The sequence below is a fragment of the Streptomyces hyaluromycini genome (assembly GCF_002217755.1).
GTDB classification, from domain to species: Bacteria; Actinomycetota; Actinomycetes; order Streptomycetales; family Streptomycetaceae; genus Streptomyces; species Streptomyces hyaluromycini.
Genome location: NZ_BCFL01000023.1, coordinates 1 through 115,343, shown reverse-complemented (window position 1 = coordinate 115,343; position 115,343 = coordinate 1). Strand labels below are relative to the sequence as shown.

Below are 115,343 nucleotides of genomic sequence, written 5' to 3'. Positions count from 1 at the left end.
AACCGCACGCCGCGCTTCCCGAGGGCGTCGCCGAGTCCGTGCTGCTGCCCGCCGAGCGGCAGCGGCTCGCCCGGCTCGCGGCCGAGCGGCCCGGCGTGCACTGGGACCGCCTGCTGTTCAGCGCCAAGGAATCCGTCTACAAGGCGTGGTTCCCCCTCACCGGGAAGTGGCTGGACTTCATGGAGGCCGACATCGAGCTCGTCCCGGAGCCCGGTGAGCGGCCGCACGGCATCCTGCGGGCCCGCCTCCTCGTCCCCGGCCCGGAGGTCGGCGGGCGGCGGCTGCAGGTCTTCGAGGGCCGCTGGAGCGTGGGGCACGGCATACTGACCTCGGCCGTGGTCGTGCCGCACCCCTGACGCACCACGTCGGCTCAGGTGGGTGGGCACCAGTCGTGCAGCAGCCGGAAGAACGCCTCCTCGTTGCCCGCCAGTCCGGCCCCGGCCAGGGCCTCCTCGGCCTCGGCGAGCACGGCCGGCGGCACCAGGAAGGGGCGCGAGCCGCCGGGCGGCCCGTCGAAGGCCGCGCGCACGGTGTGCAGCAGGCGCAGATAGGCCTGGACGGCGGCGCGTTCACGGTCGGTCAGTACGGCGGTGTGCATCGGTCGGCTCTCCCCGTCGGTCGTCGAGGTCACGCGCCCGGACGGCGCGCGCACACCGCGTGTGCGGTGCGCACCCCCCAGCTTGCCGTCCACCACTGACAACGCCCCCGCGCCCGGCCTCGGTTCGCCCGCTTAGCAGAGCGGAAACCACACCGAAACTCCCTGGGGAATTGTCTTCCTACCCTGGAAGGAGAGAAATCCGGCCGGGCCGCAGCGGGCCCGGGACAGCGGGGGAGGCCGAGCCGTGACAGAAGCGATGCCCAGCCGTCCGCAGCGCACCGCGCACCTGCGCCCGGTGGGCGACGGGGAACTCGTGGCGCGCCACCGAGTCGTGCACGGATACCGGCGCGCCTACCGCATCGCCGGCGAAGGGCCCGCCCTGGTCCTCATCCACGGCATCGGGGACTCCTCGGAGACCTGGGCACGACTCATCCCCGACCTCGCCCGCACCCACACCGTGATCGCCCCCGACCTGCTCGGCCACGGCGAGTCGGACAAGCCCCGGGCCGACTACTCGGTCGCCGCCTACGCCAACGGGGTGCGGGATCTGCTGACCACCCTGGGCATCGAGTCCGTGACCCTCGTCGGGCACTCGCTCGGCGGGGGAGTCGCGATGCAGTTCGCCTACCAGTTCCCCGAGCGCACCGAGCGGCTCATCCTGGTCAGCGCGGGCGGGGTGGGCCGCGAGGTCAACCCGGTGCTCCGGCTCGTCTCGCTGCCCGGTGCCCATCTGCTGCTGTCCGCACTGCGGTTGCCCGGCATGCGCCTCCAAGTGGGCCTGGCTGTACGCCTGTTGAGACTTCTGGACACCGGCCTCGGCCAGGACGCCCCGGAACTGCTCACCCTGGTCGACGCGCTCCCCGACGAGACCTCCCACAACGCCTTCATCCGCACCCTGCGCGCGGTCGTCGACTGGCGCGGCCAGGTCGTCACCATGCTGGACCGCTGCTATCTCACCGAGGGCATGCCGACCATGCTCCTGTGGGGCGACCGCGACAGCGTGGTCCCGGTACGGCACGCCCACCGCGCCCGCGAGGCGATGCCCGGCGCCCGGCTGGAGATCTTCGAGGGCGCCGGGCACTTCCCCTTCCACGCCGACCCGGCCCGCTTCGTCGCCCTGGTCCAGGAGTTCACCGCCACCACCGCCCCGGCGGACTGGAGCCGTGAGCACTGGCGCACCCTGCTCCTCGACGGCCGCCCCGACACCGGCCACGACCCGGCCGCGCAGCGAGACCTGCGCGAGGCGAGCGAACGCAGCGCCACGTGAGCCCGGCGACAGGGGCCGGGCTGAGGGCGTGTCACTTCCCCAGGTACCCCAGCGACACCTCGATGCGGCCCGCCACGTCGTGCCGCCGTACCGGCCCGCGCAGGGCCGAACCCGCGAGCCAGGTCCGGCACTTGCTGGCCAGCAGCAGCCCGAAGGTCTCCGCGTCCCGTTCCTCGGCCCGGTCGGAGCGGGTACGGGCGGCCACCCGCTGGACGGCGGCCTGGAGCGCGGCCTGGTCGGCCTCGGTGCCCGCGCCGAGGAGTCGCGCGGCCACCCCGACCCCCTCCATGTCATGGCCGCAGTGCTCGGCGTGCATGTGCCACAGTTCATGGCCGAGGATCACCAACTGGTGGTCGGGCACGGTGCGTTCCTCGACGACGACCAGGTCGCGGTCGGTCAGGTCGAGCCAGAGCCCGCTGGCCGTGCCGGGCGGGAAGACCGCCGTACGGAACTGGACGGGGCGGCCGCGGCGGCGGCCCAGCGCGTCGCACAGCGCCCGGTACAGCTCCTGCGGCGGGGCGGGCGCGGGCAGGGTCAGCTCCCCGACCAGCTCACCGCTCAGCCGGCGCATGTCCCTGCCGATGCCCACTCTTCTCCCTCGGCTCACGACTCTCGGCTCACGACTCGGGCCGCTTGACGCTCTCCAGGAGCATGTCCAGCCATTCCGCGACCTTGTCCCGGTGCTGGTCGGTGGGCAGCTGCGCGGCCCGCCACGCGATGCCGCGCACCCCGTGGTCCTGCAACAGCCGCTCCAGCGGGTCCACGGCCGCCTCCGCCGCGGCCCGCTCCCGGTCGGCCAGCTTCTGCAGCAGCTCCTGCTCGACGCGCTGCAGGGCACCGGCGAGGGCCTCGGGGTCCTCGGCGGTGAGGAAGCCCGCGTGCACGCGGAAGAAGCGCTGGAGGGCGTCGCAGTGCTCCATGGTCGGCCGCCGGTCACCGTTGATCAGGGCGCCGGCCTGCTGCCGGGACATGCCCGCACCGTCGGCGATCTCCTGCTGGGTGTGCTTGCGGCCGTTCGGCTTGAGCCGGGTGCGGCGCAGCAGGTCGAGGCGTTGCAGGAAGCGGGCCTGGACATCGGGCTCGCCCGCCGGGCGGCCGGTCAGCAGGGCCCGCACCACGGGCTCGGGGACACCGCAGGCGAAGGAGAGCCGTCCGACGTGGAAGACCTCGGCGTGCGGCACGCCCAGCCGGTCGGCGAGCGCGGTGACGCGGGCGACGGCGGCCGGCAGCTGGGCGGTCGCCGCGGCGCCCGGATCCTCGTAGCCATCCGTCACCGACAGAACTCCTACGTCTCTCAGGAAAAACAAGGGGAATCAGGGGCTTCTCACAAGCACTGCCGTGAACTTCCCGGCATGAACCCCCCGGAGATTAGCGGGTGGTTCGAACTCACATCCAGGTCTCGCCACAACTGTGGCCAATTTCGGACGTCAACAGACATGAAATGCCACGATAGTTGACATGACTCAGGGTGGGGCAGCAGGATCACATCGCCGCGAGAAGGCCGCATAGGCAAGAGGGGTGACCTCCCGATGGCATATCAGGCAGGTGGGCGGCGTCCGGCGCCGCGGCCCGTCCCCGAGGGTCTCGAGGCCCAGGCGTATCTCCAGGACTACGCGTTACTGCTGGACGCGGTCCCCTTCCCGTCCCTGGTGGTGGACCACCGCTGGGACGTGGTGCTGGCCAACGGCGCGTTCGAGACACTTTTCCGGGAGGTCGCCCCGCATCCGACGGCGATGCCCGGGGACAACTTCCTGCGTTTCGTCCTGTTCCACCCGGACGCCGGATCGGTCCTCGGCGCCCACGAGGCGGGCTGGTGCCTGCCGATGCTGGCGCAGTTCAAGGCCACACTGGAGCGGTACGGCCACGACCACGAACTCCAGTCGATCCGCCGGGAGATCGCCCAGGACCCCATCATGGAGGCCGCCTTCCGGCAGGGCCTGCCGCACTGGCTGCGCGTGGTCGGCGAGGACGGCGCACAGCTCGACGGGGCCGTCCGGCCGCTGCTGCACCCGGACCCGCGGCTGGGCGCCACCGAGTGCCGGGTGGTCGGCGAGACCCCCAAGACCCTTCAGGACATGGGCTACGCGCGTTACACCCTGGTGCTGCGCGCCGTCCCCCGCCCCGCCGCCCCGCGCCGCTCCCGCCGGCCCGGCGGCCTGGGCGCCCATCTCACCGTCGTCCCGGCCCCCGAAGGCTGACCCGGCACCGTCGGCGTTCAGGTCGCCGACGGCGCCGGGCCGGACGCCGGCGACGTCCCGACCGCCGCCTCGCCCCTGCTCCGTCTCATTCGCCCGCCACGACCAGGACCAGCGGCACGCCCCGGCACGGCACCAGCCGCACCCCGCCGAACGTGCCCGGCCGCCCGCTCTCCAGGACCGCCGCGAAGTCCGGCCCCCTGGTCAGTGAACCGGCGAGCTGTGCCGGGTCCGCCGACGCCGCCACCCGGCCGCGGGCGTTGACCAGCCGCGCGGGTCCGGGCAGCTCGCGCAGCAGCGGCAGCGCGGCCGCCTCGAAGTGCCGCAGGTACACGTCGGCGGCGGCCACGCCCAGGAACCGGCCGCCCACCTCCACCGGTGCCGACAGCGTGAGGCTGTACTCGTCCGAGCAGAGGTAGTCGACGTACGGCCCGGCCACCGCCCGCCGCCCGGTGTCCCGGGGCAGCGCGAACCAGTCCCAGTGCGTGTAGTCGGAGTAGGCCGAGGTGCGCGGGTCGAGGTCGAGGAGCAGCGGCCGTACGTCCCCGCAGGCGTCGCTCTGCCACCACTCCAGCCAGGCCGGGACGTCCGCCAGCACCCCGGGCGCGGCCACGAACCCGACGCCGGAGACCAGTTCCTGCCGGGCCAGCCGCAGATGGAGCCCGGGCCGGAGCGCGGCCAGGTCCGCGGTCACCGGCCGGCGGCCCTCCGCGGCCACCCGGGCCAGCAGCGCGGCCGTGTCGGCGCGGGTGGCCGCGACGGCGTCGAACACCGCCTCCAGGGCGTGGCCGACCCGCGCGGCCACGTACTCCTCGGCGGCGTCGAGCGTGGCCGTCGACGGGCCGGAGGGGACGGTGCTGCGGCTCATGGTGCCCTCCAGCGGACGGGGGAGCGGGCGCGGTGCGGCTACAGGGCCAGCCGCAGGGCGATGAGCCGTGCCGCCGAGTCCCGTACGCACCGCTCGGCCAGCTCCCTGGCCGGTGCGTGCGCCCCATCCTGCACGGCGGAGATTACGGACCGGTGACGGTCCGCCACCTCTTCACGATATTCGTCGTCACCGAGCACAAGGCAGAGCAGCGCCCCGATCTCCGTCTGGAGCGCGACCTGTTCCCGGGTGAGCCGGGCCGACTGGGCGGCGGCGGCCAGCTCCACGTGGAAGCGGCCGTACACCCGGCTGCGCGCCGCCGCGTCCGGCGCCGCGCGCAGCTCCTCGGTGGTCCGGCGGAGCTGGTCGAGGTCGTGGTCCTCGGTGCGCTCGGCGGCGAGGTGGGCGGCGGTGCCGGACAGGGCCGCCCAGTGGTCGCCGAGGTCGCGCAGCTCCTCGGGGCTCCAGCCGCGCAGCCGCTCCGTGAGCCGCTCCCGGTCGGGCACCTCGGGGGAGGACACGAAGCTGCCGCCGCCCCGGCCCCGGCGGGTGACCACCAGACCCTGCTGGCGCAGTGCCATCAGCGCCTCCCGCAGGGTCACCGTGGACACCCCGAGCTGTCCGGCCAGCTCGGTCTCGCCGGGCAGCTGCTCCCCGTCGGCGAGCAGGCCGAGGTCGATGGCGTCGCCGATCCGGCGGACCACGGCGTCGACCCGGGCCCCGCTGTCCACCGGGGCGAAGACGGCCTTTCGGGCGCCGCCGTCCGTCTGCTGCTGTCTCACGGCCCACCACCCTATGCGTTGACCCAAGCTTTACCTCAGAAGGGTCTTGAGCTTTGAACTATGACTTCATATCTTTCCGGTCACCAGGTGCAACGCAAGAGAGCGGCAGAAAGGTTCCCGCCCATGGAGGCCAGCGCGATCCGGTTGCGGGATCTGCGGAAGTCGTTCGGCGACACCACCGCCGTGGCCGGGGTCGACCTGGAGATCCGGGACGGCGAGTTCTTCTCGATGCTCGGCCCCTCCGGGTCCGGCAAGACCACCGTCCTGCGCATGGTCGCCGGCTTCGAGAGCCCCACCTCGGGCACGATCGAACTCGCCGGACAGGACGTCACCCGCCGCGCCCCCTTCGAACGGGACGTGCACACCGTCTTCCAGGACTACGCCCTGTTCCCGCACATGACCGTCGAGCAGAACGTCGCCTACTCCCTCAAGGTCCGCCGGGTCCCCAAGGCCGAACGCCTGGTCCGGGCCCGCAAGGCCCTCGCCGAGGTCCGCCTCGAAGGCTTCGGCGGCCGCCGCCCGTCCCAGCTCTCCGGCGGCCAGCGTCAGCGCGTCGCCCTCGCCCGCGCCCTCGTCGGACGCCCCCGCGTGCTGCTCCTCGACGAGCCGCTCGGCGCCCTCGACCTCAAGCTGCGCGAGCAGATGCAGATCGAACTCAAGGCGCTGCAACGGGAGGTGGGCATCACCTTCGTCTTCGTCACCCACGACCAGGAGGAGGCCCTGACGATGAGCGACCGCGTCGCCGTCTTCCATCAGGGCCGCATCGAACAGGTCGGCACCCCCGCCGAGATCTACGAACGCCCCGCCACCGCGTTCGTCGCCTCCTTCGTCGGCACCTCCAACCTGCTCACCGGCGAGGCCGCCCTGCGCGTGCTCGGCGAGAGCGGCACCCACAGCATCCGGCCCGAGAAGATCCGGGTCCTCAAGGAGACCGCCGACCCGGACGAGGAAGGCCACAACACCGCCGTGGGCACCGTCGCCGAAGTGGTCTACCTCGGCGACGCCACCCGCTTCCTGGTCGACCTGGACGGCGGCGGCCGGCTCACCGCGCTCCAGCAGAACCTCGACACCTCCGCCGAGGACGTCGCCGGCTACCGCGGCACCCGCGTCCGGCTGCGCTGGCAGCGCCGGCACACCGTCCACGTCCCCGACTGACCCGCCCGCCCTCACGGCGACCGACCCGCCGTCCTCACGTCCGGATCCGCCGTCCCTCACGTTCCTGGAGTACGTCGTGCGCCTCACCCGCCCCCTCACCGCGGCCGTCTTCGCCGCGCTGCTGCTGGCCGCCACCGCCTGCGGCTCCTCCGGCTCCGGTTCCTCGACCGGACTCAACCCGCCCGACCTCAAGCCCCTCGCGAAGCTCGGCAAGAGCGAGGGCGAGGTCAACCTGATCGCCTGGGCCGGCTATGTCGAGGACGGCTCCGACGACCCCAAGGTGGACTGGGTCACCGACTTCGAGAAGCAGACCGGCTGCCAGGTCAACTCCAAGGTCGCGGCCAGCTCCGACGAGATGGTCAAGCTGATGAAGACCGGCCAGTACGACGCCGTCTCCGCCTCCGGCGACGCCTCCCTGCGCCTGATCGCCTCCGGCGACGCCGCCCCCGTCAACACCAAGCTCGTACCGAACTACAAGGACATCTTCAGCGGCCTGAAGAACGGCGCCTGGAACTCGGTCAAGGGCCAGATGTACGGCATCCCGCACGGCCGCGGCGCCAACCTGCTGATGTACAACACCCAGAAGGTCAGTCCCGCGCCCACCTCCTGGTCGGCCGTCTTCGACGACGCCGGCACGTACAAGGGCCATGTCACCGCCTACGACTCGCCGATCTACATCGCCGACGCGGCCCTCTACCTCAAGGCCACCAAGCCCGAGTTGAAGATCAAGGACCCCTACGCGCTCGACCAGAAGCAGTTCGACGCGGCCGTCGCCCTGCTGAAGAAGCAGAACGCGGACATCGGCGAGTACTGGAGCGACTACCTCAAGGAGATCTCCGCCTTCAAGAGCGGCGACTCCGTCATCGGCACCAGCTGGCAGGTGATCGCCAACCTGGCCGCCGACGAGGGCGCGAAGGTCAAGGCCTTCGTACCGAAGGAGGGTTCCACCGGCTGGTCCGACACCTGGATGGTCTCCGCCAAGGCCAAGCACCCCAACTGCGCCTACCAGTGGCTGAACTGGATCGTCTCCCCGAAGGTCAACGCCGAGGTCGCCGAGTACTTCGGCGAGGCCCCGGCCAACGCCAAGGCCTGCGACCTGACCAGCGACAAGAACTTCTGCGCCACCTACCACGCGGCCGACGAGACCTACTGGAAGAACATCGCCTTCTGGAACACGCCCATCGAGCAGTGCCTGGACGGCCGCACCGACGTCAAGTGCGTGCCGTACGCCAAGTGGGTGCAGGCCTGGACCGAGATCAAGGGCTGACCCATGGCCCTGCTCACCCGGACCGCGGGGGCGCTGCACCGGCGCCCCCGGCTCCGCCTCGCCCTGCTGCTGACCGCCCCGCTGCTGTGGCTGGCCGTGCTCTACCTCGGCTCGCTGGCCGTGCTGTTCGTCTCCGCGTTCTGGACGACGGACTCCTTCACCTCCGAGGTCGTCAAGGTCTGGTCGACCGACAACTTCCACGAACTGTTCACCACGCCGGTGTTCCGGCAGGTGATCCTGCGCAGCGTCGGCGTCGCCCTCGCGGTGACCGCCCTGTGCGCGGTGATCGCCTTCCCGGTCGCCTTCTACACCGCCCGCATCGCCAAGCCGAGCCGGCGCCCCCTGCTGGTGGTCGCCATCCTCACGCCGCTGTGGGCGAGTTACCTGGTCAAGGTGTACGCGTGGCGGCTGATCCTGTCCGAGGGCGGGCTCGCCGACTGGCTGCTCAAGCCCCTCGGGCTGAGCGGTCCGGGCTTCGGGCTGCCGGCCACCGTGCTGACCCTGACCTACCTGTGGCTGCCCTACATGATCCTGCCGATCCACACCGCGCTGGAGCAGCTGCCCGACAACCTCCTTGACGCCTCGGCCGACCTGGGCGCCCGCGCCGGCCGGACCTTCCGGTCCGTGGTGCTGCCGATGGTGCTGCCGTCGGTCACCGCCGGCTCGGTGTTCACGTTCTCGCTCAGCCTCGGCGACTACATCACCGTGCAGATCGTCGGCGGCAAGAGCCAGCTCATCGGCAACCTCGTCTACGCCAACATCGAACTCAACCTGCCCATGGCCGCCGCCCTCGCCACCGTCCCGGTCGTCGTCATCGTGCTGTATCTGCTGGCGATGCGGCGGACGGGGGCGTTGAGCAGCCTGTAGAGGAGCCCGCCGTGCAACTCTCCCGTCCTGCGCGGATCGCGCTGCGCGTCGCCGCCGGCCTCGGCTTCGCCGTGATCTACGTGCCGTTGCTGCTGGTCCTCGTCAACTCCCTCAGCCCCGACCGCAGCGCGAGCTGGCCGCCGCCCGGCCTGACCACTCGCTGGTGGTCCACCGCCTGGCACAGCTCCGGTGCCCGCGAGGCGCTGTGGACCTCGGTCAAGGCGGGGCTCGGGGCCACCGCGATCGCCCTGGTGCTCGGCACACTGGTCGCGTTCGCGGTCGCCCGGTACCGCTTCTTCGGCCGGGACGCCCTCTCCTTCGTGGTCGTCCTGCCGATCGCGCTGCCCGGCATCGTCACCGGCATCGCCCTCAACTCGGCGTTCAGCACGGTCCTGGAGCCGCTCGGCGTCGGACTCGGCCTGTTCACCGTGGTCGTCGGGCACGCCACCTTCTGTGTCGTGATCGTCTTCAACAACGTCGTCGCCCGGCTGCGCCGCACCTCGGGCACCTACGAGGAGGCGGCGGCCGACCTGGGCGCCGACACCTTCCGCGCGTTCGTCGACGTCACCTTCCCGCTGGTGCGCTCGGCGCTGCTCGCGGGCGGGCTGCTCGCCTTCGCGCTCTCCTTCGACGAGATCGTGGTCACCACCTTCACCGCCGGGCCGGGCGTCCAGACCCTGCCCCTGTGGATCTTCGACAACATGACCCGCCCGCAGCAGGCGCCGGTGGTGAACGTGGTGGCGGCCGTGCTCGTACTGCTGTCCGTCGTCCCGATCTACGTTGCGCAAAGACTGTCGGCGGACACGGCGACCGCCACCCGCGTCTGATCCACGACCTTGAGGCGTTACGCAAAAGGCTTGCGTATCTTGCGCTAGTCTTGCGGGCATGACGCGACGACTTGCGGAAGTAGCCAAAAAGGTCGGGGTCAGCGAGGCCACGGTCAGCCGGGTGCTCAACGGCAAGCCCGGGGTCTCCGAGGCGACCCGGCAGGCGGTGCTCTCCGCCCTCGACGTGCTCGGCTACGAGCGCCCCACCCAGCTGCGCGGTGAACGCGCCAGGCTCGTCGGTCTGGTCCTGCCCGAGCTGCAGAACCCCATCTTCCCGGCGTTCGCCGAGGTCATCGGCGGCGCCCTGGCCCAGCTCGGCCTCACGCCGGTGCTGTGCACGCAGACCAAGGGCGGGGTCTCCGAGGCGGACTACGTGGAGTTGCTGCTGCAACAGCAGGTCTCCGGCGTGGTGTTCGCCGGCGGTCTCTTCGCCCAGGCCGACGCACCGCACGACCACTACCGGCTGCTCGCCGACCGCAACATCCCGGTGGTGCTGGTCAACGCGGCCATCGACCATCTCGGCTTCCCCGGCGTGTCCTGCGACGACGCCGTCGCGGTGGAACAGGCCTGGCGGCACCTCGCCTCCCTCGGCCACGAGCGGATCGGACTCGTCCTCGGCCCCGCCGACCACGTGCCGTCGGCACGCAAGCTGGCCGCCGCGCGCGCCATGGGCGACCTCCCGGACGCGAACGTCGCCCGGGCCATGTTCTCGATCGAGGGCGGTCACGCGGCCGCCACGCGCCTCATCGACCAGGGCATCACCGGCATCATCTGTGCCAGCGACCCCCTGGCGCTGGGGGCGATCAGGGCGGCCCGCCGCAAGGGCCTGGACGTCCCGTCCCGGGTGTCGGTCGTCGGCTACGACGACTCCGCGTTCATGAACTGCACCGAGCCCCCGCTCACCACTGTCCGCCAGCCCATCGAGGCCATGGGTCGGGCCGCCGTCGAACTGCTGAACGCTCAGATCGGCGGCACGGTGGTCCCGGCGGAGGAGTTGCTGTTCGAGCCGGAGCTGGTTGTCAGGGGGTCGACCGCGCAAGCGCCGAAAGCCTGAGCCACAGTAGATCCCATCCCTCTGTCGAATAATTACAGATTCTGCGCGACATCTTGCGCGGCGGTGCTGCCGGTGCTTGAGTGTGCGGCGCCCACCGGTCCCGGTGCGGCGCCCAACTGCTCCTGTTCTGGGGGGTCCACCGATGTCCAGCACCGGGTTCCGCCGTGCTCTCGTCGCGTTCGGCGTCTGTTCCTCGCTAGCGCTCTCCGCCTCGGCCTGCGGGTCGAGCGGCGACGACGCGGGCAGCGGCAAGACGCGCATCACCGTCAACTGCGAGCCGCCGAAGAGCGCCAAGGTCGACCGGTCGTTCTTCGAGCAGGACATCGCCGCCTTCGAGAAGAAGAACCCGGACATCGACGTCGTCGCGCACGACGCGTTCCCCTGCCAGGACCCGAAGACCTTCGACGCCAAGCTCGCCGGCGGCCAGATGGAGGACGTGTTCTACACGTACTTCACCGACGCCAAGCACGTCGTGGACATCAACCAGGCGGCCGACCTCACGCCGTACCTCAAGGACCTGAAGAGCTACGACACCATCCAGAAGCAGCTGCGGGACATCTACACCGTCGACGGCAAGGTCTACGGCATCCCGCGCACCGGCTACTCGATGGGCCTGATCTACAACCGCAAGCTCTTCCAGCAGGCCGGCCTCGACCCCGACCAGCCGCCGACCACCTGGGACGAGGTCCGCGCCGACGCCAAGAAGATCGCCGCGCTCGGCAACGGGACCGTCGGGTACGCCGACTACAGCGCCCAGAACCAGGGCGGCTGGCACTTCACCGCGGAGATGTACTCGCAGGGCGGCGACGTGGTGTCGGCCGACGGCAAGACGGCGACCGTCGACACCCCCCAGGGCCACGCGGTCCTGCAGAACCTGCACGACATGCGCTGGACCGACAACTCGATGGGCAGCAAGCAGCTCCTCATCATCAACGACGTCCAGCAGATGATGGGTTCGGGCAAGCTCGGCATGTACCTCTCCGCGCCGGACAACATCCCGATCCTGGTCAAGGAGAAGGGCGGCAACTACAACGACCTCGCCCTCGGCCCGATGCCCGGCGGCCAGGGCACCCTCATCGGCGGCGACGGCTACATGTTCAACAAGAAGGACACCCCCGCCCAGATCCGCGCCGGCCTCAAGTGGCTCGACTCCATGTTCCTCACCCCCGGTGACGGCTTCCTCGGCGACTACGCCCGCGCCAAGAAGAACAACGCGCCGGTCGGCCTGCCCGAGCCGCGCCTGTTCACCGGCGCCGCCGACGCCAAGGACCAGGCGGTCAAGAAGGCCAACTCGAACGTGCCGGTGGAGAACTACCAGGCGTTCCTGAACGGCAACCAGTCCCTGCAGATGAAGATCGAGCCGCCGGACGCCCAGCAGATCTACTCCGTCCTCGACGGCACCGTCTCCGCCGTCCTCACCAAGAAGGACGCCGACATCGACCAGCTCCTCAAGGACGCCAACGACAAGATCAACGGCATCCTGGCCCGGGGCTGACCGCGATGACCAAGACGGCCGCACGACGACCCGCCGCCACGGCGGCGGTCGCCGTACGACAGGCCCCGGCGCCGCCTCCGGCAGGGGACCGGAGGCGGCGCCGGATCACCGACCAGGTCCGCGCCTACGGCTTCCTGCTCGGCGGACTGATCTGCTTCGCCCTGTTCTCCTGGTACCCGGCGATCCGCGCGGTCGTGATCTCCTTCCAGAAGTACACGCCGGGCTCGTCCGCCGAGTGGGTCGGCACCGCCAACTTCACCCGGGTCCTGCACGACCCCGAGTTCTCGGCGGCCTGGCGCAACACCCTCACCTTCACGCTGCTGGCCCTGCTGATCGGCTTCGCGATCCCGTTCGTCCTCGCCCTGGTCCTGAACGAACTGCGGCACGCGAAGGCGTTCTTCCGGGTCGTGGTCTACCTCCCGGTGATGATCCCGCCGGTGGTCAGCGCCCTGCTGTGGAAGTGGTTCTACGACCCGGGCGCCGGCCTCGCCAACGAGACCCTGCGCTTCCTGCACCTGCCCACCTCGAACTGGACCAACGGCACCGGCACCGCTCTCATCTCCCTGGTGATCGTGGCGACTTGGGCCAACATGGGCGGCACCGTCCTGATCTACCTGGCTGCCCTCCAGTCCATCCCCGGCGAGCTGTACGAGGCCGCCGAACTCGACGGCGCGAATCTCCTCCAGCGCATCCGGCACGTGACGATCCCCCAGACCCGGTTCGTCATCCTCATGCTGATGCTCCTTCAGATCATCGCCACCATGCAGGTGTTCACCGAACCGTTCGTCATCACGGGGGGCGGCCCGGAGAACGCCACGGTCACCGTGCTCTACCTGATCTACAAGTACGCGTTCCTCTACAACGACTTCGGCGGCGCCTGCGCGCTCAGCGTGATGCTCCTGGTGCTGCTCGGCATCTTCTCGGCCGGGTACCTGCGGCTGACCCGCTCCGGGGAGGACGGATGAGCAGCGCCACCCGCACCCTGATCTCGCCGGCGACGCTGGCCCGGCCGCGCGGGAGGGCGGCCTACTGGACCGTCTTCACCGGTGTCGTCCTCCTCTTCGCGCTCGCCTTCCTCTTCCCCGTGTACTGGATGGTGACCGGGGCGATGAAGTCGCCGGACGAGGTCGCCCAGACCCCGCCCACCGTCGTCCCCGAGCACTGGCACCTGTCCGGCTACACCGACGCCTGGGACCTGATGCAGCTCCCGGAGCACCTGTGGAACACGGTGGTGCAGGCCGCCGGCGCCTGGGCCTTCCAGCTGGTGTTCTGCACGGCCGCCGCCTACGCCCTGTCGAGGCTGAAGCCGGCCTTCGGCAACGTGATCCTCGGCGGCATCCTGGCCACCCTGATGGTCCCGGCCCAGGCTCTGGTCGTACCCAAGTACCTGACCGCCGCCGACCTGCCGTTCATCCACACCAGCCTGCTCAACGACCCGCTCGGCATCTGGCTGCCGGCCGTCGCCAACGCCTTCAACCTGTATCTGTTGAAAAGGTTCTTCGACCAGCTGCCCCGCGACGTGCTGGAGGCCGCCGAGATCGACGGCGCCGGAAAGCTGCGCATCCTCTGGTCCGTGGTCCTGCCCATGTCCCGTCCGGTTCTCGGGGTGGTGTCGATCTTCGCCCTGGTCGCGGTCTGGCAGGACTTCCTGTGGCCGCTGATGGTCTTCTCCGACACCGACAAGCAGCCCATCAGCGTGGCCCTGGTCCAGCTGTCGCAGAACATCCAGCTCACCGTGCTCATCGCCGCGATGGTGATCGCCAGCATCCCGATGGTCGCGCTGTTCCTCGTCTTCCAGCGGCACATCATCGCCGGAATCAGCGCGGGCAGCACCAAGGGCTGACGGCCCTTCCTCCGACAGAAAGGTTCGCACAGTGGGACAGCCCAGCCATGCCCCGAAGGACCAGAACTGGTGGCGTTCGGCCGTCATCTACCAGGTGTACGTCCGCAGCTTCGCCGACAACGACGGCGACGGCACCGGCGACCTCGCGGGCGTCCGCGCCAAGCTGCCGTACCTCGCCGAACTCGGCGTGGACGCACTGTGGTTCAGCCCCTGGTACCCGTCACCCATGAAGGACGGCGGTTACGACGTCGCCGACTACCGGGCGATCGACCCGGCCTTCGGCACCCTCGCCGAGGCCGAGAAACTCATCTCGGAGGCCCGGGAGCTGGGCATCCGGACGATCGTCGACATCGTCCCCAACCACGTCTCCGACCAACATCCGTGGTTCCAGGCCGCGTTGGCCGCCGGACCGGGCAGCCCGGAGCGCGAGCTGTTCCACTTCCGGCCCGGCCGCGGCCCGAACGGCGACCTCCCGCCCAACGACTGGCCGTCGCAGTTCGTCGGCTCCACCGAACCGGTCTGGACCCGGCTGCCCGACGGCGAGTGGTACCTGCACCTCTTCACCCCCGAACAGCCCGACCTCAACTGGGCCCACCCGGCCGTTCACCAGGAACACGAGGACATCCTGCGCTTCTGGTTCGAGCGGGGCGTCGCGGGCGTCCGCATCGACTCGGCCGCCCTGCTCGCCAAGGACCCGGACCTGCCCGACCTGGCCTCGCACCCGCACCCCCACCCCTTCGTCGACCGCGACGAACTCCACGACATCTACCGCTCCTGGCGGGCCGTGGCCGACACCTACGACGGTGTCTTCGTCGGCGAGGTCTGGCTCCCCGACGCCGAACGCTTCGCCCGCTACCTGCGCCCCGACGAACTCCACACCGCCTTCAACTTCTCCTTCCTGTCCTGCCCCTGGGACGCGGCCCGGCTGCGGAACTCGATCGACACCACCCTCGCCGAGCACGCCCCGGTCGGCGCCCCCGCCACCTGGGTGCTGTGCAACCACGACGTGACCCGCACGGCCACCCGGTACGGCCGCGAGGACACCGGCTTCGACTTCGCGGCGAAGGCCTTCGGCGTCCCGACGGACCTCGCCCTCGGGACCCGCCGGGCCCGCGCGGCCGCCCTGCTGTCCCTGGCCCTGCCCGGCGCCGTGTACATCTACCAGGGCGAGGAGCTGGGGCTGCCCGAGGCCGAGATCCCCGTGGACCGCATCCAGGACCCGATGTACTTCCGGTCCGGCGGCACCGACCCCGGCCGGGACGGCTGCCGGGTGCCGCTGCCCTGGGCGGCCGGGGCGCCGTACGCGGGATTCGGCGCGCGCGAGGAGCCGTGGCTGCCGCAGCCGGCCGGCTGGGCGTCGTACGCGGTCGACCGGCAGCAGGAGGACGCCGACTCCGTGCTCGCCCTCTACCAGCGCGCCGTCGCCCTGCGCCCGCGCTTCGGCGACGGCCCGCTGACCTGGCTGCCCGCCCCCGAGGGTGTCCTCGCCTTCACCCGCGCCGAGGGCGTGACATGCGTGGTCAACCTCGGAGCGACCCCCGCCGAACTCCCCGCCCACTCCCGACTCCTGCTCAGCAGCGGCCCGCTGGACGACGAAGGACGTCTGCCGCAGGACACGGCGGCCTGGCTGACCGACTGAGCCGCCGGTACCGCTCTCGCTATCCCCGTCCCCCCACACCGAAGGGATCAGCACATGCAGAGCACCACAGGCAGAGCTGTCAGGAGCATGCCAGCCGTCGCGGCCGCCGTGGCGCTGGCCGCGGGCATGCTCGTCGCCGTCGCGCCCGCCGCCCACGCGGCCGCGGGCGCGAGCCTCCCCTTCTCCTCGGTGGAGGCGGAGTCGGCGACCACAACGGGTACCAAGATCGGCCCCGACTACACCCAGGGCACCCTCGCCTCCGAGGCCTCCGGACGCCAGGCCGTCCGCCTGACCTCCGGGCAGCGCGTCGAGTTCACCGCCCCCCAGGCGTCCAACGCCGTGAACCTCTCCTACAGCGTCCCCGACGGCCAGACCGGCACCCTGAACGTCTACGTCAACGGGGTCAAGCTGGCGAAGACCCTGGCCGTCACGTCGAAGTACTCCTACGTCGACACCGGCTGGATCGCCGGCGCCAAGCAGCACCACTTCTTCGACAACGCCCGGCTGCTGCTCGGCCAGAACATCCAGGCCGGCGACAAGGTCGCCTTCGAGTCCACCGGCACCCAGGTCACCGTCGACGTGGCCGACTTCGAGCAGGTCGCCGCGGCCGCCGCACAGCCCGCCGGATCGGTCTCCGTCGTCTCCAAGGGCGCCGACCCCAGCGGCAACGGCGACTCCACCCAGGCCTTCCGGGACGCCATCTCCGCCGCCCAGGGCGGCACGGTGTGGATCCCACCGGGCGACTACAAACTGACGTCCTCCCTGAGCGGCGTACAGAACGTGACCCTCCTTGGCGCCGGCAGCTGGTACTCGGTCGTGCACACCTCCCGGTTCATCGACCAGACCAGCTCCTTCGGGAACGTCCACATCAACAACTTCGCGGTCATCGGCGAGGTCACCGAGCGCGTCGACTCCAACCCGGACAACTTCGTCAACGGCTCGCTCGGGCCGAACAGTTCGGTCTCCGGCATGTGGATCCAGCACCTCAAGTGCGGGTTCTGGCTGACCGGCAACAACGACAACCTGGTCGTCGAGAACAACCGCATCCTCGACACCACCGCCGACGGCCTCAACCTCAACGGCAACGCCCACGGCGTCCAGGTCCGCAACAACTTCCTGCGCAACCAGGGCGACGACTCCCTCGCCATGTGGTCCCTGAACTCGCCCGACACCAACTCCGCCTTCACCGGCAACACCATCTCCCAGCCGAACCTGGCCAACGGCATCGCCATCTACGGCGGCACCGACCTCTCGGTGAAGAACAACCTGATCTCCGACACCAACGCCCTCGGCAGCGGTATCGCCATCTCCAACCAGAAGTTCCTCGACCCGTTCTCCCCGCTGTCCGGCACCATCACGGTCGACGGCAACACGCTCGTGCGCACCGGCGCGATGAACCCCAACTGGAACCACCCGATGGGCGCGCTGCGCGTCGACTCCTACGACAGCGCCATCAACGCCACCGTCGACATCACCAACACCACGATCACCAACAGCCCGTACAGCGCCTTCGAGTTCGTCTCCGGCGGCGGGCAGGGATACCCGGTCCGGAACGTCAACGTGACCGGCGCGACCGTGCAGAACACCGGGACGGTCGTGGTGCAGGCCGAGGCGCAGGGCGCCGCCACCTTCCGCAACGTCACCGCCACCGGCGTCGGCGCGGCCGGTATCTACAACTGCCCCTACCCGGCGAACTCCGGCTCCTTCGCGCTCACCGACGGCGGCGGCAACTCCGGCTGGGCCGGCACCTGGACGGACTGCTCGACCTGGCCGACGCCGGGGCAGGGCAACCCCGACCCGGACCCGAACCGCAACCTCGCCAAGGGCCGCCCGGCGACCGCCACCGGCTCGCAGGACGTCTACACCCCCGGCAAGGCGGTCGACGGCGACGCGAACAGCTACTGGGAGTCCACCAACAACGCCTTCCCGCAGTCGCTGACCGTCGACCTCGGCTCCTCCTACGCGGCCCGCCGGCTGGTGCTGAAGCTGCCCCCGTCCTCGGCCTGGGCCGCGCGCACCCAGACCATCACCGTCCTCGGCAGCACCGACGGCTCGAACTACTCGACCGTGGTGGGCTCCGCGGGCTACCGCTTCGACCCGGCCACCGGCAACACCGTCACCGTGCCCCTGCCCGGTTCCGCCAACCTGCGCTACCTGCGGCTCACCGTCACCGCCAACAACGGCTGGCCGGCGGGCCAGTTCAGTGAGGTGGAGGCGTATCTGACCTCGTGACCCGGTCCTCCCCCCGGGGAACCCCGCGCTTCGCCGCCTGGATCTGCTCGTAGACGTGGGTCCGCAGCTCGGCGAAGCGCGGGGCGACCCGCGTGTGCAACTGGTCCCGCTCGTCCGGCAGATCGACCTTCAGCTGCTCCTGGACGACGGTCGGGGAGGCGGACAGGACGATCACCCGCTGCCCCAGATAGACCGCCTCGTCGATGTCATGGGTGACGAACAGGATGGTGATCCCGCGCTCCCGCCACAACCCCCGGACCAGGTCCTCCAGATCGGCCCGGGTCTGGGCGTCGACGGCGGCGAACGGCTCGTCCATCAGGAGCACTTGGGGCTCGTAGGCGAGGGCGCGCGCGATCGCCACCCGCTGCTGCATACCGCCGGACAGCTGCCACGGGTAGGCGCCGGCGGCATCCGCGAGACCGACCGAGTCCAGTGCGTCGACGACCAGCTCCTTCCGCCGCTCGCGCGGCAAGTGCTTCTGCTTCAGGGGGAGTTCGACGTTCTCGGCGACCCGCATCCAGGGGAACAGGCTGCGCCCGTACTCCTGGAAGACGAACGCCATCCCGGGCGGCGGCCCGGTCACTTTCCGCCCCTCCAGGAGGACTTCGCCTCCCGTCGGGGTGAGCAGGCCGCCCATGCACTTCAGCAGGGTGGTCTTGCCGCAGCCCGACGGGCCGACCAGACAGACGAGTTCGCCCGCCTCCACGGTGAAGGTGAGGTCCCGCACCGCCTCGATGCGGCGGCCGGATCCGTCGTAGACCTTCTGCAGGCCGCGTACGTCGAGCATGGACCGCCCCTTCGCGAGGTTCATTCAGGACCGCCGGGTTGTCGCGCGCAGTCCGTGGTACCAGCCGAGCATCCGCCGCTCGACCACCTGGAAGACCACCGACAGCGCGAAGCCGAGCAGGCCCAGCAGCAGGATCCCGGTCCACATGTCGGGGATCGCGAAGCTGCGCTGGAACTGCACGATGGTGAAGCCGAGCCCGTTGCTGGCAGCGGACATCTCGCTGATGACCATCAGGATGATCCCGATCGACAGCGCCTGCCGCAGGCCCGCGAAGATCTGCGGACTCGCCGAACGCAGTACCAGCGTACGCAGCCGGGCCGGGCCCGTGATGCCGTAGGAACGGGCCGTCTCCGCCATCACCGGGTCGACCGCCCGTACGCCCTCGACCGTGTTGAGCAGGATCGGCCAGACGCAGCCGCTGGCGATCACCACGATCTTCATGGAGTCGCCGATGCCCGCGAACAGCATGATGACCGGGACGAGCACCGGTGGCGGAACCGCTCGCAGGAACTCCAGGACGGGTTCGCACACCGCCCGCACCCGCCGGTACGAGCCGATGACCGTGCCCAGGGCCACGCCCAGGACGGCCGCCGACGCGTATCCGGCGAGCAGCCGCAGCACGCTGCGCAGCAGGTCGTCGTGGAGCCGCTGCCCGGTCCACACGTCCGGGAAGGTCTTAAGGATCGTGCGCAGCGGCGGCCAGTAGACGTTCGTGCTGCCGTCGGAGGCCAGCCACCACAGCGCGACCAGGACGGCGGGCAGGGCGACGACGTACCCGACTCTCAGCAGTACGGCTCTCACACCGCCACCTCCCCGCGCACCGACTGGTGCCAGGCCAGCGCCCGCCGCTCCACCGACCGGGCGCCCACGTTGATGACCAGCCCGAGCAGCCCGGTCACCACGATCAGGGCGTACATGTCCGGCACCGCCTGCGATGCCTGCGCGACCGCGATCTGCTGACCCAACCCCGGTGCGCCGATGACCAGTTCGGCGGTGATGGTGAGGATCAGGGCGACCGCGGCGGCCAGCCGGACACCGGTCATGACGTACGGCAGCGCGGTCGGCCACAGCACATGGCGGACCCGCGCCCAGGTGCCGAGACCGTACGACCGTGCCGTCTCCTCGGCGACCGGGTCGACGTCCTGGACGCCGTACATCACCTGGATCAGCACCTGCCAGAAGGAGGCGTAGACGACGAGGAGGAGGACCGAGCGGAGTTCGGTGCCGTAGAGGAGGATCGCGAGCGGGATCAGGGCGACCGAGGGGATCGGGCGGAGGAACTCGATCGTGGAGGCGGTGGCCTCGCGCAGGTGCGGGACGACCGAGATGACGACCCCGGCCACGATGCCGGCGCCGACCGCGACGGCCAGGCCCACCGCCCAGCCGGTCAGGGTGTCGCCGAGCGCCGACCAGAAGGCCTTGTCGGCGAGTTCGGTGCCGAGGGCGCGGGCGATCCTGCTGGTCGGCGGGAAGTAGTCGGCCTTGACCAGGCCGAGCCGCGGCACCGCCTCGCCGAGGGCGAGGAAGGCCGCGAGCCCGGCCGCGCCGAGCACGGTGTTCAGCCCTTTCACTTCTTTCACGGCAGCAGCTTGTCCAGGTCGGGTGCCGTCTTGAAGAGGCCGTCCTGCTCGCTGAGCTTCTCCAGCGTCTCGATCGAGGAACGGTTCGCTTCGGCGGGCCACTTGGGCAGGGTCACCTTGGCGAGGACGTCCGCCGGGGTCTTGGTGTAGGTGGTGACGATCTGCCGGACCTCGTCCGGGTGCGCGTCCGCGTAGGACAGCGACTCCGCGACGGCCGCCTGGAACTTCGTCACGACGCCGGGGTTCTTCTGCGCGTACGACGTCGAGGTGAAGTACATGGCGACGGTGAGGTTCTCCGCCACGTCGACGAGCGGTGAGGCGATCTCGGTGGCGCCCTGGAGCTTCATGGTCGCAAGGGCCGGTTCGACCGCCATCGCGGCGTCGATCTGGCCCTTGTCGAGGGCGGCCGGCATCTGGTCGAAGGCGAGCTCCACGAACTGCACCTTGTCCGGGTCGCCGCCGGCCTTGCGCACGGACTCGCGTACGGCGGTCTCGTTGATGTTCTTCAGCGTGTTGACGGCGACCTTCTTGCCCTCCAGCTGTTTGGGCGACGTGATGCTGCTGCCCTTCTTCACGACGAGCCCGCCGAAGTCCTTGCCCGCCACGCCCGTCGAGGCGACGCCGTTGGCGATCGCCTGCACCGGCACGTTGCTGGACTGCGCGATCATCAGCGAGGTCATGTTGCTGAAGCCGAACTGGAACTGACCGCTCGTCACACCCGGGACGATGGCCGCGCCGCCCTGGGCGAGTGTCATCGACAGTTTCAGGCCGCGCTTGCTGAAGAAGCCCTCCTTCTGACCGAGGTAGAGGGGGGCCACGTCGACGATGGGGATGATCCCCACCTTGACGGTGGTGGTGCCGCCCGACGAGGGCGAGGTGGACGACGAGCTCCCGGAGGAGCCGCAGGCCGCCGTGGCGAGCAGGAAGGTGCCGGTCGCGAGACCGGCGAGCAGACGACGCATGGCTCCTCCTGTGCAGACAACGGTGTTCCGACAGGCTGTGCGCTGTGCGCACACTGGTGCTCGGTTGGTGCTCAGCGGGAACGTAGAACCGGCCGCACAACCCGGTCAATGGGTTTAGCTGACAAAATTGTTGACAGTTATCGAACCGCGCTCTCACCGTGTTCTCCGTGTCGGACCGTGAGTCGGACAGTGTCGGACCGGGAGGCGACGATGTCGAGGGATGCCCGAGCACCACATTTCGTCAGGTCCTTCGAGCGCGGCCTGGCCGTCATCCGGGCCTTCGACGCCGAACATCCGGCGCGCACGCTCAGCGAGGTGGCCCGCGCCTGCGACCTGACCCGCGCCGCCGCCCGCCGCCTGCTGCTCACCCTCGCCGACCTGGGCTACGTCCACTCGGACGGCCGCCACTTCCGCCTCGCCCCACGCGTCCTGGAGCTCGGCTACGCCTACCTCTCCGGCCTGGAGCTGCCGAACCTCGCGCAGCCGCATCTGGTGCAACTCGCAGAGCTGGCGGGGGAGTCGGCGGCGCTGTGCCTGCTGGACGGCGACGCCGTCGTGCCGGTCGCCGCCGCCCGGCCCCGGCGGGTGATGGCGGCGACGATCGCGGTGGGAGCGCGCTTCCCGGCGTACGGGACCGCGGTGGGGAGGGTGTTGCTTGCCGACCTTACGCAACCCGGTTTATGTCACGCGGACGTGACGAGACGTCAGGAGTGTGCCTTGCTGGAAGGAGACCCCGAGGCCGGCGTCAGTACACTGGCCGCCCCGGTCCGGGACCGGAGCGGCCGTGTGGTGGCCGGGGTGAGCCTCGCGATGCACTCCGGCCGGACGTCCACCGTGGCGGCCCGCCGCGATCTGCTGCCGCACCTGCTGGCGGCGGTGGCACGGATCGAGGTGGACCTGCGGATCACAGATCCAGCACCAGACGCGCCCCCCGGCACCGCGACACGCAGATGAGCATGGTCTCCCCGGTTGCCCGCTCCTCCTCGGTGAGCACCGAGTCCCGGTGGTCCGGGTCGCCTTCGAGGACATCCGTCTCGCACGTGCCGCAGGTGCCCTCGGTGCAGGAGTAGAGCACCTCCACCCCCGAGGCCCGGACGGTGTCGAGCACGGAGACGCCGGGCGCGACGGTGAGAGTGCGACCGCTCTGCGCGAGGACCACCTCGAACTCCCGGTCCTCGCCTGCCTGCTGCTCCTTGGGCCGGAACCGCTCGACCCGCAGCACACCGGCCGGGCAGCGCTCCTCGACCGCGTCCAGCAACGGCCCCGGACCGCAGCAGTACACGAGGGTGCCGTCCGGGACGTCGTCGAGGACGCCGGCCAGGTCCAGCAGCCCGGTCTCGTCCTGCGGGGCGACGGTGACCCGCTCCCCGCCGAACCGCGCCAACTCGCCGGTGAACGCCATGGACTGACGACTCCGTCCGCCGTACAACAGCGTCCACTCGGCGCCCGCGGCCTCGGCGGCGGCGAGCATCGGCAGGATCGGGGTGATACCGATGCCGCCCGCGACGAACCGGTAGCGGGGTGCGGATTCGAGCCGGAAGTGGTTGCGCGGCCCGCGTACCCGCACCTTGTCGCCGACGCCCAACTGCTCGTGCACATAGGCCGATCCACCCCGGCCGTCGGGTTCCCTGAGCACCGCGACCCGCCAGCCGGAGCGGTCCCCGGGATCCCCGCACAGCGAGAACTGCCGCTCCAGCTCAGGCCCGAGCACGACATCGACGTGCGCTCCCGGTTCCCAGCCCGGCAGTTCCTCGCCCAGCGGATGCCGCAGGGTCAGGGCGACGACCCCCTCGGCCGCCGGCACACGCTCGGCTACGACGAGTTCGGCCTCGTACAGGCTCATGGGGCGCGCTCCGGGGACTGGGGCTGTGACTGGGGCTCTGACTGGGGCTGGGACTGCGGCTGGAGCCGGTGGCCTTCGGGGTGGCCGAGCATCCACTCCCACATCTCGACCGGGTCCTGGGCGGTGTGCTCGGCGCCGCAGTGACAGGTGCCGTGCAGGACGTCGGTGCCCGGCAGCCAGTCGATGCGGTAGATCTCACCGGTCGGTGCGCTCACAGCGCCTTCTCCACGGGCTTGTCGCCCTCCTCGACCAGCCGGGCGAGGATACGGCGGGCGGCGAGGCCGCCGGTGTCGATGTTGATGCTCAGCTCCTGGTAACCGGCCCGCTCCGAACCCAGCGTCTTCTGGAGGAGGTTGAGGGCGTCCACGTCCTGCATCACCACCGTGTGGTTGTTGCTCCGCAGGAACTCGGTGACCTCGGCGTCGTCGGTCGCCCAGTCCCGGGAGACCATCCAGAAGTCGTACACCTTGCCGTCCGCGGACGGGGTGATCGCGTAGGTGATCTCGGTGTGGAAGCCGTTCGGGTCGCTGCCGTCGGCCTCCGGCAGGACGCCGACCGGAGCGATCCGGCTGTGCAGCAGATACAGGCACGGCGCGTGGTACTCGATGTCCTGCCAGCGCGTGATGCGCCCCGCGATCCCGGTCGAACGGGCGTAGAACGGCGGGCACTCGGCGTCGTCCATGTGCCGGCTGACCCGCACGATCCCGGCGCCCTCGTCGACCTCGGTGGTGATGGGGGTCTCGGCGACCTCGGGGGTGCCTATGTAGCCGCCGTGCAGATAGGTCTCGTGCGAGAGGTCGAGGAGGTTGTCGACGAGGAGGCCGTAGTCGGCGTCGATCGGCTCCATGCCCCGGACGGTCGTCCAGCCGGGGGAGTCGAGGTGGCGCGCCCGCGGTATCGCCTGCGGGTCGGCGAGCGCCGGGTCGCCGACCCACACCCACACCAGGGAGTCCTGCTCCACCACGGGGTGGGAGGCGACCCGGGCGGTGCGCGGGATGCGTTTCTGCCCCGGCACGTACACGCACGCGCCGGTGCGGTCGTAGGTGAACCCGTGGTACCCGCACACGATCCGGTCGCCGTCGAGCCCGCTCTCCGACAGCGGGTAACGGCGGTGCACACAGCGGTCGCCGAGGGCGACGGGCGCACCGTCCTCCTTTGCCCGGTAGAACACGAGGGGCTCTCCGAGGATCGTCCGCCCGAGCAACTCGCGCCCGACCTCGTGACTGTAGGCGGCGACGTACCACTGGTTCCTGGCGAAGGCGGTCATGTGGGGCATGGCGTTGAACTCCCGTCGTTGGGGTCGTGGCGACATCGTCGGAACGGGCCACACGAGGGCGCAATACGGCTTCCGTGACACGGAAGAGTGCTTGGAAAGCCCCTGGTGAGAGCGCTGATGCGAGACACTGTGTCGCTGCCCGCCGGCAGGGAGGCAGCAGTAACGCCGTCTGCCTGCGAGGACGGGGGGTGTTCAGCAGTGACCATTTGATTGAGCTATATGTCCGTATTCTCGCTTCTCTGGTGCTTCTTTGGCGGCATACGGCTGGTACAGCGGCAGAATTTGCATAGCGGCAGATCAAAGCTCGTCGTTGCCGTGATGGGAGGGGCGGGGTCGAATCCGACTCGAATCGCCGTCCATTCGCCCCATTCGGTGGGTTGCTGCAGAACCCGCGGGGGGAGAGAGGTAGGGGCGGTCACCGGCAGGTTCTTGGTCTGCTGGCAGTACAGGAGACGAACCACCGTTGACCTGGGGAAATGCCAGACGGAGGGTCGCTGGCCCGCTTCTTGGTCCACGATTGGTCCGGATCTTGGCAGCGGCTGTCGGCCGTCGTCCCGCCGCCCGCCGAACTTGCTGCGCCACACATGACCGCGGAGGGCGACCCTCACCTCAGGTGCTGCTGCCGCTGCCCGCGACGGCCCGCCAGACCGCCGGGCTGATGCCGAACTCGTCACGGAACCAGCGGGCGTAGGAGTTGGCCGGGGGGAACCCAGGCAGTGCAGCTACCTGGCTCAAGGGCCGGCCCTGGCTGCCGACGTATTGCTGCGCCAGCTGTGCACGAGTGGGGTTGAGCAGCGAAAGATCGGGTGCACCGATGGCGGGCCTCTTCAGCACCATCGGCGGCATCATCGACCGCAGGCAGTTGGTCGCGCTCTGGCTGTCCTTGCTCGCGTTCGTCTCCGGCGTCGGCGTCGTGGTGGACCGGAGTCAACACCGAGACCCGGGCCCTCGCGATCGTCATCCTGGTGCTGGGCACCGTCCTCGCCGGACTACCCTCATGGCCCGACGCACGAGCCTTAACCGGCTGCACGAAGGCTACTGGCCGTCGTGTGGCAGTGGGTTCCCCGGACAGGCCGGCCGCCTCGGCCGTACCCCGTACCGACCTTGCTCGGCTGGGTACTGCGAGCGGCCGAGGAGCATCCGTTGCGCCGCTATCGCATCGACGCGGTCACCACGTGTCCACGGCTGTACCCCGTGGTGCCCCAACGGTTCGTCGAGGCCTTCGACGCCGCCGCGGCCAGCCTCGAAGGCGCGGTCGTGCTCAGCCTTCTCTCCGGTGCCTTCGCCGTCCTCACGACTGTTCTCGGTGGCCTCCTCCTTCCATGGCGGGGACTCGCGTACGTAGCCGCGGCGACCGACTGGGCCCTGCGCCGGACCTGCTGTCCTGCGGTACGACAAGAACGGCCCGTCGCGCGCCTCGTGGCCCTTCAACTCGTCCGCACTCGGCCGATCGCGGCGAGGGAAGCGTCGACCTGCATCACCTGAAGCGTGCCGCGGGCTTGTCCTCGGCTGCCCTCGCCACCCTGCTCGACCAGCTCGTAGCCGGAGGGACGCTCCACCGCTGGAGACTCGACACGGCTGTCGATGAGGTCCACGGGTCGTGGGCTCAGGGGGTGAATGTGCGGCGTCTTCCTGGTTCCAGGTGAGGTGCCGGCGCTGCCAGTCGGCCGCCCGGCCCGCGCGCCAGCTCCTGCGCAACTTCACCCCTGAGGAGATCACCGGAGCCGCAGCACGCCGGATCACCTGATACCCGGCCTCGGCCGACCTGCAGAGACCCCTCCGGGCGATCAGCCGCTGCCTCCCTCAGCGGAGCAAGTGCGACTTCGGGTGAGGCCACCATCTGCACCTTGCGTCTCTGGGTGGTATCGACTGCGGACGGCAGCAGAGATGAGTAGATGAGCGGACTCTTCTTGGTGGCCTTCCTGCTGTCCGCCGTCGATCCCACGCATGAGTTTCGATCCTTGCTCTACCGAAACGTCCGTCAGGCCCTACGGTGTGGCCGTCTCGTGGCGGTCCCTACCTTGGTACGCACTCTACGAGTCGTCTGCCGCTCTCCGTCACGGTGAGGTTTTCGAGTCGACTTCGTCCGACCCGGATACCCGTTGCAGGCCGAGCCGGGGTGACGTGACCAATTGAAGACCCCCGATCGGGTCCTCTTCCTGCCCCATCTTGTGCTGGGCGCCGAACAGCGGACGATTCGGGTTGAGTTCCCCGTCCTGGACCCGCCTGGCTTCTTCCTCCAACTTGGAGGTGCCGATCCTCGTCGAGGCGTCCGTGGCCTCCCGGATGTCCGACAGGCCACCGATGACCTCGCCGAACGATTCTTCCTTCCCCGTCGGGTCCTGGCCGACCAGCCGATCGGCGGTCCAGAAGAAGTCGTTCTTTCCGCGATACCCCTGGTACATGTTGCTCACCAGCGTCAGCATTCTGGTGTACGCGCGCTTGTACGAGACCTCGAAGAAGCGCAGCCCCTCGGCTTCCGTGACCTCGCCGCGTCGAGCGGACGCGAGGGCGGCGGCGCCCACCATCCCGCCGTACATAGCGAAGTGAATGCCACTGGACAACAGCGGATCGAGGAAGCACGCCGCGTCCCCGACCATCATGTAGCCCGGTCCGGAGAACTCGTCCGCGACATAGGAGTAGTCCGTCTCGACTCGCACCGGCCCGTTGTAGGTGGCGTCCGAGAGCAGTTCCTTGACTGGCTCGTTCTCATTGAGGTACGCGTGATAGAGAGATTCGACGTCCGAGTGCTGTCGCCTGTCCTCCGCGAACAGGTCTTTATGCGTGACCAGCCCGACGCTGTTGCGCCCGCCGCCCAACGGAATCACCCAGTACCAGCCCTTCGGCGACGAAATGACGTTGATACCGCCCTCGGGACAGGTCGGCAACGCGCGTGCGTCGTTCCAGTAGCCCCAGATCGCCACGTTGCGGAAGTCCTCGTGCGGCTTTCGGTTGCGCAGGTGCCTGCTGCTCAGCAGACCTGATCGACCGGATGCGTCGATGAGGAAGTCGAATCCCTCGATCGTGAAGTCCGTTCCGTCCTCGGCCTTGCAACTGACGGCCGCCGGCCGTCCGTTGTCCCCGAACGTCACCGACTTCGCGGTGATGCCGTGTTCGACCTTGACGCCCTTCTCACGAGCGTTGTCGAGCAGAAGGGCGTCGAAGCGGCCTCGGTCGACCTGCCATGTGTGCACGTCCACGCCGAATATCTCGCTCCAGTCGATCACCCAGGTGTCTTCCCCCCAGAGGAAAACGCCGCCGCGCTTGCGCTGGAAGTCCAACTCATCGAGCCGGTCGGCCACGCCGATCATGTCCAGCACGCGTCGGCTGGCCGGTGTCAGGGACTCCCCGATGTGGTAGCGCGGAAAATGTTGGCTTTCGATCAACCGGACGGAAAAGCCTTCCTGCGCCAAGAAGGTCGCGGTGACCGATCCAGCAGGGCCTCCACCCACTACCAGGACGTTGTCTGACATGGCTACTCCCTCACTCACTCGGACAGTCTTGTCGGGTGCTTGAAATCCGATGGGAAAATTGGTCTTTGCGGGGCCGCTGGGCGGGTGTCGCGATGGCCGTCACGATCAGTCCGTCGCGAGCCAGCCACCGTCCGCGAAAACCCTTGACTGGGCCGGCCACGAGCAGCTCGACGTCGAACGTCCCATCGGATTCCAGGGTTATGGCCGCCTGTTCGAAGCCGAGCCAGCGGCGTGCCAGCGGAAACCATGCCTTGTAGGCGGATTCCTTGGCGCTGAACAGCAGGCGATCCAGGTGTGTGCCGTCCGCGCGTGTCTGCCGTCCGCGTTCCTGTGGCAGGCTGACGTGTTCCAGCAGTCCGCCAGGCAGCGGCTCGTTCGGCTCGACATCGATGCCGATCGTGGTGAACCGTGTCGACCGCCCGATGGCAGCGGCGCGGTATCCGGCACAGTGCGTGATACTGCCGACGACTCCGTCGGGCCATATCGGTTCCCGCTGGGCACCGCTGAGTATGGGCGCGGCAGCGACGCCGAGCCGGGCCAGCGCCCGGCGGGCGCACACGCGCGCCGTCGTGAACTCGGCCCGCCGTCTGGGCACAGCCGAGGCGATCAGGGCGAGCTCCTCGGGGAAGAGCGCTGTCTCCGGGGCGTCGACCCGTGATCCGACCGCGGCCACTTCCTCCGGAACGATTTCCTCGATCACGCCGTCGCCTTCGTAGTCACGTGTGCAGGCCCTTCTCCTCGGCGTGCTGCGGTGCGGGTACAGGGTCGAAACGGGGGGTGCCGGTCACGGTGGTCGGGGTCGAGGCACCCAGGCGGCGGCCGCACAGTGTCAGTAGCGGTCCGGTCGCCGCGGTGGTCAGCAGCGCCATGACGACCATCGCCGAGTAGAGTTCTTGGTCGATGAGCCCGAGCCTCAGGCCGGTGGTGAGCACGATCAGCTCGGTCAGGCCCCGGGTGTTCATCAGCACGGCGAGCAGCGCGGATGTCCCTGGAGACAGTTTGCTCATGCGGGCGGCGCCATAAGTTCCCGCGACCTTGCCGACCACCGCGACTAGAACGATCACTGCGAGCAGCCCCAGTGCCGAGGACGTCAGCCCCAGGTTCACCTGCAGCCCCGCAACCACGAAGTACGTCGGCAGGAGGAGCCGGCTGAACCCGAACACCTTCTCCGCCAGGCGCTCGGTGGCCGGGATGCGTGGGGTGATCAGTCCGAACAGGAACGCGCCGAAGATGAAGTGCAGTCCGAGCAGTTCGGTGACCGCACCACATGCCAGGGCACCGCCGGACAGGTATGCGAGAGTGGTGGTCGACGAGCCGGCCGGGAGCAGCCTGCGGAGCGTCGGCTGTACGACGCGGACCAGGAAGAACACGAACGGCACCACCAGCGCCACCAGCCACGGCACGCCGCTGGAACGCCCCACCAGGGCGATCACCCCGGCGAGCCCGGACCAAGCCAGAACGTCACCGACCGCGGCGACAGCCATGGCGAGCATGCCGACTTCGGTGCCTGCAATCTGACGGTCTGTAAGTATCCGGGAGAGCACCGGGAAGGCCGTGACCGACATGGCGATGCCGAGGAACAGCACGAAGCCCATGGGGTCCGGCGGATGCCGGTAGTGCATCGCCACCAGTACAACGCCCAGCAGTGAGCCGAGCACGAACGGCAGCAACATCGAGCCGATCGCGATACCGGCCGGCCTCCTTCCGCCGCCGCGCAGCGCGCTACGGTGGAATTCCAGACCGAGCCCGAACATGAACAGCGCCACGCCGACGTTGCCGATTCCAGTGAGGGGCGGTCGTATCTCGTCTGGAACCACTGTGTGGGACCACGGACCGAGCACAGTTGGGCCGAGCAGGATGCCGCCGAGGATTTCGCCCATCACAGCCGGCTGCCCCATCCGAGTGGCCAGCGCGCCGAGCAGGGCACACCCGGAGAGGACGAGCGCGAGGTCGAGCAGCAGGAAGGCGATCTGATGACTGGTCACGGCGGGATCAACCAACTGGTCCGGTGGTGGACACGCCGCGATGCCCTCGTACCACTGTCACGAACGTGTCAGTGACCGTACATCTCTTCATGAATGCCCCTCGACGTGTCTGTCTGACCTGGCGGCCGCGTTTGCCGGTCACGCTGATGGACTCACCCGCAGGGCTTCGCGGACTTCTTCCGCGATCTCCCGACGCAGCTGTCTGCCGGCGTCGAGGACCCCCCACATCAGGTAGAACGCGTGGATGACGCCGGAATAGTCGTCGTGCCTGGTCGGCGTGCCCGCAGCGGCCAGCCTCTCCGCGTAGAGTCGGCCGTCGTCCCGTAGGGGGTCGTACTGGGCGGTGACGACGAGGGTCCGTGGCAGTCCGGAGAGATCCTGTGCGCGCAGCGGCGAGACCCAGGGATTCGTGCCCTCGGACGGGTCGTTGAGGTAGTGGCCGTAGAACCACTGCATGGAGCGTCGCTGCAGCAGATAGCCCTCGGCGTTGTCGAGGTAGGACCGTTTGTCCGTGTTGTGGTCGGTCGGTGGGTGGATCAAGATTTGGCAGGCCAGCGCCGGCGCGCCGACGTCCCGGGTACGGAGGGCGGTCACGGCCGCGAGATTCCCGCCGCTGGAGTCGCCGATCACTCCGATCCTGTCGGGATCGATGTTCAGTTCGGCGGCATTCTCCGCCACCCACGTGGTGCTCGCCCAAGCGTCGTCAACAGCTGCGGGGAATTTGTGCTCCGGAGCCTTGCGGTAGTCGACGGACACCACCACGCAGCCGGTGTCGTTGGCCAGGGCTCGTGCGGTCGGATCACAGACGTCGATGTCCAGAGTCACCCATCCACCGCCGTGAAAGTAGACGAGACAGGGGAAGGGACCGTCGCCCGCCGGATAGTAGAGGCGCACCGGGACTTCTGCGGTAGGTCCGGCCACGAGGCGGTCCTCGACCCAGGCGACGTGTTCGGGATCGCCTTGCAGCAGCAGGAAGTCCTTGGAGGCGAGTCGAGCCTCGGCAACCGTCAGGTTCTCGACGGGTTGGGCGCCCGTCTCGGCGAGTTCGTCGAGCAGAGCCCTGACCTGCGGATCGACGGACATCCCGGCTTCCTCCGGTTGCCGGCCGAGCGGGCCTGTCACGGGCTCGGGTTCTCGAAGATGTCCCGCATCCCTGTCAGGCCGGACAGGATGGTGGCGAAGTCCTCCCTGCGGGTGCGGACCTTCTCCGGGTCGATCGTTGCCTGAGCCTTGTCCCAGTAGTCCTCCTTACGGAAGGACCGGTTGTAGAAGAACCGCACGAAGTCGAAGAGGGAGTCCAGGAACTGGCGATAGCTCTTTTCGTACGAGTCGAGAACATGCGACTCCGACTGCGGATCCCGCAGGACGGCGTCCACCGCGTCAGCCAGGCCGTGGGCGCCGCGCATGGCGAGGGTGACTCCGGTTGACAGCAGCGGGTCCACGAACGCGGCGGCGTCGCCGACCAGGGCCCAACCGGGGCCGTGGAAGCGGCTGGAGGTGTAGGACCAGTCGCGGATGGTGCGGAAGCCACTGGCACGGAAGGCGCCGCTGGTGAGTCGGCTCACCTCATTCGTTTCGGCGAGCTCGGAGACGTACAGGTCTTCGAGGCTCTTCCCGGACTCCTTGTACTTCTCGATGGGCGTGACGTACCCCACGCTGACAGTGCCGTCGGACAACGGGATGAACCAGAACCACCCGTCGGGCCGGTTCTCGGTCAGGATGTCGCCGGCATGGTCACCCTTGTACAGAGTGCAGCCCTGGAGGTAGCTCCATACGGCGATGTTACGGAGATCCTCCTGCCACTCGACGAGGTCGAAGTGACGGGCCAGCAGGTGTGTCTGTCCGGAGGCGTCCACCACCATTCGGCTCCGCACGGTGCGTTTCCTCGCATCGCCCTTGAGGCTGTAGGTGAGGCCCACGACCCGATCTCCGTCGAACACCGGCTCCTGGACGGTGGCCTCCTCAAGCACATGGACGCCGAGTTCTCTCGCACGTCCGAGCAGGAGGGCATCGAAGTCGGCGCGTCGTACCTGGTAGGAGTGCTCGTATTCCGAAGCCTCACGGAACCGAAAGCCCCAGGTGCCCTTCCCGGGAGCACCCTCGTCGGGGTCGGCGGCCTGGCCGTCGGCCGACCGCGGGGTGTTCTTGCCCCAGAGGAGGGTCCCGCCGTTTTTCTTGGTGAACCCCAACCGGTCCAGGCGTTCGCGAAGACCGAGAGCGTCAACGGTGGGAAGCGCTCCGGTTATCAAGGATTCACCGATGTGGTACCGCGGAAACTTTTCGCGTTCCAATAGGAGAATCCTGTGTCCGTGCTGTGCCAGCAGCCCGGCCGTGGCCGATCCCCCTGGCCCGCCTCCGATTACTACGACGTCGTAGTCGCTATTCGGATCGATCACTTGACTCCCCCTCAGTGTCAACCACGGTTCGCCGGAGCGATGTTGGCTGGCTCGACGCCAGGGCGCAAGAGGCCGTCTTAACTATCGAGATGGCCTCGGTAAAGAGAGTTGATGCATCGTCAAATTTTCCCTTGGCGTGGCCGTGACCTGCGATTATGGAGATGTCTCCGCGTACAGATAGCGCCGCGAGGGGATTGGGATAAATTGATCGTAAAGTGTTTGTAATCAGGGTTTGAAGCTGTGATTCCAGGCGCATTGCGCGGCGACTCGAAGCGTCGCGCGGGGTAAGAATACGGCCAGAGTGAGGTCCTTATTAGGCCATGATCCACAGGTCGTTGGCAGCCGTAAGATGGAAATCTCTCTGGCGTCGGTGGGGGTGTGAGGTTTTGTGGCCCCCTTGGGTTGGTAGACACCCTCCTGGCATGGTCGCGGGTGCGCGTCCGCGAAAAAGCTGGAATTCTCCAGCCGAGTCTACGCGCGTACATTGCCTACTCTTTATCGACCATCGTGGGGATCGGTAAATAGCGCTTGCGTCCGAATCGAGCTGTTGGCAATATCGCCGAGGGATGACGGCCGTAGGGGGCGGCTGTGCAACGTGCGCCGTCTGCAACGTCGCCTGCGTCAACTCGTCGAGTCCAACAATGTGGTGCGGGCCCTGTTTCGTGGCGCGGCCTGCCGGCAGCCCGTGTGACTCGGGATGCCGATTTGCCGCCCGTTCACCAACTGTCCGCAGCCGAAGCTGCGCTCTCGCCGCGCAGGTCTTTACTCACAGGAGTGATCCAGACCATGGAAGCCGAGACACCTTCTCCGCGCCCGGATGGCGAAGAACTGTTCAATCCGCGGTCGGAGAGTTTCATCCGGGATCCCTACAGCCGGTACGACCGGCTCAGATCCCTGGATCCGGTGCATTTCGACCCCCGGCTGAACGGATGGCTGGTCAGCCGCTACGCGGACGTTGACGCTCTGCTACGGGACAGCGCGATGGGGCGGGCCGGACAACGGCGGTTCTTCGGCCACTTCGACGAGGGATCCTCGATCGATCTGGCCTCCCGGTCCTGGCTGTTGAACATGGACCCGCCCGACCACACGCGCATTCGCCGGCAGTTCGGCAAGGCGTTCACACGTCAGCGCGTGGAGTCCCTGCGGCCGTACGTCGAGCAGAAGGTTGAAGCGCTCCTCGACCACATCGCGGCGGACGGCGGATGTGACTTCGTGTCCTCCGTCGCGCAGCCGCTTCCGGTGGCCTTGATCTGCATGATGCTCGGTGTCCCCGAGGAGCGGCACGAGATCTGCAGAGACCACTCCTCCGCACTGCTGCCACTGCTCGACCCGGTGATCAGCCAGGCTCAGCAACAGCGTGCTGAAGAAGCGTGTGCATGGTTCCTGGAGTACTTCAGCGAGCTGGCCGAACAGCGCCGCCGAGACCCGAAGGACGATCTCCTGTCGGCCTTGCTGCCGGCCGAGGGCGAACTGGCGCGGCACGAACTGATCAACAACATCATCTTCCTGTTTTCGGCAGGCCACGAAACCACGTCGAGCCTGCTCGGCAACGGCTTGTACGCCCTGCTCACCCATCCGGAACAGTACTCAGCACTCGCTGAGGACCCCGGGCTGGCCCCCGGAGCAGTGTCAGAGATGCTGCGCTGGGACGCACCGGTGCAGTACTTCGGCCGCAAGGCGACGGCCGATCTCAAGGTCGGTGACAAGCAACTGCGGCAGGGCGACGTCGTGATGGGCCTGGTCGGGGCCGCGAACCGGGATCCGGAGCGATTCAAGGATCCGCACCGCTTCGACATCCGCCGGCAGGACTGCCAGCCCGTGTCCTTCGGCGCCGGCATCCACTACTGCATCGGAGCAGCACTCTCGAAGATGGAGAGCGAGGCCCTCTTCGCGCGGCTGCCGCAGCGCTTCCCCGATATGCGCCTGGTGGCGGAACCCGAACGGCGCGGCCTGATGGCGGTCCGCTCTTTCAAGGCTCTGGACATCGCCGTCTGAGGGGACATGCCATGCCGGTGTACATGTTTCCCGGACAGGGATCGCAGCGCAAAGGAATGGGGCGTGGGCTGTTCGACGAGTTTCCGGACATCACCTCCCGGGCCAGTGAGATTCTCGGTTACTCGGTCGAGAAGCTCTGTCGTGAGAACCCGAACCAGTTGCTGAACGAGACGCAGTACACCCAGCCCGCCGTCTACGTGGTGAACGCACTGCACTACATGCGGAGCGTGCGGGAGACCAGCACGGTCCCGGACTACGCCGCCGGGCACAGCCTGGGTGAGTACAACGCCCTCCACGCGGCCGGTGTCTTCGACTTCGACACCGGGCTCAAACTTGTGAAGAAGCGCGGCGAGGCCATGGGGCGTATCGAAGGCGGCGCCATGGCCGCGGTCACCGGCATGAACAGGACCCAGGTCCTGCGGGTGCTTGAGGACAGCGGTCTGACGGATGTCGAGGTTGCCAACGACAACGCCCCCACCCAGGTGGTGGTGTCCGGACCGAAGCCGGCGATCGCCGCGGCACAGCCGATCTTCGAGGACCGGGCAGAAGGCATCGGGTACACGCTACTGAAGACCAGCGGCGCCTTTCACAGCAAGTACATGGCAGAGGCGCAGCGACAGTTCGCCGCCTACCTCCAGGGGAACGACTTCCGGTTTGCCGAACCGTCCTTCCCGGTGATCGCCAATGTCGATGCCAAGCCGTACGACAGGTCCCGGATCGAAACGAACCTCATCGAGCAGATCACCCAGCCCGTGCGCTGGACGGACACCGTCCTTCATCTGATCGAAATCGGTCAGGAGGAGTTCACCGAGATCGGCACCGGAAGGATCCTGACGGCGCTTCTGGAGCGCATCCGATCCGCGTCCGGCTGACCGACGGCAGCTTGTTCAGTCGGGCCCCGGCCGTCACCCAAGTCCTGTCAACCAAGGGGGAGCGTGTGCCTTCTGTCGGAATCGAAGCGATGAACGTCTTCGGCGGCAGCGCATTTCTGGACGTCATGCAGCTGATCAGCCATCGCCGGCTGGACAGCGCCCGCTTCGAGAACCTGCTGATGCGGCAGAAGACGGTGGCGCTGCCCTGCGAGGATCCGGTGACGTTCGGCGTCAACGCGGCCAAGCCGATCGTGGACGCGCTGCCCGAGGCGGAGAAGGACCGCATCGAACTCCTCATCACCTGCACGGAGTCAGGAATCGACTTCGGGAAGTCCCTCAGCACGTACATCCACCACTACCTCGGACTGAGCCGGAACTGCCGGCTGCTGGAGATCAAGAACGCCTGCTACTCCGGCACCGCCGGCTTCCAGATGGCGGTCAACTTCGTCCTGTCACAGGCTTCTCCCGGGGCCAAGGCCCTCGTCGTGACGACCGACATTTCCCGGTTCACCGTCGTGGAGGGCGGCGACGCGCTGACGGAGGACTGGTCCTTCGCCGAGCCGAGTTCGGGCGCCGGAGCGACAGCCATGCTGATCAGCGACACACCGCACATCTTCCAGGTGGACGTCGGCGCCAACGGTTACTACGGCCACGAAGTCATGGACACCTGCCGGCCCACGGCGGACAGCGAGGCCGGGGACGCCGACCTGTCCCTGATGTCCTACCTCGACTGCTGCGAGCAGACGTTCCTGGAGTACCAGCGCCGGGTGGCCGACGTGGACTACCGGGACTCGTTCCAGTACCTGGCGTTCCACACCCCCTTCGGCGGCATGGTCAAGGGCGCGCACCGAACGATGATGCGGAAGATGACCAAGTCCCGTCGGGACGACATCGAAGCGGACTTCGAACGCCGGGTGTCACCGGGGCTCCGGTACTGCCAACGCACCGGGAACATCATGGGCGGCACGGTGTACCTGTCGCTCGCCGGCACGATCGACAACGCCCGCTTCGACACGGCCCAGCGCATCGGCGTGTTCTCGTACGGCTCCGGTTGCTGCTCCGAGTTCTACAGCGGTGTCGCCACGCCCGAGGGACAGCGGCGGCTACGCGCGATGGGGATCTCCCGGCACCTCGACGATCGGCACTCCCTGTCCATCGAGGAGTACGAGCGACTCCTGACCGGGAACGGGGCCGTCTCCTTCGGCACCCGGAACTGGAAGCTCGACGAGTCGCACGTCCCGGGGCAGGTCCTGGCCTCCGGGCCGAAGGGGCGCCTGGTCCTGGAACGGATTCACGAGTTCCACCGCGAATACCGCTGGAACCAGGGAGCCGGCACCGAACTGCCCAGACAGGGGCAGCCCCGCACCGCATACGCCTGGGTCAAGGAGTGAGGGAATGACGGAACAGCGACACGCAGAGATCTTCGCCCTGGTGCGGAGCAACATCTACGAGGTACTCCCGGACGTCGAGGGACGGGAGATCAAGTCCGACGACCGGCTGACGGACCTCGGAGCCAACTCCGTGGACCGCGCTGAGATCGTGATGCTGGCGATGGAGGCCCTGTCCCTGCACATCCAGCGGGTCGAACTCTCCGGAGTCAAGAACGTGGGGGAACTGGTCGATGCCCTCTATGCCAAGTCGCATGGACAGTGACCTGTTCGTCACCGGCTGCGGTGTGCTCAGCGCCGTGGGGCAGGGGAAGGACGCGTTCCTGACCGCACTGCTCGCCGGTGACCACGCCTTCGGGGTCATGGAGCGGCCCGGACGGAACAACGGGACCGCGTTCCTGGGGGCCGAACTCTCTGTTCTCGACATGCCGGAGCGGTTCCCCAGGAAACTGCTGCGGACTGTCGGACTCTCGGGCCGGGCGGCACTCCTGACGCTCCACGAGGCATGGGAGGAAGCCCGGCTGTCGGATGCGGATCCGCTGCGTATCGGCCTTGTCGTTGGCGGGTCGAACGTCCAGCAGCGCGAGCTGGTGCTCAAGCACGAGTCCTATCAGGGGCGCTTGGACTACCTCCCACCGACCTACGGGCTGTCCTTCATGGACAGTGACCTGTGCGGTCTGTGCAGCGAGCAGTTCGGCATCCGTGGCCTGGCCTGCACCGTCGGCGGTGCCTCCGCCAGCGGCCAAGTCGCTGTTATCGAGGCGGTGCGCCTGGTGCGGTCGGGCGAGGCCGACATCTGTATCGCTGTCGGTGCGCTGACGGATCTTTCCTACTGGGAGCTCCAGGCGCTGCGGTCTCTGGGTGCGATGGGTTCCGACCGCTTCGCCGACGAACCCGCGCTCGCCTGCCGCCCCTTCGATGAGCGGCGCGACGGATTCATCTTCGGGGAGGCGTGCGGGGCGGTCGTCGTCGAGCGGAGGGCCACCGCCGCCGAGCGTGGCGTGGAACCGTACGCGAAGCTCGCCGGCTGGGCGATGACGCTGGACGGTAACCGCAACCCCGACCCGTCAGAGTCGGGCGAGGCCCGCGCCATCGAACGAGCTTTGACGCAAGCGCAGTTGACGGCACAGCAGATCGACTACGTCAATCCGCACGGCAGCGGCTCCGGTGTCGGCGATCCGGTTGAACTGGCCGCCATCCGCGGCTGCGGGCTTGACCGGGCGGCCATCAACGCCACCAAGTCGATCACCGGCCACGGGCTGGGTGCGGCCGGCACCGTCGAAGTCGTCGCCACGCTCCTGCAGATGAAGGCCTCCCGGCTGCATCCGACGCGCAACCTGGAGCAGCCCCTCGACCCGGAAATGAACTGGGTGCGGGACAAGGCCGTTGCGCAGGCGATCGAACATGCGCTGACGCTGAGCGTCGGATTCGGCGGCGTGAACACGGCGCTGTGCCTCAGCGCGACGGAGACCTGACAATGAGGGGGAGGACAGGTGACACTCGTTGGCATCGAGGCGATGAACGTCTTCGGCGGCAGCGCCTATGTCGACGTCCGGGAACTGATGGAGCATCGGCAACTGGACACCTCGCGGTTCGAGCAGCTGCTGATGAGCCGGAAGACCGTGGCACTGCCGTGCGAGGACCCGGTGACATTCGGCGTCAACGCGGCCAGGCCGATCCTCGACACGCTGTCCGATGCGGAAAGGAACCGCATCGAACTGCTGATCAGCTGCACCGAATCAGGCATCGACTTCGGTAAGTCGGTCGGCAGTTATCTCCACGAATGGCTCGGGCTGAACCGCAACTGCAGGACCTTCGAGGTGAAGAACGCCTGCTACGCGGGGACGGCCGGGCTGCAGATGGCGGTCAACTTCGTTCTGTCGCAGGTGTCCCCCGGTGCGAAGGCCCTGGTGGTCGCGACGGACGTTTCCCGCTACACGGTCGATGACGGAGGGGACTCGCTGACGATGGACTGGGCGTTCGTGGAGCCCAGCTCGGGGGCCGGCGCCGCCGCGATGCTCGTCAGCGAGATTCCCGAAGTGTTCCAGCTCGACGTCGGGGCCAACGGTTACTACGGATACGAAGTCATGGACACCTGTCGGCCCACGCCGGACGGCGAGGCCGGCGACTCGGACCTGGGCCTGCTGTCCTACCTGGACTGTTGCGAGCAGACGTTCCTGGAGTACCGGCGCAGGGTGCCGGGCACCGATTACCACACCTCCTTCGACTACCTGGCGTTCCACACCCCGTTCGGCGGCATGGTCAAGGGAGCGCATCGCACCATGATGCGGAAGCTGAAGAAAGCGAAGGCCGCGGACATCGAGCCGGACTTCGAGCGGCGTGTCCTGCCCGGAATCCGCTACGCCCAGCACACCGGGAACATGATGGGCGGCAGCGTCTTCTCGTCACTGGCCGGGATCATTGATCACGGCAGCTTTGACACGCCCAAGCGCATCGGCTGCTTTTCGTACGGGTCCGGCTGCTGCGCCGAGTTCTACAGCGGCGTGGTGAGCCGTACCGGCAGTGACCGGCTGCGCAGGTTCGGGATAGAGGAGCAGCTGGGCGCGCGCCGCCGGCTCACCATGGATCAGTACGAAGCCGTGCTCCGGGCCAACGACAGCGTACGGTTCGGCACTCGCAACGTGAAGATCGAACCGGCCGACGAGGTGGCGCCTTTCGGTTCCGGCCGGCGCCTGGAACGCCTGGTTCTCGAGGAGATCCGGGAATTCCACCGTGAGTACAGGTGGGCGGCATGAACTACGAAACCATCCAGGTAACCTGGCGTGACACCGTATGTCATCTTCAGCTGCACCGGCCGATGGACCGGAATACGATCAACGACCGCCTGATCGCCGAATGCACGAACGTTCTGACGCACTGTGAGGAAGCCGCCAGTGTCGTCGTCGTGGAGGGACACCCCGATTACTTCTGTTTCGGCGCCGACTTCAATGACCTGAACACTCGGGACATAGACGAGACGACTGCCGGGCAACATCCCGACTCCTTGTACGACTTATTTCTGAAGTTGGCCACCGGGCCTTATGTGTCGGTCGCACACGTGCGCGGCAAGGCGAACGCCGGTGGCGTCGGACTCGTCGCGGCCAGCGATGTCGTCGTCGCCGACAGCGACGCCCACTTCAGCCTCTCCGAGTTGTTGTTCGGCTTGTATCCGGCCTGTGTCCTGCCCTTTCTCATCCGCCGCTGCGGATTTCAGAACGCGCACTATATGACACTGATCACCAGGCCGTTCACCGCAGACGAAGCGGTCCGGCTCCATCTCGCCGACGTGGCGGGATCAGACAGCCAGGCCCTGCTGCGCAAACAGCTCACACGTCTGAAGTGTCTGCCGAAGCCGGGCATCGCCCGGTACAAGCGCTACATGAACCAGCTGAACGAATCACTGACCATGGCCAAGCCGCTCGCGGTGGCGGGAAATGTCGAGGCCTTCACCGACGAGGGCAACCTGACGCGCATTCGGCGCTACGTCGAGGAGGGAACACTGCCGTGGCAGCAGTGAAGCGCCGGACCGGAGGTGCACAGGCGTGACGACGGCCGCCGTGGACCTCTGCGAGGTCGAACCGGGCATCCTCCAGGTGACCATGCAGGATCGCAGCAGCAAGAACTCGTTCTCCACCGAGTTGGTGGACGGGCTGATCAGTGCCTTCTCGGAGATCCAGACGCACCCGACCGGCAGAGTGGTCGTCCTGACGGGCTATGGAAACTACTTCTCCTCCGGTGGCACGCAAGACGGCCTGCTCGCGATCTATGAGGGCAGGAGTCGATTCACGGACCTGAATCTGTACAGCCTCGCGCTGGAGTGTGAGGTCCCGGTCATCGCCGCCATGCAGGGGCACGGAATCGGCGGCGGATTCGTGCTGGGGCTGTACGCGGATTTCGTCATACTTGGCCGCGAGAGCGTGTACACCGCAAACTTCATGCGCTACGGTTTCACGCCCGGTATGGGGGCCACGATGATCATCCCCAGGAAACTCGGGATCGGCCTCGGTGAAGAAATGCTGTTGAACGGCGGGAGCTACCGGGGAGCCGAACTTGCCGACCGGGGCGTGCCGTTCCGTGTACTTTCCCGTAGCGAAGTCCTGCCGCAGGCACTTCAGTTGGCCAGGGAACTGGCGCAGAAGCCGTCCGTGTCGTTGAAGGCGCTCAAGGCCCATCTGGTGCGGCCCCTTCGTGAGGCCCTTCCGCAAGCCATCGAGCAGGAACTCGCGATGCATGAACTGACTTTTCATCGGCCTGAAGTGAAGCAGCGAGTGGTCGACCTGTTCGGGGCATGAGAACGGAGGTGATGTGATCCATGCAAACCAAAGAGATACTGCGTTCTCTTCGCGAGGGCCGGATCGGTGTCGAAGAGGCCAGGGCCGCGTTGACGGCCGATGACGGCACGCCCTCGCCCGAGGGCGAGGAACGGGCCGACATCGCGATCGTCGGCGCGTCGGGCAGGTATCCAGGGGCCGCGAACCTCGGTAAGTACTGGGACAACCTCCGCCTGAGCAAGGAGTCCATCCAGGAGGTGCCCGCCACCCGCTGGGACATCGCCTCCGTCTACGACCCGCGACCACGCCGACGCGGCACGACGGACTGCAAGTGGCTCGGCCTGCTCGACGGCGTCGACCTCTTCGACGCGGACTTCTTCCACATCACGCAGCAGCAGGCGCGTGCGATGGACCCGCAGCAGCGCCTGTTCCTCCAGGAAGCGTTCCTGGCGTTCGGCGACGCGGGCTACAGCCGCGAACTCCTGGACGACAACAACTGTGGCGTCTACCTCGGCATCGCCGGGAACGAATACGGCGCGCTCCTGGCGCGGCACAGCCCGGACGGCGTGGACGCGACCGGCAACAACGCGGCGATCGCAGCGGCACGCATCGCCTACCACTTCAACCTGACGGGTGCGGCCCTCTCGGTCGACACGGCCTGCACGTCCTCGCTGGTGGCGGTGCACCTGGCCTGTGAGGCGCTGCTCAGGGGCGAGATCGACATGGCGCTGGCCGGCGGGGTCAGCCTCTACCTCGGAGCGGACCGCTACCCGAGCATGAGCGCGGCGGGCATGCTGTCGCGCACAGGAGAGTGCCGACCCTTCGACAACAAGGCGGACGGATTCGTCCCCGGCGAAGGCGTGGGGGCAGTGGTGCTCAAGCGCCTCGCCGACGCCGAGCGCGACGGAGACGCGATCCACGCGGTCATCATCGGCTCCGCGATCAACCAGAACGGCAGCACGAACGGCATCACAGCTCCGAGCCGGAAGAGCCAGACCAAGCTGGTGTCGGACCTGTACACACGGCGCCGGATAGATCCCGCCGGCATCGGCTACGTCGAGTGCCATGCCACGGGCACCGTGCTGGGCGACTACATCGAGCTCGACGCCCTCTCGGCCGTCTTCGCGAAGAGCACGGACGACAAGCAGTTCTGTGCGGTCGGCTCGGTCAAGGGCAACATCGGCCACACGACGGCGGCGGCGGGCATGGCAGGCCTCCACAAGGTGCTGTTGTGCCTCCAGAACCGCATGCTGGTGCCCACGCCCCATCAGGAAGAGCCCAACGAGTACTTCGACTTCGCGTCCTCGCCGTTCTACGTCGCCACCGAGGCCGCGCCCTGGCCGGCCTCCGCCGGCAGGCCGCGCCGGGCCGGCGTGAGCGCTTTCGGCTTCAGCGGGAGCAACGCGCACCTCGTCGTCGAGGAGTACGTCCCGCGAGCCGCGCACACCGTCCGGCCGGGCACCACCCAGGGCCCCTGTCTGTTCGTCCTGTCTGCGGCGACACGCGAACAACTCAACGCCATGGCCCGCGAGTTGCTCCAGCGCATCCGCCGCGGCCCCACACCGGATCCCGCTTCGCTCGCGTACACCCTGCAATCGGGACGTGAGGCGATGGAGGTCCGGGCCGCGTTTCCGGCGGACTCGGTTCAAGCGCTGCTCGCCTCGCTGGAGGACTACCTCGACCGCGGGACGAGGGGCCGCGGGATCCACCCCATCGAGGCCGGCCGCGCGGCGGTCCGGGACACGGCGCAGGACCAGACACGTCAGTGGCTGCGCAACGGCGACTTGGTGCGGGCGGCGCACGCGTGGGTGAACGGCGCCTCGTTCACCGACGGCGACTGGCGGCTGCTGTACGGTGCCGACACCCCGCGCCGCGCCCACCTGCCGACCTATGTGTTCGCCGCGCAGAAGTACTGGCTTGCGGAGCTGCCCGCGGAACCGGTCACCGTGACCGAGCCGGATGCCACGGGCGCCGAAGTCGGCCCGCCCAGCACCTTCTTCCACTCCGACGAGCCGTACGTCCGGGACCACACGGTAGAGGGCGTCCCCACGCTCATTGGCATGACTCACCTCAGCCTCGCCGTCGACTGGTACCTCGGCAGGTCACCGCACCTGGACCAGGTACGCCTGCGCAAGCTGAGGTTCCTGCGGCCGGTCGCCGTCGAGGAGGGTGACCGGGTCGAGGTGCGCATTGAGCCCGGCGACCCTGAGGCGTCCACGGTGTCCTTCAGGGCCATGTACCGCCCTCGGCCCGGCCAGGAGTGGCTCGCGGCCGCGGAGGGCACCGTGCAGGACGAGGCGTCCCTGCCCACGGTGATCGATCCGGACCGGTTGCTGGAGGGGCTGTCCCCGCTCGACCCGGAGGTGCTGTACGGCCGTAACCCGGCCATTTCGATCGGAGACACGTTCAAGACGTTCACCGCGGTGCACGCGGGTGACGACAGCGTCGTCGCCGTGCTGGACGCCGCGCGGGCCACCGAGCAGGACGGCCGCGATCACCTGCTGCACCCGCTGTTCCTCTACAGCGCGTTCCAGGCCGCCCTCCATTTCACGGCGAGCGCGGGTGCCGTGGGCTATCTGCCGTTCGGCCTGGAGGATCTGTGGGTGCGCCGGGACACGGCACCCGGGCCGCTGCGGCTCTCCGTACGGCTGAAGAGGAACTCCGGCGAGCTCATCGTGTTCGACGCCGACCTCGTCGACAGCGACTCCCAGGTCGTCGCGTCACTGAACGGCTGCTCCATGAAACGCGTCCGCGAGCGGGAACCCCGGCCCCGCCCGCCCGTGCCCGTTCGCAACGCGTCGCGCAAGGCCCGCCCGTCAGCGGGACCGGACGCCGACATCGAGCGGTATGTGACGACGAAGCTGGCGGCGTTGCTGGGCAGCACGGCAGAAGAAGTGCAGCCGCACGTCAATCTGATGGATCTGGGCGCGACGTCCGCGCAGTTGGTCTCCCTCACCCAGGAGATCGAGCACGAGACCGGCCTCGACCTGAGCCCCGCACTGCTCTTCGAGTACCCCAACGTGAAGGAACTGGCCGCCCACTTCCACCAGGCGCACGGCGATGTCTTCGCCGCCCACCTGGGAGCCACCACCACGTCGCCGGCACGCGACACGGAGCCGCCTGCCCGGGGTGCGCAGCCGTGGTCCCGGGCCACCGAGCCCGCGACGGCGAGGCTTCGGCCCGCGCGCAGCGCGACGCTCGACGCCGGAGCACATGACATCGCCGTCATCGGCATGCACGGTAAGGCCGCGGGCGCGTCGGATCTGGACGAGTTCTGGCGCAACTTGATCGACGAGAAGGACGTCATCACCGAGATTCCCGCGGACCGCTGGGACTACCGCCCGTGGTACGACACCGATCCGGAGGCACGGGACAAGACGTACTGCAAGTGGGGCAGCTTCCTCACCGACGTGGACACGTTCGATGCCGACTTCTTCCACATCTCGCCGCGTGAGGCGGAGTGGATGGACCCGCAGCTGCGCCTGCTCCTGCAGAGCGTCTACGCGACGGGCGAGGACGCGGGCGTGATGGGCCGGCTCCGCGGTACCGGCACGGGCGTGTTCGTCGGCGTGTGCTGCCACGACTACCTTGAGCGGATCAACGAGCTCGGACTGCCCATCGACCCCTATGTCGGCCTGGGCAACAACCACACGGTCCTGGCGAACCGGATCTCCTTCGCGCTCGACCTGAGGGGACCCAGCGTGGCGGTGGACACGGCCTGCTCCTCCTCGCTCGTCGCACTGCACCAGGCCTGTCAGGCCCTGCGCGGCGGCGAGTGCGACATGGCCTTCGTCGGTGGCGTGAACCTCCTGCTCTCTTCACAGCATTACCGATTCTTCAGCAGCGTGGGCGCGCTGTCCCCGACCGGCCGGTGCCATACGTTCGACGCATCGGCGGACGGTTATGTGCCGGGCGAGTTCGTCGGCAGCGTGCTGCTGAAGCCACTGCGCCGGGCGCTGGAGGACGGCGACCGCATCCACGCCGTGATCAAGGGCTCGGCCAGTCTGCACGGCGGCTACACGCCCTCGTTCACCGCGCCGAGCGTGGCGGGCGAGGAGAGCGTCGTCGTCAAGGCGTGGGAGGACGCCGGGATCGATCCGGAGACCATCACCTACATCGAGGCGCACGGCACGGGCACCAAGCTCGGCGATCCGATCGAGATGAAGGCCCTGAGCCAGGCGTTCGGCCGTTTCACCTCGCGCGAGGGATTCTGCGCGGTGGGATCGGTGAAGGCCAACATCGGCCATACCGAGGGCGCCGCCGGCTTCGCAGGCCTGCTGAAGGTGGTGCTGCAGATGCGGCACCGCCGGATTCCCGCGCTGCCGAGCCTGCAGACCCCCAACGAACTCATCAAGTGGGACGGCACCGCGTTGCGTCCGGCGTCGGAGAACGAGGAGTGGGCCAGCGCCGAGGGTGCCCCGAGGAGGGCGGGTATCAGCTCCTTCGGAATATCAGGTGCCTACGCGCACGTGGTCGTCGAGGAGTACGTACCCGGCAGCGGTGAAGCGCCTGCGGTTGCCCGTCGTGGTGGGCAGCCGGTGGCGGTCGTGCTGTCTGCCAAGGACGAGGACCGGCTGCGGGAACATGCGCGGCGGCTCGCCGACGCACTCCGGGACTTGGCGTTCGGCGACGACGATCTGCCCGCCATCGCTTACACGCTGCAGACCGGGCGTGAGGCGCTGCGGAACCGGATGGGCGTCGTCGTCCGCTCGGTGAGCGAGCTGGAGGCGGTGCTGCGCGCCTTCGGTGCAGGCCAGGACGACGAGCGAGTCCACCGAGAGCGGGTCGACGCGGCCGGTCAACCCGACGTCGACAGTGCTGGCAGGGCGTCGACAGGACCGGGGGAGCCGGCACACGAGCACTGCGTCCGGCTGGTGGCCGGCTGGGTCAGCGGTGAGACCACCGACTGGGAGGCGCTCTACGACACCCGGCCGGCCATCGTCTCCCTGCCCACCTACCCCTTCGCCAGGGAGCGGTACTGGATCCCGGCCGACGCCACCGGCCCCGCCACGGACCAGCCCGCTCGTCCTCTTCCGCCCACGGACGTGCCGGCTCACCATCCGCTGCTGCACACGGACGTCTCCGACGACGAAGGGCCCAGGTTCCGGGCGACGTTCAGCGGGGAGGAGTTCTTCCTCGCCGAGCACGAGGTCAAGGGGCGGCGGATCCTGCCCGGCGCGGCGTACCTGGAAATGGTCCGGGAGGCCGTACGGCGCAGCGGCCAGGCCTCCGACCCGTCCGGCGAAAGCCTACGGCTGGAGGACGTCGTATGGCTGGCGCCGATCGAGGCGTCCGGCCCGGTCACGCACGTCGAGGTGGTCCTCACGCCCGCGGACGTGGGCGAGGCGGGCAGGCTCGACTTCGCCGTGTACACCCGGACCGGGCAACTCGGTGAGCAGGCCGTGCTGCACTGCCAGGGCAGCGCCGTCCCGCTGACCGGGGACGGCGACGGCTCGGCGCGCGTGGACCTGGACGCCGTCCGGGCCGGTTGCGACGCCGGCCGACTGACGGCGGACCAGTGCTACGAGACGTTCCGCGCGGCGGAGATGGAGTACGGCCCGGCGTTCCAGGGCATCGAATACGTCCTCGGCGGAGCGACGCAGGCACTGGCGAAGTTGACACTGCCGCTCTCCGTACGCGAGACCGGCGACGCGTACGTCCTCCATCCGAGCCTGCTCGACTCCGCACTGCAGGCCAGTGTCGGGCTCCGCACGGACCCTTCCGGGCTCGGAGAGCCGGTCATGCCGTTCGCGCTCGAGTCAGTGGACGTCCTCGGCCGGTGCAGTCCGTCGATGTGGGCCCGGGTACGGCTTGGCGAGGGCACGACCGCCACCAGCACGCTGCGGAAGTTCGATGTGGACCTGTGCGATGCGGACGGCACCGTGTGTGTACGGATCGCTGGGGCCTCCTCCCGGGCCTGGAAGGACGGGCGGCAGCAGACGGGCGCCGGGGACATCGAAACGATCACGGCGGTCCCTGTGTGGGACACTGTCCGGCCGGCGGGCGAGATCCACGATCTGCCGGGCCCGGGGCGGGCCGTCATCGTGGGCGGGGACCCGACGGCCGTACGAAAACTGGCGCGGACGTTCCCGGAAGCGCAGCCACTGGTGCTTGCGGAGGACGACACCGTCGACCGGATCTGCGCGCAATTGCGAGCCTGCGGCCCGATCGCTCATCTGATGTGGACCGCACCCGCCCCCGCGGCCGGCGGTGCCGCCTGGGACGCCACGCCCAGGGCTCAGGAGACGGGCGTCATCCAGCTGTTTCGGATCGTCAAGGCCCTGCTCGCACTCGACTACGGTCACCGCGACCTGCTCTGGACGGTGGTCACGGTGCAGGCGCAGGCGACCGACCGCGCGGAATCCGCCGACCCGACGCATGCCGGAGTCCACGGCCTGGTCGGTTCGCTGGCCAAGGAGTACCCGGACTGGTTTGTCCGGGCTGTCGACCTGCCCATGGACGAGGAGTGGCCGGCCGAGGAGCTCCGGCACCTGCCGAGCACCGGCTCGGACGTGTACGCGTGGCGCGGGACGCAGTGGCGCAGGCGGAAACTGGTTGCGCTCCAGGGTGCGGCGCCCGGCCGGCGCACGGGGTATCGCCACGGTGGTGTGTACGTAGTGATAGGCGGCGCCGGCGGGATCGGCGAGGCCTGGACCGAGTACATGATCAAGACGTATCGGGCCCAGGTCGTATGGATCGGCCGTCGCGAGAGTGATCGCGTGATCGAACGGAAGATCGACCGGCTGGCGTCCTTCGGACCTGCCCCCGTCTACATACGGGCGGACGGCGCGGACGAGGCGGAACTGCGGGGGGCCTGCGAAACGGTCAGATGGCGTTTCGGCACCATTCACGGTGTCGTGCACTCTGCCCTCTCGTTGCGCGACCAGAGTCTGGCGCAGATGACCGAGGAACGCTTCCGAGCCGGCTACACAGGCAAGCTCGACGTCAGCGTCCGCATGGCCCAGGTGTTCGCCGACGAGGAGCTGGACTTCGTCCTGTTCTTCTCCTCGGTGATCTCTTTCACGAAGGCTGCGGGGCAGGCCAACTACGCGGCCGGCTGCACTTTCAAGGACGCTTTCGCCGACCGCCTCGCCCGGGAATGGGCGTGCCCCGTCAAGGTCATGAACTGGGGTTACTGGGGGAGCGTCGGGGTGGTGGCCTCGGCGGCGTACCGGGAGCGCATGGAGCGCGAGGGCATCGGCTCGATCGAACCCGACGAGGCGATGCGGGCACTGGAGCTGCTGCTGTCCTCCCCCTTCGACCAGCTCGCCCTGGTGAAGGCGGCGCCGGACCGCGTCGATGCGATCGACACCTCCGAGACGGTGACCGTGTACCCGGGAGCGGGTGACCCCGACCACCGAGGCCAAACACCGCCGGACGTGCTGGAACGGCTACGGGACCTGGCGAACACCCAGATCGGCGGCGGCATCCAATCGTCCGACGAGGAACGGCAGTTGAGCGACTACGGATTCAGTCCGGCGGCACTCACCGCGCTGGCCGCGCGGGTGGGGGACGAGTTCCGGATCAATCTGCCGCAAGCGATCTTCATCGACTACCCGACCCTTGGCGACTTGGCCGGTTTCCTCGCCGCGTCATCAGGGAGCGCGTCGATGCACAACGGAGCTGGAAGGGGGCGGTGACCACCATGACCGAACGACTCGAGGGGCGCCTGGAGCACCTGCTCGCACGGCTTGTGCGAGCCGAACTGTTCGCCATGGGCGCCCGACTCGGGCCGGACGCCGACCCCGTCGCGGTCATGGGCGAGGCCGGGATCTCCGAGGCCTACCGCGGCTGGACCGAGGAGACCGTCCGGGCGCTGCGCCGTGAGCGCCTGCTCGACGGCGGCCCCAGCGGCGCCGGGACCTCGGACGCGGACGCGCTGTGGCACGAGTGGGACCGCGGCCGGGACGCATGGCTGGAGTTTCCCCGTCTGCGGGGCAAAGTCGCCCTGTTGGACCGCACCGTCCGCGCGCTGCGGTCGGTGCTGACCGGCGACACCCCGGCGGTAGAGGTCCTCTTCCCCGACTCCTCCCTGAAACTGGTGGAGGCGGTCTACCGGGACAACCCGGAGGCCGACGCCGGGCGGGAGGCGCTGGCCGAACAGGTCCTCGCGCACCTGACGCGCCGACTGCGCGAGGATCCCGGCGCCACCTTCCGCGTCATCGAGATCGGAGCGGGCACCGGGGCGACCAGCAGTGCCGTGCTTCGCGCGCTGCGCCCGCTGCGCGACCGGATGCGGGAGTACACGTACACCGACGTGTCACGGGCCTTCCTCCTGCACGCCGAGCGGGAGTTCGTCCCCGACCATCCGTACGTCACGTGCCGCGTGTTCGACGTCGAGGCGGTACCCGAGGAACAGGGCCTGGAGACCGGCGGCTACGACGTGGCGATCGCGGCCAACGTGCTGCACGCCACCCGGTCCATTCGCGACACGTTGCGGCAGGTCAAGGCACTCCTGCGGCCCGGCGGCGTACTCGTGGCCAACGAACTGGTGGGCAACTCGCTCTTCGCCCACCTGACGTTCGGCCTGCTGGAGGGCTGGTGGCGTGCGGAGGACCCGGAGCTGCGCCTCCCGGGCTGCCCAGGGCTCGCGCCGGAGACCTGGGCGCGGGTGCTGCGCGAGGAGGGACTGGACCCTGCACCGTTCCCCGAGGTTCCGGGGGCGGATGCGGGGCAGCAGCTGATCTGCGCCGTGAGTGACGGCCTGGTGCGGCGGCGAACCATCACGAACGCCCTCGCCGACACCACCCCCGCGCCCGTCGCCCCCGTCCCTGCCAGAGCACCCGTCGGCGTTTCCGTCTCCAAGGACACCCTCAAGAGCCGGTGCGTGGAGTACCTCACCACACTTGTCTCCGAGGCGCTGAAGCGTCCGGCACACAAGATCGACGCGGCCGAGCCACTGCAGACGTACGGCATCGACTCGCTGGTGGTTGTGCAGCTGGCGAACCGGCTGCGCAAGACGCTCGGCAAGGTGAGCAGCACCGTGTTCTTCGAGCACCAGACGATCGACGAACTCGCCGAGCACTTCGCCGAGTCCCGTGCGGACGCTCTCGCCGAGATGTTCGCGGCGCAGGAGCCGGCACAGCCCGAGACGGTGTCCGCCCCCCAGGAGCGGACCCGCGAGACGCCCCCCACCGGCCCCGCCGGCAGCACGCTGACCCCGGAACCCACAACGGGTTCGCAGGCGATCGCCGTCATCGGGCTCGCAGGCCGGTACGCGGGCGCGGAGGACGTGCATCAGTTCTGGGCGAACATCCGGGAGGGCAGGAACTGCGTCACGGAGATCCCGGCCGACCGCTGGGACTGGCGGACGTACTACCGGGACGCGCCGGGCGACCCCGACGCGATGTACACCAAGTGGGGCGGCTTCCTCACGGACATCGACACGTTCGACCCCTTGTTCTTCCGCATCTCTCCGGCCGAGGCCGAGAGGATGGACCCGCAGGAACGCCTGTTCCTGGAGACCGCCTACGCCTCCGTTGAGGACGCCGGTTACACTCCGGCGACGCTCTCCGGCACCCGTCGGGTCGGCGTCTTCGTCGGCGTGATGAACGGCAACTACCCCTCGGGGGCGAACTACTGGTCCATCGCGAACCGAGTGTCGTACTCGCTGGACTTCCACGGCCCCAGCCTTGCCGTCGACACGGCCTGCTCGTCGTCGCTGACGGCGATCCACCTGGCGGTCGAGAGCCTGAACAACGGCAGTTGTGAGTGCGCGGTCGCGGGCGGGGTCAACCTGATCGTGGACCCGGTGCACTATGCGCGCCTCACGTCGATGACCATGCTGTCGCCGGACGACCGCTGCAAGGCGTTCGGTGACAAGGCCGACGGATTCGTCGACGGCGAGGGCGTCGGCGCGGTCGTGCTGAAACCCCTCGCCAAGGCAGTGGCCGACGGCGACACCATCTACGGCGTCATCAAGGGCAGCCGGCTGAATGCGGGCGGCAGGACCAACGGGTACACCGTCCCCAACCTCAAGGCACAGCGGGAACTGGTCGCCGAGAGCCTGAAGGTCGCGGGCTGCGACGCGCGCACCGTCAGCTATGTCGAGGCCCACGGCACGGGGACGGCGCTGGGCGACCCGATCGAGGTCGCCGCTCTCGCCGGGGCGTTCCGGCGGCACACTCCGGACAACCAGTTCTGTGCGATCGGCTCGGTCAAGACCAACATCGGGCACTGCGAGAGCGCGGCCGGGATAGCCGGTGTCACCAAGGTGCTGCTGCAGATGAAACACGGCGAGCTGGCGCCCTCCCTGCACGCGCGCACGCCGAACCCCGAGATCGACTTCGCGGACACACCGTTCAATGTGCAGCAGGAGCTGGCACCTTGGCACCGGCCGAATCTCACTGTCGATGGCGAGGAACGCGAGTATCCGCGGATCGCGGGAGTCTCGTCCTTCGGCGCCGGGGGCGCCAACGCCCATCTCGTCATCGAGGAGCACCGGGCCTACGAGCCGCGCGACCGCACGCCCGGGGAGGCACCCGCGGCGGCATCGGTCTTCGTCCTGTCCGCCAGGAACGAAGAACGACTGCGCCTGCGGGCGGACAGGCTGTTGACCGCGCTGCGGGACGGCTCGCTCGACGACTGCGACACGGCGGACATCGCGTACACCCTGCAGACCGGCAGGGAGGCGATGAAGGCGCGGCTGGCCTTCGTGGCCCGCTCCCGGAGCGAACTCATCTCGGCGCTCCAGCTGTATATCGACGGAGGCGAGGATCCGGGTCTGTACCGAGGGTCCGTACAACACGACGCACCCACCACCGACGTCTCCAGGACGGAAGGGGAACAGCCGGAGGCCATCGAGGAGTGCCTGCGGAGCCACAGGTACGCCGAGGTCCTGGAGCTGTGGGTGAAGGGGGGCGCAATCCCCTGGTCGCGTCTCTACGACGGCCGTCGCCCGCGCCGCGTTCCGCTTCCGGCCTACCCGTTCACCAAGGAGCGGTACTGGCTGCCCCGGCACGCGGACCGGCCTGTGGCGCCGCCGACGGTGCGCGAGCCCGTAGAGCCGCAGGAGCCCCCGCTGCTCCTGCTGCCGCACTGGAGGGAAGCACCGGCGACCGCTCCGGACGCCGGCGTCCGCTGGACGGATCACCTCGTCATCCTGTGCGGGGACGGCCCGACGGCGCCCTTGAGGCTGGTGCCGGAGGCGGACGGCACCCGGCGGGTGAAGGTACTGCAGTCGTCCGCGCGCTCCGTAGACGGGCGGTTCGAGGACTATGCCCTGCGGTTGACCGAGGAACTGCAGGAGCTCCTGCGGGGAGGAGTGACTGGGCGCGTCCTGGTCCAGGTCGTCGTGCCTGGAGTCGGCCCGGACGCGTGTCTGTCCGGTCTGGCCGGAGCGGTCAGAACGGCGACTCTGGAGAACCCCAAGCTGGTCGGCCAGCTGATCGAGATCGGCGCGGAGTCGGGCCGCCTGGCGGCCGTCCTCGAAGAGAACGCGTCGCTCCCCGACGATCGCCATGTCCGCTACGAACAAGGGCGCCGCCTCGTCGCCGCCCACCGTGAGGCCGGCCCCGCCCGGTCCGGTACGGCAGAGCCCCGGTGGAAACCGGACGGCGTCTATCTGATCACGGGTGGGGCGGGAGCCCTCGGGCTGCTCGTCGCCGAGGAGATCGTGCGCCGGGAGCCCGGCGCCAGACTCGTCCTGACCGGACGCTCAGAGCTGGACCCGCACCGGCTGTCAGCCGTAGAAGCGCTGAAAGTCCAGGGGGCCCGGGTCCACTACCGCACGGTCGACGTCGCCAGCCGCCCGGACGTCGAGGACCTCATGACGGGCTTGCGCAGCCGTTTCGGCCGACTCGACGGCATCATCCACTGCGCGGGTGTGCTGAGTGACGGATTCCTGGTGAGCAAGACCGCCGACGACGTGCGCCGCGTACTGGCGCCGAAGGTCAGGGGGCTGGTGAACCTGGACGAGGCGAGCCGGGCGCTGGAGCTTGACTTCTTCGCGCTCTTCTCGTCGGTGTCGTCCGCCTTCGGCAACGTCGGCCAGGCGGACTACGCGGCGGCCAACGGATTCATGGACGCTTACGCCCCCTACCGCAACCGCCTCGTGGCCTCGGGTCAGCGCAGCGGCCACACCCTGTCCGTGAACTGGCCGCTCTGGCGCGACGGCGGGATGGGCGTGGACGAGGAGGCCGAGGAATGGCTGCGGAAGAAGACCGGCACGGTAGCACTGGAGACGAAGACCGCCATGCGGGCGCTGGACCGTGGCCTCGCCATGGGGTGCGACCGGCTGGCCGTCTTCGCGGGATCCCGGGAAAAGATCATGGACTATGTGAACTCCGCTGCCGGCACTCGCCCGCGGCCCGAACGTGCCCGAGCGGCCGCCTTCGACGAGGACGCGGTCCGGGAGAAGGTCGTCGACCGGCTGAAGAGCCAGTTGGCCACGATCGCCAAGCTGGCCGGTGATTCCGTCGACCCCTACGAGCCGTTGGAGTCGTACGGCATCGACTCCGTCATGATCACCCGGTGGAACCGGGCGCTGGAGGACGGATTCGACGATCTGCCCAAGACGCTGTTCTTCGAGCAGCGGACCATCGCTCAGGCCGCCGGCTACCTGCTTGCCGAGTATCCCGCTGCCTGCCGGGTCTGGACGGGCACGGACACCCCTGCCGTGACGCCCGCCGACGGACCATCGACGGACCACCGTGCCACGTCCGGGCCGCTGACGACGCGAACGGTGACGGTCGCGCCGGTGGAGACCATGCCGTCGGTGCGGCCGTCGCCTGCCCGGCGTACGGAGCATGTCCGGGAGCCCATCGCCATCATCGGCATGTCCGGGCGCTACCCGCAGGCGGACAGCTTGAAGGAGTACTGGGAGAACCTGGAGGCCGGCCGGGACTGCATCACGGAGATTCCGGGCGACCGGTGGGAGCTGGAGGGCTTCTACCACCCGGATCCGGTGGAGGCCGTTGAGCAGCGCAAGAGCTACGGCAAGTGGGGCGGCTTCGTCAACGGCTTCGCTGAGTTCGACCCCCTGTTCTTCCGGATGTCACCGCGCGAGGCCTTCGGCATGGACCCGCAGGAGCGGCTGTTCATCGCCACCTCCTGGGAGGCGATGGAGGACGCCGGCTACACGAAGGAGCAGTTGGCGAAGCGCTACGACCGTAACGTCGGTGTCTTCGCGGGTATCACGAAGACCGGCTTCAACCTGTACGGTCCCGAACTCGCGAGCGGGGGCAGGCGAGGGGAGCTGCACACGTCGTTCGCCTCCGCGGCCAACCGTGTGTCGTATCTGCTCGATCTGCGTGGACCGAGTATGCCCATCGACACGATGTGCTCCTCCTCGCTGGTCGCCGTGCACGAGGCATGCGAGAACATCCACCGCGGTGATTGCGAGATGGCGATCGCGGGTGGTGTGAACCTGTACCTCCACCCGTTCAACTACGTCGGCCTCTGCTCGCACCACATGCTGTCCGTCGACGGGCGCTGCAAGAGCTTCGGCAGTTCCGCGAACGGCTATGTGCCGGGAGAGGGAGTCGGGGCCGTGGTCCTGAAGCGTCTGTCCGAGGCGATCGCCGACCACGACCACATCTACGCGGTCATTCCGGCCACCGGGGTGAACCACGGAGGGCAGACGCACGGTTATACGGTGCCCAGCCCGACGGCCCAGCGAGACCTCATTCGCAGGACGCTGGACAAGGCGGGCATCGACGCCCGCTCGGTCAGCTACATCGAGGCGCACGGGACCGGCACCGACCTCGGAGACCCCATCGAGGTGGTCGGCCTGACCCAGGCGTTCCGGGGTGACACCCAGGACAACGGGTTCTGCGCGATCGGCTCGGTGAAATCGAACATCGGGCACCTGGAAGCCGCCGCCGGTATCGCGGGTCTCATGAAGGTCGTGCTGCAGATGCAGCATGGAATGCTGGTGCCCAGCCTCCACGCCGAGCAGACGAATCCCAACATCCGCTTCGAGCAGACGCCGTTCGCGGTGCAGCGACAGCTCGGGGAGTGGCGGCGGCCGGCGGCCGTCCGCGACGGCGAGGCGACGGAGGGGCCCCGGATCGCCGGCGTGTCGTCCTTCGGCGCCGGAGGGGCCAACGCACACGTCCTCATCCAGGACTACACCGGTCCCGCAGGGCCGTCCCGCACCCGGGTCACGCGGGAACGCCCGGCGCTGATCGTCCTCTCGGCCCGGAACGAGGAACAACTGCGTGCCAGGGCGGTCCAGTTGCTGGAGGCGGTCCACGAGGGAGCGGTGACCGACGACTGCCTGGTCGACGCCGCGTACACGTTGCAGATCGGACGCGAGGAGATGGAGTACCGGCTGGCCACGGTAGTGGGCGGCGTCGCGGAGCTGGAGACGCGGCTCCAGGCGTACGTGAACGGTGAGAACGCCATCGAGGGCCTGTACCAGGGACAGACCAAGCGACACCAGGACCTGCGCGCGCTGTTGGCGGACGACGACATCAGGCCCGCCGTGGACGCGATGCTCGCGAGAGGCAGGTACGGCAAACTGCTAGCCCTGTGGGTCATCGGCCTGAAGCTGGACTGGACCGAGCTGTACGCGGACAACCTGCCCTATCGCATGAGCATGCCGACCTACCCGTTCGCCAATGAGCGTTACTGGGTCCGGGACGCAGCCCCCGGTGCGGGGGAGGCAACGGCTGACCGGGACGCACGGCGACCCGCAACGGAGGAGACGGCGCCCGTGCAGGCCGAGCCGGTGTCGGTAACGGCGGAGCCGGACTCGGCCGCCACACCGGCATCGTCCCCGCATCGTCCCCGCATCAGGCTTTCCACGCTGCCTGCCCGCTCCGCACCCGAGCCAGAGCCGGCGCAGGAGCGACCGCGACCCGAGGCCGCCGCCCCGGCCCCGGTCCCGGCTCCGGCCCTCACACTCTCCTCCTCGCCCCCGCGCTCCCTGGCCGCTGTCGCCCCCGAGCCGCCGCTCGTGGCGCCGAGCGTGCCGGAGATCTCCGCGGAGCAGCTGGAGGACGAACTCACCTCCAGCCTCTCGGAGATCCTGGTGGTCAAGCGCAGCGAGATCGACCACGACAAGAACTTCGTCGACCTGGGGCTCGACTCGATCATCGGTGTGGAGTGGATCCAGGAGCTCAATAAGCGGTACGGGCTGGAGATCACGGCGTCCAGGATCTACAGCTATCCCACGATCCGGGAGTTCACCGGCTTTCTGCGAGAGCAGGTGACTGCGGCGACGGCAGCCCGCGGCGTCTCACCGGACCGGCAGCAGGATCCCGGCGGTGAGCACTCCCTGCGCACGCTCATCGAACGGGTGCGGCACGGCGGAGTGGAGATCGACGTCGCCGGCGAGCTCTTCGAGGGCCTGGTCAGCAGGGGGGCTCGATGACCGCCGAGGACATCTTTCACGCCCTACGGGCCGGCGAGATCAGCCCGGAGGTGGCCGAGCACGAACTGCGGGCCCTCATGGCCGGCGCCGGTCAACAGCCTCGGCAGGCGCCCGCGACCTCCGAGGCGAGCGGCGAGGAGGTCGTTCACTGGCGTCTGGTCCAGCCTGGTGTCGCGCTCGTGACCATGGAGGACCGGGAGCACAAGAACACCTTCTCTGAATCCCTGCTGTCCGGCCTGGGCCGGGTGTTCGGCGAGGTCCAGGCGGACGAGCGCTGCCGTGTTGTCGTCCTGACCGGATACGACGGCTACTTCGCGTCCGGCGGTACGAAGGAAGGCCTGCTGGCCATCCAGGAAGGCCGGGTCCAGTTCACCGACATCGACGTCTACACCCTGGCCCTGGACTGCACCCTGCCGGTCGTCGCGGCAATGCAGGGACACGCCATCGGCGCAGGCTGGGCGATGGGGATGTTCTGCGACTTCGCTGTGCTCGGCAGCGAGAGCTACTACACCAGCAATTACATGAAGTACGGCTTCACGCCGGGAGCTGGTGCGACGCTGGTCTTTCCCGAGCGGTTCGGGGCAGCTCTGGCGCGGGAGATCCTCTTCACGGGCCGGAAGTTCCGCGGCACGGAGCTGCAGGCGCGTGGCGTACCGTTCCCGGTGGTGCCGAGGAACGAGGTGCTGCGGACCGCGCTGGACCTGGCCGGGGAACTGGCCGGGGCACCGCGAGACGCGCTGATCGGGCTGAAGAGCCTCATGGCAGCGCCTCTGCGGGAGCGAGTGGCCGACACGCTCAAGCGTGAACTCCGCATGCACGAACTGACCTTCGTCGACCAGCCGGAGGTCAGGAGCAGGATCGCCGCCCTGTTCGACGGTGTGGGCGCGCCTCGGACGCAGCCTGCCGCCCCGGCGACTCTGCCGCACCCGAAGCAGACCGTCGCGCCCGCCACGTCCGCCGCGTTGCCCTCCGCTCGGCCATCGGGACCGGGGAGCCCTCCGGCCATCGCGATCGTCGGCATGTCGGGCCGGTTCCCGATGGCCGAGGATCTGGACACCTTCTGGACCAATCTGGCGGCCGGCCGGGACTGTGTCTCGGAGATCCCCGAGACACGCTGGTCGCAGGCCGCCTATGTCGACCCCGACCCGAAGACGCCCGGCAAGACGCACAGCAAGTGGATGGGGGTCTTGGAGAAGGCCGACTCCTTCGACCCTCTGTTCTTCAACATCTCCCCCGCCGAGGCGGAACAGATGGATCCGCAGCAACGGACGTTCCTGGCAGCCGGCTGGCACTGCATCGAGGACGCAGGCATCCTTCCGTCGTCCCTCTCCGGCAGCCGCTGCGGGGTCTTCGTCGGATGCGGACCCAGCGACTACGGCCAGTTCCTCATGAACCATGGCGAGAACCCCCAGGGGTTCACCGGCGCCTCCTGCTCGATCCTCAGCTCGCGCATCGCCTACTTCCTCAACCTCAAGGGGCCGTGCCTGGCCATCGACACCTCCTGCTCTTCCTCGGGTGTCGCCCTGGCAGAGGCATGCGACAGCCTCGTGCTGGGCACGAGCGATCTGGCCCTCGCCGGTGGCGTCTGTGTGCTGTCCGGGCCGTCGACGCACGTCATGGCGAGCAAGGCGGGCATGCTCTCCAAGGACGGCCGCTGCTTCACCTTCGACAGTCGGGCCAACGGTTTCGTACCGGGGGAGGGCGTCGGCGTCCTGCTTCTCAAGCGCCTGGACGACGCAGTCCGGGACGGTGACCCCGTCCGCGGCGTCATTCGCGGCTGGGGGGTCAACCAGGACGGAAGGACGAACGGGATCACCGCCCCCAGCGGCAGTTCGCAGACCCGCCTGGAAAAGGACGTCTACGACCGCTTCGGCATCGACCCGGAGTCGATCACGATGGTCGAGGCGCACGGCACGGGCACCAAGCTGGGCGACCCGATCGAGGTCGAGGCGCTGAGCGACGCCTTCCGCGCCTACACCGACAAGGAGGGCTTCTGCTCCCTGGGCTCGGTGAAGAGCAACATCGGGCACCTGCTCACGGCCGCCGGTGTCGCCGGCGTCATCAAGGTCCTGCTGGCGATGGAACACCAGATGCGCCCGCCGACGATCCACCTGTCGACGGTGAACGAGCACATTCGCATGGAGAACAGCCCGTTCTACATGAACACGTCTCTGGAGCCGTGGGAACCGCACGGTGGCGGGCCGCGGCGGGCCGCGGTGAGCTCCTTCGGATTCAGCGGCACCAACGCGCACCTCGTCATCGAGGAGTACAGCCCGTGGGCCGACGGCATCGAGCCACGCAACCGGGCCGGTCGTGACGCGCCTGTCCTGCTGGTTCTCTCCGCGCAGACGGACGAGCAACTACAGCGCTACGCGGCCGCCGTCGCGAGGACGGTGGAGAACCGCCCCTCGCTCGACCTCGCCGATCTGGCCTACACCCTGCAGGTGGGCCGAGAGGCGATGGAGCGCAGGCTCGCGCTGGTGGCGCGCACCCGTGAGGAGTTGCTCGACGCGCTTACCGGATACCTGGAGGGCACGACAGCCCAGCTGCGGACGGCGGGCCCGGGCAACCAGGAACTCGTCCGCGCCGCTGAGCGCTGGCTCGCTGGTGAGCAGCCCGAGTGGAACCGGCTGTACAACGATGCGCTGCCCCGCCGTATTCATCTGCCGGTGTACCCCTTCGCGGACGAGCGGTACTGGCTGCCGGCCTTCCGCGAGTCCCTGCGCACCGCCGAGGCGCCGGACGTCGGGCCGGACCACGCTCCGCAGGTGGAACCCCGGGGGTCCGCTCCCGCGGCGTCAACTGACCCCTCAGCACAGCGGATGCCGGTCGCCGAGCGGCTCTCCGGCGTCGCGCGGGCCACGGACAGGCAATTCCAGGTGGTCGAGCTGCTGATCGGCGAGTTGTCCGAGCTGCTGCGCATCCCACGGCAGCGGCTGGCCGCGCGTACCGCCTTCGCCGACATCGGCGTCGACTCGCTCGTCGTCCACCGGTTGCTCGAACGCCTTGAGGAATTTTGCGGAACCATCCCGGCGGAGGCGTTCTTCAAGTACAAGAACATCGGAGACCTGGCGCGGTACATCAGCGATCACCAGGAGGTGGTCGTAGTTCCGCAGTCATCCGTCGAGGAGCGGCTTGCGCCGGTTGCCGCGCCGACGTCCCGCGACGTCGCGATCATCGGGGTCAGCGGGCGGTTCCCGAAGGCGGAGACGCTGGAGGAGTACTGGGTCAATCTGGAATTCGCCCGTGACTGCGTGGTGGAGATCCCCAAAGAGCGCTGGGACCCACGCGACTACGACCGTTCCGTCGGCGAATCGCACGGCAAGAGCGGAGACATGTACTGCAAGTGGGGCGGGTTCTTGCAGGACGTGGACAGATTCGACGCGGCGTTCTTCCGGATATCGCCGCGCGAGGCCAAGTTCATGGATCCGCAGGAACGGCTGTTCCTGCAGACCGCGGCCGCCTGTTTCGAGGACGCCGGCTACTCCCGTGAGCGGCTGAGCGACAGCCGGGCCGGAGATGGCCGGGCCTCCGTCGGCGTGTTCGTCGGCGCGACATACAACAACTACCAACTGCACCAGATCCAGGGCTTCGCGGCGGACGCAGGTACCCCGGTCAACTCGCAGACTTACTCGATCGCCAACCGCGTCTCGTACGTCTTCAACCTGCGTGGCCCGAGTCTGTGTGTCGACACCGCCTGCTCGTCCTCGCTCGTCGCCCTGCACCTCGCGTGCGAGAGCGTCAGCCGGGGTGAGAGCGCGATGGCGATCGCCGGCGGAGTCAACCTCTCCCTGCACCCGAGCAAGTACGTGTCGTTGTGCGCGGCGCAGTTCGCGTCGAGCGACGGGCACTGCCGGGCCTTCGGCAAGGACGGGGACGGCTATGTGCCCGGCGAGGGGGTCGGCGCGGTGCTACTGAAGCCTCTGGCGCGCGCCGAGGCCGACGGCGACCACATCTACGCCGTCATCAAGGGCACTGCCGTGAACAACGACGGCAGGACGTTCGGCTACAGCGTGCCGAACCCGACGGCGCAGGCCGAGGTGATCCGGGAGGCGCTGGACCGGGCGGGCGTCGACGCCCGGACGATCAGCTACGTCGAGGCGCACGGCACGGGAACCAAGCTGGGCGATCCGGTCGAGATCAGCGGCCTCACGGAGGCGTACCGCAAGGACACGGCCGACCGGCAGTTCTGCGCCATCGGATCGACGAAGTCGAACATCGGGCACCTGGAGGCCGCGGCCGGCATCGCCCAGCTGACGAAGGTGCTCCTCCAGATGAAGCACAGGAAGCTCGCCGCCTCGCTCATCCACGCGGAGGAGCTGAACCCCGGCATCGATTTCGGCGGGTCGCCGTTCTACGTACAGAGGGTGACGGCCGACTGGAAGCGGCCGGTCGTCGACATCGAGGGCAGGGAGACCGTCGTTCCACGCCGCGCCGGGATCAGCTCGTTCGGCGCGGGCGGGGTGAACGTCCACGCGATCGTCGAGGAGTACGACGCCGACCGTCACCGGGCCGGGAGCGAGGACGCACTGAAGAGCGGACCGGCCGTCATCGTGCTGTCCGCGAAGCGGGCGGACCGGCTCAAGGACTACGCCGAGGCGCTGAGGACGCATGTCCTGCGGACGCCGGACCGGGCCGCGAGTCTGACGGACATCGCCTACACGTTGCAGACGGGGCGTGACCCGCATCCGTTCCGGCTGGCTTTCGTCGCCACCGACCTGGACGACGTCGCGCGCAAGCTGGAACTGTTCCTCAAGGACCATACGGCCGATGGCGAGCCGGTGGTGCACACCGGCCAGGCGGATGCCGGGGCTGGCGACACCGGACAGGACGAGCCGCCGGCCCTGCCCGAGTCGCTCGACTCGCCGCCGGCGATGGAGCGGGCCGCGCGGCTGTGGGCCCAGGGCGCGGAGATCGACTGGGACACCTACCACCGCGGTCCCAAGCCGGGCCGAGTGCCCCTGCCCACCTACCCTTTCGTGGGCGACCGCTACTGGTCGGCAGGCGCGACAGCGGCTCCGGCAGTGCCTGCGGAGCCAACAGTGCCTGTGGCGCCGGCAGCGACCGCGACTCCGGCAGAGGTGACCGAGCTTCTGGCCCAGGTAGCAGCGGCTCCGGCGGAGACGGCCCAGGCCCCGGCGAGCCCGCGGCTGCCGGAGCAGCCGACCCCGTCGGCCGACCATGAGACCTCGGAGCTGCTGTCGGAGCTCGTCGAGGCACTGGTCGTCGAACGCGAGGAGATTCTGAGCCAGTTCATGCAGGAGCGGCTCGCAGAGCTGCTCGACTACCCGCCCGCCGAGCTGCCCGAAACCCGCCAGGGTTTCTTCGACATGGGCATGGAATCCGTCATGGTCGAAAGGTTCCGAACCTTGCTCGAGAAGCAGTTGACTCTCAAGATCCCCGACACCGCGATCTTCGACCACCCCTCCGTCGCCGCGCTGACCGAGTACCTGCTGGGGCTCGTCCCCTGGGCAGACCACGAAGCAGATGCGGCCCACCGGGCGAACCGGGCTCCGGCCGGCCCGCCAAGGACGCCGGCGGCGGACATGCCTCCGGAGGAACCCGGACTTGAGCAGGTGGCAGGGGAACTGCGGGAACTGCTCGTGCAGCTGGGCGACATCCGATAGCGGATTGCAAGGGGACAGGGACATGGCTGTTGAGGTGAAGCCCGGTGACTACAGGGCACTTCTGTCGCGGTCGATGCAGACGATCAAGCGGCTGACGGCGGAGCTGGAAACGAAGACGCGGACCAGGGAACCCATCGCCGTACTGGGCATGGGCTTCCGCCTGCCGGGCGGGTGCAGCGATCCGGACACCTTCTGGCGGTTCCTGCGGGACGGGGGGGACGGCGTCGTCGAAGTCCCCAAGGACCGCTGGCGTCTCGAGGACGTCTATGAACCGGGCTCGGAGACACCGGGCAAGATCTACCTCAAGGAAGCTGGGTTCCTGCGCGAGGACGTGACCCGGTTCGACGCGCACTTCTTCGGGATCTCGCCCCGCGAGGCGATCGAGATGGACCCGCAGCAGCGGCTGCTGCTCGAAGTCACCTGGGAGGCACTGGAGCGGGCGGGGATCTCCCCGGAGGGGATCAGGGGAAGCCAGACCGGTGTCTTCGTCGGGCAGATCGGTTCCGAGTACGCCGGCCTGCCCCGGTCCCAGCCGTTCGGCAACCCCTACACGCTGACCGGGTCGATGTCCAACATCACCTCCGGACGTATCTCCTATGTGCTGGGGGTGCACGGCCCGTCGATCTCGATCGACACGGCGTGCTCGTCCTCGTTGGTCTCCGTCCACCTGGCGTGCGAGAGCCTGAACAGTGGTGAGTCCGACCTCGCCCTCGCGGGAGGGGTAAACCTGCTGCTGGCCTCCCAGGGCTTCTCCTCTCTCTGCGACATGGGGGCGCTCTCCAGGGACGGACGCTGCAAGACCTTCGACGCGGACGGCGACGGCTACGGGCGCGGGGAGGGCTGCGGCGTCGTAGTCCTGAAACGACTCTCCGACGCGGTCCGGGACGGGGATCCGGTGCTGGCCGTCATCAGGGGAAGTGGCGTCAACCAGGACGGGCCAGGCAGCGGTCTCACGGTGCCGAACGGATCGGCGCAGCGCGCGCTCATACGCGCCACCCTGGCCCGGGCCGGCGTGCTGCCCAGTGAGGTCGGCTACTTCGAGGCGCACGGCACCGGCACCGCCCTGGGTGACCCGATCGAGTTCCAGGCGATGACCGACGTGTTCGGCAACGACCCGTTGCGGAAGACGCCCCTTCAGGTGGGCTCGGTGAAGAGCAACATCGGCCACCTCGAAGGCGCTGCCGGCGTCGCGGGTCTGATCAAACTGGTCCTGTGCCTGCAGCATCGGGAGATTCCCCCCAACCTGCATCTGAACACCCTCAACCCGAAAATAAGGCTGACGGACATCCCCGCGAACGTGCCGCAAACGTGCGTCCCGTGGGAAGCGGAGGACCGGCCCAGGATCGCCGCGATCAGCTCGTTCGGATTCAGCGGAACCAACGCGCACGCGATCCTCGAGGAGGGGCCCGCGACCCTCGCCGGAGCGGTCGGCGGCACTCCCGGCCACGTCGCCCACAGCGACACAACGAGGGAGCGCCCGCTGCACATCCTGGCCCTCTCGGCCAAGAGCAAGGGCGCGCTGCACGACCTCGCCACCGCCTACGAGCGGCTGCTGGACGCCGATGACACGCTGGCCCTGGCGGACATCTGCCACACGGCGAACGTGGGCCGCGGCCATTTCCCGCACCGCCTCTGCTTCGTCGCCGCGGACACACGGGAGCTGAAGCAGAGGGTGTCCGACGCCGTACGCGACGGCACGGCAGTGAACGAGGGCAGTGCGGGCCGCAGGCAGGCGCCGAAACTCGCCGCCCTGTTCAACGGGCGTGGCGACAGGCGCCTGGCGGTTCGCCTGTTCCACAGCCAGCCGGAGTTCCGGGCCGCGGCGCAAGCCTGCGACGAGGCGGTCAGGAAGTTCACCGGGACCGGCTTCGTCGAGCACTGGTCGGCGGTGCCGAACGGCTCCGCCTCCGGTGCGCCGATCGCCGCCCCGCAGGATCGCGGCAGCAGGGACATCGAGTCCTTCGCCCTGCAGTTCGCCCTGTCGACCATGTGGCAGAGCTGGGGTGTACGCCCCCGCGCGGTGCTGGGCCGGGGGACCGGTGAACTTGTCGCCGCCTGCGCGGCGGGGGTGATGGACATGTCCACCGCGCTCGGATTCCTGGTTGCCGGGACGGAGTTCGCGCGTACTGTGCCCGAGGCCGCCCTTCGCGTCCCGAGCCTGCGGGTGCTGACCGCGACGACGGGAGGGCCCCTGACGAAGCAGGAGGCGCTTTCGGCCGCCCACTGGGCAGGCGTGGCGTCGGCGCGAGCGCGGCCCGACGCGGGCATCGACGAGCTCATGGCCCAGGGGCATGACGGGTACCTCGGGATCGGTGCGGAGGCCACCGACGACGCGATGGCCGCCCGCCTCGTCTCGTCGGACCGTCTCCACATCCCGTTCCCGTCCTCGTCTGATCCCTGGGACGTCCTCGCGCACGCGCTCGCCGAACTCTACGAAGCCGGCCTGGACGTCGACTGGAAGGGATTCGACCGGGGTTACCGGTCGACCAGGGTCGTCGCCGTCCCCACCTATCCCTTCCAGCGCAAGCGCTACTGGATCGAGACGGCTCCCACCCGACCCACGGTGCCGGTCATGGCCGAGCGGGACCAGGACGCTCTGGACGGGCGGGTCCTCCCGTCCCCCCTCAAGGAGACTCAGGTCGAGTTCACGTTGCCGATGGACACCGTGCCGGATGTGCGCGCCACGCACGGGGTACTGCACGCCGGCTACTACCTGGAGATGCTCGCCAGGGCTGTTCGGCAAGCCTTCGACCGGGCCTGCACGGTGCGCTCGCTCGCCTTCATCAGCGCCCTCCTGCTGCAGGAGGAGGGCCAGAACGAGATCACGCTCGTCCTGCAGCGGCGGGAGGACGAGGCGTCGTTCGGCTTCTACTGCCGCACCGGCGCGCTCGGGAACTGGAGCAAGCACGCGCAGGGCACCGTAGAGCTGCACGAGGACGAACCGGTGCTCGGCGGCACCGGTTCCCGGCCCATCGCGGCTCGCGCGGCGGACCTCGGGGAACGACGGCCGGGCTCCGAGTTCTATGCGGAGGTCGCTCGTACCCGGCGCCTCGAACTGGGCGAGGGGGTGCGGTGGATAGCCGACCTCTGGAAGGGGAACGGCGAGGCCCTGGCACGGCTCGCGCCACCGCCCAGGGTCCGGACACGGCGCGCTTTCACCATCGGCGCTCATCCGGGTGTCTACGACGCCTGCGCACAGCTCTTCCACGCCGCGCTGCCGGACAACGTGGAGGCGGACACGCGATTCATGGTCACCGAGTGGCGTGACATCGGCTGGCACGCCGCGGACGGCCCCAGGGAGCTGTGGTGCCACGCCACCGTCGAGCGCTACAACCCCAACTCCGGTGAGCTGCACGGACGGTTCGAGCTGCTGGACCAGGACGGCACCGTCGTGGGGCGGATCGAAGGCGGCACCATGAAGGGCCTCGGCGCCCGGCACGACCAGATGTTCCAGCAGCTGTCCGAACAGCCCTCGCATGCGTCCGCCTCCGACGAGGACCTCTCGGTGGTCATGCTGAGCCTCTCGGACGCCGCGGCCGCCGACCGGCTCCGTGTGCTTGAGGACTACCTGCGCGGGTGCTTCGCGGACCTCATGAAGATGGACCAGGACGAGCTCGACGTGGAGGAGCCGCTGGCGGACCTGGGGATGGACTCGCTGGTCGGAGTGAGCGCGAAGAAGACGCTGGACACGGAGCTCCGTATCCAGTTGCCGCTGGCCCTGTTGATCGAGGGGCCGAGCGTGCGCGACCTGGCCAGGACGGTTCTGCCGATGGTCCAGATCGTCGAGCACCCGCGCGAGCGGAACGCCGACGGTGCCGATGGGGCCAGAACCGCGTCGGCGTCCGCTGGCAGGATCGCGCGCAGCACCCGCTGGATCGCCCTGCGGAAGCCGAACCCGTCGGCGAAGTTCAAGCTGTTCTGCTTCCCGTACGGGCGCGGGCGGGGTGCCTCCGTGTTCCGTGAATGGCAGCGACTGCTGCCGGACGAGGTGGAGGTGTGCCCGGTCCAGCTTCCCGGCAAGGAGTCCCGGATCAAGGAGCGCGCCTTCGAGGACATCGACACGGCCATCGACACCCTGGCCGAGTCACTGGCGCCGGAACTGGACCGACCTTATGCCCTCTATGGCCACAGCGCCGGCGGGCTCCTGGCGTACCGGCTGGCGTACCGGCTGTGGCAGACCCACGAGAACAGGCCGCACCACCTTTTCGTCGGCGCGTATTCGGCGCCGCCGGTCCAACCGAACCCGATGATCGTCCTGACGCGGAACCTCTTCAAGGAGATCGGGTTCGACGACATTCCAGCGCCGGACGATCTGCTCTCGGCCACCGCGGTGGAGAAGCAGAAGATCCTCCAGGTTCTGACCTCGGAGGCGGACCTCAGCGGAGAGCTTGCCGAGTTGCTGCTGCCGTCGCGGCTCGCGGAGCTGAAGATGGTGCAGAGCTTCCAGTACGAGGGCGCTCGGTTCGACGTGCCCGTCACGGCATTTCACGGTCTGCGGGACGACAGGGTCGACCAGGCCCACATGACGGCGTGGCGAGAGGTCACGGACGGCGCCTTCACGCTCCATCTGCTCTCCGGCGACCACCTCTTCCTCAGCGAGGACCAGGACCAACTCCTGCTGCTGCACCACATCCAGCGCGGTCTGGGGGTGGACTAGCCCATGGCCGAGGAGACACAGATGGACATCTATCGGGACCTGCACCGGCACGGAGACCGTACGGCGTTGATCGACGCTCGGGGCACGCGGTACTCGTACCGCGAACTGCACGACATGGTGACCGCCTTTGGAGCCGCCCTGCCGTCGGCGGGAAGGGCCCTGATCCTGCTGCGGACCAGGAACCGCGTCGAGTCGCTCGTCGGATACCTGGGAGGCATCGCGGCGAACCACGTCGTGTTGCCGGTCGACCACTCCGTGGGCGACGACCTGCTGCACCATGTGACTCAGGCGTACCGGCCCGAGTACGTGTGGGACGAGAGCACGGGCGAGGGCGCACCGCTTTTCACCGCGGGTTCCTACCGGCTCGTGCGGACCGGTCACGCGCCGGGAGGTTCGGATCTGCACGAACAGCTCAGCGCCGTGCTCCTGACCTCCGGATCGACCGGCTCACCCAAGGGCGTACGGCTGTCGAGGCGCAATCTCAACGCCAACGCGAGCTCGATCGCGGAATACCTGGAACTGGACCCATCGGAACGGGCCATCACCAGCCTGCCGATGAGTTACTCCTACGGCCTGTCCGTCGTCAACAGTCACCTGTGGGTGGGCGGTACCTTGCTGCTGACGGACGACTCCCTGGTCAGGCGTGAGTTCTGGGAATTCTTCCGAGAGCACGGAGCCACATCGTTCTCCGGCGTCCCCTACACGTACGAGATGCTCGACACCCTGCGGTTCGCCCGCATGGAGTTGCCGAGCCTGCGCAGTTTCACCCAGGCCGGCGGAAAGCTGCACGCGGAGACCGTCGAGCGTTACGCGGCGGAGGCGAGAAAACGGTCCGCCCGCTTCTACGTGATGTACGGACAGACGGAGGCCACCGCCCGCATCGCCTATCTCCGCGCCGACCTGCACCCGGACAAGAGCGAGAGCATCGGCGCCGCGATTCCCGACGGAAAGCTGTACCTCAAGGATGCGAACGGGCTCGCGGTGTCAGAACCCCGCATGCACGGAGACCTCCACTACGAGGGTGCCAACGTGATGCTCGGTCATGCCCGCGACCGTGCCGACCTGATCAAGGGAGACGAACTGGGCGGCTGTCTCGATACCAGGGACGTCGCCTACTTCGACGACGACGGCAACTACTACATCGTCGGCCGACGCAGTCGCTTCGTCAAAATGTCCGGTGTACGGACGGACCTCGACCAGATCGAGCGTCATCTGCGGGAGGCGGGGTTCGCCTGCGTCTGCGGAGGCAAGGACGAAGAACTGTCGATCGCGCTCGAGGACATCTCCGCGGCGCGTTTGGTCAGACAACTGCTCCGCAGGACGTTTCGCATCGATCCGCGGCAGGTCCGCCTCATGGAGGTGGCAGAAATACCCAAAACCGCCCATGGAAAGACCGACTATGCGCGGTTGTTCGGGGCGACTGACGAAGGGGGCTCGCGATGAACACCAGGCTCGTCATCGCACAGTTCGACGAAGGGGCAGAGCACTTCGATTCCTGGTCGGTCACACGCGACGAGAGGATGCTTCGCGGGCTCGCGGAGTTCTGTGGTGTGACGCCGGACGACGAACTGCTGGACGTCGCCTGCGGAACGGGCGCCTTCGCGCTCCATTCGGCCACGCTGGCCCGCTCGGTGACCGGCGTGGACATCTCCGCCGGGATGATCGCCGTGGCCAGGAAGAACGCTTCCGACCGAGGACTGGGCAACGCCCGATTCGTGCACCAGAACGTGGAGGGCCTCGGCTTCGAGGACGACACCTTCTCCATGGTGGTCTCGCGCTCGGCCTTTCACCACATGGCGCGCCACCGGGAGGTGTTCGCCGGGATGGTCCGCTGCTGCCGGCCCGGCGGCACCGTCTGCATCCAGGACATCATGGCCTACGACGAAGAGAAGACGGACCGGTTCTTCGAGCGGATGGAAGTCCTGATCGACCGAAGTCACCACCGCACATACACAAAGCGTGACTTCTTCGAACTGTACCGGGACAACGACACGAAGCTGGAAGCCCTCTTCGAATCGGAATCCCTGCTTGATTTCCATGACTACGTCGACCACGTCGCGCAGACCGACAAGAGCCGGGGAGAAATAGCCCGACTCCTCGACGAAGGCCTGGCCGACCCCGATATTGCCTCTTCCTTCGCCGAGAAGGACGGAAGGCTTCTCTGGAAGAGGCGAGTCTGCACCATCAAGGGCAAGAAGACCGTGCAGCCACGGAAGCCAAGCGGCGAGGGGTACTGATATGCAGACCGATGTGCTGGAGCAGCGGATCCGTACGTTCATGCAGGAGGAACTCCTGGTGACGTTTGACGACACGGTCACCGCTGACACGGACCTGTTCAAGGCCGGCGTCGTCGAGTCACGTGACTACCTCAGGATCGTCAAGTTCCTGCAGGAGGACCTCAGGGTGGCGATGACAGACGAGGACCTGTTCATGAACGTACTCGTCTCGCTCTCCGGGATCGTTGACTTCGTCCGGAAGAAGCAGGCCGGCGTATGACTGACATGAAAGGCGTGAACGAGAACAACGGCATTGCCATTGTCGGGGTCGGTCTCCGGTTTCCCGGGGCCGAGTCCCTGACCGGATTCTGGAGTCAGTTGGCGGACGAACGGTGCGTGGTCGGCGATCTGCCCGCCGTCCGCAGAGACAGCGACGAGTCGTTCTCGGCCCCCGGTGGTGAGGCGAACCGTGTCAGAGGGGGGTTCCTGGCGGACGCGGACGCGTTCGACGCCTCCTTCTTCGGCATCTCGCCGAGAGAGGCCATGTACATGGACCCCCAGCAGCGCTTCGCCCTGGAGCTTGCCTGGAAGGCGGTCGAAGACGCCGGATACCAGGCCTCCGCGTTGCAGGGCTCCAGGACCGGGGTCTTCATGGGAGTCGCCAACACCGACTACACGGAGCTGCTGGAGAAACAGGGCGACGCGTTCGACGCCTGTGTGCCGACGGGCACGTCGTCGGCCATCATCGCGAACCGCGTCTCCTATTGGTTCGACTTCCGCGGTCCCAGCCTCACGGTCGACACAGCGTGCGCCAGTTCCCTGGTGGCTGTGCACCAGGCCGTGCGCGCACTTGAGCGCGGCGACTGCGACCAGGCCCTGGCGGGCGGTGTGAACCTGTGCTGGTCCGGACGGCGGTTCACGGCACTCAGGCGCAACGGCATGCTGTCCGAGAACGGCCTCTGCAAAGCGTTCGACGCGTCGGCCGACGGATATGTGCGTGCCGAGGGCGGCGCCGTCATCATGCTGAAACCGCTGGCCACCGCCCTCGCGGCCGGCGATGCCATCCACGCCGTCATCAAGGGAATCGGCACCAATCACGGTGGGCGGACCAACTCCCTGACGATCACCAACCCGCAGGCCCACGCGGATCTGATCTGCTCGGTCTACGCCGAGGCCGATGTCGCGGCGAGTTCGATCAGTTACATCGAGACCCACGGCCCCGGCACACCCTTGGGCGACCCCATCGAGATCCACGGCCTCAAGACCGCGTTCAGCCGCCTGACGGAGCATGAGGAGGTGCCGGCAAAGCCCTCCTCATGCGGACTGGGCTCGGTCAAGACCAACCTCGGACACCTGGAGTCCGCCGCCGGGATCGCCGGCATGCTGAAGGTCATCGCGGCGATGAGGCACCGGACGCTGCCGGCCACACTCCACTTCGACCAGCTCAACCCACTGATAAGGCTGGACGACAGCCCGTTCTACATCGTAGAGCGCACCCAGCCGTGGCAGCCCGGCAAGGGAGGTGACGGCGAACCGCACCCGCTGCGGGCGGGAGTCAGCTCATTCGGCTTCGGCGGCAGCAACGCCCATGTGCTGTTGGAGGCGTACGAACCGCAGGCGTACCAAGCGCAGGCTGGCAAGGGGGAGCAGGCCGACTACGCAGAGCCGGCAACGGACGCGGCGTTGGACGAAGCCGCCGACGTACTCCGCCTGGTACCGCTGTCGGCGAAGGACAGCGAGCAACTGCGCCTGATGGCCCGGAATTTGCTCGACGACCTGCGCGGCTCCGAAGAGGGAGGGCGAGCGTCGGCCAGCCAGGACCGAACGGGGCCCGGCGGGCTCCGGGACATCGCGTACACCCTGCAGGTCGGACGCGAGGCGATGACCCACCGCGCGGTCTTTCTCGCGGCCGGTCACTCCGATCTGGTGGCGCAGCTGGACGCGTTCGCGCATGACCGGCAGGCCCCCGACGTCCGGCTGGGAGTGGTCGGGCAGGACCAGCGGCTGAGTCTCCTCGCCGGGGACGAGGACGCCACTGCGATGTTCCGGTCCTGGATCGAGAAGAGGAAGCTGGCCAAGGTCGCCGAGCTGTGGACGCTGGGCTGTGACATCGACTGGAATCTGCTCTACGTCGACGAGACACCGCGGCGGTTGCACCTCCCGACGTATCCCTTCATGCGGCGGAAATACTGGATTCCGGGCTCATCCGTCGAAGGCGAGCGGACTCTGCCGTCTTCGGACACATCCACCGCGAGCAGCGAGCGCCCGGAACCCCGTCCGAGTAAGACTGTGGTGGCCGGTATTCCCGCGACGGTCGGAACCGCCCTGCAGTCTCCGGCGGCCGTGGTGTCTGCTCCGAAGCGCGGGTTCATCGCGGAAAAACCGCGAGCCATCCCACTGCGGGAGCTGTCGGAGGCCGGCCTCGACGGGGCGAAGGACCAGTCGCGGGACGTTTCACGCCTGACACCGGGCGAGACACCGGCTGCGGTGCCGACGAGCTGGCGCATACGCAAAGTGGCACCGGCACCGGATCGGGCAGACCGGGCAGAGCTGGAGCGGCAGTTGGTGCAGAGCCTGGCTGAGGTGCTGTACCTGGAGCCCGCAGAGGTCGACGTCGACCAGAGGTTCATCGACATCGGACTGGATTCCGTCATCGCCGTGGAATGGATCCGCGCGGTCAACGACCGTTTCGGTGCCGACCTGTCGGCGAGCCATGTCTATGACTTCCCGTCGGTGCGCGCTCTGGCCGGCGAGCTGGTCGGGGTGCGCGATTCATTGACCGGGGCCGTCGAGGCGCCCGAGGCGGTCCCGGGCCCTGCCGACGAAGCGGTCCTGGACACAACGGTCCGTCATACGGCGCCGGACACGGCATCGTTGGAGACCGCACTCACGGAAAGCCTCGCCGAGGCACTCTTCATGGCGAAGGCGGATGTCGCGGTCGACGGCAAGTTCGTGGACATCGGCCTCGACTCGATCATCGCCGTCGAGTGGATGAACACGGTCAACACACGCTACGGAACGAGTCTGCCGGTGGCAGCCGTCTACGAGTACCCCACCATCCGGGAATTCGCTGTCCACTTGGCTCAACGGAGCAACGGCCGAAAGCCAGGCGCCGCGGAATCCTCCGATTTCGACATCGATCACGTGCTTCGTCAGGTACAGAGCGGAAGCCTGGATCTCGAACAAGCCGAACGGATGTTGCAACTGTGACCGGGCACGCGGTGAACCAGTACGAAGAGACGGTGAAACACATGTCATCCGCTACGACCGGCCAGAACGCGTGGATACGGCGTTTTCATCCGGCACCCGAAGCCTACACACGCCTGGTCTGCCTGCCACATGCCGGCGGATCCGCCAACTACTACTTCCCGGTCTCGGCGGAACTCTCTCCTTCGGTGGAGGTGCTCGCCATCCAGTATCCGGGCAGGGGAGACCGCCTCCGGGAGAGCGGCATAGACACCTTGGAAACGCTCGCCGACTGCATCGTCGATGCGCTGGAACCGTGGCGGGACCTTCCCCTGGCGCTGTTCGGTCACAGCATGGGGGCAACCCTGGCATTCGAGGTCGCCAGGCGACTGGAAGACGATGGGGTCCCTCTTCTCGCGCTCTTTGCCTCCGGACGCCGCGCCCCCTCGCGACACCGCCCGGGCACGGTGCACCGCTACAGCGACGACGAGTTGATGGCGGAGCTCAGAAGGCTGAACGGAACGGATTCCCGACTGCTGGAGGACAACTCGGTACTGCGCTTGTTCCTGCCCGCGATCCGCAGCGACTACAAGGCAATCGAGACCTACGCGCATCGGCCTGGTTCGGTGGTCAGATGCCCGATCCACGCGCTCTTCGGCGACCGTGACACGGGCGCCACCCTCGACGAAGTGCGGGCCTGGCGCACTCATACCACGAGCGACTTCGAACTGACGGAGTTTCCCGGCGGGCATTTTTACCTCAACGAACAGGCACCTGCGGTCATCGAGATCGTGTCGAAGTATCTCGTGAGGCTGTGAAGCGACAGGAAGGGGAGCTGATGAGGTCCGTAGCGACAGCCCGGATGGCTCCGGCGCGGCAACTGCCGCTAGACTTGCGGCCGGTCGCGACTGGCGTAGGTGGAGCACCACCGGGGAGCGACCGAGACGAGATTCGGTGTGAGCGTCGACCGCCTGGGCGCCTCTGTCAGCGATGTTCTGCTGTGGAGGCTATCGTATGAAATTGCGTTATGGGATCAACCCGCAACAGTCGGTGGCGCAAGCAACTCCCCTGGCGCCGGACAGCCCGCCGATCAGGCTGCTGCACGGAGAACCTTCCTTCATCAATGTGCTGGACGCGCTGAATGCCTGGCAGCTCGTGCACGAGGCGGGCCAGGTGCTCGGCAAGCCTGCTGCCGCGTCCTTCAAGCACGTTTCGCCCGCAGGAGCGGCCGTGTCCGGGCCGATCGACGAAGTCATCGCTGGCCTGTACGGGATCACCGACGGCGTCGGCGGTGTGACCAGCGCCTATCTTCGCGCGCGAGACGCCGACCCGAAGTCGTCCTACGGCGACTTCGCGGCTGTTTCGCATCCGGTCGACGCCGAGCTCGCCGAGCTGCTGGCGGGCGTGGTGTGTGACGGCATCGTCGCTCCCGGCTACGAACCTGGCACGGTGGAGCGGCTCAGCAAGAAGAAGAAGGGCCGCTTCCTGGTGATGGAGGCGAACGAGTCCTTCGTGCCCCCGCGACAGGAGGCGCGGGAAGTGTTCGGTATGCGCCTGGAGCAGGACCGGGATCAGGTTCGCCTGTCCACGGATCTGCTCGCCCCCGTCGTGGGCGGTCCGCTTCCCGCGCAGGCCACGGAGGACCTGCTGTTGGGGCTGGCGGTGCTGCGATACACCCAGTCCAATTCAGTGTGTTACGTGCGTGACGGTATGACGCTGGGAGTCGGGGCGGGTCAGCAGTCCCGGGTCGACTGCACTCGGCTGGCCGGCGCCAAGGTGGACACGTGGTGGCTGCGGCGGCATCCGGCCGTACGGTCCCTGACGTTCCGGCCGGGTGTCCGGCGCCAGGACCAGATCAACTGGCAGATCCGCTTCATCGAGGGAGACCTGACGCCGGACGAGAACAAGCGGCTGGAGCAGGCACTGTCCGCACCGGCGGGAGAGCTGACCGCCGATCAGCGGGCGCAGTGGAAGCAGCGCCTCTCCGGTGTGGCCTTCGCATCGGACGGAGCTCTCCCTTTCCGCGACAACGTCGACCACGCCTATCGCCACGGCGTGGCGTACGTCGCTGAACCTGGAGGGTCGATCAGGTCCGGAGACGTCGAGGACGCCTGCCGCGAGCACCAGATCGTTCTGACCCGCACCGGACTGAGGCTGTTCCATCACTAGGAGATTCCCAGAACCTCCGGGGAACATCTTGTCGGCCGAGTACTGCGGCGCACTGAAAAGTGGTGCACAGAATTTGGCCGGCAATGCCGGTCCACTGTGTCCGAAAGTCATTGCGGGGAGCCTGTAGACAGGAATTGGACTTCGGTTAGACTGGTCCGGTCGCTGATTCAATCGCTGACCATCTGTGTGCATGTTCCGCACTATTCGAGCTCCAGATGAAAAAGCTTTCCTTGGCTGCTGGTACGACGATGGCGCCATTTGCTGGATATTGCGAATCCGATCCTGAGGCACAGCCAACTGTGAGGATGATCATGACTGACGCGAAGGCCAGCCAGATAACCGCCGAACCGCCGGCGTTTCCCATGAGCAGGCGCTGCCCGTTCGAGCCTCCGGAGCAGTATGCCGAACTGCGCAAAGAGCAGCCGATCGCCCGTGTCACCCTCCCGACCGGGCAATTGGCCTGGCTCGTCACACGCTATGAGTACGTGCGCGAGCTGCTCATGGATCCCAGGATGAGTTCGAACCGGGATCACAAGGGCACGCCGGTCATGTTTCCGATACCCGAGCGTACGAGGCGGGTATTCGATGTCTACGGAAAATCCCTTATCGGACTGGATCCGCCCGAGCACACGCGACGCCGCAAGATGCTCACTTCCGAGTTCACCCTTCAGCGAGTGCGCTCGATGCGCCCACGCATCCAGCAGATAGTGGACGAGTGTATCGACGGCCTTCTGGCTGGCTCCCGCCCTGTCGATCTGGTCCAGGCGCTGTCGCTGCCGGTGCCCTCCAGGGTCATCTGCGAGTTGCTCGGTGTGCCCTATGCCGACCGTGAGTTCTTCCAGGGATGTACCGCGATGATGGTCAGTCGGGCAACGGCTCCGAGTGATCGGCACCGGGCTTCGGAGCAGCTGAGGAAATATCTCGACGAGTTGGTCACCGCCAAGGAGAAAGCGCCGGGTGACGATCTCTTCGGTCGCCTGATAGCCCGAAACGAGCAGGAGAGGGTCTTCACGCATGAGACCCTCATAGGTCTGGCCTTTCTGCTCCTGATGGGTGGGTACGAGACCACGGCCAGCATGATTTCACTCAGCGTGGCGTGGCTGTTGGAGCACCCTCAGCAGCTCGAAGTGATCAGGGCCGACCCCACGGCGACCAACGCCGCACTCGAGGAGCTGCTGCGGTACTTCAGCGTCTTCGACATCATGCCCCGGGTGGCGCTGGCCGACATCGAGATCGGCGGTTGCGTGATCCGTGCCGGCGAGGGTGTGGTGCTCGGGTTCGGCGCGGCCAACCGCGACGACGAAGTATTTGAGAACCCCGACGTGATGAATCTGCGTCGTGGTGACCGGAACCACGTCGCGCTCGGTTATGGAGTCCACCAGTGCCTCGGGCAAAATCTCGCCCGGGCGGAGTTGGAGATCGTGCTTAACACTCTCTTCGCCCGGATTCCTGACCTGCGGCTCACGGTCCCGGTCTCAGAACTGTCCTTCAAGAAGGATGCAGGGATCTACGGAATTAACGAAATTCCGGTGAGCTGGTAGCAAGGCGTCACCTTGAGGTCGCGTCCCGGTGTGGTGTAGCAGCGATCGCGGCACATGAGTAGCTGACGCAATTGTCAGATAGGCGACGCGGCGCGGTAGGTGCTACTACTTGAGAGTGCGTCAAACCCCTCCAGTCGGGGGCCTGAATCTGGATTACGGCCTGCTTTTTCGCTGTAATCGCGTCTACAATACTCGACGGTCAGTGACCCCATTCCTCTCGCATTCTTCTGCGTCGCCCACATCCTGCTGTTCCTACCTGGGAGGTACAGATGCTCGAAATCATTGGTGCTGGATTCGGCCGCACGGGAACACTTTCCCTCAAAGCTGCACTTGAACGTCTCGGCTATGGCCCTTGTCATCACATGCAGGAGGTATTCAGTCATCAAGAGACCATCTCGCACTGGGAGCGCGCTGCCCGGGGGGAGAGCGTCGATTGGCAGGAGATCTACAGCCAGTACAAGTCTACGGTGGATTGGCCGGGATCTCGGTTCTGGCGGGAGCTCGCCGACTTCTACCCGTCGGCAAGGGTCATCCTGACCACTCGTGACCCGCAGCGCTGGTACGAAAGTGCTTTCAATAGCATCTACCAGGGCGTGTTGGCTCAGCCGCCTCGGAAGGTCCAGGAAGATGCTCGGCTCACGCGGATCAAGAACTTGACGAAATCGGTCGTCTGGGACGGAATCTTCGATGGTCGGTTCGCCGACGAAGGGCACGCCAAGAAGATCTTCACCCAGCACAATGACGAGGTGTGCCGGGAGATACCGGTCAGCCGACTGCTTGTCTTCGACATCAGCCAGGGATGGGGCCCGTTGTGTGATTTCCTCGGCGTTCCCGTCCCCGCTGAACCCTTTCCTCAGCTGAATGACCGAAAGGCATTTTCCACTGGTTCCGGCAGCGGTCTCGGCGGACCGAGAGAGGTAAATCGGGATCGAGGCGCCGAAAATCGCTGACTCCATGGCGGGGTGCCGAAGAGGATTGGTGAGATCCGGCGGAGACCGGTAATTCCATGAATGCATGGCAACCCGCCGTGGTACTTCATTCTCCCGGTGAGCCAAGCGAAGGAGACGGAGGTCGATCTTCGTGCCCCTTTCCGCGGACCATTTCTTTCGTGTAGAGAAGGGCCACGCTCAGCCCGAGGAGCTTGCGGCGATCACCACAGTGCTGGTTGCTCGTATAGCCCGAGAGTTCGTACGAGCCCCGGCCAAGCCTCTGTCCACCCAGGCCGGCTGGCGCCGCCTGGACCGCAACCTGGGCTTCTGCGCCCCGCACAGCTGGCAGAATTGATGTGCTGTGGGGCTTTTTCTTCGCGGACGTCGGGGTGTCTTCCGGACGTCCGGGCCCCTGCGCCCACGGTGCGCCCTCGCTCGCCGCCTTGCCCGATCGAGCTCCGCGGTCGTGCCTGGGCGCCGGCTCAGGGCTTTGGACGGGGAAGACCGCTCCGCCTGCCACCGCCACTGGAGTCGCCGGGCGAACCGCTACTTCCGAGGCCGTTGCCGCAGAGGGGGATGCGGCGACGGCCGGGGAGGTTGCCTGGACCGCGTGCGGCTTGCTGTGCCCAGTGGTCTGAGGCGTGGGTGTCACAGACTGCCCGGTGATGGCCGGGTTCTGCTCGGACGCGGCACCAGCCGCTTCAGCCGGCTGGCCCGTGGCTGCTTCCCGGGCGGCTGAACTCGGGAGATTTGCAGGAGCCGAGTACGCGGCGAACGTCGGAGCACCCGTCTCCAGCGCGACGGTGGAGTCTGCCGAGAGCGTGATCTCGTCTGCCTGGGCTGCTCCTTCAGCGGCGGTCTGTTCGGCGGCGTACTGCTCGGGGGCGAGTTCGGCGGCCGGAGGAGGGGGCGGTGGGGCCGTCTTCTTGGCCCCGCCCAGACGCGGCCGCCGTTGCGGCGGGCGGGCGGCTTCATTCGCTCGGTCATGCCTGGGTCAGCTCCTTCATGAGTTCGGCGTACTCGCTCAGTTCGGTCGGGATCTCGCCGAAGGCCTCCATGTAATGGACCCAGGAATGGATGGTGGGCTCGGCGAGCGGGAACGCCTCGTCCGGTCCGGGCCGATGCCCTCGCCCTGGTCCGGTTCGAGGAGCTGGTCCTATGCCCGACTGGACAGGCTGGTGCGGTCGTCGGCTTTGACCGTGACCACGTGGGCGGTGACGAGCTTGCGGCGTTCGATCTTGGTGGGGGCAACCGGGACGAGCAGCAGGTTCGCTTCGGTGACAGCTTCGTGGAAGATGCGGGCGCTGCCGCCGGCGTCGACCACGATGGCGCCGAACTCGGCGCGCTTGGTGCGGATGTACTCGGCGATGTCGTCCAAGGGGTAGCGCTCGATGACCGGGTTGGCGGGGGATCTCATAGCCGGCGGCCTGGGCGACCTTGAACCAGTCGTAGGCGGACTGGCTGGTTGCGTCGGCGTCCAGCAGGAGGGTGGGCAGGCCGAGGACGACGGCGTAGTAGAGGGCGATGAACCAGGCGCTGGTGGTCTTGCCGGTGCCGCCCTTGAGCATGCCGACGACGATGACGAAGGCGTCCCAGGCGCTCACGGTGGCTCTTCGGCGGTCTGCCGCTCACTGGCGTGGTGCACAGGACCACCCGCGACCTCCGCGAAGTTCAGATGCGCCCGCAGAACCCGCAACGCGGTCCTGCCCCGCTCCCCGGGCCAGGGCGTGGTCTCGACGCGGTCACGCAGCCCGGTGAGCACTTCGTACGCGTCGTGTCGCGAGTCCAGCTTCAAGGTGGTGCCGACGGTGGCGGAGGCGCTGGCCCAGACCCGGCGGATGTAGTCCACGGCGCGTGACTGCCCGGAGCGCAGCGCGATGGTGCGGGTGTGCAGTCCGCCTCGTGCTCGGGGTGCAGCAGGAGCTGCGTGAGCTGGTCGAGGCTGCCACCGGCGCGGGCGACGTGGCAGGCGATGGCCGCGGTGATCCGGTGCCCGTGCTCGGCCGCGCCCTGGCGGTCCCCGCGCAGGACCAGGGTCCGCCCGTCGGAGGCGAGTCGGCTGTAACTGCCGGTGGCGTAACGGCCGGTGAGGTCGCCGAGCAGGACAAGATCGGCTGCTGCTGGGGGGAGGTGGTAGAGGCCTGATGGGCTGGATGGGCGAAGTGACGTTTGCTGGAGGTTCGTTTGGTGGGTGCTGTGTGGCACGGTGGGGTCGTCTCGCAAGGACGTGGACGCCACCCAGGCCCGCTGAACCGCGGGTGGTGTCCGGACCGACCTCCGATCGGTGCCAGGCGAAGCCTCCAGGATTGCCGTCCTGGAGGCTTCGTGATGCCTGGCCCCGGATCAGAGACAGGCGTCCCCACCGCAGCTCGACCGGAGACGAGCCGGAGCCGGGCCAGAGTCGCCACCGTGATTCACGCCGTCCAACTTGGTTCGCTCAAAAGGCAGTTGGAGGGGTGGATGCCCCTGACTGCCTCCGAGCGACTTGGGTCGAACCGGGGTCGAATCAGAGTGATTTCCTCTGACTGCCTCCGCTCGCCTCTGCAACCCGTCCTAGCAGGTCACCGCCTCATCGCCCCCGCACAAGCGCAGGTCAGAAAGATGCGCCTCCGGGGGTGCGCAAAAAGGCTTCCGTGACACGGAAGACCAGCCGGAAAGTGCCTGGTGAGGGCTGTGATGCGGGGCGTGGTGTCGATGCTTACCGGCAAGGGGAGGGCCCGTCGCACTGCGCGGGTCGAGGGCCGGTGAGTCACGACGCTTCGGGCCGCAGGTATTCAGCAGATAGTCGTGTAGTCACCTTAAGTGAAGCTCAGGGGTGTGCATGGTGCGTGTGCGCGCCGATGTGTGCTGGGCGCGCGCCGGGTGATGGACCTGGTGTGATGCAGAACACGCCGAGGATACGTAGAGCTGTTCGCATCGCCCCTCGGACGAGTTGGGCCTGGTCAGGGCACTACTGAGGGTGACTAGCAGTGCTTGTTGAAGGTTGCAGCATGCTGCCGTGCGCGGGCGGTCGGTGATTTTTTCTGTGCGCCGTGAGTGATCGGCCGCGTGAATCACTTAGGTGGGTCTCAGGCCCAACGGGCCGTCGGCGCGCAGGAGTTGGCGCCGGTCCCAGCCGACCCTTGTTGGAGAGGAAGAGCCTGCCCATGTGCCGTGCCGCCGGGAGGCCTGTGTGAGTAACGACGACGCCCCACAGGGCGCCCCTGCCCCAGACCAGGGTGCGGGGCTGGGGCAGGACATGTACCTGTCGCTGGACCTGCCGCTGGACTTCGAGGCTTTCTACCTGGGACACCAGGAGCCGTTCCACGCCTACGCGGAGGTCCACTTCGGGACCCGAGAGGTGGCCGAAGAGGTCGTCCACGAGGTGTTCCTCCAGATCCACGCGGGCTGGACACAGCTGCTCAGCTCGGGCTCCCTGGAGCAGGGCGCCTGGGCGATCGTGCGGCGGGCCGTCCACGACCGCCTCGACCGCGAGGGCCGGGCCCCGGCGTTCGTCATCAACGGGCCCATCGCCCAGGCGCTGGCCCCGGCGCTCGCCACGGCCCGGGACAAGCTGCAGAAGATGGAGTCGACCAGCGGCCTGTACGAGGCGATCGCGGAACTGCCCAACCGTCAGTTCGAGGTGATCGTGCTGCGCTACATCCTCGGCTACCCCACCGCCAAGGTCGCCTGGTACGTCGGCATCGACGAGCGCACCGTCGGCCACCACCTGCGCCGCGGCAAGGAACGCCTGCGCCTCAAGCTCGGCCTGCCCGACGACCGCAAGAAGCGCCCGCAGAATGGGGAACAGCCGTGACCACCACACTCGATGCCCTGCTGAACGAGGTCCGGCTGCCCGTCACAGCCCCGCGCCGGTTCGACGTCGCCGCGGGCCTGCGCCGGCTCGCCGCCGACGCCCGCCGCCGCACCCCGACCACGGACATCGCCCGCGCCGCACAGGCCGGCCAGCGGTTGGGCGTGGTGTGCCGGTGGGTGCTCAACGAACCGGCCGTCGCCGACCACGTCGCCAAAATCGCAGAAGGCCCCGACCAGGGACCTCTGACGGAGGAACACCTCGACGTCGACGGCGCCCTCGCCTTCGCCTGCCTGCTCTACCTCACCCGCCACCCCGAGTCCGCCCAGTTCTGGTGGCAGCTCGCCGCCGGCGCCGGCAGCCGTGCCGCCGCCTACTGCCTCCACCTGCACCACCTGGCCCTCGGCGAATCCAAACGGGCCCGGCACTGGTTCCATCAGCTCACCCACTCCATGGCCGACACCGCACCGCCCGACGCCGCGTTCCTCGAAGGCCTGGAACTCTTCGCCCGCTACGTCCGCACCAACGGCTCCACCGCCCTGGCCCCCACCGGCCGCCTGGAGCACGAGGTCGACCGGCTCGCCGCCCGCGCACCCGGCCGCTTCGTCATCGTCGCCCGGCCCGACCGGCAACTGGTCGACCAGCTGCAGGAATTCGCCGCCGGGCGCTGAATCCGCCCGGTTGGGTGATGTGGATCACGTCTGCCCTGAAGATTCTTTGCCGGTGCGGCCTTCTGCCGGGCCCAGGAACAGAGGCTCACACTCGATCAGCGAGAGGAATCGTCCTGTGATCTTCAATCCGACGGATGCCCCGGTCGGTGTGCCGGGCCTGGACTACGTCGAGTGGACGGATCCGGCTTCCCGTTTCACCGTCAGGATCCCCATCAGGGCGGTGGGCATGTCTCCGCGGCGGGACACCCTGACGCCCGCGGATCTGGCTCATATCCGGTACGGGGTAGCCAACGTGTACCGCGAGACCTTTTGGGCGGATCTGGCCATCGGGATCCCGGCAGCCAAGACCGCAGCGGCGAGGAGGACAGAACCCGCCGACTCCCCGAACCGCCCCCTCCGAGGCCTCGGCGAGGCTTGAGCGGCAATCGGCCGTGATCCGGGGAGTTCACTGCGGGCTGCCGTACAGGCCCCGCAGCGCAAGACCGGAAGAAGAGCAGGGGAGTCCCGTTCCGGCCACCGGCTTCCGAGGCCACCGACCGGGCGGACTCCCCACCATGACGACGTACGAAAGAGAAGCCTTCCATGCGCCCCAGCTCCCAGCCATCCTCGCCGGGCAAGAACCAGCGCACCGCCCCAGCCCGCATCCTGCGCGGCACCCGCCGTACCGAATCCGACATCATCGGGCTGGTGGTCTTCCTGCCCTGCCCCAACCCCTGCTGTGATCCGCGCCTGCCGATCGCGCCTTCCAGCGCTGTCCGAGGGGCGAGCGATGCGGACGCACTCCGACAGGCCGCCCGGCCGAGCAGTGTCAAGGCGATGCGACTTCCTCGGCCGTGACTGGTGGACGTGGCTGCAGGATCCTTCCGGCGGCCACGTCCGCTCCTGCGACCGGCGAGCAACCTTCACACCGCCATGCCTCGGCATCCGCGAGATGCAGCGCAAGCAGTTCGTCGCCGGGGCGACCCAACGGGCCGAGCGGCTGCGCGGCTCCCCCCTGCGGCGCGCTGCCCGGCCTGGTCCGCAAGGTCCGCGACACCCGCATCGGCGTCCAGGACGTCGCCGGTCGGCCAAGCCCTTGGGCGGGCGAGCTCGTTGGCGATCGCTCAATCAAGACGGAGATCCACAGGGATGGTCAGCACCCCGACCATTCCCGGCGACGTCACCGGCTCACTGAATCTATTACGCGCAGGGCTTATTGGTGCCGGCGCCGGAAAGGTAGGCGTCGGAGATCCAGCCGAAATACTGTGCATAGTGCACGGCGGACCATGTCGTGTAACCGTTGACCGACTGGCCGATGCGGTAGCAGTTGAGGTCGACCCAAGCGCTCCAGGGGACTCGGACGATGAGCGAGCAGTTGCTGCCGGGGCCGGTCCGCAATGCGACTCCGGTGGGGTAGGCTGGATCCCGGTTGATTACCTGCGCAGTGCCCGTGTCCTTGTCGGGCGCGGTCGGCCCGCAGGCGACTGCTGCAGCAGCCGGCGAGGCGGTGGCGACGGATATGCCACCGGCGGCCAGCGCGATGGCTGCGAGTCCGGCGCCGAATTTGTGTCGACGGTTCATACAGGTCCTTTGCGCGAGCGGAATTTTTGCGCCGTCGATCGGGATGACCGCCGGGAAGGTTCCTCTACGGTGTGTCACAGACCTTGTGGAAACCTTGCGCACGAGCCCTCCAACAGATCAACGACGTCACCACTGACGGCCTTGACCTGCGCGGTTCGCCGATGAGCTCCGCCGAGCAGCGCACCGCTGCCCAGCCCGACCAGACCCTGCCCGCCTGAGTCGCCGTGTACCTGCGCAGCGACTCCTCCCCGGGTGCGACCGACGCCCATCCCTCGGGGGTGCGGGAGAATGGGCTCTGGTCCCCTTCTCGTGGTCACGTACGCAGCGTCACTGTCGATGTTCGTGTGACGGCGGCTGTTGGTGACCGTCAGGCAGGATCCAGGCCCAGCTTGTTCCGGCATGAGTCGACGGCCCGGGTGACCCAGTCAGTCACGGCGTCGCGATCTGGCGCGATCGCGTGAAGCTCGCGTGCCTTGTCGTGGGCTGGGACCGTCCACGGGGCCGGCGGGTTCTCTCGAAGGACTCGCTCGAAGTGTTCGCGGGCCGTGTCCGGGTCTCCGACCAGAGCGGCTGCGATCCCGGCGTCGAAGCTGTCCCAGAGGAATCCCCGTCGCACCGGCCTGGAAGTCAGGTACCGGGCTACGTTCGGCAGATATCAGAGCCGCGATGGTCGACGCCAGTCCCGGTGCCGACATCGGGTTGTGGTCGGCCGAGCGGCCTGAGCTCCTTCGGACCGGATCCGCGTGCGGCTTCGTCACATGTCTGGGTACCCGTACCGCAGGACCCAGGAAGGAATCTGCCCCATCGTGTCCGTGAATCGACGTGTCGTCTTCGTGTCCGGTGCCCCGGGCGCCGGAAAGACCACGCTGGGCCGTCCGCTCGCCGAGCACCTCGGCTTCGCCTTCTTGTCCAAGGATCAGATCAAGGAGACACTGCACGACTCCTTCCAGCCGCCCGAGGGTGACCTGGACTGGTCGCGTCGGCTGGGACGAGCCGCGATGGACCTGCTCTTCACCTTGGCCGGCGAATGCCCGGCGGCGGTCCTGGAGTCGAACTTCGTTCCGAGTGACGAGTCCGTCCGCGCCCGCCTGGCGGAGCTGGCCGAGAACCCGATCGAGCTCTGCTGCCACTGCCCGCCTGCGGAGGCCGCCCGCCGCTTCGCCGCGCGTGCCTCCATGGCACACCCCGCACACGTCTGGCGCGAACTGCCCCCGACGTGCTGGCCCGATACGACCGCCCGGTGGGCATCGGTCCCGTCCTCACCGTCGACACCACGCGCCCCGTCGACATTCCGCAGCTGGTGACGGACACGCTGAAGCTGCTGGATCCGATTGCCTGAGCGTCCGTCGCCGGTCATGTGCCGGACCGGGCCGCTTCGGGACGAACCTGTCGGACCACGTCTTCCTGGAGGTCTGAACAACAGATGCGGTCGCGCTTCTGCACCCGTGGGCCCGGGGGCGAAGGTGCTGCTGAAGGCGTTCGCCCCGGCGGCGGTCCCGTTCTCGCTGCTGCATGTGGACACCGGGCACAACTTCCCCGAGGTCCTTGAGTACCGGGACCGTGTGGTGGCCGCACATGGGCTGCGGCTCCATGTGGCCTCCGTACAGGACTACATCGACCGGGGTGTGCTCAAGGAGCGTCCGGACGGCGTCCGCAACCCGCTGCAGACTCTTCCGCTGACGGAGAAGATCCAGAGCGAGAAGTTCGACGCGGTCTTCGGCGGCGGCCGCCGGGACGAGGACAAGGCCCGCCGGGCCGACGACAAGCTCTCCGAGGCCGCGATGGAAGACCGCAAGCGCGAGGGGTACTTCTGGCCTCGCGCTTGCGCGCCCCGCAGACTCGGGGAGCGGCAGGATCGACGACCTCGTCAACAGGGACGTTGGTTCAGGAGAGCCAGTCGCTGTAGTGGGTGGGGGCGATCCGGGCACCCTTCGGGGCGGTGAGGACATCGCCGTGGGCGGCGGCGAAGAGGCCGGCGGTGTCGTCGGTGACGACGGAACGGCTGTCGCCCTTGGCCGACAGGGTGAGCCGGCCGAGTTCGTCGAGCGGGTAGACGTCGGGGCCCGCGACGTTGAGGACGCCGTTCAGAGGCCTGCCCGCGGCGACATCGGCGACGGCGGCGGCGACGTCCGCGGCGGCGATCGGCTGGATCGGCGTGGGCGGCAGGCGGACGGTGTCGCCGTCGGCGGTCATGGCCAGGGTCGCGTCCATGAACTCCATGAACTGCGTGGCACGGACGATGGAGTAGGGGATCGGCCCGGCCTTGAGGAGGTCTTCCTGAAGCACCTTCGCCCGGTAGTAGTCCAGATCGGGCATCTGGTCCACGCCGACGATCGAAAGGATGACGAAGTGCCCGACCCCGGCCTTCTCGCTCACGCCGAGAAGGTTGTCCATCGAGGTCTGGAAGAAGGCGAGCGAAGCGTCGTCGAAGGTCGGGGAGTTCGTCAGGTTGATGACGACGTCGGTGTCCGCGACGGCCTCCTCCAGCCCCTGACCGGTGAGGATGTCCACGCCCGTGGACAGGGAGTACGGCACGGCCTCGTGCCCGGCCGCGTCGAGGTTCGCCACGACCCGTGACCCGATCAGCCCGGTTCCGCCGATGACTGCGAACTTCATGGCATGCACCTTCCCTCGATGACTGCTGTCCTACTGTCCGATATATACCCTATGTCGATCCGGCTTCCGTCACTTGCGGGACCCGGGCGCCTGCCGGAGCCCACCGGCAAACAACCGCCCAGGCCCGGATCGTCCGGCGCACCCTGTTCTAATGTGGCGCCATGAGCGATCACACCGAAGTGCCTGTCGCGCCCGTCGAGGCCTATGAACCCCCGTACTACGTCGCCGTGTTCACCGCGTTGCGAACCGAGGACCAGAGCGGCTACAGCGAGACCGCCGCACGCATGGAAGACCTGGTGAAGGACGTCCCCGGGTTCCTGGGGATGGACCAGGCGCACACTCCTGGTGGGCTGTCCATCACCGTCGGGTACTTCCGCGACGCCGACGCCCTCACGCGGTGGCGGCGCGACGCCGAGCACCGCGCGGCGCAGCGGCGCGGGCAGGCCGAGTGGTACCGGAGCTACACGCTGCATGTGGCGAAAGTCGAGCGGAGCCACGGGTTCATACAGGCCGAGGTACGACCGCCCGCAGGCCGGTGAGTCCGGTTGCACCGATCACCGCGGCCCGACGCGGCCGCCGCCTCATGACGGGTCGGGCTCCCTGTCACGTTTTCCGATCTCCGCCGGTCAATGTGTCGAAGCGAGAAGCCGACAAGGAGGCAGACGGTCTTGGACGTCTACGAGGCGGTCACGAGCCGGCGGGCGGTGCGCGGATTCACCGACCGGCAGGTCCCGATGGAGGTACTGGAGCGCGTGCTGTCCGCCGCGGCCTGGGCGCCGTCCGGTTCGAACCTCCAGCCGTGGCACACCTACGCGGTGACCGGTCGGCCACTCGCCGAGATCAAGAAGCGCGCCGGGGAACGCCTGGCCGCGGGTGATCCCTGGGACGAGCCGGAGTACGAGCAGTACCCGTCCGCACTGAAGTCCCCGTACCGCGAGCGGCGGTCCGCCTTCGGTGAGCAGCGCTACGGCGCGCTCGGCATTTCGCGCGAGGACACGGAGGCCCGCCAGCGGGCCGCGGCCGCGAACTGGGACTGCTTCGGTGCCCCTGCCGCCCTGTTCTGCTACATCGACCGGGACCTGGGCCGACCCCAGTGGTCCGACGTCGGTATGTATCTGCAGACCGTCATGCTGCTGTTGCGAGCCGAGGGGCTGCACAGCTGCACCCAGATGGCCTGGGCGAAGTTCCACCGGACCGTCGCGGAGGTGCTGTCGCCCCCGGACGAGCTCCTTCTCTTCTGCGGCATGTCGATCGGGTTCGAGGACGTCACGGTGAGTAACCCTCGCACGGGACGGGCACCGCTCGACGAAACGGTCACCTTCTTCGAAGGCTGATGGTCTCCGCGGCACTCGCCGGCGACCAAGGCGATGAAGCACCTCGATTCGGCCGGCAAGGCGCTGCCGGACTCGACCCTGCCGCTCACCGTTCAGTATCTGGTGGAGATCCGCGCCGGCCAGATCAACGGCTGCGGCTTCTGCACCGGCATGCACACCAAGGAGGCGGCCCACGCGGGCGAGACCTCGGTGCGGCTCAACCTGATCGCGGCCTGGCGGGTGGCGACCACCTTCACCGCATACGGGACGAGCGCGTTGTGCACGAGCACATCGATGCCGCCCCATACGGCCTGGACCTGCTCGACCGTGCCGTCGATCGCCGCCAGCTCGCGCACGTCGGCCTGGACGGCCATGGCCCGGCCGCCCGCGGCCTCGATGCCGGCCACGACCTCCTCGGCCGCCTCGGTGCCGCGAAGACAGTTGACTGCTGCACTCATCCCGCGTGCGGCCAGGAGCCGTGCGGTGGTCGCACCGACTCCGCTGCTTGCGCCGGTCACCAGCGCCACCCTGCCGGTCGCCCCGGTCATGGGCCCACCTCCCTCTCGTCCTCGCGGGCCGTGGGAACGACCGCGCGCCGGATCTCCGTCCCCGCGCTGTCAGGGCGTGCCCCCACCGGCGTCATGGCGCACCGCGGCGCCGTGCCCGGCGGGGGCGAGCCCGATGAGCAGCAGGGCGATGTCGTCCGTCCGGGGAGCGGCCCGCCGGGCGTGGTCGACCAGGGTCTCGGCGAGCCGGTCCATGGACTGGAACCGGGCCCGGGCGAGGGGGACGGCGAGCGCCGACATGGCGTCGTCCAGGTCGACTCCGGGAGTCTCGACGAGTCCGTCGGTGTACAGGGCGAGGAGGGTGCCGGGCGTCAGCGGGATCTCGGTGGCGGGATACTCCGTGTCAGGGTCGATGCCCAGCAGCAGTCCGGGCGGCAGGTGAAGGACCTCGGCTTGTCCGTCCGGGTGGCGCGGAGCCGGACCAGAAGAGCAGCAGCGTGCCCCAGGCCCTGGTGCCGGTGACGATCGGTGCCGCGGCCGCCGCGTAGTGGTACGGCAGGGCGATCGCCGCGCGCGGATAGCGCCGGGCGAACTCCTGCGGGTCGCTCAGCCAGACCAGCCGCCGCTCGCGCAGCGCCTCGGCCACCGGAACGGGACCGGAGAGCGCCACCCGGAAGCAGGGTGTCAGATACTCCGCCGGCAGCCCTGTGGTCACCTCCAGCCGCAGCGTCTGCGCGTCGGACGCCGGCAGGAACAGCGCACCCGCGAGCACCCCCGTGTCGCGCACGGCGAGCCCCAGCAGCCGGTCCAGCTCCGCCCGGTGGACCGGCCCGGTGGCGGGTGCGGACGGACGAGGCCCGGAGGGCTGCGCCGCGCCGCCTTCCCGCATGGCGCACATACCAGCACCGTACGTCCGCACCGGCCGCCTCCGCGCGGGAGGACCGGTGGTGCCGAGCCTCCCGGCGGCTTCCTCTGTCACGGATCGGTGCGGCATTCGGTCAATGGGGAGAAAAGGGGCAAATGGCGATGGAATGTCGCTCTCGCCGCAGGCGTCCGCCCCACCGTCATCTCCTCCGAGGACAACGCTTCGATGATCAGCACTGACGAAATGCCCCTCTGTGAACAGCCGGACATCCGCGAGCCCTCGGAGTCGGCGATCGCGATGCTCGACCAGCGGGGGACGGTGGTCGGCTGGACACAGGCCGCCGAGCGGCTGGTCGGGTACTCCGCCGCCGACGTCGTGGGCCGGTCGGCCTCGGTCGTACTGCCGTCCTGCGAGGAAGCCCCGACGACACCGGAGTTCGTCGAGCAGTGCCGGGCCCGGCGCGGCTGGTCGGGCACGGCGACGGTACGGCACCGGGACGGTCACGGGCTGCGCGTGAGCCTGCGGGTCTCGATGCTGTGGGGACAGGGCGGCACGGTCCGGTGGCTCGTGTCCGTCACCGACATCGGCACGGCCTCCGGGACGCCGACGAACGGACTGGTGCGGGAGTCGCTGCTCGCCCGCGTGCCGATGGGCATCGTCGTGCGGGACCCTCAGCTGCGGTGCACCTGGGTGAACGACACGATGGAGAGCCACGACGGCATCTCCCGCGACCGGCGGCTCGGACGTCGGTTCGCCGAGGTGCTGCCGGGCCGCGAGGCCGACACAGTCGAGTCGGCGATGCGACAGGTTCTCCGGGGCGGGCCCGGCAAGGTCCACGACCACCGGACGTGGCTGCCGTCGGGCCCGCATCGGGAGCACACGTTCGTGGCGTCGATCTTCCGCCTCCAGGACGCCGACGGCCGGGCGCTGGGGGTGTGCGTCATCAGCGTCGACCTCACCGAGAGCCGGCGGGCACGCGACCGCCTGGCCATCCTCAGCGAGGGCAGTACCCGCCTCGGCAGCAGCCTGGACGTGATGCGCACCAGCCAGGAACTGGCCAACCTGGCCGTGCCCCTGCTCGCCGACTACGTGGCCGTCGACCTGGAGCAGTCGGTCCCGTGCGGCGAAGGGTCCCCGGTCCGGGTCGGCCCGGCGGGCGGGCGCCTTCCCGTGTTCCGGCGCGCCGGCCTGGCCTCGGTCCGGCACGGGATCCCGGAGTCCCCCTGGGGGCGCGGTGAGACGGTCCCCTGGCCGCCCGCCTCACCGTTCACCGACGTCCTGCGCACCGGGAGGCCCCATCTGGAGCCGGTCCTGGACACCGCTCCGGGCACCTGGATCGACCATGACCCGGCACGGTCGGAGAAGATCCGCGAGAACGGCATGCACTCCCTGATGGTGATACCCATCCGTGCGCGGCATGTCCTGCTGGGCATGGTGCTGTTCGTCCGCACCACGGACCCGGGGCCGTTCCAGGAGTTCGACGTGCTCCTCGCCGAAGAACTCGTCGGCCGCGCCGCGCTGGCGTTGGACAACGCGCGCCAGTACGTCCGCCGGCACACCACCGCCCTCACCCTCCAGCGCAACCTGCTGCCACGCCGTCTGAAGGGCGGCACGGCCGTCGAGACCGCCTCGCGTTATCTCCCCGCCGACATGGAGCACGGCGTGGGGGGCGACTGGTTCGACGTGATCCCGCTGTCCGGCGCACGGGTGGCGCTCGTCGTCGGCGACGTCGTCGGACACGGCATCAACGCCGCCGCGACCATGGGCCGGCTGCGCACCGCCGTGCGCACGCTCGCCGACATGGAGCTGCCCCCCGACGAGCTGCTGACCCGCCTCGACGACACGGTCCAGCGACTGGCCGAGGCGGACGCCGACACTCCGGACCAGTACCCCGCGCCGCTGGGCGCCACCTGTCTGTACGCGGTCTACGACCCGGTCACCCGCCGGTGCACCATGGCGCGGGCCGGGCACCCCCCGCCCGCGGTCGTCGACCCGCAGGGCCGGGTCACCTTCCCCGACCTGCCCACCGGAACCCCGCTGGGCGTCGGACTGGGGGTCCCCTTCGAGGCCGTGGAGCTGGAACTGCCCGAGGGAAGTCTCCTCGCCCTGTACACGGACGGCCTGATCGAGACCCGTGACGACGACATAGAGGAGGGCATGCGCCGGCTGGGCACCGCCCTGGCACAACCGAGCCGCTCCCTGGAAGACCTCTGCAACCGCGCGATGGAGACCCGGCAGGGGCGGGCACCCTGCGACGACTCCACGCTGCTCCTGGTCCGGACCCGCACCCTCAGCCCCGCCCAGGCCGTCTGCTGGACGCTGCCCGGTGACCAGACCGCCGCCCGCCGCGCCCGGCGCCTGGCAGCCCGTCAGCTGGCCGAATGGGACCTGGAGGGGCTTGCGGACTCGACGAAACTGATCGTCAGCGAACTGGTCACCAACGCCGTCCGCCACGGCAGCGGCCCGATCGGCCTGCGCCTGATCCGGCACCAGGTCCTGACCTGCGAGGTGTTCGACACGAGCACCTGTTCCCCCCGCCTGCGCAACGCCCGCACCAGTGACGAGAACGGCCGCGGCCTCTTCCTGATCGCCCAGCTGTCCCGCAGATGGGGCTCCCGCTCCGCACCCGGCGGCAAGGTGGTCTGGGCCGAGGAAGACCTGGCCCCCGCACCGGTACCCGCACGGGCCCTCGGGGCAGCACCCGCGCACGAACGGCGGCCGACGGAGGCAACTGCCGCCGGCCGCCGTTCGGGAGACGCTCGGTTCAGTCCGTGACCACGGACGTGTTCAGCCCCGTGTCGTAGTGGTTGTGGGCGATGCGGATGCCCGTACTGCCGTGGAAGACGAACAGCGGCGAGGTGTACGGCGGTGCGTCGGCCTTGTCCAGCCGGCGCACGGTGTTGCCGGTGAAGGCGAACCCGCCGACGCTCTTGGCGTTGACGACGGTGACGTCACCGATGTCGAACCTGTTGTCCTCGACCTTGATGTCGTGGTGCACCGGGTGCGCCGGGTCGACGACCTGGTTGGTCGGCTCCACGAAGATGACCGGGCCGGTGGGCCGGGTGAAGGTGTTCCCGCGGATCGTGAGGTCGGTGACCGGGCCGGACTCGTACCACTGGTAGGCGTCGGCGGAGACGTAGATGCTCGCCATGGACATCCCGTCGAACCGGTTGTCGGTGATGAGGACGGGCTTGCGGGTGGTGACCAGCACACCGCGGGTCGGGACGTTGCGGAACACGTTGTGCGAGATGACGACCGACGGGGTGGCCGTGATGTTCTCGACGACCGTGCCGTTGATCTCGGTCCCCTCGGGGACCGGCCGGTCGAAGGTGACGGTCATCGTGGTGAGGGACTTGTCGTGGTCCATGCCGCTCGGCCCGTCGACCGCGGTGACCACCGCGTGCGCGTCCGCCAGCGGTGTCATCGTGCGCTTGTCGGTGAACTCGACCTCGTCACCCGGGGCGAACTGCGGGAAACCGGCGGTCTGCGGGTGTTCGTAGGCGAGGGTGACGGTGGACGGGCCGGGTTTCCCGACGACCTCCAGATAGGTGCCGTGGATGTTGATCGGGTCGTCCTGCGGCCCGTCGAAGACACTTCTCGTGATCGAGACCTTCCCCTTCACGCCGGACATCTGCACGAAGTCCGCGAAGGAGGCCGTGGAGCGGCCGGACGCCGGAGCGGGTGCGAAGTTCACCTTGTCGATCGTGATGTTCTCGCTGAACTGCCCCACCACGCCGAAGGACTGCAGGTAGTAGGCGTTCATCGAGCGCAGGGTCACGTTCTTCGACTGCCAGATGAACGCGCCCGGTTCCGTCCGCTCGATGTTGCGCATCTGGTAGACGAGCCCGGCGTCCGCCGGCCGTGCCGAGGTGGTGTAGTCGATCCGGATCCGGCGGTGGCCCAGGTCGGTGACCGAGGCGACGTCGTTGAACAGCGGGTTGTCCCCGCGCCAGGTCCGCTGCGCCCCGGGGTCGTGGATCTGGGTGTACTGGAGTCCGTCGACACCCGACCAGTACGGCTGCCCGGTGGCCGGGCTGGTCTCGCCGAGCCAGGTGATGTGCGCGCCGTTCGCCTGGTAGGGGCTGCCGGCGGGGATCGACAGGACGCGGTAGGCGTGCCCGTCGGTGACCCCGGCGCCGGCCACGGTCGCGTCGACGACCTCGGGGGCCGCGTAGTCGAAGGAGAAGTCCGTGAAGGTCACGTTCGTGGAGCGGATCGACGCGAACGCCGTCTGGAGCCCGTGGTAGACGAGCTCGGCCCCGCCGCCGTCGACGGTGACGTCGTGCATGTCCTCGATGAGCAGCCCGATCTTCTTGTCCCGGTAGCGCTGGTCGGCGCCCACGGTGTTGGACACGTAGAGCTCACGCGTCTCGGCCCGTTCGGGATACAGCTGGTAGGTGCCCTTCGAGAACACGATCCGGACCGGCCGGTGGAGGCTCTTGGCGTGCCGCAGCGCCGCGGTGACCGCGGGCGCCGAGTCCGTCCGGCCGGTGGGATCCGCCCCGTAGGCGTCCACGTCGACCACGACGGGCGCCGACGGTTTCGGCGCCGCGGCGACGGGACCGGCTGCACCACCTCCCAGCAACGCGAGTGCCACTCCTAGAAACACGAACCGCGACATAGCCCCTCCGGAGCATCCGTGAGCGACGAAACATCCGATGAATGTGCGAGTCAATGCCCATGGTCGTCCACCACCTGGGCACTTCTGACGTGCGAGGTGCGTGAGTTACGTGATCAGTGCCTACAGATCCGATGAGTCGGGGGAGACCCGATCCGCCTACTCCTTCTTCGGCGGCGCCGTGCTCGCGCGGATCACCAGTTCGGGGTCGAAGAGGAGTTCGCCGACGGGGACGTCACGGTTGCCGACCAGGGCGATGACGCTGCGCGCCACTTCCGAGGCCAGGCGGTCGGCCGGCTGGCGGACCGTGGTGAGCGGAGGGTCGACGAAGTCCATGATCATGGCGCCGTCGTAGCCCACCACCGACACATCGCCCGGGACGTCGTACCCCTGGCGGCGCGCGCCGCGGATCGCGCCCAGCGCCATGTAGTCGCTGGCGGCCACGATGGCCGTGGCGCCGCGGCCGAGCAGCGAGATCGCGGCGGACTGGCCGCCCTCGACGGTGTACGACTGCCGGACCACCCACTGCTCCGGGTCCTCGACGCCGCGCCGGGCGAGCGAGGAGACGAAGCCGCTGACCCGGCGGTCGGCCGGACGGTTGCCGACCGGGCCCGACGCCATGCCGATCCGGCGGTGACCGAGCCGGTGGAGGTGGTCGACGGCGAGTTCGGCGGCCAGCAGGTCGTCGGTGGAGAAGACCGGCGCCTCGTCACCGCCCTCGAACTGGCCGTTGACCCCGACGAACGGGATCCGGCGGGAGCGCAGCAGTTCGTACGCCTGCGGGTCCGCGCCCTCGATCGTGTTGCTGGCGGAGAGGAAGACGACGGCGGCGACACCCCGGTCGGCGAGGGACGTCAGGAAGTCCAGCTCCTGTACTCCGCCGGGGAAGCACGGGCACAGGATCGTCTTCAGCCCGTGCGGAGCGAGGGTGGACTCGATCCGCTCGCAGACGTCGGCGAAGAACGGGTTGGACACCAGTTCCGTGATGACCGCGACGAGGTGCCCCTGTGTCTGCCGCTCGTACCCCAGGTCGGCCATCGCCTGTTCGACCGCCTCGCGGGTCTTGCGCGACACGCCCTGGCGCCGGTTGATGACACGGCTGACCGTGGCCTCGCTCACCTGCGCCCGGACCGCGACCTCGGTGATGCCGACCTTCATGCGGTTCCCTCCGTCACCCGTGGGCCAGCCGTCGATGATACGTGCCCGCTCGTCACGGACGGTCATACATGACGAAGGTGTGACGGGCTGGAAGCTAGCAAGCGCTCTGTCCGACTTGCAAGGTGCAGTTGAAAACTTTCAATCATTACTTCTATTTCAGATCGCATGCGAACTGCGTGTCTTGCATGTTTCTACCGCATGACCATTGAACCGCCTCATCGGCCCCTGCTAGCTTGCGGCCACTCGGCCGCCCCACCCGCCGTCACCGAAGACCGGGAGTCCCGATGAAGCCCTCAAGACCCGTGCTGCTCACCGCTGTTGCCCTCCTCATGTCGACGGCCCCCGCGCTGTCGGCCTCGGCGGCGCCCGGCACCGGCGCCACCGCCGCCCCCCAACTCGCCATCAGCGACCCGGGCTTCGAGAACGGCGGGGAGGGCTGGACCTTCGGCCCGGGCACCGGCGTCGGCACCGGCAACCGCCACGGCGGAACCCGCTTCCTCTACCTCGACGCCGGCGCGGGCAAGACCGCCGAACAGACCATCGTCGCGCCCCGTGACGGCAGTTACGACTTCTCCGCGTGGATCGGCAGCGCCGGGACCGGCGGCACGTACACGATCCGGCGCAACGGCGAGACCGTCGGCACGGTCGAGCTGCCGCAGCACGCCGGCTACGCCAGGTACACCATCAGCAACGTCCGGCTGAGGACCGGCGACCGGCTGGAGATCGCCTTCGGCTCCGGCAGCGCCTGGGTGAACGCCGACGACCTGATGATCTCGCCGGCCGCGCCCGCCGACCCCGAGGTCACCTCCTCGGACCCCGAGGTCGCCGAGATGTTCGCCTGGGCCAAGAAGAAGGCCAACAGCTGGGTGCAGCTGCCCGGCACCACCGGCCCGGTCAACGTCGACGAGTACCAGACCGGCGGCACCGGCACCGCGACGTACGAGCCCACCTACTGGGCCGGATACGCCAACCGCAGCGCCTACTACTCCCGGGACATGACCCACCAGCTCGCCGGCGCCCACCTCCTCGGCCTCGACACCGAGAACGAGACGATGCTCCGCTCCTACGCGGCGTCGGCCACCGCCGAGCACAAGTACTTTCCCGTGTGGTCCCTCAACTTCGACGCCAAGACGTACCTGAGCATCGACTACAAGAGCCCGGACAACTTCGTGCGCGAGGTGCCGGCCGTCTTCGAACTCGTCGAGAAGGCCGCCCAGGCCTACCTCTGGACCGGCGACCGCAGGTACGTCGACGACCCGGTGCTCTGGGACTTCTACCGGCACGCCACCGACCAGTTCATCGACCTGCACAACTCCGCGAAGGACAACGGCAAGGTCAAGGTCGCCGAGGGCACCGGCCAGGGCATCTTCGCCGGCGCCGCCAGCTACAACGAGCAGGACGGCGACGACCTCGCCGAGGCCGGGGACACCATCGCCACCGAGTACCAGGCGTATCTGGCGATGGCCGTGCTCGCCCGCGGCAAGGGCGACACCAGGCTCGCCAGGACGTACGACAAGCGGGCCGCCGACCTGAAGAAGTACTTCAACGACACCTGGAGCGGCACCGGAAGCGGCGCCGACATGGTCCGCGCCTACACCGTCTCCGGCACCCCGGTCACCGGCTGGGGCAAGGAGAACAGCGTCTTCATGCCGATGAAGCAGATCATCGACCCAGGCCCGCGCAACGACGCCTACCTCGACTACATCGAGGCGCAGGAACTGGGACCGCAGGGCTCGCCCAACATCGAGTCCACGACGTACCTGCCCGACATGTTCTTCAACAACAACCGCAACGACACGGCCTGGGCGTGGATGAAGAAGATCTACGGCGAGCGGGACATCCAGCACGTCAACTCCAGCCAGGGCCCCGACGGCGACTACCCCGAGGTGTCCTTCACCCTGGTCAGCCAGACCGTCCAGGGCCTGATGGGCATCGCGCCGGACGCCGCGGACCGCACGGTGACCACCCAGTCCCGGCTGCCCTCCGGCATGGACTGGCTCCAGGCGGCGGACGTCCCCATCGGCAAGGACACCATCACCGTCCGGCACGACGGCACGACGAAGACCACGCTGACCGACAACGCGCGCAGCGGCGCCTACCACTGGGAGGCCCGCTTCCCCGGCGTCCACAAGAAGATCAAGGTCGACGGCGTCCCGCAGCGAGCGCGCACCAAGACGGTGAACGGCGTGACGTACACCTACGCCACGCCGACCGTGCGCGCCGGGGCGACGGTGGTGGTGCAGGTGGGCGACTGACCCGCCACCCCCGCCACGACCGGGCCGGGCCGCCTGCGCATCCGCGCGTCCCGGTCCGCACAGACCGCCGGCCGTCCGCCACCGGACGGCCGGCCATCCATGCCCGGACGCGGACAAAGAGGCACAAGACCTCTCCAAGAGCTTCTTTCCGCCAACGCTGCGCGGGGGGTTGTCCTGACATTCCTCCGGATCTAGGGTCCCTCCGAGAGCAAGCGCTTTCTCAGTGTCTTGGTCCCGGCACTCCCAGGAGGACCGCATGTCCCCCCACCAGAACCGCCGCCGCGTCGCCGTGATCGGCACCGGCGCGATCGTCAGCGGCAGTCATCTGCCCGCCCTCACCGCCCATGCCGACCGCGCCGAACTGGTCGCCGCGGTCGACGTCGACCAGGGCCGCCTCGACGCCTTCCGGGAACTCGCCGGCGGCGAGGTCGCCGGGTACACCTCCGTCGACGCCCTGCTGGACGCCGTACACCCCGACCTCGTCCTCATCGGCACACCCCCCTCACTGCACCGCGAGCAGACGGTCGCCGCGCTCAAGGCAGGTGCCTGGGTGCTGTGCGAGAAGCCCCTGTGCCTGTCCCTCGCCGAGTATGACGAGATCGCCGCCGCCGAGGAGGCCTCCGGCGGCTACGCCCCCGTAGTCTTCCAGCACCGCTATGGCTCCGGCGCCGTGCACGCCCGCGAGCTGATCACCGGCGGCGCGCTGGGCGCCCCGCTGGTCGCGCACTGCCAGACCACCTGGCACCGGGACGCCGCCTACTACGCCGTACCGTGGCGCGGCACCTGGGCCGGCGAGGGCGGCGGCCCGACCATGGGTCACGGCATCCACCAGTACGACCTGCTGCTGCACCTGCTCGGCCCGTGGACGGAGATCCGGGCCATGGCGGCCCGCCTGGTCCACGACACCGAGAGCGAGGACGTCTCCACCGCCCTCGTCCGCTTCGCGAACGGCGCGCTCGCCACCGTTGTCAACAGCGTGCTGTCCCCGCACGAGGTGAGCCGCATCCGCGTCGACTGCGCGGACGCCACCGTCGAGCTCACCCACCTCTACGGGCACCGCAACGAGGACTGGGTCTACACCCCGGCCCCGCACGTCCCCGCCGACCGCGCCGCCGCCTGGCGTACCCCCGACGCGGACGTGCCCAGCTCGCACACCGCCCAGCTCGGCGCCCTCCTCGACGCCCTCGACAACGGCGCAAGGCCGCCGGGCAGCGGCCCGGACGCCCGCGCCACCCTCGAATTCGCCGCCGCGCTCTACAAGTCGGCGTTCACGGGCCGCCCCGTGCACGCGGGCGAGATCGGCCCCGGCGACCCCTACTACGCAGCCATGCACGGCGACCACCCCCACTGGGCCCCCACCGAGGAGCGCGCATGAGGATCCGCGTCAGCCACGTCCACGGCGAGCACATCGCCGTCGCGGTACCGGACGGCACCGAGATCCTCCGCTACGTCTACCGCCCCGACCCCGAGGCGTACGAGGCGCGCAAGCCGTACGCCCACCCGGTGCGCACCCTCGCGGGCCGGACCGTCACCGGCTACCGGCCGAGCGACCACCGCTGGCACAAGGGCCTCCAGATGACGGCCAGCCATCTGTCCGGGCAGAACTTCTGGGGCGGCAACACCTATGTCCACGGCCAGGGTTACCAGGTGCTGCCGGAGCGCGTCGGCTCGATGCGGCACGACGGCTTCACCGAGTTCGCCGTCGCGGACGACCGGTTCGCCTTCACCGAGCGGCTGACCTGGGTGGAGAACGGCGGCGCCGAGTGGGCGCGGGAGGTGCGCGGGCTCACCGTCCACTTCGTCGACGAGGGGGCCGGCGCCTGGGCGCTCGACTGGTCGATCCATCTCACCAACGTCCGCGCCGAGCCGCTGACCTTCGGTTCCCCCACCACCGAAGGCCGCGAGATGGCCGGCTACACCGGACTGCAGTGGCGCGGGCCCCGTGACTTCACCGGCGGGACCGCGTTCGGCCCGGACTCCGTCACCGGTGCCGAGAAGCTGATGGGCACCCAGGGCCCCTGGCTGGCGTACACCGCCGAGCACGACGAGGCGGACGGGCACTCCACGATCGTCTTCGCCCACGCCCCCGAGAACCTCGACGGACGGACGCCGATCCACGAGTCGCACTGGTTCGTGCGCGCCGAACCGATCCCCACGGCCGCGTTCTCCTGGGCGTTCTTCGAGGAGTTCGAACTGTCGCCGGGCGAGTCCTTCGCCTACCGCTACCGGATCGTCTTCGCCGACGGCGCCTGGGACGCCGACCGCGTCGCCGCGCACCTGGAGGGCCTGCCGTGGTGAACACCCCCAAGCCCGCCCTCCCGCACCCGCTCCCCGGTGCCATCGGCCTGTCCCACCTCAGCGCCTACGACTGGGAGGCCGCCGACGGCGTCTGCGGCGGCAGCCCGCATCTGCATCTGGTGTGCACGGAGGCGTACGTCGTCACCGGCGGCCGGGGTGCCGTGCAGACCCTCAGCCCGGACGGCTACCGGGACATCCCGCTGGAGCCCGGATCCGTCGCCTGGTTCACCCCGGGCACCGTGCACCGGATGGTGCAGGGCGGCGATCTGCGTATCACCGTGCTGATGCAGAACAGCGGGCTGCCGGAAGCCGGGGACGCCGTCTTCACCTTCCCGCCCGAGGTCCTCGCCGACCCGGAGCGGTACGCGGCCGTGGCAACGTTGCCACCCGGTACGGGAATCGAGGCCGAGGAAGCCGCCCTCAGGCGCCGGGACCTCGCCGTCGAGGGCTACCTCGGCCTGCGCGAGGCGCTGGTCGCCGGGGACGACGGACCGTACGCCGAGTTCCAGCGGGCCGCCGCCCGGCTGGTGCGTGCGAAGGTGCCGCGCTGGCGCGAACTGTGGCGGGCCGGTGCGCTGGCCGCCGCCGAGCGCACCGGCGCCCAGCTCGACGCGCTGCTGGCCGGCGAGCCGGCGTACCTCGGCGAGGCGACCGCGTACGAGACCGCGCCCACGCGGCTCGGGGGGTTCGGGATGTGCGGCCGCCGCGACGAGTACAACCTGCTCAGGATGAGAAGCGCCCCCTGATCCGCGGGACACAGCCCCCGATCGAGGCGTAGAAGGGTGCCATGTCAGTACCAGCATCGAGGCCGGCCCGGGGTGGCGTCGCCCGGGACCTGTGGCGGCTGCTAGAGCCGATCCACGCCGTCGTCTACTTCGCTCCGGAGCCGTTGGAGGAGTTCAGGGCCGCGGGTTACCGCGGTTTCTGGATGGGCTACTTCGCCGGACGGGCCGCTCCCCTGGGCAGTGCCGGAGCCGACGTGGTGCATGCGCTCTTCTACAACTTCGCCTACGAGCGGGTGAGCCGCGCCCTGTCGGCGGCCTGGAGCTTCGCTCCGCCGAACGAGGCCCTCGAAGCGCGGGTACGAGGATCGGTACGTGCGCTTCGCCGGGCACTCGGCCCCGCAGCCGACGGCGCGGAGGTGGCCAGGGCGGCAGAGCTCGCCTTGCGTGCCGCTCGATCGGCTCCCTTCGAAGGCCGCGCCCTCTTCGCCGCCAACCGCTCCCTGCCGGTGCCTCAGGAGCCCCTTGCCCAGCTGTGGCACGCCGCGACGCTTCTTCGTGAACACCGCGGCGACGGTCATGTCGCGGCTCTGGTCGCCGCCGGGATCGCCGGCCGCGAGTCACACGTCCTCCACGCGACCGCGAGCGGGATCCCGCTCGATGTCTACAGGCCGGCACGCGACTTCGACGAAGCGGAGTGGACATCGAGACAGGACGCCCTCCGACAGAGAGGGCTCCTGGAGGACGACCAGCTGTCCCGGCGCGGACACCGGCTCAAGGAGCAGATCGAGGAACGAACCGACCGACTGGCGGCCACCGCCTACGAGGCGCTGACCACCAGCGAGACCGACGAACTCACCCGGCTCCTGCGCCCGCTGACGCACGCCGTGGTGCGCGAAGGCGACATTCCCTTCGACAATCCCATGGGACTCGACCTGCGCGAGTCACTTGACCATCCTTGAACTCACCGGGTTGCCGGCGGACAGGGGCGAGGCGGACGCGTCGGCCTGCCGCAGTTCGGCGAGGAGCACGTTCTGCCCGTTGAGCAGCTCGGTGAGGATACGGCGGGCCGCCCGCAGGAGGTCGGCGACATCGCCGCCGGCCAGTGCGTAGCTGACGGTGGAACCCTCCCGGATGGACACCACGATGCCGGACCGGCGAAGGACGGCCAACTGCTGCGAAAGGCTGGACGGCTCGATCTCGATGTCGGCGAGCAGGTCTCGTACCGGGACCGGCCCGTGCTGGAGCAGTTCCAGGACCCTGATCCGTACGGGGTGCCCGAGCATGCGGAAGAAGTCCGCCTTGGCCTGGTAGAGGGGGACTTGCATGACCGCTCGCTCTCTGCCGGTCGGATCGGGAGGGGATGTCGGGGTGCGGCGGTGCCTTGCGACACCGCCGCATCGGCCTGTCACAGCCGATCCTTGCCGCCCGGGGCCCTGTGCAGGCATGAATTGGAATCATGCTGATGTGGTCACTTGAAGAAGTTTTCACATTGTGGGCGCACGAAACCCCGGACTCCGGATCGCCCCTAGACCTCGAGCTGTTCCTCGACCCGCTTGAGCTGGTGACGGGCCATGGCGAGGTTCGAGCGCTCCTTGTCCAGAACCAGGTAGAGGAACAGCCCGTTCCCGCTGCGGCCGGTGATCAGACGGATGAGGTGATACTGCCGTTCGAGGGTGATGAGGATGTCCTCGATCCGGCTCTTGAGGCCCAGCTGTTCCATCGTGCGCACCTTGGCCCGGATGACGTCCGTGTTCCCGGCCGCGGCGATCGTCAGGTCGAGGTCCTTGCCCCCGCCCATCGTTCCCAGCGCCATGCCGCTGGTGTAGTCGACGACCGCGACTCCCAGAGCCCCCTCGACCGCGGTCATCATTTCCTTCATCGACACTTCCACGCTCGCCATGACGGCGCCTCCCCTTCGGGTGTCGGTTGCGACGGGACCGGCTCTCGACGTCCCCGTCCGATGCACGGACCGTAGGCCGAGGGGAGCGGCGCCGGGACCGCGTCTCCGTGTCTGACGCATGATGGTCGAATAGCTGCACCCTTCGTTCGTTCGAGCGACGGAAACTGGTGCGAGAGTGGGCGAAGTTGAAGCTCCGCCCCGAGGGCCGTCCGTCGGCTACCGGGGGAGCGAGAGCAGGTGCCGGCCCCAGGGGTCCAGCGCCACGAACAGGCCCGGGTCGACCAGTTCGTCGCCCGCCCGGTCGTAGCCGCTGTCGTCCAGCAGCCCGGTCAGTCGCCAGGAGCGCCCGCGCAACTCGTCCCAGGGCAGGGGAACCCGCCCCTGGGCGGGCTGCCCCGAGTAGTTGATCACCACCAGGGTGCGTTCCCGGGCGGTGGTCCAGGACCAGGCGAGCAGGTTGCGGTGGGTGTCGTTGTCCGGCCAGCCGGTGCAGTCCAGCAGCTCCCAGTCACCGTCGCGTACGGGGGCCACGGCGGCCACGAGACGGGTGTGGAAGTCGCGCAGGGACACATCGGCCGGTTCCTCGGGCCGGCGCGAGAGGAACACGGGCGGGCGCACCCGGCGGCCCTCGAACTGGCCCTCGTGCCAGAGGGTCGCGCCGGGCAGGGTGGCCACGGCCACGGCGGCCGCCCGTTCCCTGTCGCCCGGCAGGGTGGCGGCGGCCCGGGGTTCGTCGTGGTTCTCCAGGAACCGGACGAGTCCGCGCTGGTAGCCGAGACCGGCCTGCACATGGGCGCGGACGGAGCCGGCGTCCTCGTGGACCAGACGGTCGTAGAGCCGCTTGTCGTAGCAGTGGTCGAAGCCCTGCTGCTGGAGGGCCCCTTCGAGATCCCAGTACGCCTCCGCGACGAAGAGGAGACCGGGGTGGCGCTCCCGCACCCGGCGGATGACGTACGGCCAGAAGTCCAGGGCGGGGACCTGCCCCGCCCGGTCGCCCCAGGTCTTGGCGAACACGTCGTTCATCGGCAGCATCGCCATGTCGCAGCGCACGCCGTCGGCCTGGTCGCCGATCGACACCAGCGTGTCGACCGTCGCTTCCCGGAGCCGCTCGCTGAAGGCGTTCAGCTGGACCACGTCCGGCCAGGGCGGGAAGTAGGGGTCACGGCCCCGGGCGAACACCGTCCCGCCGGCCTCCAGGAACGCCTCCGGCGCGCGGGCCAGGTCGTCCGGTGTGCCCTGGACCAGGCAGTCCGGCCGTTCGGCGAGCCAGGGGTGGTCGGGGGCGACGTGATTGGGGACGTAGTCCAGGATCAGCCGTACTCCGCGCGCGGCGAGTCCGGCCCTGGCCGCGGCCAGCCCCTCCGGACCGCCGAGGGCGTCGTCGACCACGTAGTCCCTTACGCAGTACGGGGATCCGGCGATGTCGGCCTCGGTGAGGTCGGGCAGCGCCTCGCGGAAGGAGGCGAGCAACTCCTCGTTGTGCAGGGCGATCCGCAGCCCGGCCGGGCTGCGCTGCCAGACGCCCATCAGCCAGACGGTGTCGATGCCCGGCCGTGCGACCTCGTCCCAGACCTCGCCGGGAACGTCCCCGAGGGTGACAGGACGCCCGTACCGTCCGCTCAACTCGCCCAGCCACACCAGGGTGTTGATCTCGTAGATCACCGTCATGACAGCGGCTCCTCGCGCAGGGCGCCCCAGTCTCCCGCGCCGACGACATGGAACAGGGTGGCGGTGACCGCGGCAAGCCCGGTCCAGCCGGTCTGGTGGGAGGCGCCGAGACCGGCGCCGTTGTCGCCGTGGAAGTACTCGTAGAACAGGATCAGGTCCTTCCAGTGCGGGTCCTTGGCGAACTTGGGCTGGGAGCCGTGCACCGGTCGGTGGCCGTCGTCGTTGCTCAGGAAGGTCGAGGTGAGCCGGCCGGAGATCTCGCGGGCGACCTCGTACAGGTTCAGCTGCCGTCCGGAGCCGGTCGGGCACTCCACGGTGAAGCCGTCACCGTGGTAGGCGTGCAGGTTCAGCAGGGCGCGGACCAGCAGGATGTTGACCGGGAACCACACCGGGCCGCGCCAGTTGGAGTTCCCGCCGAACATGCCAGAGTCGGACTCGGCGGGCAGATAGCCGACGCCGTACGTCTCCCCGTGCACCTCGAACGTGTAGGGGTGCGCCGCATGGTGGCGGGACAGGGAGCGGATGCCGTGCGGGCCGAGGAACTCCTCCTCGTCGAGCATGCGGGCCAGGATCCGGCGCAGCCGCTCCTCGTCGAACAGCGCGAACAGGTGCCGCCCCTCCGCGCCGGACCCGAGGACGGGACGGGAGGCGACCAGGCCCTCGACGGCCGGATGCCGTCGCACGAACTCCTTTGCCCCCTCGACGAGTTCGGGGAACCGGCGGTCGGTCCAGGCGCCGACCACACTGGTCGCGACCAGCGGGATCAGACCGACCAGGGAGCGCACCCGCAGCGGGGTCGCGCTGCCGTCGGGCAGCCGCAGCACGTCGTAGAAGAAGCCGTCCTCCTCGTCCCACAGACTCGCGTTGTCCTTGCCGATGCGGTTCATGGCGACGGCGATCCACGCGAAGTGCTCGAACAGCGTCTGGGCCTGCTCGATGTACACCGGGTTGTCGGCGGCCAGCTCGACCGCGATCTCCAGCAGGTTCTGGCAGTACAGAGCCATCCAGGCGGTGCCGTCGGCCTGGTCGAGGTGGCCGCCGGTGGGCAGCGGGGCGCTGCGGTCGAAGACCCCGATGTTGTCCAGGCCGAGGAACCCGCCCTGGAAGACGTTGTTGCCGTCGACGTCCTTCCGGTTCAGCCACCAGGAGAGGTTCTTCATCAGTTTCTGGAAGGCGTTCTCCAGGAAGGCGCGGTCACCGCGGCCCGTGCGGTGCTTCTCCAGTTCGTAGACGAAGAGGACGGCCCAGGCGTGCACCGGCGGGTTGACGTCGCCGAAGTTCCACTCGTACGCCGGGATCTGGCCGTTGGGATGCAGATACAGGCGGCGCAGCAGCAGCTCCAGCTGCGACTTGGCGAAGCCGATGTCGACCATGGACAGCGCGATGGTGTGGAAGGCGAGGTCCCAGGCCGCGAACCACGGGTACTCCCAGGTGTCCGGCATCGACATGATCTCGTCGTTGACCATGTGGTACCAGGCGCTGTTGCGGACGCGCGGGTCGGCGGCGAGCGGATCGACGCCGTGCTCGGCGAGCCACCGCTCCACGTCGAGGTAGTAGTACTGCTTGCTCCACAGCATCCCGGCCAGTGCCTGCCGTACCAGCCGCCGCTCGTCCGCGCCGAGGCCGTCCGGGACGACGCCCTCGAAGAAGGAGTCGGCCTCGGCCCGGCGTGCGTCCAGCACCTGAGCGAACTCACCCCAGGGGTCGGCGAGTTCATCGCGCGTCAGACGCAGCCGGACGGTGGCGCTGTCACCGGCGGGCACGTTGAGCACATGGTGGACGGACGCCTTGGTGCCGGTGTGCCCGGGGTTGACGGCGCCGGTCTCGCCGTGGACGACGTACCGGCCGATGCCGTCCTTGACATAGGGGGTGGCGTTGGGGCTGCCGAAGATCCGCTCGTTGTCGGTGTCGTTCTCGGTGAAGAGGGTCTCCGTCTCACCCGCGAAGTACAGCCGGTGGGTGCCGAGTTCCTCGTGGTCGGCGAGGATCGCGCCGTCCGTGTGCCGCAGGCCGGGCACCGCGGTGCCGCCCGCCCACGACCAGGTGTGCCGGAACCACAGCGTCGGCAGCAGATGCAGCGTGGCCTCGTCGGGGCCGCGGTTGTGCGCGGTGATCTCGACGAGCAGGTCCTCGGGACCGGCCTTCGCGTACTCCACGAACACGTCGAAGTAGCGGTCCTCGTCGAAGACACCGGTGTCCAGCAGCTCGTACTCGAAGTCGCCGCGCCCGCGGTCACGGTTGACGGTCACGAGCTCGTCGTAGGGGAACTCCGCCTGCGGGTACTTGTAGAGGAACTTCAGGTACGAATGGGTCGGCGTCGAGTCGAGATAGAAGTAGTACTCCTTGACGTCCTCGCCGTGGTTGCCCTCGGCGTTGGTGAGGCCGAACATCCGCTCCTTGAGGATCGGGTCGCGGCCGTTCCACAGCGCGAGCGCGAAGCACAGCCGCTGCTTGTCGTCGCTGACGCCCGCGATGCCGTCCTCGCCCCAGCGGTAGGCACGGGAGCGGGCCTGGTCGTGTGTGAAGTACGACCAGGCGTCGCCGGCGGGGCTGTAGTCCTCGCGGACCGTGCCCCACTGGCGCTCACTGAGATACGGCCCCCACCGCCGCCACGGCACCCGGCCGGCGTCGGCCTCCGCCAGCCGCAGCCGCTCGGCGTCGGCCCCGCCCGTGTTCTCCGTCATGGCACGCCCTCCCTGGACACCTTCACTCGGACTCGGAGGTCTCGGACCCGGTCGCCACCATTGTGCGGCGGGCCGGGCCGTCGGAGCCCTCGACGAGCCTCTTCGGTACCGGTCTTCAGGGCGCAGGTACAGCATCCGCCCGGCTCGAACGCTCGGCCGGCGTGAACGGATGCTCAGCCCCACCGGAGGTGCGTCGGGAGATTCTCCGTTCCGACGACGTGGAACGGATTCTTTCCGTCATGGATCCGGGCGGTCCCCTCGCGGTCTCCGCTGGTCCAGTCGAGGTCCAGATGAAATTCGCAATCACATTTCCTGGTCTCGACGGCGACCAGGAAAACTTCAGGTTCGGTCGAGGAGACTACATAGGGAAATTTGACGGCAGGACTGCCATCGATGCCTGCCTTCGTTTCTACGGTTGGATTTCGGTTGTCAAGATTCACTCCGAAATATCTCGCTGTCAGGCCTCCGCATCCGCCGTCGGGGTTGTATGCGGCACCTCTGGGCGTCCTTCAGGGCGACCCGGACAACGACTCTGTCGGCGTGAACGCCGCCCTCACGTTTCACCCAGGCATCCCAGTCGTTCCATGATGGTGCAGAGGCGTGTGCATGGGGGATCACGACGGCATTGCTGCACGCGGCGTCCTCCGGCGCGTTTACCTGTGTTGTCCACGAGAACGGATTCTTGTTGCCGTCCTTGAATGCTCTGGTGCCTCCGCGGATTGCTTCGACGATCAATGGGCTCAGACTTGCGACGGTAATCGCGGAAAGCAAGGCCGAGATGCCTTTCCAGTGGCGACCCCACCAGCTCCGCGGCGTCGCGTGGGTGGTACGTGCGGTGCGCTTGGGCGGCCGTCCGGGGGGGCATGGGCTTCTCCTGCGAAGTTGGCTCTGTGCCCGTTGGCGCCCATTGCGTCGAGCCGGCGCACGAAATTCACCCGCACGCATTATTCTGGAGCCTCAGGTGGGTGCGCCGTCGCTCGGAGCAGCCGACCGGAGCAGCGCCGCTCTCATCTCAGTGGCCGGCACGACCGTGGCATCCGCGAGGCGGACCGGCGCCAGACCCGCCTGAGCGAGCCCCGCGCGCCACGAAGCCACCTGACAGTCCCTGGCAGGCCCGGGTAACCGGCCCGGCGGCGCGGGGGCCGGCCCTGGTGCCCTACTTCGCCGGTCGGCCCTGGGTGTCCGGTTGTTCGAGGTGGGTGGCGAGGACGGCGGCCTGGACGCGGCGTTGGACGCCGAGTTTGGCGAGGAGGCGGGAGATGTGGTTCTTGACGGTCTTCTCGGAGAGGTAGAGCTTCTTGCCGATCTCGCGGTTGGTGAGGCCGTCGCCGATGAGGGCGAGGATGTCGCGTTCGCGGGGGGGGGAGAGGCTCGCCAGTTCGGGGGGCGTGGACGGGGTCTCGGCGGGGTCGGCGCGGAGGGAGCGCATGAGGCGGGCGGTGGTCGCGGGGTCCAGCATGGACTGGCCCGAGGCGACCGTGCGGACCGCCGAGACCAGGTCCGAGCCCTTGATCTGCTTGAGGACGTAGCCGGAGGCTCCGGCCATGATCGCGTCGAGGAGGGCGTCCTCGTCGTCGAACGACGTCAGCATGAGGCAGGCGAGGTCGGGCATCTGGTCGCGCAGTTCGCGGCAGACGGTGATGCCGTCGCCGTCGGGGAGGCGGACGTCGAGGACGGCGACGTGCGGGCGCAGGGCGGGGCCGCGGGCGAGGGCGTGCTGGACGGTGCCGGCGTCGCCGACGACGGTGATGTCGGGTTCGGCGTCGAGCAGGTCGGTGATGCCGCGCCGGACGACCTCGTGGTCGTCGAGCAGGAAGACGCGGATCGGGTCCTGCTCCGAGAAGGTGCGTGGCTCTGCCATGACGTCCCCTTGTCCCCGGCTGCTCCCGGACGGCGGGCAGACTGCGGACTGCCCCATGAGGATCATTGTCCGCCGGCGCCGGTTGTACTAGGGCCTGTCTGACAATTCCCGTCGTCGCCCGGAGGGCGGCCTCGCGGCGTCAGGTGCGTGCTCTCGGCGTGCCGGGCGTAGGCCCTCGTACTGGACGTACTTGGGTCTGCGCCCGGTGCGGCGAGAGTGCGTGCATGGCGTCGCGAGGCAGACGGGAATTGTCAGACAGGCCCTAGGGCCGACCGGCCCCACTTGCCTCCCCGGAAGGGTCGGACGTCAGCTCGAATCCCAGCTCCGCCACCCCCTCGGACGGCGTCAGACGCTCGCGCCGGCGCCGTACGGGGCGTACAGGTCCAGCAGCCGTTTGCGGGACGCGCGCAGGCGGTGCGCGAGCACCTGGCCCACCCACTGGCTGACCGCGTTGCCCAGCACCGGATCCTCCCGGCACAGGGCCAGGACGGTCGCGGCGTCGAACTCGTAGGCGCGTACGGGCGTGGTGGCCTCGGCACCCAGGTGCCACACGGGGGGTGCGAACAGCCAGGACCAGCCGACCAGTTCATTGTGTCCGAGGCTCTCGATGACGGCGGCCCGGCGGCCCGGGACGCGCATGTCGAGTTCGATGCGGCCGGTGCGGATGATCCAGAACCGGTCGGCGTGACCGCCCTCCTCGAAGAGCCGGGTTCCCGGCGGGAAGGAGACCTCCCGGGCATGACGCATCAGCTGCCGCTGCTGATCGGCCGGCAGAGCACGGAGCATGCTGAGGGTCGACGGGACGTTCATGGCAGCCTCCCGGGACGGGACGGATGACGGGACGTGTCGCTACGAGCCGGCACCGCCAGCGTGCGGCGCCGCGGCCGGGCCGGGCATGGGCCGAACGGCCCGTCGGCCCGGGACCTTCGGTACGTCCCTGAGCCGGGGCCTTCGGGCCGGTGAGTGCCCGGCTTTCCGCACGGTCGTTCCCACCGCCGCCCTCGGCCTACCGCCCCGGCTGTGCCGCCAGCCACTCGCGGTACGCCGTCACCGCCGTCGGCAGGGTCGGGAAGATGCGGTCGTGGCCGACCGCGTCCGCGAGGCCGTACGCCTCCAGGCTGTCCAGGAGGTCCTGCTTCACCCGGGCGAGGGCGAACACGACGCCGCGCGCGGTCAGTTCGCGGCGGAGGGCGTCGACCGCGTCGAGGGCGGTGATGTCGACCTCCACGTTGGCCTCGGTGTTGAGCACGAACCAGCGGACGGGCTCCGTCTGTTCGTCGACGGAGGCCAGGGCCCGGCGGTGGAAGTTCTCGGCGTTGGCGAAGAACAGGGGCGAGTCGTAGCGGTAGACCAGGAGGCCGGGGATCGTGCGGGCGGTCGGGTAGTCGTCGATGTCGTGCATGCCGGCCACGCCCGGCACCAGGCCCTCGACCGCGTCGTGCGGGCGGGCCACCCGGGTCAGCAGTTCGGCCACCGACAGGCCGACGGCGACCAGCACGCCGTACAGGATGTCCAGGGCGAGGACCCCGGCCAGGCAGCCGAGCGCGAGGAGCAGTTCGCGGCGGCGGAAGGCGGCCAGACGGCGGAAACCGGCGAGGTCGGTCATGCGGGTCGCCGCGTAGACGACCAGGGCACCCAGCACCGCGGCGGGCGTCCGGGTGAGGAGCGGGCTGAGAAAGAGCAGGACCGCGAGGACCAGGGCCCCGGCGACCAGGGAGTACGCCTGGCTGCGCGCCCCGGCCGAGGTGGCCAGGGCGGTGCGGCTGGCGCTGCTGCTCACCGGGAAGCCGTGCAGGACGCTCGCCCCGAGGTTGGCCGCGCCGAGGGCCAGGAACTCCTGGTCGGCGTCGAGTCCGGGGCCGTCGGCGGGGCCTTTGCCGGCGAACGCGCGAGCGGTGAGGATGAAGTCCGTGTACGCCACCAGGAGGACGCCGAGCGCGGGCAGGACCAGGCGCGGCAGCTCGGTCAGGTCCGGTACGGCGAGGGCGGGCACACCCGCCGGGACCGTGCCGATGACCCGGATGCCGTAGCGGCCGTCGAGGTCGAACGCCACCACGGCCGCCGTGCCCAGGACCACGGCCAGCAGCGGGCCGGGGAGCGCCCGGAAGTACCGCGTGACGACCAGGAGAAAGAGCAGCGTCGCCGCCGCGAAGATCACGGTCGCCGACTGGGCTTCGCCCAAGTGTGTGAAGAACGACCAGAGTTGCCGGAAGAACTCGGTTCCCGCAACCGGCACTCCGGTGAGTTTGGGCAGCTGGTCCACCACCATGATCAGGGCCACGCCGGCCAGGTAGCCGATCAGGACGGGGCGGGAGAGCAGGTCCGCCAGAAAGCCCAGGCGGACCGCCCGCGCGATCAGGCAGAGCAGGCCGACCGCGGCGGCGAGGGCGGCCGCCAGCACGGCGTACCTGCCGGGGTCGCCGGTGGCGAGCGGGGCGACCACGGTGGCCGTCATCAGCGCGGTGGTCGACTCCGGGCCGACCGACAGCAGCCGTGAGGAGCCGAACACCGTGTACAGGGCCAGGGCGGGCAGGATCGCCCACAGGCCGGCGACCGGGGGCAGCCCGGCCACCCCGGCGTACGCCATGACCTGCGGCACCAGGTACGCGGCGACGGTCACCCCGGCCAGCAGGTCGCCCTTCAGCCAGGCGCGCCGGTAGCCGAGCAGCGAGACGAGTCCGGGCACGAGCCCATGCCACCCCGGTTGTCCGCCTCTGCCGTGGGTCATGCGCCGCCTCTCCTCCGGTGATCCCAGAATCCATCGGTCCCCGCCGGACCGCGAGGCACGCGCCGTGTGCACGTCCAACAGGCCTCGCGGTCAGGGCCGTTCAGCCCAACGGGTACCGACCTTCGGCACCCGGCGCGCGCGGGCCCGCGCCACCACAGTGAGGGGCGTCAGGAATCGCACGCACCGTCCCCGACGCCCCGAAGGGATTGACCGGCATGGCAATGCACGAGCCCCCGCACCGGAGCTCCGGCTTCCGCCTGCCGTCCGCCGGCCGGCCCTGGACCGCCGCCGCGACCGCCGCCGTGACCGCGGTGAGCGGCTGCTCAGAGGCTCGCCGCGTGGTCGGGGACGTAGGTCTGCAGATCCCGCGGCGGGCGTTCGTAGCCGGTCGACGACGGCCGCTTCGGGAGTTCCAGCACCGGCGGCGGCACGTCGTGGTACGGCACGGTCGACAGCAGGTGGGCCATCATGTTCAGCCGGGCCCGGCGCTTGTCGTCGCTCTCCACGAGGTACCAGGGCGCCTCGGTGACGTCGGTGTGGACCAGCATCTCGTCCTTGGCCCGGGAGTAGGCCTCCCAGTGGGTGATCGACTCCAGGTCCATCGGCGAGAGCTTCCAGCGCCGCAGCGGATCGTCGAGGCGCTTGCGGAACCGGTCCTGCTGCTCGGTGTCGCTCACCGAGAACCAGTACTTGCGCAGCAGGATCCCGGACTCCACCAGCATCCGCTCGAAGATCGGGCAGTGCCGAAGGAAGAGCTGGTACTCCTCCCTCGTACAGAAGCCCATCACGTGCTCGACGCCGGCCCGGTTGTACCAGGACCGGTCGAACAGCACGATCTCCCCGGCCGCCGGGAGATGCTCCGCGTACCGCTGGAAGTACCACTGGCCGCGCTCGCGCTCGGTGGGTTTCGGCAGCGCCGCGATCCGGGCGATACGCGGATTGAGGTGCTCGGTCACCCGTTTGATCGTGCCGCCTTTGCCGGCCGCGTCCCGCCCCTCGAAGATCACTACAAGGCGGGCGCCCGTGGCCCGCACCCACTCCTGCAGCTTCACCAACTCGGTCTGCAAGCGAAGCAATTCCGCCTCGTACACCTTGCGCGGCAGCTCCGCCGCCTTCTTGCCGGCCATGCCGCCTCCACCGCCCGATGACCTACCCATGGAGCCATCCGATGTCCAAGGTCGAACACCAGGACGCCACCGTACTGTCCGATGCGGAACTGCGCACCCTGGACGCGCACTGGCGTGCCGCCAACTACCTCGCCGCGGGTCAGATCTATCTGATGTCGAACCCGCTGCTGACCGAGCCGCTGCGCCCCGAGCACATCAAGCCCCGGCTGCTGGGCCACTGGGGCACCTCGCCGGGCCTGAACCTGGTGTACACCCACCTCAACCGGGTGATCAAAGCGCGCGGCCTGGACGCGCTGTGCGTATGGGGGCCGGGCCACGGGGGTCCGTCCGTGCTGGCCAACTCCTGGCTGGAGGGCAGTTACAGCGAGACCTACCCCGACGTGTCCCGGGACGGGGAGGGGATGGGGCGGCTGTTCCGGCAGTTCTCCTTCCCCGGCGGTGTGCCCAGCCACGTGGCCCCCGAGACGCCCGGCTCCATCCACGAGGGCGGCGAGCTCGGCTACTCCCTCGCGCACGCCTACGGCGCCGCCCTGGACAACCCGGACCTGCTGGTGGCCTGCGTGATCGGCGACGGCGAGGCGGAGACGGGGCCGCTGGCCGCGTCCTGGCACTCCAACAAGTTCCTCGACCCGGTCCACGACGGTGCCGTCCTGCCGATCCTGCACCTCAACGGCTACAAGATCGCCAACCCGACCGTCCTCTCCCGCCTCCCCGAGGCCGAACTCGACTCGCTGCTCCGGGGATACGGCCACGACCCGATTCACGTCACGGGCGACGACCCGATCGAGGTCCACCGCGCCATGGCGGTGGCGATGGACGACGCGCTGGACCGGATCGCCGTCATGCAGCGCTCGGCACGCGAGGACGGTGTCACCGAGCGCGTGCACTGGCCGGTGATCGTGCTGCGCACGCCGAAGGGGTGGACAGGCCCTGCGGAGGTGGACGGCGTGCCCGTCGAGGGCACCTGGCGGGCCCACCAGGTGCCGCTGGCCGGGGTCCGTGAGAATCCCGGGCATCTGCGGCAGCTGGAGGCGTGGCTGCGCTCGTACCGGCCCGAGGAGCTCTTCGGCCCTGACGGGAGGCCGGTCGCCGACGTGCTCGCCTGTGTCCCCGAGGGTGACCTGCGGCTGGGCGCGAGTCCGTATGCCAACGGCGGGCTGCTCGTCCGTGACCTGCCGCTGGCCGACCTCGACGAGTTCGCCGTCCCCGTCGACAAGCCGGGCACGACCCTGCATGAGCCGACCCGGGTTCTGGGCGACTTTTTGGCCCGGGTCATGAAGGACACGCGGCTGCGCCGGGACTTCCGGCTGGTCGGCCCGGACGAGACCGCCTCCAACCGGCTCCAGGCCGTCGTCGACGTCAGCGGCAAGGCCTGGCAGGCGGAGCGGCTTCCGGTGGACGAGCACCTCGAACACCACGGCCGGGTGATGGAGATCCTGTCCGAACATCTCTGCCAGGGCTGGCTGGAGGGCTATCTGCTGACCGGCCGGCACGGGTTGTTCTCCTGCTACGAGGCGTTCGTGCACATCGTCGACTCGATGGTCAACCAGCACATCAAGTGGCTGAAGACCTCAAGGCAGTTGTCCTGGCGGGCGCCCATCCCCTCCCTCAACTACCTGCTCACGTCCCATGTCTGGCGGCAGGACCACAACGGCTTCTCGCACCAGGACCCCGGTTTCGTCGACCACGTCCTCAACAAGAGCCCCGAGGTCGTCCGCGTCTACCTCCCGCCGGACGCCAACACCCTGCTCTCCGTCGCCGACCACGCGCTGCGCAGCCGGGACTACGTGAACGTGATCGTGGCGGGCAAGCAACCCTGCTTCGACTGGCTGTCCATGGACCAGGCCCGTGTCCACTGCGCCCGCGGCGCCGGGATCTGGGAGTGGGCCGGCACCGAGAACGGCTCCCGCGAGCCCGACGTCGTGCTGGCCTGTGCCGGTGACGTGCCCACCCAGGAGGTGCTGGCCGCGGCTCAGTTGTTGCGTCGTAACCTCCCCGAACTGGCCGTTCGGGTGGTCAACGTCGTCGACATGACGAGGCTGCTCCCGAAGGAGGAACACCCGCACGGGATGAGCGAGTTCGAGTACGACGGCCTGTTCACCACCGACAAGCCGGTGATCTTCGCGTACCACGGCTATCCCTGGCTGATCCACCGCCTGGCCTACCGCCGTACCGGCCACCAGAACCTGCACGTGCGCGGCTACAAGGAGTCGGGGACCACGACCACGCCGTTCGACATGGTCGTGCGCAACGACCTGGACCGCTACCGGCTGGTCATGGACGTCATCGACCGGGTCCCGGGCCTCGCCGTCCGCGCGGCCGGTGTACGCCAGCAGATGGCCGACGCCCGCACCCGCCACCAGGCCTGGATCCGCGCCCACGGCACCGACCTGCCCGAGGTCGCCGACTGGACCTGGAACGGCTGACCGCCCGGCCCCCGCCGGCCGCCGGCAGCAGGCGGGGCATGGTCAGGCAACCGCTCCTGGCGCGTCCTTGCCGGCGAGGGCCTCGGGGAGGCCGGGATACAGCTCGAAGGCGTCGCCCAGCCCCGTGCAGCGCAGCAGCCGGGGGAGGTCGTCGTCCGGTGTGACCAGCCGCAGTCTGCCGACGCGGTACCGGACCCGGTTGCGGGCCCGGCACAGGAGGCTGAGGCCGGAGCAGTCGATGAACGAGACGGGACCCAGATCGAGCACGAGATCGGGCTCCGCACCGGACGTCAGGTCGTCGAGGGCCGCGGAGAGGGCCGGAACCGCCAGGAGGTCGAGTTCGCCGTGCAGGGTGACGACGGTGGCGCCGCCGTCGGTACGGGCCGTGCGGTACGTCACGGACCTCGTGTGGTTGTCGGCCATGGACAGAGCGAAGTCCAGCAGGCGGGTCGCGCGGAAGGGCCGTTCGGCCCCCTCGGCTCCCTGGCGGCAGGACCGAACGGCCCGTCTTCGCCGTGTTCCGGCGGGCGAGGGCCCGTCCGGCGGGTGACCGGGGCCGGACGGCCCAAGCGCACCGCACCGAGCCGGGACAAGCTGGATCTGCGGGGCGCACCGGCGCCACCGGCCACGCCGTCGACACCAACGACATCGGCGACGTCGGCCTCCGGTCCCGGCAAGGAGGTGAAGGCCTTCGCCCGCCGAGACCCCGGGCAGCGCACCCCAGCGCACCTCAGCGCGTCCCGATGCGCCCGATAACTGCCGCCGGCCGGCGAAGACCGACGGCACCCCCAGCAGTACGACGTGAGAGACGTGGGAGACGAGACGGCCGATGTATGCCAACGACGGATTCCGTGAACTCGACCGGCGGGAGTGCCTGAGGCTGCTCGCCGGGGTGCCGGTCGGCCGTATCGTCCACACGCGCCGGGCGCTGCCGGCCGTGCTGCCCGTCAACTTCGGTCTGGACCGCGACGGCGCGGTGGTGCTGCGCACGTCCGAGGCCTCGGAGCTGGTGCGGGCCATCGACGGTGCCGTCGTCGCCTTCGAGGCCGACGAGGTCGACGCCGTCGCGCACGCCGGCTGGAGCGTCGTCGTGACCGGCCGCGCGACCGTGGTCGGCGACCCCGGCGAACACGAACGGCTCGTCCGTGACGGCCCCAGGTCCTGGGTGCCGTCCCCGCGGGAGGTCTTCGTCCGCATCGAGCCGGAGCTGGTCACCGGACGCGAACTGACCGGCGGCCGCTCCCAGTACGGCCTGGATCCGATCTCCTGACCTTCTGCCGTACCCCTCGCCGGATCAGGTGGCGTCAGCCTGGTCGCCCACGGTCAGGGCGATGCCCGTCACCAGATCGGGGCGGATACGGACCGTGTGTTCCATGGTCAGGTCCACCCAGGGAAGCGACAGCGCCTCGTAGCGGGCGAGTTCGAGCGGGTCGGTGACCAGGTGGGCGTAGCCGGTGACCACCACGCTCCAGCCGAGGTGGGTGACCGGGTCGATGTCGTCCGCCTCGTAGGCGACGACGACCCCCGTGCCGTGGGCCTGCCGGGTGTGCGAGGTGAGGGCCGCCCGCTCGTGGGTGCGGACGACGATGGCGCCGTCCACCAGAACATGGTTCACCGGGCGGACGGTGGGCAGCGCCTGCCGGGTGAAGACGATGCGCCCCAGCGACACGCTGCCCAGCAGCCGCAGCGCCTCGGCGCTGCCGAGCTCGATGCTCCGGCGTGCGGGCGGTGCAGCGTACGTGCGGTCGTCGTCGGCCATGGCAGGTCTCTGTGAGTCGGTGTCGGTGCCCCGGGCGGAGCGACGCCGCGGGGGATCGGTGCCGCTCCTGGGCCCAGTCTCTCCCCGCCCCCGCCCCGGAGCAGGTGCCGATGGTCACCTGTTCGGGGCCGGTCGGCCCTTCTGTCACGGGCGGCACACGGGTTACGGATGCCCCGTTCCGGGCCGGGCGCCGTCGGGTTGCGCGGGGGCGTCCGTGACTTGCCGGATCCGGGTGCCTGGCGTGGTCGGTGCCCACT

Annotated in this window: 85 protein-coding genes, 4 pseudogenes and 1 riboswitch (1 of these 90 running past the window's edge); of the genes and pseudogenes, 52 read left to right on the top strand and 37 right to left on the bottom strand. The window is 68.9% G+C overall.

Features of this window, described 5'->3' with window-relative positions; genetic code table 11:
• A protein-coding gene (locus SSP29_RS29555) for a 4'-phosphopantetheinyl transferase family protein (RefSeq protein ID WP_089103890.1) crosses the window boundary here: on the top strand, positions 1-356 show its 3' portion. The gene continues 325 nt to the left of window position 1, outside the view; 356 of the gene's 681 nt are visible here — the last part of the coding sequence; its start codon lies off the left edge, out of view; its stop codon occupies positions 354-356.
• A 14-nt stretch (positions 357-370) separates the two neighbouring features.
• On the opposite strand, the gene SSP29_RS29550 is transcribed toward SSP29_RS29555, so the two are convergent.
• Complete coding sequence (locus SSP29_RS29550) at positions 371-598, bottom strand: hypothetical protein (protein WP_089104125.1); 228 nt, start codon at positions 596-598, stop codon at positions 371-373.
• 256 nt (positions 599-854) lie between these two features.
• Here SSP29_RS29550 and SSP29_RS29545 point away from each other — a divergent pair, with 256 nt between their 5' ends.
• The gene (locus SSP29_RS29545) at positions 855-1,865 is read left to right on the top strand and encodes an alpha/beta fold hydrolase (protein WP_089103889.1); all 1,011 of its coding nucleotides are present in this window, start codon (positions 855-857) and stop codon (positions 1,863-1,865) included.
• Between the two features lie 31 nt (positions 1,866-1,896).
• On the opposite strand, the gene SSP29_RS29540 is transcribed toward SSP29_RS29545, so the two are convergent.
• Together SSP29_RS29540 and SSP29_RS29535 are read right to left on the bottom strand one after the other, a co-directional pair.
• Positions 1,897-2,436, bottom strand: a complete 540-nt coding sequence (locus SSP29_RS29540; protein ID WP_089104124.1) for a toxin-antitoxin system, toxin component — start codon at positions 2,434-2,436, stop codon at positions 1,897-1,899.
• A 46-nt stretch (positions 2,437-2,482) separates the two neighbouring features.
• Positions 2,483-3,139, bottom strand: coding sequence for a helix-turn-helix domain-containing protein (locus SSP29_RS29535; protein ID WP_089103888.1), 657 nt, complete (start codon positions 3,137-3,139; stop codon positions 2,483-2,485).
• A 255-nt stretch (positions 3,140-3,394) separates the two neighbouring features.
• Between SSP29_RS29535 and SSP29_RS29530 the strand changes: the two genes are divergently transcribed.
• Complete coding sequence (locus SSP29_RS29530; protein WP_150135147.1) at positions 3,395-4,063, top strand: MmyB family transcriptional regulator; 669 nt, start codon at positions 3,395-3,397, stop codon at positions 4,061-4,063.
• Between the two features lie 85 nt (positions 4,064-4,148).
• Here SSP29_RS29530 and SSP29_RS29525 read toward each other — a convergent pair whose 3' ends face one another.
• Complete coding sequence (locus SSP29_RS29525; protein WP_089103886.1) at positions 4,149-4,928, bottom strand: cache domain-containing protein; 780 nt, start codon at positions 4,926-4,928, stop codon at positions 4,149-4,151.
• Between the two features lie 38 nt (positions 4,929-4,966).
• Positions 4,967-5,707, bottom strand: coding sequence for a FadR/GntR family transcriptional regulator (locus SSP29_RS29520; protein ID WP_089103885.1), 741 nt, complete (start codon positions 5,705-5,707; stop codon positions 4,967-4,969).
• Positions 5,708-5,830: 123 nt separating this feature from the next.
• Between SSP29_RS29520 and SSP29_RS29515 the strand changes: the two genes are divergently transcribed.
• From SSP29_RS29515 to SSP29_RS29470, 10 genes are all read left to right on the top strand, one after another.
• Positions 5,831-6,862: an ABC transporter ATP-binding protein gene (locus SSP29_RS29515; protein WP_089103884.1), complete on the top strand. Its 1,032-nt coding sequence runs from the start codon at positions 5,831-5,833 to the stop codon at positions 6,860-6,862.
• 76 nt (positions 6,863-6,938) lie between these two features.
• On the top strand, positions 6,939-8,129 hold the full coding sequence (locus tag SSP29_RS29510; protein ID WP_089103883.1) for an ABC transporter substrate-binding protein: 1,191 nt from the start codon (positions 6,939-6,941) through the stop codon (positions 8,127-8,129).
• A 3-nt stretch (positions 8,130-8,132) separates the two neighbouring features.
• The gene (locus tag SSP29_RS29505) at positions 8,133-8,996 is read left to right on the top strand and encodes an ABC transporter permease (protein WP_089103882.1); all 864 of its coding nucleotides are present in this window, start codon (positions 8,133-8,135) and stop codon (positions 8,994-8,996) included.
• Positions 8,997-9,007: 11 nt separating this feature from the next.
• Positions 9,008-9,823 carry an ABC transporter permease gene (locus SSP29_RS29500; RefSeq protein ID WP_089103881.1) on the top strand — a complete coding sequence of 272 codons (816 nt, stop codon included), beginning with the start codon at positions 9,008-9,010 and terminating at the stop codon, positions 9,821-9,823.
• 58 nt (positions 9,824-9,881) lie between these two features.
• Entirely contained in the window at positions 9,882-10,877 is a 996-nt protein-coding gene (locus tag SSP29_RS29495) for a LacI family DNA-binding transcriptional regulator (RefSeq protein ID WP_089103880.1), read from the top strand.
• A gap of 142 nt (positions 10,878-11,019) precedes the next feature.
• On the top strand, positions 11,020-12,372 hold the full coding sequence (locus tag SSP29_RS29490; RefSeq protein ID WP_089103879.1) for an ABC transporter substrate-binding protein: 1,353 nt from the start codon (positions 11,020-11,022) through the stop codon (positions 12,370-12,372).
• Between the two features lie 5 nt (positions 12,373-12,377).
• Positions 12,378-13,337 (top strand): carbohydrate ABC transporter permease, encoded by a 960-nt coding sequence (locus SSP29_RS29485; protein ID WP_089103878.1) that lies wholly within the window; start codon positions 12,378-12,380, stop codon positions 13,335-13,337.
• Entirely contained in the window at positions 13,334-14,215 is an 882-nt protein-coding gene (locus SSP29_RS29480) for a carbohydrate ABC transporter permease (protein ID WP_089103877.1), read from the top strand. The genes SSP29_RS29485 and SSP29_RS29480 overlap by 4 nt, the downstream gene beginning before the upstream one ends.
• A 31-nt stretch (positions 14,216-14,246) precedes the next feature.
• A complete protein-coding gene (locus SSP29_RS29475; RefSeq protein ID WP_089103876.1) occupies positions 14,247-15,854 on the top strand; it encodes a glycoside hydrolase family 13 protein in 1,608 nt (535 codons plus the stop codon).
• 87 nt (positions 15,855-15,941) lie between these two features.
• Positions 15,942-18,086, top strand: a complete 2,145-nt coding sequence (locus tag SSP29_RS29470; RefSeq protein ID WP_438363817.1) for a discoidin domain-containing protein — start codon at positions 15,942-15,944, stop codon at positions 18,084-18,086.
• Here the strand turns inward: SSP29_RS29470 and SSP29_RS29465 are convergent.
• Genes SSP29_RS29465 through SSP29_RS29450 form a run of 4 tightly spaced genes read right to left on the bottom strand, consistent with a single transcriptional unit; the run spans position 18,055 to position 21,415 of the window.
• The gene (locus SSP29_RS29465; protein ID WP_174856022.1) at positions 18,055-18,873 is read right to left on the bottom strand and encodes an ABC transporter ATP-binding protein; all 819 of its coding nucleotides are present in this window, start codon (positions 18,871-18,873) and stop codon (positions 18,055-18,057) included. The two genes, SSP29_RS29470 and SSP29_RS29465, sit on opposite strands and share 32 nt — an antisense overlap.
• 24 nt (positions 18,874-18,897) lie before the next feature.
• Entirely contained in the window at positions 18,898-19,674 is a 777-nt protein-coding gene (locus tag SSP29_RS29460; RefSeq protein WP_089103874.1) for an ABC transporter permease, read from the bottom strand.
• Positions 19,671-20,444, bottom strand: coding sequence for an ABC transporter permease (locus SSP29_RS29455; protein WP_089103873.1), 774 nt, complete (start codon positions 20,442-20,444; stop codon positions 19,671-19,673). The genes SSP29_RS29460 and SSP29_RS29455 overlap by 4 nt, the downstream gene beginning before the upstream one ends.
• Positions 20,445-20,449: 5 nt before the next feature.
• Positions 20,450-21,415 (bottom strand): ABC transporter substrate-binding protein, encoded by a 966-nt coding sequence (locus SSP29_RS29450; RefSeq protein WP_089103872.1) that lies wholly within the window; start codon positions 21,413-21,415, stop codon positions 20,450-20,452.
• A gap of 210 nt (positions 21,416-21,625) precedes the next feature.
• On the opposite strand from SSP29_RS29450, the gene SSP29_RS29445 reads away from it, so the two are divergent.
• Positions 21,626-22,369 (top strand): IclR family transcriptional regulator domain-containing protein, encoded by a 744-nt coding sequence (locus SSP29_RS29445; RefSeq protein ID WP_089103871.1) that lies wholly within the window; start codon positions 21,626-21,628, stop codon positions 22,367-22,369.
• On the opposite strand, the gene SSP29_RS29440 is transcribed toward SSP29_RS29445, so the two are convergent.
• The 4 genes from SSP29_RS29440 to SSP29_RS29425 form a co-directional block, all read right to left on the bottom strand.
• Entirely contained in the window at positions 22,320-23,258 is a 939-nt protein-coding gene (locus tag SSP29_RS29440) for a PDR/VanB family oxidoreductase (protein ID WP_089103870.1), read from the bottom strand. The two genes, SSP29_RS29445 and SSP29_RS29440, sit on opposite strands and share 50 nt — an antisense overlap.
• The gene (locus SSP29_RS29435) at positions 23,255-23,473 is read right to left on the bottom strand and encodes a hypothetical protein (RefSeq protein WP_089103869.1); all 219 of its coding nucleotides are present in this window, start codon (positions 23,471-23,473) and stop codon (positions 23,255-23,257) included. The genes SSP29_RS29440 and SSP29_RS29435 overlap by 4 nt, the downstream gene beginning before the upstream one ends.
• Positions 23,470-24,534 (bottom strand): Rieske 2Fe-2S domain-containing protein, encoded by a 1,065-nt coding sequence (locus SSP29_RS29430; protein ID WP_089103868.1) that lies wholly within the window; start codon positions 24,532-24,534, stop codon positions 23,470-23,472. Before SSP29_RS29430 ends, SSP29_RS29435 begins: the two co-directional genes overlap by 4 nt.
• Positions 24,535-25,143: 609 nt before the next feature.
• The gene (locus SSP29_RS29425) at positions 25,144-25,371 is read right to left on the bottom strand and encodes an AraC family transcriptional regulator (protein WP_145968963.1); all 228 of its coding nucleotides are present in this window, start codon (positions 25,369-25,371) and stop codon (positions 25,144-25,146) included.
• 306 nt (positions 25,372-25,677) lie between these two features.
• Here SSP29_RS29425 and SSP29_RS29420 point away from each other — a divergent pair, with 306 nt between their 5' ends.
• Positions 25,678-26,019: a hypothetical protein gene (locus tag SSP29_RS29420; protein WP_089103866.1), complete on the top strand. Its 342-nt coding sequence runs from the start codon at positions 25,678-25,680 to the stop codon at positions 26,017-26,019.
• 572 nt (positions 26,020-26,591) lie between these two features.
• On the opposite strand, the gene SSP29_RS29415 is transcribed toward SSP29_RS29420, so the two are convergent.
• From SSP29_RS29415 to SSP29_RS29395, 5 genes are all read right to left on the bottom strand, one after another.
• The gene (locus SSP29_RS29415; protein WP_089103865.1) at positions 26,592-28,007 is read right to left on the bottom strand and encodes an NAD(P)/FAD-dependent oxidoreductase; all 1,416 of its coding nucleotides are present in this window, start codon (positions 28,005-28,007) and stop codon (positions 26,592-26,594) included.
• A 10-nt stretch (positions 28,008-28,017) separates the two neighbouring features.
• Entirely contained in the window at positions 28,018-28,707 is a 690-nt protein-coding gene (locus SSP29_RS29410; protein ID WP_089103864.1) for a 4'-phosphopantetheinyl transferase family protein, read from the bottom strand.
• 16 nt (positions 28,708-28,723) lie between these two features.
• Positions 28,724-29,992 (bottom strand): cation:proton antiporter, encoded by a 1,269-nt coding sequence (locus tag SSP29_RS29405; RefSeq protein ID WP_089103863.1) that lies wholly within the window; start codon positions 29,990-29,992, stop codon positions 28,724-28,726.
• Positions 29,993-30,130: 138 nt separating this feature from the next.
• Positions 30,131-31,075 carry a LipP1 family hormone-sensitive lipase gene (lipP1, locus tag SSP29_RS29400; protein WP_089103862.1) on the bottom strand — a complete coding sequence of 315 codons (945 nt, stop codon included), beginning with the start codon at positions 31,073-31,075 and terminating at the stop codon, positions 30,131-30,133.
• Positions 31,076-31,110: 35 nt separating this feature from the next.
• Positions 31,111-32,388, bottom strand: a complete 1,278-nt coding sequence (locus tag SSP29_RS29395) for a tryptophan 7-halogenase (RefSeq protein ID WP_089103861.1) — start codon at positions 32,386-32,388, stop codon at positions 31,111-31,113.
• Positions 32,389-33,162: 774 nt separating this feature from the next.
• Here SSP29_RS29395 and SSP29_RS29390 point away from each other — a divergent pair.
• The 21 genes from SSP29_RS29390 (at position 33,163) to SSP29_RS29290 (ending at position 76,910) form a co-directional block, all read left to right on the top strand.
• Positions 33,163-34,383: a cytochrome P450 gene (locus SSP29_RS29390; RefSeq protein WP_145968962.1), complete on the top strand. Its 1,221-nt coding sequence runs from the start codon at positions 33,163-33,165 to the stop codon at positions 34,381-34,383.
• An 11-nt stretch (positions 34,384-34,394) separates the two neighbouring features.
• Positions 34,395-35,255 (top strand): ACP S-malonyltransferase, encoded by an 861-nt coding sequence (gene fabD / locus SSP29_RS29385; RefSeq protein ID WP_150135136.1) that lies wholly within the window; start codon positions 34,395-34,397, stop codon positions 35,253-35,255.
• Between the two features lie 65 nt (positions 35,256-35,320).
• Positions 35,321-36,646 (top strand): hydroxymethylglutaryl-CoA synthase family protein, encoded by a 1,326-nt coding sequence (locus SSP29_RS29380; protein WP_150135135.1) that lies wholly within the window; start codon positions 35,321-35,323, stop codon positions 36,644-36,646.
• A 4-nt stretch (positions 36,647-36,650) separates the two neighbouring features.
• A complete protein-coding gene (locus SSP29_RS29375) occupies positions 36,651-36,908 on the top strand; it encodes an acyl carrier protein (RefSeq protein WP_089103859.1) in 258 nt (85 codons plus the stop codon).
• On the top strand, positions 36,898-38,118 hold the full coding sequence (locus SSP29_RS29370) for a beta-ketoacyl synthase N-terminal-like domain-containing protein (protein WP_218036928.1): 1,221 nt from the start codon (positions 36,898-36,900) through the stop codon (positions 38,116-38,118). The genes SSP29_RS29375 and SSP29_RS29370 overlap by 11 nt, the downstream gene beginning before the upstream one ends.
• Positions 38,119-38,136: 18 nt before the next feature.
• Complete coding sequence (locus SSP29_RS29365) at positions 38,137-39,399, top strand: hydroxymethylglutaryl-CoA synthase family protein (protein WP_150135134.1); 1,263 nt, start codon at positions 38,137-38,139, stop codon at positions 39,397-39,399.
• The gene (locus SSP29_RS29360) at positions 39,396-40,160 is read left to right on the top strand and encodes an enoyl-CoA hydratase/isomerase (protein WP_089104120.1); all 765 of its coding nucleotides are present in this window, start codon (positions 39,396-39,398) and stop codon (positions 40,158-40,160) included. The genes SSP29_RS29365 and SSP29_RS29360 overlap by 4 nt, the downstream gene beginning before the upstream one ends.
• A 25-nt stretch (positions 40,161-40,185) precedes the next feature.
• Positions 40,186-40,935: a polyketide synthase gene (locus SSP29_RS29355; protein ID WP_089103857.1), complete on the top strand. Its 750-nt coding sequence runs from the start codon at positions 40,186-40,188 to the stop codon at positions 40,933-40,935.
• Between the two features lie 20 nt (positions 40,936-40,955).
• On the top strand, positions 40,956-48,554 hold the full coding sequence (locus tag SSP29_RS29350) for an SDR family NAD(P)-dependent oxidoreductase (RefSeq protein WP_089103856.1): 7,599 nt from the start codon (positions 40,956-40,958) through the stop codon (positions 48,552-48,554).
• 5 nt (positions 48,555-48,559) lie between these two features.
• On the top strand, positions 48,560-56,230 hold the full coding sequence (locus SSP29_RS29345; protein WP_145968961.1) for an SDR family NAD(P)-dependent oxidoreductase: 7,671 nt from the start codon (positions 48,560-48,562) through the stop codon (positions 56,228-56,230).
• A complete protein-coding gene (locus SSP29_RS29340; RefSeq protein WP_089103854.1) occupies positions 56,227-61,857 on the top strand; it encodes a beta-ketoacyl synthase N-terminal-like domain-containing protein in 5,631 nt (1,876 codons plus the stop codon). The genes SSP29_RS29345 and SSP29_RS29340 overlap by 4 nt, the downstream gene beginning before the upstream one ends.
• Before the next feature lie 22 nt (positions 61,858-61,879).
• Positions 61,880-66,514 (top strand): beta-ketoacyl synthase N-terminal-like domain-containing protein, encoded by a 4,635-nt coding sequence (locus SSP29_RS29335; protein ID WP_167450028.1) that lies wholly within the window; start codon positions 61,880-61,882, stop codon positions 66,512-66,514.
• Positions 66,515-66,535: 21 nt separating this feature from the next.
• Complete coding sequence (locus SSP29_RS29330) at positions 66,536-67,957, top strand: AMP-binding protein (protein ID WP_167450027.1); 1,422 nt, start codon at positions 66,536-66,538, stop codon at positions 67,955-67,957.
• Complete coding sequence (locus tag SSP29_RS29325; protein ID WP_089103851.1) at positions 67,954-68,751, top strand: class I SAM-dependent methyltransferase; 798 nt, start codon at positions 67,954-67,956, stop codon at positions 68,749-68,751. The genes SSP29_RS29330 and SSP29_RS29325 overlap by 4 nt, the downstream gene beginning before the upstream one ends.
• Before the next feature lies 1 nt (position 68,752).
• On the top strand, positions 68,753-69,010 hold the full coding sequence (locus SSP29_RS29320) for an acyl carrier protein (protein ID WP_089103850.1): 258 nt from the start codon (positions 68,753-68,755) through the stop codon (positions 69,008-69,010).
• Complete coding sequence (locus SSP29_RS29315) at positions 69,007-71,940, top strand: type I polyketide synthase (RefSeq protein WP_089103849.1); 2,934 nt, start codon at positions 69,007-69,009, stop codon at positions 71,938-71,940. The genes SSP29_RS29320 and SSP29_RS29315 overlap by 4 nt, the downstream gene beginning before the upstream one ends.
• A 41-nt stretch (positions 71,941-71,981) precedes the next feature.
• On the top strand, positions 71,982-72,734 hold the full coding sequence (locus tag SSP29_RS29310) for a thioesterase II family protein (RefSeq protein ID WP_089104119.1): 753 nt from the start codon (positions 71,982-71,984) through the stop codon (positions 72,732-72,734).
• A gap of 76 nt (positions 72,735-72,810) precedes the next feature.
• Positions 72,811-72,900: riboswitch (ZMP/ZTP riboswitch) on the top strand.
• A gap of 6 nt (positions 72,901-72,906) precedes the next feature.
• Entirely contained in the window at positions 72,907-74,085 is a 1,179-nt protein-coding gene (locus SSP29_RS29305; protein ID WP_150135132.1) for a phosphoribosylaminoimidazolecarboxamide formyltransferase, read from the top strand.
• A gap of 311 nt (positions 74,086-74,396) precedes the next feature.
• Positions 74,397-75,626, top strand: a complete 1,230-nt coding sequence (locus SSP29_RS29300; RefSeq protein ID WP_167450026.1) for a cytochrome P450 — start codon at positions 74,397-74,399, stop codon at positions 75,624-75,626.
• Positions 75,627-75,895: 269 nt separating this feature from the next.
• Positions 75,896-76,576, top strand: coding sequence for a sulfotransferase family protein (locus SSP29_RS29295; RefSeq protein WP_150135130.1), 681 nt, complete (start codon positions 75,896-75,898; stop codon positions 76,574-76,576).
• Between the two features lie 130 nt (positions 76,577-76,706).
• A complete protein-coding gene (locus SSP29_RS29290; protein ID WP_089103847.1) occupies positions 76,707-76,910 on the top strand; it encodes an acyl-CoA carboxylase subunit epsilon in 204 nt (67 codons plus the stop codon).
• 801 nt (positions 76,911-77,711) lie between these two features.
• Here the strand turns inward: SSP29_RS29290 and SSP29_RS60090 are convergent.
• Positions 77,712-77,972, bottom strand: a complete 261-nt coding sequence (locus SSP29_RS60090) for a hypothetical protein (protein ID WP_150135129.1) — start codon at positions 77,970-77,972, stop codon at positions 77,712-77,714.
• A 183-nt stretch (positions 77,973-78,155) separates the two neighbouring features.
• On the bottom strand, positions 78,156-78,404 hold the full coding sequence (locus SSP29_RS60085) for a hypothetical protein (protein ID WP_150135128.1): 249 nt from the start codon (positions 78,402-78,404) through the stop codon (positions 78,156-78,158).
• A 53-nt stretch (positions 78,405-78,457) separates the two neighbouring features.
• Between SSP29_RS60085 and SSP29_RS60080 the strand changes: the two genes are divergently transcribed.
• The 3 genes from SSP29_RS60080 to SSP29_RS29270 all read left to right on the top strand — a co-directional run bounded on the left by SSP29_RS60080 (position 78,458) and on the right by SSP29_RS29270 (position 81,019).
• The gene (locus tag SSP29_RS60080) at positions 78,458-78,700 is read left to right on the top strand and encodes a hypothetical protein (RefSeq protein ID WP_150135127.1); all 243 of its coding nucleotides are present in this window, start codon (positions 78,458-78,460) and stop codon (positions 78,698-78,700) included.
• A 1,027-nt stretch (positions 78,701-79,727) separates the two neighbouring features.
• Complete coding sequence (locus tag SSP29_RS29275; protein ID WP_089103846.1) at positions 79,728-80,351, top strand: RNA polymerase sigma factor; 624 nt, start codon at positions 79,728-79,730, stop codon at positions 80,349-80,351.
• Entirely contained in the window at positions 80,348-81,019 is a 672-nt protein-coding gene (locus SSP29_RS29270) for a hypothetical protein (protein WP_089103845.1), read from the top strand. The genes SSP29_RS29275 and SSP29_RS29270 overlap by 4 nt, the downstream gene beginning before the upstream one ends.
• A gap of 1,179 nt (positions 81,020-82,198) precedes the next feature.
• Here the strand turns inward: SSP29_RS29270 and SSP29_RS52605 are convergent.
• On the bottom strand, positions 82,199-82,681 hold the full coding sequence (locus SSP29_RS52605) for an SH3 domain-containing protein (protein WP_145968960.1): 483 nt from the start codon (positions 82,679-82,681) through the stop codon (positions 82,199-82,201).
• A gap of 704 nt (positions 82,682-83,385) precedes the next feature.
• Here SSP29_RS52605 and SSP29_RS29255 point away from each other — a divergent pair.
• The gene (locus SSP29_RS29255) at positions 83,386-83,883 is read left to right on the top strand and encodes a P-loop nucleotide/nucleoside kinase family protein (protein ID WP_218036926.1); all 498 of its coding nucleotides are present in this window, start codon (positions 83,386-83,388) and stop codon (positions 83,881-83,883) included.
• Between the two features lie 165 nt (positions 83,884-84,048).
• A pseudogene (locus SSP29_RS56620) lies at positions 84,049-84,330 on the top strand (phosphoadenosine phosphosulfate reductase domain-containing protein); the annotation flags it as partial.
• 133 nt (positions 84,331-84,463) lie between these two features.
• Here SSP29_RS56620 and SSP29_RS29245 read toward each other — a convergent pair.
• On the bottom strand, positions 84,464-85,195 hold the full coding sequence (locus SSP29_RS29245; protein WP_089103842.1) for an SDR family oxidoreductase: 732 nt from the start codon (positions 85,193-85,195) through the stop codon (positions 84,464-84,466).
• A 161-nt stretch (positions 85,196-85,356) separates the two neighbouring features.
• Between SSP29_RS29245 and SSP29_RS29240 the strand changes: the two genes are divergently transcribed.
• From SSP29_RS29240 to SSP29_RS60075, 3 genes and pseudogenes are all read left to right on the top strand, one after another.
• On the top strand, positions 85,357-85,734 hold the full coding sequence (locus SSP29_RS29240) for an antibiotic biosynthesis monooxygenase family protein (protein ID WP_089103841.1): 378 nt from the start codon (positions 85,357-85,359) through the stop codon (positions 85,732-85,734).
• A gap of 129 nt (positions 85,735-85,863) precedes the next feature.
• The gene (locus SSP29_RS29235; RefSeq protein WP_089103840.1) at positions 85,864-86,529 is read left to right on the top strand and encodes a nitroreductase; all 666 of its coding nucleotides are present in this window, start codon (positions 85,864-85,866) and stop codon (positions 86,527-86,529) included.
• A 33-nt stretch (positions 86,530-86,562) separates the two neighbouring features.
• A pseudogene (locus SSP29_RS60075) lies at positions 86,563-86,787 on the top strand (carboxymuconolactone decarboxylase family protein); the annotation flags it as partial.
• Positions 86,788-86,825: 38 nt separating this feature from the next.
• Here SSP29_RS60075 and SSP29_RS60070 read toward each other — a convergent pair.
• The 3 genes and pseudogenes from SSP29_RS60070 to SSP29_RS60065 form a co-directional block, all read right to left on the bottom strand.
• Positions 86,826-87,056 (bottom strand): annotated as a pseudogene (locus SSP29_RS60070) (SDR family NAD(P)-dependent oxidoreductase); the annotation flags it as partial.
• A gap of 69 nt (positions 87,057-87,125) precedes the next feature.
• A pseudogene (locus SSP29_RS29225) lies at positions 87,126-87,494 on the bottom strand (SpoIIE family protein phosphatase); the annotation flags it as partial.
• Positions 87,418-87,912, bottom strand: a complete 495-nt coding sequence (locus SSP29_RS60065; protein WP_245883276.1) for a GAF domain-containing protein — start codon at positions 87,910-87,912, stop codon at positions 87,418-87,420. The gene SSP29_RS60065 and the pseudogene SSP29_RS29225, both read right to left, overlap by 77 nt.
• Positions 87,913-88,104: 192 nt before the next feature.
• Here SSP29_RS60065 and SSP29_RS29220 point away from each other — a divergent pair, with 192 nt between their 5' ends.
• Complete coding sequence (locus SSP29_RS29220; protein WP_089103837.1) at positions 88,105-90,654, top strand: SpoIIE family protein phosphatase; 2,550 nt, start codon at positions 88,105-88,107, stop codon at positions 90,652-90,654.
• Here the strand turns inward: SSP29_RS29220 and SSP29_RS29215 are convergent.
• Positions 90,644-92,500, bottom strand: a complete 1,857-nt coding sequence (locus tag SSP29_RS29215) for a right-handed parallel beta-helix repeat-containing protein (RefSeq protein ID WP_089103836.1) — start codon at positions 92,498-92,500, stop codon at positions 90,644-90,646. The genes SSP29_RS29220 and SSP29_RS29215 overlap by 11 nt on opposite strands.
• Before the next feature lie 156 nt (positions 92,501-92,656).
• The gene (locus tag SSP29_RS29210) at positions 92,657-93,655 is read right to left on the bottom strand and encodes a LacI family DNA-binding transcriptional regulator (RefSeq protein WP_089103835.1); all 999 of its coding nucleotides are present in this window, start codon (positions 93,653-93,655) and stop codon (positions 92,657-92,659) included.
• 284 nt (positions 93,656-93,939) lie between these two features.
• On the opposite strand from SSP29_RS29210, the gene SSP29_RS29205 reads away from it, so the two are divergent.
• The 5 genes from SSP29_RS29205 to SSP29_RS29185 all read left to right on the top strand — a co-directional run bounded on the left by SSP29_RS29205 (position 93,940) and on the right by SSP29_RS29185 (position 99,892).
• Positions 93,940-95,910 carry a carbohydrate-binding protein gene (locus SSP29_RS29205; protein WP_150135122.1) on the top strand — a complete coding sequence of 657 codons (1,971 nt, stop codon included), beginning with the start codon at positions 93,940-93,942 and terminating at the stop codon, positions 95,908-95,910.
• 256 nt (positions 95,911-96,166) lie between these two features.
• Positions 96,167-97,285, top strand: a complete 1,119-nt coding sequence (locus SSP29_RS29200; protein ID WP_089103833.1) for a Gfo/Idh/MocA family protein — start codon at positions 96,167-96,169, stop codon at positions 97,283-97,285.
• Positions 97,282-98,208 carry a DUF6807 domain-containing protein gene (locus tag SSP29_RS29195; protein ID WP_089103832.1) on the top strand — a complete coding sequence of 309 codons (927 nt, stop codon included), beginning with the start codon at positions 97,282-97,284 and terminating at the stop codon, positions 98,206-98,208. Before SSP29_RS29200 ends, SSP29_RS29195 begins: the two co-directional genes overlap by 4 nt.
• A complete protein-coding gene (locus SSP29_RS29190; protein ID WP_089103831.1) occupies positions 98,202-98,954 on the top strand; it encodes a cupin domain-containing protein in 753 nt (250 codons plus the stop codon). Before SSP29_RS29195 ends, SSP29_RS29190 begins: the two co-directional genes overlap by 7 nt.
• Before the next feature lie 41 nt (positions 98,955-98,995).
• Positions 98,996-99,892 (top strand): SCO6745 family protein, encoded by an 897-nt coding sequence (locus SSP29_RS29185; RefSeq protein ID WP_089103830.1) that lies wholly within the window; start codon positions 98,996-98,998, stop codon positions 99,890-99,892.
• On the opposite strand, the gene SSP29_RS29180 is transcribed toward SSP29_RS29185, so the two are convergent.
• The 8 genes from SSP29_RS29180 to ppk2 form a co-directional block, all read right to left on the bottom strand.
• The gene (locus SSP29_RS29180) at positions 99,875-100,258 is read right to left on the bottom strand and encodes an ArsR/SmtB family transcription factor (protein WP_089103829.1); all 384 of its coding nucleotides are present in this window, start codon (positions 100,256-100,258) and stop codon (positions 99,875-99,877) included. The genes SSP29_RS29185 and SSP29_RS29180 overlap by 18 nt on opposite strands.
• 200 nt (positions 100,259-100,458) lie before the next feature.
• Entirely contained in the window at positions 100,459-100,833 is a 375-nt protein-coding gene (locus SSP29_RS29175) for a roadblock/LC7 domain-containing protein (protein WP_089103828.1), read from the bottom strand.
• Between the two features lie 216 nt (positions 100,834-101,049).
• Complete coding sequence (locus SSP29_RS29170; RefSeq protein WP_089103827.1) at positions 101,050-102,501, bottom strand: alpha-amylase family glycosyl hydrolase; 1,452 nt, start codon at positions 102,499-102,501, stop codon at positions 101,050-101,052.
• Positions 102,498-105,185: an MGH1-like glycoside hydrolase domain-containing protein gene (locus SSP29_RS29165; protein ID WP_089103826.1), complete on the bottom strand. Its 2,688-nt coding sequence runs from the start codon at positions 105,183-105,185 to the stop codon at positions 102,498-102,500. Before SSP29_RS29165 ends, SSP29_RS29170 begins: the two co-directional genes overlap by 4 nt.
• Positions 105,186-106,341: 1,156 nt before the next feature.
• Complete coding sequence (locus tag SSP29_RS29160; RefSeq protein ID WP_089103825.1) at positions 106,342-107,046, bottom strand: response regulator; 705 nt, start codon at positions 107,044-107,046, stop codon at positions 106,342-106,344.
• 345 nt (positions 107,047-107,391) lie between these two features.
• Positions 107,392-107,856, bottom strand: a complete 465-nt coding sequence (locus SSP29_RS29150; protein ID WP_089103824.1) for a cyclic nucleotide-binding domain-containing protein — start codon at positions 107,854-107,856, stop codon at positions 107,392-107,394.
• 196 nt (positions 107,857-108,052) lie between these two features.
• Positions 108,053-109,774 (bottom strand): SulP family inorganic anion transporter, encoded by a 1,722-nt coding sequence (locus tag SSP29_RS29145; RefSeq protein WP_089103823.1) that lies wholly within the window; start codon positions 109,772-109,774, stop codon positions 108,053-108,055.
• 323 nt (positions 109,775-110,097) lie between these two features.
• A complete protein-coding gene (gene ppk2 / locus SSP29_RS29140) occupies positions 110,098-110,901 on the bottom strand; it encodes a polyphosphate kinase 2 (protein WP_089103822.1) in 804 nt (267 codons plus the stop codon).
• 41 nt (positions 110,902-110,942) lie between these two features.
• Between ppk2 and SSP29_RS29135 the strand changes: the two genes are divergently transcribed.
• Positions 110,943-113,327 (top strand): phosphoketolase family protein, encoded by a 2,385-nt coding sequence (locus tag SSP29_RS29135; RefSeq protein WP_089103821.1) that lies wholly within the window; start codon positions 110,943-110,945, stop codon positions 113,325-113,327.
• Positions 113,328-113,369: 42 nt separating this feature from the next.
• On the opposite strand, the gene SSP29_RS29130 is transcribed toward SSP29_RS29135, so the two are convergent.
• The gene (locus SSP29_RS29130) at positions 113,370-113,750 is read right to left on the bottom strand and encodes an STAS domain-containing protein (protein WP_089103820.1); all 381 of its coding nucleotides are present in this window, start codon (positions 113,748-113,750) and stop codon (positions 113,370-113,372) included.
• Between the two features lie 406 nt (positions 113,751-114,156).
• Here SSP29_RS29130 and SSP29_RS29125 point away from each other — a divergent pair, with 406 nt between their 5' ends.
• On the top strand, positions 114,157-114,597 hold the full coding sequence (locus tag SSP29_RS29125; protein ID WP_089103819.1) for a pyridoxamine 5'-phosphate oxidase family protein: 441 nt from the start codon (positions 114,157-114,159) through the stop codon (positions 114,595-114,597).
• 24 nt (positions 114,598-114,621) lie between these two features.
• Here the strand turns inward: SSP29_RS29125 and SSP29_RS29120 are convergent, their stop codons facing one another.
• Positions 114,622-115,086, bottom strand: coding sequence for a pyridoxamine 5'-phosphate oxidase family protein (locus SSP29_RS29120; RefSeq protein ID WP_089103818.1), 465 nt, complete (start codon positions 115,084-115,086; stop codon positions 114,622-114,624).
• Between the last annotated feature and the right edge of the window lie 257 nt (positions 115,087-115,343).

Coding starts and splice junctions, on each gene's coding strand:
- SSP29_RS29550 (WP_089104125.1), bottom strand. CDS start 598: ATGCACACCGCCGTACTGACCGACCGTGAACGCGCCGCCGTCCAGGCC.
- SSP29_RS29545 (WP_089103889.1), top strand. CDS start 855: ATGCCCAGCCGTCCGCAGCGCACCGCGCACCTGCGCCCGGTGGGCGAC.
- SSP29_RS29540 (WP_089104124.1), bottom strand. CDS start 2,436: ATGCGCCGGCTGAGCGGTGAGCTGGTCGGGGAGCTGACCCTGCCCGCG.
- SSP29_RS29530 (WP_150135147.1), top strand. CDS start 3,395: ATGGCATATCAGGCAGGTGGGCGGCGTCCGGCGCCGCGGCCCGTCCCC.
- SSP29_RS29525 (WP_089103886.1), bottom strand. CDS start 4,928: ATGAGCCGCAGCACCGTCCCCTCCGGCCCGTCGACGGCCACGCTCGAC.
- SSP29_RS29515 (WP_089103884.1), top strand. CDS start 5,831: ATGGAGGCCAGCGCGATCCGGTTGCGGGATCTGCGGAAGTCGTTCGGC.
- SSP29_RS29505 (WP_089103882.1), top strand. CDS start 8,133: ATGGCCCTGCTCACCCGGACCGCGGGGGCGCTGCACCGGCGCCCCCGG.
- SSP29_RS29495 (WP_089103880.1), top strand. CDS start 9,882: ATGACGCGACGACTTGCGGAAGTAGCCAAAAAGGTCGGGGTCAGCGAG.
- SSP29_RS29490 (WP_089103879.1), top strand. CDS start 11,020: ATGTCCAGCACCGGGTTCCGCCGTGCTCTCGTCGCGTTCGGCGTCTGT.
- SSP29_RS29485 (WP_089103878.1), top strand. CDS start 12,378: ATGACCAAGACGGCCGCACGACGACCCGCCGCCACGGCGGCGGTCGCC.
- SSP29_RS29480 (WP_089103877.1), top strand. CDS start 13,334: ATGAGCAGCGCCACCCGCACCCTGATCTCGCCGGCGACGCTGGCCCGG.
- SSP29_RS29470 (WP_438363817.1), top strand. CDS start 15,942: ATGCCAGCCGTCGCGGCCGCCGTGGCGCTGGCCGCGGGCATGCTCGTC.
- SSP29_RS29465 (WP_174856022.1), bottom strand. CDS start 18,873: ATGCTCGACGTACGCGGCCTGCAGAAGGTCTACGACGGATCCGGCCGC.
- SSP29_RS29450 (WP_089103872.1), bottom strand. CDS start 21,415: ATGCGTCGTCTGCTCGCCGGTCTCGCGACCGGCACCTTCCTGCTCGCC.
- SSP29_RS29445 (WP_089103871.1), top strand. CDS start 21,626: ATGTCGAGGGATGCCCGAGCACCACATTTCGTCAGGTCCTTCGAGCGC.
- SSP29_RS29440 (WP_089103870.1), bottom strand. CDS start 23,258: ATGAGCCTGTACGAGGCCGAACTCGTCGTAGCCGAGCGTGTGCCGGCG.
- SSP29_RS29430 (WP_089103868.1), bottom strand. CDS start 24,534: ATGCCCCACATGACCGCCTTCGCCAGGAACCAGTGGTACGTCGCCGCC.
- SSP29_RS29425 (WP_145968963.1), bottom strand. CDS start 25,371: ATGGTGCTGAAGAGGCCCGCCATCGGTGCACCCGATCTTTCGCTGCTC.
- SSP29_RS29415 (WP_089103865.1), bottom strand. CDS start 28,007: ATGTCAGACAACGTCCTGGTAGTGGGTGGAGGCCCTGCTGGATCGGTC.
- lipP1 (WP_089103862.1), bottom strand. CDS start 31,075: ATGTCCGTCGATCCGCAGGTCAGGGCTCTGCTCGACGAACTCGCCGAG.
- fabD (WP_150135136.1), top strand. CDS start 34,395: ATGCCGGTGTACATGTTTCCCGGACAGGGATCGCAGCGCAAAGGAATG.
- SSP29_RS29375 (WP_089103859.1), top strand. CDS start 36,651: ATGACGGAACAGCGACACGCAGAGATCTTCGCCCTGGTGCGGAGCAAC.
- SSP29_RS29370 (WP_218036928.1), top strand. CDS start 36,898: ATGGACAGTGACCTGTTCGTCACCGGCTGCGGTGTGCTCAGCGCCGTG.
- SSP29_RS29360 (WP_089104120.1), top strand. CDS start 39,396: ATGAACTACGAAACCATCCAGGTAACCTGGCGTGACACCGTATGTCAT.
- SSP29_RS29350 (WP_089103856.1), top strand. CDS start 40,956: ATGCAAACCAAAGAGATACTGCGTTCTCTTCGCGAGGGCCGGATCGGT.
- SSP29_RS29345 (WP_145968961.1), top strand. CDS start 48,560: ATGACCGAACGACTCGAGGGGCGCCTGGAGCACCTGCTCGCACGGCTT.
- SSP29_RS29340 (WP_089103854.1), top strand. CDS start 56,227: ATGACCGCCGAGGACATCTTTCACGCCCTACGGGCCGGCGAGATCAGC.
- SSP29_RS29335 (WP_167450028.1), top strand. CDS start 61,880: ATGGCTGTTGAGGTGAAGCCCGGTGACTACAGGGCACTTCTGTCGCGG.
- SSP29_RS29330 (WP_167450027.1), top strand. CDS start 66,536: ATGGACATCTATCGGGACCTGCACCGGCACGGAGACCGTACGGCGTTG.
- SSP29_RS29325 (WP_089103851.1), top strand. CDS start 67,954: ATGAACACCAGGCTCGTCATCGCACAGTTCGACGAAGGGGCAGAGCAC.
- SSP29_RS29320 (WP_089103850.1), top strand. CDS start 68,753: ATGCAGACCGATGTGCTGGAGCAGCGGATCCGTACGTTCATGCAGGAG.
- SSP29_RS29315 (WP_089103849.1), top strand. CDS start 69,007: ATGACTGACATGAAAGGCGTGAACGAGAACAACGGCATTGCCATTGTC.
- SSP29_RS29310 (WP_089104119.1), top strand. CDS start 71,982: ATGTCATCCGCTACGACCGGCCAGAACGCGTGGATACGGCGTTTTCAT.
- SSP29_RS29305 (WP_150135132.1), top strand. CDS start 72,907: ATGTTCTGCTGTGGAGGCTATCGTATGAAATTGCGTTATGGGATCAAC.
- SSP29_RS29300 (WP_167450026.1), top strand. CDS start 74,397: ATGACTGACGCGAAGGCCAGCCAGATAACCGCCGAACCGCCGGCGTTT.
- SSP29_RS29295 (WP_150135130.1), top strand. CDS start 75,896: ATGCTCGAAATCATTGGTGCTGGATTCGGCCGCACGGGAACACTTTCC.
- SSP29_RS60090 (WP_150135129.1), bottom strand. CDS start 77,972: ATGAGATCCCCCGCCAACCCGGTCATCGAGCGCTACCCCTTGGACGAC.
- SSP29_RS29245 (WP_089103842.1), bottom strand. CDS start 85,195: ATGAAGTTCGCAGTCATCGGCGGAACCGGGCTGATCGGGTCACGGGTC.
- SSP29_RS29240 (WP_089103841.1), top strand. CDS start 85,357: ATGAGCGATCACACCGAAGTGCCTGTCGCGCCCGTCGAGGCCTATGAA.
- SSP29_RS60065 (WP_245883276.1), bottom strand. CDS start 87,912: ATGTGCGCCATGCGGGAAGGCGGCGCGGCGCAGCCCTCCGGGCCTCGT.
- SSP29_RS29220 (WP_089103837.1), top strand. CDS start 88,105: ATGATCAGCACTGACGAAATGCCCCTCTGTGAACAGCCGGACATCCGC.
- SSP29_RS29215 (WP_089103836.1), bottom strand. CDS start 92,500: ATGTCGCGGTTCGTGTTTCTAGGAGTGGCACTCGCGTTGCTGGGAGGT.
- SSP29_RS29210 (WP_089103835.1), bottom strand. CDS start 93,655: ATGAAGGTCGGCATCACCGAGGTCGCGGTCCGGGCGCAGGTGAGCGAG.
- SSP29_RS29205 (WP_150135122.1), top strand. CDS start 93,940: ATGAAGCCCTCAAGACCCGTGCTGCTCACCGCTGTTGCCCTCCTCATG.
- SSP29_RS29200 (WP_089103833.1), top strand. CDS start 96,167: ATGTCCCCCCACCAGAACCGCCGCCGCGTCGCCGTGATCGGCACCGGC.
- SSP29_RS29195 (WP_089103832.1), top strand. CDS start 97,282: ATGAGGATCCGCGTCAGCCACGTCCACGGCGAGCACATCGCCGTCGCG.
- SSP29_RS29185 (WP_089103830.1), top strand. CDS start 98,996: ATGTCAGTACCAGCATCGAGGCCGGCCCGGGGTGGCGTCGCCCGGGAC.
- SSP29_RS29180 (WP_089103829.1), bottom strand. CDS start 100,258: ATGCAAGTCCCCCTCTACCAGGCCAAGGCGGACTTCTTCCGCATGCTC.
- SSP29_RS29175 (WP_089103828.1), bottom strand. CDS start 100,833: ATGGCGAGCGTGGAAGTGTCGATGAAGGAAATGATGACCGCGGTCGAG.
- SSP29_RS29170 (WP_089103827.1), bottom strand. CDS start 102,501: ATGACGGTGATCTACGAGATCAACACCCTGGTGTGGCTGGGCGAGTTG.
- SSP29_RS29165 (WP_089103826.1), bottom strand. CDS start 105,185: ATGACGGAGAACACGGGCGGGGCCGACGCCGAGCGGCTGCGGCTGGCG.
- SSP29_RS29160 (WP_089103825.1), bottom strand. CDS start 107,046: ATGGCAGAGCCACGCACCTTCTCGGAGCAGGACCCGATCCGCGTCTTC.
- SSP29_RS29150 (WP_089103824.1), bottom strand. CDS start 107,856: ATGAACGTCCCGTCGACCCTCAGCATGCTCCGTGCTCTGCCGGCCGAT.
- SSP29_RS29145 (WP_089103823.1), bottom strand. CDS start 109,774: ATGACCCACGGCAGAGGCGGACAACCGGGGTGGCATGGGCTCGTGCCC.
- ppk2 (WP_089103822.1), bottom strand. CDS start 110,901: ATGGCCGGCAAGAAGGCGGCGGAGCTGCCGCGCAAGGTGTACGAGGCG.
- SSP29_RS29135 (WP_089103821.1), top strand. CDS start 110,943: ATGTCCAAGGTCGAACACCAGGACGCCACCGTACTGTCCGATGCGGAA.
- SSP29_RS29130 (WP_089103820.1), bottom strand. CDS start 113,750: ATGGCCGACAACCACACGAGGTCCGTGACGTACCGCACGGCCCGTACC.
- SSP29_RS29125 (WP_089103819.1), top strand. CDS start 114,157: ATGTATGCCAACGACGGATTCCGTGAACTCGACCGGCGGGAGTGCCTG.
- SSP29_RS29120 (WP_089103818.1), bottom strand. CDS start 115,086: ATGGCCGACGACGACCGCACGTACGCTGCACCGCCCGCACGCCGGAGC.